Origin of the sequence: Oceanisphaera pacifica, assembly GCF_017498065.1 — a bacterium.
In the GTDB taxonomy this organism is placed as follows: domain Bacteria; phylum Pseudomonadota; class Gammaproteobacteria; order Enterobacterales; family Aeromonadaceae; genus Oceanimonas; species Oceanimonas pacifica.
In genome coordinates, this window is the sequence record NZ_JAGDFX010000001.1 from 1 (window position 1) to 115343 (window position 115343).

General features: G+C 47.0%; 101 protein-coding genes, 8 tRNA genes and 1 pseudogene. 38 read left to right on the forward strand and 72 right to left on the reverse strand.

The window, feature by feature from the left end; all coding sequences use genetic code 11:
* Nucleotides 1-951: 951 nt before the first annotated feature.
* Genes rapA through J3U76_RS00020 form a run of 4 tightly spaced genes read left to right on the forward strand, consistent with a single transcriptional unit; the run spans nucleotide 952 to nucleotide 6307 of the window.
* Entirely contained in the window at nucleotides 952-3825 is a 2874-nt protein-coding gene (gene rapA / locus J3U76_RS00005) for an RNA polymerase-associated protein RapA (RefSeq protein ID WP_208003595.1), read from the forward strand.
* Between the two features lie 14 nt (nucleotides 3826-3839).
* Nucleotides 3840-4505: a bifunctional tRNA pseudouridine(32) synthase/23S rRNA pseudouridine(746) synthase RluA gene (rluA, locus tag J3U76_RS00010; RefSeq protein ID WP_208003596.1), complete on the forward strand. Its 666-nt coding sequence runs from the start codon at nucleotides 3840-3842 to the stop codon at nucleotides 4503-4505.
* Nucleotides 4506-4524: 19 nt separating this feature from the next.
* Nucleotides 4525-5352, forward strand: a complete 828-nt coding sequence (locus J3U76_RS00015; RefSeq protein ID WP_208003597.1) for a DUF3530 family protein — start codon at nucleotides 4525-4527, stop codon at nucleotides 5350-5352.
* Nucleotides 5353-5356: 4 nt separating this feature from the next.
* Nucleotides 5357-6307, forward strand: coding sequence for a D-2-hydroxyacid dehydrogenase (locus J3U76_RS00020; RefSeq protein ID WP_208003598.1), 951 nt, complete (start codon nucleotides 5357-5359; stop codon nucleotides 6305-6307).
* 89 nt (nucleotides 6308-6396) lie between these two features.
* On the opposite strand, the gene djlA is transcribed toward J3U76_RS00020, so the two are convergent.
* Entirely contained in the window at nucleotides 6397-7203 is an 807-nt protein-coding gene (gene djlA, locus J3U76_RS00025) for a co-chaperone DjlA (protein WP_208003599.1), read from the reverse strand.
* Between the two features lie 249 nt (nucleotides 7204-7452).
* Between djlA and lptD the strand changes: the two genes are divergently transcribed.
* Genes lptD through J3U76_RS00055 form a run of 6 tightly spaced genes read left to right on the forward strand, consistent with a single transcriptional unit; the run spans nucleotide 7453 to nucleotide 14195 of the window.
* Nucleotides 7453-9837, forward strand: coding sequence for an LPS assembly protein LptD (gene lptD / locus J3U76_RS00030; protein WP_208003600.1), 2385 nt, complete (start codon nucleotides 7453-7455; stop codon nucleotides 9835-9837).
* A 22-nt stretch (nucleotides 9838-9859) separates the two neighbouring features.
* Nucleotides 9860-11176, forward strand: coding sequence for a peptidylprolyl isomerase SurA (surA, locus tag J3U76_RS00035; RefSeq protein ID WP_208003601.1), 1317 nt, complete (start codon nucleotides 9860-9862; stop codon nucleotides 11174-11176).
* Entirely contained in the window at nucleotides 11173-12162 is a 990-nt protein-coding gene (gene pdxA / locus J3U76_RS00040; protein ID WP_208003602.1) for a 4-hydroxythreonine-4-phosphate dehydrogenase PdxA, read from the forward strand. The genes surA and pdxA overlap by 4 nt, the downstream gene beginning before the upstream one ends.
* Nucleotides 12155-12961, forward strand: a complete 807-nt coding sequence (rsmA, locus tag J3U76_RS00045; protein ID WP_208003603.1) for a 16S rRNA (adenine(1518)-N(6)/adenine(1519)-N(6))-dimethyltransferase RsmA — start codon at nucleotides 12155-12157, stop codon at nucleotides 12959-12961. Before pdxA ends, rsmA begins: the two co-directional genes overlap by 8 nt.
* A gap of 2 nt (nucleotides 12962-12963) precedes the next feature.
* Nucleotides 12964-13338: a Co2+/Mg2+ efflux protein ApaG gene (gene apaG, locus J3U76_RS00050; protein WP_243453956.1), complete on the forward strand. Its 375-nt coding sequence runs from the start codon at nucleotides 12964-12966 to the stop codon at nucleotides 13336-13338.
* Nucleotides 13338-14195 carry a symmetrical bis(5'-nucleosyl)-tetraphosphatase gene (locus J3U76_RS00055; RefSeq protein WP_208003604.1) on the forward strand — a complete coding sequence of 286 codons (858 nt, stop codon included), beginning with the start codon at nucleotides 13338-13340 and terminating at the stop codon, nucleotides 14193-14195. The genes apaG and J3U76_RS00055 overlap by 1 nt, the downstream gene beginning before the upstream one ends.
* A 119-nt stretch (nucleotides 14196-14314) precedes the next feature.
* Here the strand turns inward: J3U76_RS00055 and folA are convergent, their stop codons facing one another.
* From folA to rplU, 4 genes are all read right to left on the reverse strand, one after another.
* Nucleotides 14315-14800, reverse strand: coding sequence for a type 3 dihydrofolate reductase (gene folA, locus J3U76_RS00060; protein ID WP_208003605.1), 486 nt, complete (start codon nucleotides 14798-14800; stop codon nucleotides 14315-14317).
* 3 nt (nucleotides 14801-14803) lie between these two features.
* The gene (gene cgtA, locus J3U76_RS00065) at nucleotides 14804-15976 is read right to left on the reverse strand and encodes an Obg family GTPase CgtA (protein ID WP_208003606.1); all 1173 of its coding nucleotides are present in this window, start codon (nucleotides 15974-15976) and stop codon (nucleotides 14804-14806) included.
* A gap of 115 nt (nucleotides 15977-16091) precedes the next feature.
* The gene (rpmA, locus tag J3U76_RS00070; protein ID WP_208003607.1) at nucleotides 16092-16349 is read right to left on the reverse strand and encodes a 50S ribosomal protein L27; all 258 of its coding nucleotides are present in this window, start codon (nucleotides 16347-16349) and stop codon (nucleotides 16092-16094) included.
* A gap of 15 nt (nucleotides 16350-16364) precedes the next feature.
* On the reverse strand, nucleotides 16365-16676 hold the full coding sequence (gene rplU, locus J3U76_RS00075) for a 50S ribosomal protein L21 (protein ID WP_208003608.1): 312 nt from the start codon (nucleotides 16674-16676) through the stop codon (nucleotides 16365-16367).
* Nucleotides 16677-16911: 235 nt separating this feature from the next.
* Here rplU and ispB point away from each other — a divergent pair, with 235 nt between their 5' ends.
* On the forward strand, nucleotides 16912-17886 hold the full coding sequence (ispB, locus tag J3U76_RS00080) for an octaprenyl diphosphate synthase (RefSeq protein WP_208003609.1): 975 nt from the start codon (nucleotides 16912-16914) through the stop codon (nucleotides 17884-17886).
* Between the two features lie 591 nt (nucleotides 17887-18477).
* On the opposite strand, the gene J3U76_RS00085 is transcribed toward ispB, so the two are convergent.
* The 10 genes from J3U76_RS00085 to J3U76_RS00130 all read right to left on the reverse strand — a co-directional run bounded on the left by J3U76_RS00085 (nucleotide 18478) and on the right by J3U76_RS00130 (nucleotide 29851).
* Nucleotides 18478-19794, reverse strand: coding sequence for an adenylosuccinate synthase (locus J3U76_RS00085; protein ID WP_208003610.1), 1317 nt, complete (start codon nucleotides 19792-19794; stop codon nucleotides 18478-18480).
* Nucleotides 19795-19953: 159 nt separating this feature from the next.
* Nucleotides 19954-20844 carry a protease modulator HflC gene (gene hflC / locus J3U76_RS00090; protein WP_208003611.1) on the reverse strand — a complete coding sequence of 297 codons (891 nt, stop codon included), beginning with the start codon at nucleotides 20842-20844 and terminating at the stop codon, nucleotides 19954-19956.
* Nucleotides 20845-20847: 3 nt separating this feature from the next.
* Complete coding sequence (gene hflK, locus J3U76_RS00095) at nucleotides 20848-22020, reverse strand: FtsH protease activity modulator HflK (protein ID WP_208003612.1); 1173 nt, start codon at nucleotides 22018-22020, stop codon at nucleotides 20848-20850.
* Between the two features lie 46 nt (nucleotides 22021-22066).
* A complete protein-coding gene (gene hflX, locus J3U76_RS00100; protein WP_208003613.1) occupies nucleotides 22067-23353 on the reverse strand; it encodes a ribosome rescue GTPase HflX in 1287 nt (428 codons plus the stop codon).
* Nucleotides 23354-23428: 75 nt separating this feature from the next.
* Nucleotides 23429-23695, reverse strand: coding sequence for an RNA chaperone Hfq (hfq, locus tag J3U76_RS00105; RefSeq protein WP_208003614.1), 267 nt, complete (start codon nucleotides 23693-23695; stop codon nucleotides 23429-23431).
* Nucleotides 23696-23747: 52 nt separating this feature from the next.
* Nucleotides 23748-24686 (reverse strand): tRNA (adenosine(37)-N6)-dimethylallyltransferase MiaA, encoded by a 939-nt coding sequence (gene miaA / locus J3U76_RS00110; RefSeq protein WP_208003615.1) that lies wholly within the window; start codon nucleotides 24684-24686, stop codon nucleotides 23748-23750.
* Nucleotides 24676-26562 carry a DNA mismatch repair endonuclease MutL gene (mutL, locus tag J3U76_RS00115; protein ID WP_208003616.1) on the reverse strand — a complete coding sequence of 629 codons (1887 nt, stop codon included), beginning with the start codon at nucleotides 26560-26562 and terminating at the stop codon, nucleotides 24676-24678. Before mutL ends, miaA begins: the two co-directional genes overlap by 11 nt.
* Before the next feature lies 1 nt (nucleotide 26563).
* Nucleotides 26564-27877, reverse strand: coding sequence for an N-acetylmuramoyl-L-alanine amidase (locus tag J3U76_RS00120; RefSeq protein WP_208003617.1), 1314 nt, complete (start codon nucleotides 27875-27877; stop codon nucleotides 26564-26566).
* A complete protein-coding gene (tsaE, locus tag J3U76_RS00125) occupies nucleotides 27874-28341 on the reverse strand; it encodes a tRNA (adenosine(37)-N6)-threonylcarbamoyltransferase complex ATPase subunit type 1 TsaE (RefSeq protein ID WP_208003618.1) in 468 nt (155 codons plus the stop codon). The genes J3U76_RS00120 and tsaE overlap by 4 nt, the downstream gene beginning before the upstream one ends.
* Entirely contained in the window at nucleotides 28307-29851 is a 1545-nt protein-coding gene (locus tag J3U76_RS00130) for an NAD(P)H-hydrate dehydratase (protein ID WP_208003619.1), read from the reverse strand. The genes tsaE and J3U76_RS00130 overlap by 35 nt, the downstream gene beginning before the upstream one ends.
* Here J3U76_RS00130 and queG point away from each other — a divergent pair.
* A complete protein-coding gene (queG, locus tag J3U76_RS00135) occupies nucleotides 29850-31022 on the forward strand; it encodes a tRNA epoxyqueuosine(34) reductase QueG (protein ID WP_208003620.1) in 1173 nt (390 codons plus the stop codon). The two genes, J3U76_RS00130 and queG, sit on opposite strands and share 2 nt — an antisense overlap.
* A gap of 103 nt (nucleotides 31023-31125) precedes the next feature.
* Nucleotides 31126-31425 (forward strand): hypothetical protein, encoded by a 300-nt coding sequence (locus tag J3U76_RS00140; RefSeq protein WP_208003621.1) that lies wholly within the window; start codon nucleotides 31126-31128, stop codon nucleotides 31423-31425.
* Between the two features lie 193 nt (nucleotides 31426-31618).
* Here J3U76_RS00140 and J3U76_RS00145 read toward each other — a convergent pair.
* The 5 genes from J3U76_RS00145 to orn all read right to left on the reverse strand — a co-directional run bounded on the left by J3U76_RS00145 (nucleotide 31619) and on the right by orn (nucleotide 32920).
* A tRNA-Gly gene (locus J3U76_RS00145) sits at nucleotides 31619-31694 on the reverse strand.
* 50 nt (nucleotides 31695-31744) lie between these two features.
* Nucleotides 31745-31820, reverse strand: a tRNA-Gly gene (locus J3U76_RS00150).
* A gap of 140 nt (nucleotides 31821-31960) precedes the next feature.
* Nucleotides 31961-32036 (reverse strand) — tRNA-Gly (locus J3U76_RS00155).
* 54 nt (nucleotides 32037-32090) lie between these two features.
* Nucleotides 32091-32166, reverse strand: a tRNA-Gly gene (locus J3U76_RS00160).
* A 208-nt stretch (nucleotides 32167-32374) separates the two neighbouring features.
* Entirely contained in the window at nucleotides 32375-32920 is a 546-nt protein-coding gene (gene orn, locus J3U76_RS00165; protein WP_208003622.1) for an oligoribonuclease, read from the reverse strand.
* Nucleotides 32921-33009: 89 nt separating this feature from the next.
* Here orn and rsgA point away from each other — a divergent pair, with 89 nt between their 5' ends.
* The 3 genes from rsgA (at nucleotide 33010) to mscM (ending at nucleotide 38359) form a co-directional block, all read left to right on the forward strand.
* A complete protein-coding gene (gene rsgA, locus J3U76_RS00170) occupies nucleotides 33010-34047 on the forward strand; it encodes a small ribosomal subunit biogenesis GTPase RsgA (protein ID WP_208003623.1) in 1038 nt (345 codons plus the stop codon).
* Between the two features lie 51 nt (nucleotides 34048-34098).
* Nucleotides 34099-34959 (forward strand): archaetidylserine decarboxylase, encoded by an 861-nt coding sequence (gene asd / locus J3U76_RS00175; RefSeq protein ID WP_208003624.1) that lies wholly within the window; start codon nucleotides 34099-34101, stop codon nucleotides 34957-34959.
* Between the two features lie 61 nt (nucleotides 34960-35020).
* Nucleotides 35021-38359: a miniconductance mechanosensitive channel MscM gene (gene mscM / locus J3U76_RS00180; RefSeq protein ID WP_208003625.1), complete on the forward strand. Its 3339-nt coding sequence runs from the start codon at nucleotides 35021-35023 to the stop codon at nucleotides 38357-38359.
* 19 nt (nucleotides 38360-38378) lie between these two features.
* Here mscM and epmA read toward each other — a convergent pair whose 3' ends face one another.
* Entirely contained in the window at nucleotides 38379-39353 is a 975-nt protein-coding gene (gene epmA, locus J3U76_RS00185; protein ID WP_208003626.1) for an elongation factor P--(R)-beta-lysine ligase, read from the reverse strand.
* Between the two features lie 140 nt (nucleotides 39354-39493).
* Complete coding sequence (locus J3U76_RS00190) at nucleotides 39494-39916, reverse strand: VOC family protein (protein WP_243453958.1); 423 nt, start codon at nucleotides 39914-39916, stop codon at nucleotides 39494-39496.
* Nucleotides 39917-40145: 229 nt separating this feature from the next.
* Between J3U76_RS00190 and J3U76_RS00195 the strand changes: the two genes are divergently transcribed.
* Nucleotides 40146-41189, forward strand: a complete 1044-nt coding sequence (locus tag J3U76_RS00195) for a GMP reductase (protein WP_208003627.1) — start codon at nucleotides 40146-40148, stop codon at nucleotides 41187-41189.
* Between the two features lie 204 nt (nucleotides 41190-41393).
* Here the strand turns inward: J3U76_RS00195 and efp are convergent, their stop codons facing one another.
* Nucleotides 41394-41960 carry an elongation factor P gene (gene efp, locus J3U76_RS00200; protein WP_208003628.1) on the reverse strand — a complete coding sequence of 189 codons (567 nt, stop codon included), beginning with the start codon at nucleotides 41958-41960 and terminating at the stop codon, nucleotides 41394-41396.
* A gap of 33 nt (nucleotides 41961-41993) precedes the next feature.
* Here efp and epmB point away from each other — a divergent pair, with 33 nt between their 5' ends.
* Both epmB and J3U76_RS00210 read left to right on the forward strand, forming a co-directional pair.
* Nucleotides 41994-43031, forward strand: a complete 1038-nt coding sequence (epmB, locus tag J3U76_RS00205) for an EF-P beta-lysylation protein EpmB (RefSeq protein WP_208003629.1) — start codon at nucleotides 41994-41996, stop codon at nucleotides 43029-43031.
* Between the two features lie 19 nt (nucleotides 43032-43050).
* A complete protein-coding gene (locus tag J3U76_RS00210) occupies nucleotides 43051-43359 on the forward strand; it encodes a hypothetical protein (protein WP_208003630.1) in 309 nt (102 codons plus the stop codon).
* Between the two features lie 670 nt (nucleotides 43360-44029).
* Here J3U76_RS00210 and dusA read toward each other — a convergent pair.
* Nucleotides 44030-45016: a tRNA dihydrouridine(20/20a) synthase DusA gene (gene dusA / locus J3U76_RS00215; protein ID WP_208003631.1), complete on the reverse strand. Its 987-nt coding sequence runs from the start codon at nucleotides 45014-45016 to the stop codon at nucleotides 44030-44032.
* A 134-nt stretch (nucleotides 45017-45150) separates the two neighbouring features.
* Here dusA and zur point away from each other — a divergent pair, with 134 nt between their 5' ends.
* Together zur and J3U76_RS00225 are read left to right on the forward strand one after the other, a co-directional pair.
* Nucleotides 45151-45618, forward strand: a complete 468-nt coding sequence (gene zur, locus J3U76_RS00220; protein WP_208003632.1) for a zinc uptake transcriptional repressor Zur — start codon at nucleotides 45151-45153, stop codon at nucleotides 45616-45618.
* Between the two features lie 63 nt (nucleotides 45619-45681).
* Nucleotides 45682-46554, forward strand: a complete 873-nt coding sequence (locus tag J3U76_RS00225; protein WP_243453959.1) for a bile acid:sodium symporter family protein — start codon at nucleotides 45682-45684, stop codon at nucleotides 46552-46554.
* Nucleotides 46555-46605: 51 nt separating this feature from the next.
* Here the strand turns inward: J3U76_RS00225 and alr are convergent, their stop codons facing one another.
* Nucleotides 46606-47694 carry an alanine racemase gene (gene alr, locus J3U76_RS00230; protein WP_208003634.1) on the reverse strand — a complete coding sequence of 363 codons (1089 nt, stop codon included), beginning with the start codon at nucleotides 47692-47694 and terminating at the stop codon, nucleotides 46606-46608.
* Nucleotides 47695-47703: 9 nt separating this feature from the next.
* Entirely contained in the window at nucleotides 47704-49098 is a 1395-nt protein-coding gene (dnaB, locus tag J3U76_RS00235; RefSeq protein WP_208003635.1) for a replicative DNA helicase, read from the reverse strand.
* A 234-nt stretch (nucleotides 49099-49332) separates the two neighbouring features.
* On the opposite strand from dnaB, the gene J3U76_RS00240 reads away from it, so the two are divergent.
* Entirely contained in the window at nucleotides 49333-50208 is an 876-nt protein-coding gene (locus tag J3U76_RS00240; protein WP_208003636.1) for a Tim44 domain-containing protein, read from the forward strand.
* A 626-nt stretch (nucleotides 50209-50834) separates the two neighbouring features.
* Here the strand turns inward: J3U76_RS00240 and J3U76_RS00245 are convergent.
* The 13 genes and pseudogenes from J3U76_RS00245 to J3U76_RS00305 all read right to left on the reverse strand — a co-directional run bounded on the left by J3U76_RS00245 (nucleotide 50835) and on the right by J3U76_RS00305 (nucleotide 61566).
* A tRNA-Arg gene (locus tag J3U76_RS00245) sits at nucleotides 50835-50911 on the reverse strand.
* A 62-nt stretch (nucleotides 50912-50973) separates the two neighbouring features.
* A tRNA-Arg gene (locus tag J3U76_RS00250) sits at nucleotides 50974-51050 on the reverse strand.
* Nucleotides 51051-51112: 62 nt separating this feature from the next.
* Nucleotides 51113-51189: transfer RNA gene (locus tag J3U76_RS00255), tRNA-Arg, on the reverse strand.
* 6 nt (nucleotides 51190-51195) lie between these two features.
* Nucleotides 51196-51288, reverse strand: a tRNA-Ser gene (locus J3U76_RS00260).
* 140 nt (nucleotides 51289-51428) lie between these two features.
* Nucleotides 51429-51620: a carbon storage regulator CsrA gene (gene csrA / locus J3U76_RS00265; RefSeq protein ID WP_208003637.1), complete on the reverse strand. Its 192-nt coding sequence runs from the start codon at nucleotides 51618-51620 to the stop codon at nucleotides 51429-51431.
* A 257-nt stretch (nucleotides 51621-51877) separates the two neighbouring features.
* Nucleotides 51878-54499, reverse strand: a complete 2622-nt coding sequence (gene alaS, locus J3U76_RS00270) for an alanine--tRNA ligase (RefSeq protein WP_208003638.1) — start codon at nucleotides 54497-54499, stop codon at nucleotides 51878-51880.
* A gap of 138 nt (nucleotides 54500-54637) precedes the next feature.
* Nucleotides 54638-55117: a regulatory protein RecX gene (locus tag J3U76_RS00275; RefSeq protein WP_208003639.1), complete on the reverse strand. Its 480-nt coding sequence runs from the start codon at nucleotides 55115-55117 to the stop codon at nucleotides 54638-54640.
* Between the two features lie 160 nt (nucleotides 55118-55277).
* Nucleotides 55278-56258 (reverse strand): annotated as a pseudogene (gene recA, locus J3U76_RS00280) (recombinase RecA); the annotation flags it as partial.
* 109 nt (nucleotides 56259-56367) lie between these two features.
* Nucleotides 56368-56871, reverse strand: coding sequence for a CinA family protein (locus J3U76_RS00285; RefSeq protein WP_208003880.1), 504 nt, complete (start codon nucleotides 56869-56871; stop codon nucleotides 56368-56370).
* Nucleotides 56872-56900: 29 nt separating this feature from the next.
* The gene (locus J3U76_RS00290; RefSeq protein WP_208003640.1) at nucleotides 56901-57635 is read right to left on the reverse strand and encodes a sulfite exporter TauE/SafE family protein; all 735 of its coding nucleotides are present in this window, start codon (nucleotides 57633-57635) and stop codon (nucleotides 56901-56903) included.
* A 165-nt stretch (nucleotides 57636-57800) separates the two neighbouring features.
* Nucleotides 57801-58550: a DUF3726 domain-containing protein gene (locus J3U76_RS00295; RefSeq protein ID WP_208003641.1), complete on the reverse strand. Its 750-nt coding sequence runs from the start codon at nucleotides 58548-58550 to the stop codon at nucleotides 57801-57803.
* Complete coding sequence (locus J3U76_RS00300; RefSeq protein WP_208003642.1) at nucleotides 58550-60148, reverse strand: hypothetical protein; 1599 nt, start codon at nucleotides 60146-60148, stop codon at nucleotides 58550-58552. The genes J3U76_RS00295 and J3U76_RS00300 overlap by 1 nt, the downstream gene beginning before the upstream one ends.
* Before the next feature lie 518 nt (nucleotides 60149-60666).
* Entirely contained in the window at nucleotides 60667-61566 is a 900-nt protein-coding gene (locus tag J3U76_RS00305) for a LysR family transcriptional regulator (RefSeq protein WP_208003643.1), read from the reverse strand.
* A 94-nt stretch (nucleotides 61567-61660) separates the two neighbouring features.
* On the opposite strand from J3U76_RS00305, the gene J3U76_RS00310 reads away from it, so the two are divergent.
* Genes J3U76_RS00310 through J3U76_RS00325 form a run of 4 tightly spaced genes read left to right on the forward strand, consistent with a single transcriptional unit; the run spans nucleotide 61661 to nucleotide 66183 of the window.
* Nucleotides 61661-63103: an aldehyde dehydrogenase family protein gene (locus tag J3U76_RS00310; RefSeq protein ID WP_208003644.1), complete on the forward strand. Its 1443-nt coding sequence runs from the start codon at nucleotides 61661-61663 to the stop codon at nucleotides 63101-63103.
* Nucleotides 63104-63116: 13 nt separating this feature from the next.
* Complete coding sequence (locus J3U76_RS00315) at nucleotides 63117-64127, forward strand: dipeptidase (protein WP_208003645.1); 1011 nt, start codon at nucleotides 63117-63119, stop codon at nucleotides 64125-64127.
* Between the two features lie 52 nt (nucleotides 64128-64179).
* On the forward strand, nucleotides 64180-65754 hold the full coding sequence (locus J3U76_RS00320) for a BCCT family transporter (RefSeq protein ID WP_243453961.1): 1575 nt from the start codon (nucleotides 64180-64182) through the stop codon (nucleotides 65752-65754).
* A 57-nt stretch (nucleotides 65755-65811) separates the two neighbouring features.
* A complete protein-coding gene (locus J3U76_RS00325) occupies nucleotides 65812-66183 on the forward strand; it encodes a RidA family protein (RefSeq protein ID WP_208003646.1) in 372 nt (123 codons plus the stop codon).
* Nucleotides 66184-66494: 311 nt separating this feature from the next.
* On the opposite strand, the gene J3U76_RS00330 is transcribed toward J3U76_RS00325, so the two are convergent.
* A complete protein-coding gene (locus tag J3U76_RS00330; protein WP_208003647.1) occupies nucleotides 66495-66650 on the reverse strand; it encodes a hypothetical protein in 156 nt (51 codons plus the stop codon).
* Between the two features lie 344 nt (nucleotides 66651-66994).
* On the opposite strand from J3U76_RS00330, the gene J3U76_RS00335 reads away from it, so the two are divergent.
* From J3U76_RS00335 to J3U76_RS00355, 5 genes are all read left to right on the forward strand, one after another.
* A complete protein-coding gene (locus J3U76_RS00335) occupies nucleotides 66995-67948 on the forward strand; it encodes a DUF932 domain-containing protein (protein WP_208003648.1) in 954 nt (317 codons plus the stop codon).
* A gap of 71 nt (nucleotides 67949-68019) precedes the next feature.
* A complete protein-coding gene (locus tag J3U76_RS00340) occupies nucleotides 68020-69003 on the forward strand; it encodes a YqaJ viral recombinase family nuclease (protein WP_208003649.1) in 984 nt (327 codons plus the stop codon).
* Nucleotides 69000-69902 (forward strand): recombination directionality factor, encoded by a 903-nt coding sequence (locus tag J3U76_RS00345; protein WP_208003650.1) that lies wholly within the window; start codon nucleotides 69000-69002, stop codon nucleotides 69900-69902. The genes J3U76_RS00340 and J3U76_RS00345 overlap by 4 nt, the downstream gene beginning before the upstream one ends.
* Nucleotides 69903-69967: 65 nt before the next feature.
* On the forward strand, nucleotides 69968-70465 hold the full coding sequence (gene radC, locus J3U76_RS00350) for a RadC family protein (protein WP_208003651.1): 498 nt from the start codon (nucleotides 69968-69970) through the stop codon (nucleotides 70463-70465).
* A gap of 26 nt (nucleotides 70466-70491) precedes the next feature.
* Complete coding sequence (locus tag J3U76_RS00355) at nucleotides 70492-70842, forward strand: YkvA family protein (protein ID WP_208003652.1); 351 nt, start codon at nucleotides 70492-70494, stop codon at nucleotides 70840-70842.
* Nucleotides 70843-70892: 50 nt separating this feature from the next.
* On the opposite strand, the gene J3U76_RS00360 is transcribed toward J3U76_RS00355, so the two are convergent.
* The 10 genes from J3U76_RS00360 to J3U76_RS00405 form a co-directional block, all read right to left on the reverse strand.
* On the reverse strand, nucleotides 70893-71816 hold the full coding sequence (locus J3U76_RS00360; protein WP_208003653.1) for a hypothetical protein: 924 nt from the start codon (nucleotides 71814-71816) through the stop codon (nucleotides 70893-70895).
* A gap of 88 nt (nucleotides 71817-71904) precedes the next feature.
* Nucleotides 71905-74763, reverse strand: a complete 2859-nt coding sequence (locus J3U76_RS00365) for a DEAD/DEAH box helicase (protein ID WP_208003654.1) — start codon at nucleotides 74761-74763, stop codon at nucleotides 71905-71907.
* 12 nt (nucleotides 74764-74775) lie between these two features.
* Entirely contained in the window at nucleotides 74776-76437 is a 1662-nt protein-coding gene (locus J3U76_RS00370) for a site-specific DNA-methyltransferase (protein WP_208003655.1), read from the reverse strand.
* A 17-nt stretch (nucleotides 76438-76454) separates the two neighbouring features.
* A complete protein-coding gene (locus J3U76_RS00375; protein ID WP_208003656.1) occupies nucleotides 76455-77135 on the reverse strand; it encodes a DUF4276 family protein in 681 nt (226 codons plus the stop codon).
* Nucleotides 77096-78187, reverse strand: a complete 1092-nt coding sequence (locus J3U76_RS00380) for an AAA family ATPase (RefSeq protein ID WP_208003657.1) — start codon at nucleotides 78185-78187, stop codon at nucleotides 77096-77098. The genes J3U76_RS00375 and J3U76_RS00380 overlap by 40 nt, the downstream gene beginning before the upstream one ends.
* Entirely contained in the window at nucleotides 78184-81039 is a 2856-nt protein-coding gene (locus tag J3U76_RS00385) for an SNF2-related protein (RefSeq protein ID WP_208003658.1), read from the reverse strand. Before J3U76_RS00385 ends, J3U76_RS00380 begins: the two co-directional genes overlap by 4 nt.
* Nucleotides 81036-81224, reverse strand: coding sequence for a ribbon-helix-helix domain-containing protein (locus J3U76_RS14695; RefSeq protein ID WP_208003659.1), 189 nt, complete (start codon nucleotides 81222-81224; stop codon nucleotides 81036-81038). The genes J3U76_RS00385 and J3U76_RS14695 overlap by 4 nt, the downstream gene beginning before the upstream one ends.
* 239 nt (nucleotides 81225-81463) lie before the next feature.
* Nucleotides 81464-82117: an inovirus Gp2 family protein gene (locus tag J3U76_RS00395; protein ID WP_208003660.1), complete on the reverse strand. Its 654-nt coding sequence runs from the start codon at nucleotides 82115-82117 to the stop codon at nucleotides 81464-81466.
* A gap of 237 nt (nucleotides 82118-82354) precedes the next feature.
* Nucleotides 82355-82546: a helix-turn-helix transcriptional regulator gene (locus tag J3U76_RS00400; protein WP_208003661.1), complete on the reverse strand. Its 192-nt coding sequence runs from the start codon at nucleotides 82544-82546 to the stop codon at nucleotides 82355-82357.
* 81 nt (nucleotides 82547-82627) lie between these two features.
* Nucleotides 82628-83926 (reverse strand): hypothetical protein, encoded by a 1299-nt coding sequence (locus J3U76_RS00405; RefSeq protein WP_208003662.1) that lies wholly within the window; start codon nucleotides 83924-83926, stop codon nucleotides 82628-82630.
* Nucleotides 83927-84460: 534 nt separating this feature from the next.
* On the opposite strand from J3U76_RS00405, the gene J3U76_RS00410 reads away from it, so the two are divergent.
* The gene (locus J3U76_RS00410) at nucleotides 84461-85132 is read left to right on the forward strand and encodes a hypothetical protein (RefSeq protein ID WP_208003663.1); all 672 of its coding nucleotides are present in this window, start codon (nucleotides 84461-84463) and stop codon (nucleotides 85130-85132) included.
* A gap of 50 nt (nucleotides 85133-85182) precedes the next feature.
* Here the strand turns inward: J3U76_RS00410 and J3U76_RS00415 are convergent, their stop codons facing one another.
* A complete protein-coding gene (locus tag J3U76_RS00415; RefSeq protein ID WP_208003665.1) occupies nucleotides 85183-86475 on the reverse strand; it encodes a tyrosine-type recombinase/integrase in 1293 nt (430 codons plus the stop codon).
* 262 nt (nucleotides 86476-86737) lie between these two features.
* Between J3U76_RS00415 and mutS the strand changes: the two genes are divergently transcribed.
* Entirely contained in the window at nucleotides 86738-89305 is a 2568-nt protein-coding gene (gene mutS, locus J3U76_RS00420; protein WP_208003671.1) for a DNA mismatch repair protein MutS, read from the forward strand.
* A 350-nt stretch (nucleotides 89306-89655) separates the two neighbouring features.
* On the opposite strand, the gene rpoS is transcribed toward mutS, so the two are convergent.
* The 11 genes from rpoS to J3U76_RS00475 all read right to left on the reverse strand — a co-directional run bounded on the left by rpoS (nucleotide 89656) and on the right by J3U76_RS00475 (nucleotide 99457).
* The gene (gene rpoS / locus J3U76_RS00425) at nucleotides 89656-90624 is read right to left on the reverse strand and encodes an RNA polymerase sigma factor RpoS (protein ID WP_208003675.1); all 969 of its coding nucleotides are present in this window, start codon (nucleotides 90622-90624) and stop codon (nucleotides 89656-89658) included.
* Nucleotides 90625-90664: 40 nt separating this feature from the next.
* Nucleotides 90665-91669 (reverse strand): LysM peptidoglycan-binding domain-containing protein, encoded by a 1005-nt coding sequence (locus tag J3U76_RS00430; protein WP_208003677.1) that lies wholly within the window; start codon nucleotides 91667-91669, stop codon nucleotides 90665-90667.
* Nucleotides 91669-92250, reverse strand: coding sequence for a VTT domain-containing protein (locus J3U76_RS00435; RefSeq protein ID WP_208003678.1), 582 nt, complete (start codon nucleotides 92248-92250; stop codon nucleotides 91669-91671). The genes J3U76_RS00430 and J3U76_RS00435 overlap by 1 nt, the downstream gene beginning before the upstream one ends.
* On the reverse strand, nucleotides 92247-92873 hold the full coding sequence (locus J3U76_RS00440) for a protein-L-isoaspartate(D-aspartate) O-methyltransferase (RefSeq protein WP_341534278.1): 627 nt from the start codon (nucleotides 92871-92873) through the stop codon (nucleotides 92247-92249). Before J3U76_RS00440 ends, J3U76_RS00435 begins: the two co-directional genes overlap by 4 nt.
* A gap of 3 nt (nucleotides 92874-92876) precedes the next feature.
* Nucleotides 92877-93623: a 5'/3'-nucleotidase SurE gene (surE, locus tag J3U76_RS00445; protein ID WP_208003679.1), complete on the reverse strand. Its 747-nt coding sequence runs from the start codon at nucleotides 93621-93623 to the stop codon at nucleotides 92877-92879.
* Nucleotides 93620-94663: a tRNA pseudouridine(13) synthase TruD gene (gene truD, locus J3U76_RS00450; protein WP_208003685.1), complete on the reverse strand. Its 1044-nt coding sequence runs from the start codon at nucleotides 94661-94663 to the stop codon at nucleotides 93620-93622. Before truD ends, surE begins: the two co-directional genes overlap by 4 nt.
* Nucleotides 94660-95133: a 2-C-methyl-D-erythritol 2,4-cyclodiphosphate synthase gene (gene ispF / locus J3U76_RS00455; protein WP_208003686.1), complete on the reverse strand. Its 474-nt coding sequence runs from the start codon at nucleotides 95131-95133 to the stop codon at nucleotides 94660-94662. Before ispF ends, truD begins: the two co-directional genes overlap by 4 nt.
* 156 nt (nucleotides 95134-95289) lie before the next feature.
* Entirely contained in the window at nucleotides 95290-95988 is a 699-nt protein-coding gene (ispD, locus tag J3U76_RS00460; RefSeq protein ID WP_243453962.1) for a 2-C-methyl-D-erythritol 4-phosphate cytidylyltransferase, read from the reverse strand.
* Nucleotides 95985-96287: a cell division protein FtsB gene (ftsB, locus tag J3U76_RS00465; protein ID WP_208003688.1), complete on the reverse strand. Its 303-nt coding sequence runs from the start codon at nucleotides 96285-96287 to the stop codon at nucleotides 95985-95987. The genes ispD and ftsB overlap by 4 nt, the downstream gene beginning before the upstream one ends.
* Nucleotides 96288-96423: 136 nt before the next feature.
* Nucleotides 96424-97725, reverse strand: a complete 1302-nt coding sequence (eno, locus tag J3U76_RS00470) for a phosphopyruvate hydratase (protein WP_208003694.1) — start codon at nucleotides 97723-97725, stop codon at nucleotides 96424-96426.
* A gap of 94 nt (nucleotides 97726-97819) precedes the next feature.
* Nucleotides 97820-99457 (reverse strand): CTP synthase, encoded by a 1638-nt coding sequence (locus tag J3U76_RS00475; RefSeq protein ID WP_208003701.1) that lies wholly within the window; start codon nucleotides 99455-99457, stop codon nucleotides 97820-97822.
* 432 nt (nucleotides 99458-99889) lie between these two features.
* Here J3U76_RS00475 and tenA point away from each other — a divergent pair, with 432 nt between their 5' ends.
* The 3 genes from tenA (at nucleotide 99890) to J3U76_RS00490 (ending at nucleotide 103070) form a co-directional block, all read left to right on the forward strand.
* Complete coding sequence (gene tenA, locus J3U76_RS00480) at nucleotides 99890-100558, forward strand: thiaminase II (RefSeq protein WP_208003703.1); 669 nt, start codon at nucleotides 99890-99892, stop codon at nucleotides 100556-100558.
* 184 nt (nucleotides 100559-100742) lie between these two features.
* Nucleotides 100743-101516 carry an EAL domain-containing protein gene (locus J3U76_RS00485; RefSeq protein ID WP_208003705.1) on the forward strand — a complete coding sequence of 258 codons (774 nt, stop codon included), beginning with the start codon at nucleotides 100743-100745 and terminating at the stop codon, nucleotides 101514-101516.
* 93 nt (nucleotides 101517-101609) lie between these two features.
* Nucleotides 101610-103070: a carbon starvation CstA family protein gene (locus tag J3U76_RS00490; protein ID WP_208003707.1), complete on the forward strand. Its 1461-nt coding sequence runs from the start codon at nucleotides 101610-101612 to the stop codon at nucleotides 103068-103070.
* Nucleotides 103071-103522: 452 nt separating this feature from the next.
* Here the strand turns inward: J3U76_RS00490 and mdh are convergent, their stop codons facing one another.
* From mdh to J3U76_RS00515, 5 genes are all read right to left on the reverse strand, one after another.
* Complete coding sequence (gene mdh, locus J3U76_RS00495) at nucleotides 103523-104458, reverse strand: malate dehydrogenase (RefSeq protein WP_208003713.1); 936 nt, start codon at nucleotides 104456-104458, stop codon at nucleotides 103523-103525.
* Nucleotides 104459-104656: 198 nt separating this feature from the next.
* Nucleotides 104657-105352, reverse strand: coding sequence for an arginine ABC transporter permease ArtM (gene artM / locus J3U76_RS00500; protein ID WP_208003714.1), 696 nt, complete (start codon nucleotides 105350-105352; stop codon nucleotides 104657-104659).
* On the reverse strand, nucleotides 105345-105992 hold the full coding sequence (artQ, locus tag J3U76_RS00505; RefSeq protein WP_208003715.1) for an arginine ABC transporter permease ArtQ: 648 nt from the start codon (nucleotides 105990-105992) through the stop codon (nucleotides 105345-105347). Before artQ ends, artM begins: the two co-directional genes overlap by 8 nt.
* A 1-nt stretch (nucleotide 105993) precedes the next feature.
* Nucleotides 105994-106728, reverse strand: coding sequence for a transporter substrate-binding domain-containing protein (locus tag J3U76_RS00510; protein WP_208003716.1), 735 nt, complete (start codon nucleotides 106726-106728; stop codon nucleotides 105994-105996).
* A gap of 59 nt (nucleotides 106729-106787) precedes the next feature.
* A complete protein-coding gene (locus J3U76_RS00515) occupies nucleotides 106788-107525 on the reverse strand; it encodes an ATP-binding cassette domain-containing protein (protein ID WP_208003717.1) in 738 nt (245 codons plus the stop codon).
* A gap of 133 nt (nucleotides 107526-107658) precedes the next feature.
* On the opposite strand from J3U76_RS00515, the gene argR reads away from it, so the two are divergent.
* Nucleotides 107659-108153: a transcriptional regulator ArgR gene (gene argR / locus J3U76_RS00520; RefSeq protein WP_243453963.1), complete on the forward strand. Its 495-nt coding sequence runs from the start codon at nucleotides 107659-107661 to the stop codon at nucleotides 108151-108153.
* 465 nt (nucleotides 108154-108618) lie between these two features.
* Here argR and J3U76_RS00525 read toward each other — a convergent pair whose 3' ends face one another.
* The 4 genes from J3U76_RS00525 to J3U76_RS00540 all read right to left on the reverse strand — a co-directional run bounded on the left by J3U76_RS00525 (nucleotide 108619) and on the right by J3U76_RS00540 (nucleotide 113467).
* Nucleotides 108619-109530, reverse strand: coding sequence for a Dyp-type peroxidase (locus J3U76_RS00525; protein WP_208003718.1), 912 nt, complete (start codon nucleotides 109528-109530; stop codon nucleotides 108619-108621).
* Nucleotides 109531-109727: 197 nt separating this feature from the next.
* The gene (locus tag J3U76_RS00530; protein ID WP_208003719.1) at nucleotides 109728-110789 is read right to left on the reverse strand and encodes an ABC transporter ATP-binding protein; all 1062 of its coding nucleotides are present in this window, start codon (nucleotides 110787-110789) and stop codon (nucleotides 109728-109730) included.
* Nucleotides 110789-112411: an ABC transporter permease gene (locus tag J3U76_RS00535; protein WP_208003720.1), complete on the reverse strand. Its 1623-nt coding sequence runs from the start codon at nucleotides 112409-112411 to the stop codon at nucleotides 110789-110791. The genes J3U76_RS00530 and J3U76_RS00535 overlap by 1 nt, the downstream gene beginning before the upstream one ends.
* Before the next feature lie 36 nt (nucleotides 112412-112447).
* A complete protein-coding gene (locus tag J3U76_RS00540) occupies nucleotides 112448-113467 on the reverse strand; it encodes a Fe(3+) ABC transporter substrate-binding protein (protein WP_208003721.1) in 1020 nt (339 codons plus the stop codon).
* 671 nt (nucleotides 113468-114138) lie between these two features.
* Between J3U76_RS00540 and arfB the strand changes: the two genes are divergently transcribed.
* Nucleotides 114139-114555, forward strand: coding sequence for an alternative ribosome rescue aminoacyl-tRNA hydrolase ArfB (gene arfB / locus J3U76_RS00545; protein WP_208003722.1), 417 nt, complete (start codon nucleotides 114139-114141; stop codon nucleotides 114553-114555).
* Between the two features lie 153 nt (nucleotides 114556-114708).
* On the opposite strand, the gene J3U76_RS00550 is transcribed toward arfB, so the two are convergent.
* On the reverse strand, nucleotides 114709-115065 hold the full coding sequence (locus J3U76_RS00550) for a YacL family protein (RefSeq protein ID WP_208003723.1): 357 nt from the start codon (nucleotides 115063-115065) through the stop codon (nucleotides 114709-114711).
* Between the last annotated feature and the right edge of the window lie 278 nt (nucleotides 115066-115343).

Below are 115343 nucleotides of genomic sequence, written 5' to 3' on the forward strand. Positions count from 1 at the left end.
GGCCTGCCGCCAGCGTTCAATCTGAGCCATGATCAAACTCTTCAATTAAAAGTTCTAGCTCAATGAATTACTGATGTACTGCTATTTCTAGTTGCACTTCACAAGACATTGAAAAACAATATTTTTTTGTTCTCAACGCTCTGCGAGTGCCCACACAGTTTGCTTGATAAATTGTTAAAGAGCGTTTGACTCTCTCGAGTCAGGAAGGCGTATTCTACGCATTCCGTAGTGTTCGTCAAGTGTTTATTTGAACTTGTTTTTTGTTCTCTTAAACCCTTGTGACCGTGAGCGACTTGCCCCGTGTCAGTGGATGCGCATTATAGGGAAGCCGCGTTTAAGCGCAACCCCTAAAGTGACAAAAATACGCATTTAGTGACTGAGTGGTCATAATACAGCCAAATGACACAATTTATGTACGAAAGTCAGCACCGAGCGCCCGGCGCTAAGCACCAAGTTAAAAGAAACAACCGCCCTTCTGCTGCCATGCCAGCCTGTGTCAGTTTGTTTTCTGATAGCTGACGGCTTAAAGCTGATCGCTGCCCAAAGGGCTCTGGATTGCCGCGTCGTTGCACTCCTCGCAATGACGGCTTAAAAGCAAAACAAGCGCTCAGTTGTAGTGTGCCGCTTTAGCTGGCACCGAGCACCAGCGAGAAATGAGTTAAGGTCTAGTTCTTCTGCTCCGCAGAGTTCACAGCTGAAGCGCGAAGCTACAAAACACACCAGGCGATCAAATAAGGAAAGATGAGGTTTTGGTATAAGGCGGTTTTGTGTTGAACGCACATGCTGCATATATAGAAGCAAAACTGATACACATACATATAGTATTTTTAAGCTTGATGCTGGGCGCCGGGCGCTTGGTGCTGTTCTTTTAATTTTGACGGGTGCGCACTTGGGTTGATTGCGCTAAGATAGCGCCCCTTTTTTTATACCCTCTTCAGCTTGGAGATTTGAATGCCTTTTTCCCTCGGCCAGCGTTGGATCAGTGACACAGAAACCGATTTGGGACTAGGCGCCATCGTGGCTATCGATGTGCGCATGGTGACCATGCTATTTCCGGCCTGCGGTGAGAACCGTATGTATGCCATAGGTGACGCGCCTATTACTCGCGTTATGTTTAACCCAGGTGATGTGATCAGCAGCCATGAAGACTGGGAGCTAGAAGTTAGCTCGGTAAGCGAAGAAGAGGGGTTATTAACCTATCATGGTACTCGCTTAGATAATGGTGAACAGACCAGTTTAAGAGAAACCTTTCTTAACCACTTTATTAAGCTGAATAAGCCACAAGAACGACTATTTGCCGGCCAGATTGATAAAATTGGTCGTTACAATTTACGCTATCAAGCATTAATGCATCAGTTTCAGCGTCGTCGCTCTCCGTTACGTGGCATGGCCAGTGGTAAGGTCAGCTTGATCCCACATCAGTTACATATTGCCAATGAAGTGGGCAGCCGTTATGCACCTCGAGTATTACTCGCCGATGAAGTGGGCCTAGGTAAAACCATTGAAGCGGGCATGATCATCCAACAGCAGTGGTTGTCGGGTCGCGCTAGCCGTATTGTGATTTTGGTACCAGATGCCTTAATTCATCAATGGCTGATAGAAATGATGCGCCGCTTTAACCTGCACTTTGCTATTTTTGACGAAGAGCGCTGTGTAGAAGCCTTTGCTGATGCCGCCAATCCGTTTGATACCGAGCAGCTAGTATTATGTAGCCTCGACTTTATTACCAAAAAGCGTAAACGCTTTGAACAGTTGCATGAAAGCGACTGGGATTTATTAGTGGTGGATGAAGCACATCACTTAATTTGGGATGCCGAAAAGCCCAGCCGTGCTTATCAAGTAGTAGAAGCTTTGGCCGAAGATACCGCTGGCGTACTACTATTAACTGCCACTCCTGATCAGCAAGGCCACCAGAGCCATTTTGCTCGTTTACGTCTGCTTGATCCTGAGCGCTTCTATGACTACGAGGCTTTTTTAGCGGAAGAAGCAGAATATCAACCGCTCGCCGAAGCCGCCGAAGCATTATTATCAGACGCGCCCATTAATGAAGCGGCCATGGCGCGTCTTGCTCCTTTTATGGACGACATGGATGACAGTGCACTGTCTGATCCCGGTGCGCGCCAGCAATTACTTGCCCAATTATTAGATAGACACGGCACTGGCCGTTTATTGTTCCGCAATACTCGCCAAGCCATTAAAGGCTTTCCAGCTCGCGTGTTGCATTTGCACCCACTGGCGTTATCTAGCCAATATAAAACCGCCATTAAAGTGGCCGCTATGATGGGCAGTCGCGAAGATGTCACAGAGCAAGCACGTCAAGCTTTGGCGCCTGAAGAAATTTATCGCCAGTTTGAAGGTGACGATAGCTCTTGGACACAGTTTGATAGCCGTTTTGAGTGGTTATTGGAATACACTAAGAATAGACGCAATGATAAAATTTTAGTGATCACCGCTAAAGCTGGCGTGGCGTTAGCCTTAGAAGAGGCGTTACGCACTAAAGAAGGTATTCGCGGTACTGTATTCCACGAAGAAATGTCTTTGCTAGAACGCGATAAAGCTGCCGCCTATTTTGCCCAGCAAGAAGGTGGGGCACAGGTGATGATTTGTTCTGAAATTGGCTCTGAGGGTCGTAACTTTCAGTTTGCTCATCAACTTGTGCTATTTGATTTACCGCTAAACCCTGACTTACTTGAACAGCGCATCGGTCGTTTAGACCGTATTGGTCAGCAACACGATATTGATATTCATGTGCCCTACCTTGAAGACACAGCACAAGCGGCCTTAACCCAGTGGTATTATCAAGGCATGGATGCGTTTAGCAAACCAAACGCTGTAGGTCACCCTGTTTACCAGCAAGTGTCTGAATCCTTATTAGCTTTGTTGGCCGATCATGGACAAGATAAAGACGCCTTAGCGCAATTAATTGCTGACACTCGCACTTTAGCGACTGAGCTTAATAGCCAAATGGAGCAAGGGCGAGATCGATTACTGGAGTTAAACTCTAGCGGTGTGATCCACAAACGTGATTTAGCCGGTGAGCTGGCTGAAGTCGATGAAGACCCTACGCTTGCGATTTTTTCTATCAAGATGTTTGATGAAGTGGGGGTAAATCAAGATGATCGTGGCGAAAATGCCATTGTGCTGCGCCCCACCGAGCACATGTTGATCCCAAGCTTCCCTGGGCTTCCCGAAGATGGCGCCAGCATTACCTTTGATCGAGAAACGGCACTTAGCCGCGACGATCTACAACTGCTCACCTGGGATCATCCAATGATCCGAGGCGGTATTGATTTAGTGCTGGGCTCTGAAATTGGTACCACTTCGGTTGCCATTCTTAAAAACAAAGCTTTGCCGGTGGGCACGCAGTTTTTAGAGCTTATTTTTGTGGCAGAGTCGGCGCAACATGCCCAGCTATATCGCTTCTTGCCTCCTGCTCCTATTCGCTTATTACTGGATAAAAACGGTAATGATTTGGCAGAAAAAGTGACCTTTGAGTCATTCGATCGCCAACTCAGCCCGGTCAATCGCCATTTGGCTAGCAAGTTAGTCAGTGCTTCACAGGCTATTATTCATCAGCTATTGCAACAAGCGACACCGCTGGCCGAACAGCAAATGCACGTTTTAGTTGAGCAAGCTCGCAGCCAAATGCACCAGTCCATTGGTCAAGAATTAGCCCGCCTGCAACAGTTAGCTAAGGTAAACCCGAATGTGCGAGAGAGTGAAATTACTCACGTACAAGAGCTACAAGATGAGTTGAATGGCTTATTAAACAACACCCGTTTAAAGCTGGATGCAATCCGCTATATTGTGGTTAGTCACCAATAAGGACAATGAAGTAGATGGCGTTATTAGCTTATAATCCGCCCATGGATCCTGCGTTTGAGATCTTATATCAAGATGACAGTATTATTGTCTTGAATAAGCCCAGCGGCTTACTGAGTGTGCCAGGACGTGAACGAGTACATCACGACAGCTTAGCATTACGGGTGGCTCGGGTTTATCCCACGGCAAAAATAGTACACAGACTAGATATGGCCACCTCGGGCGTGATTGTAATAGCGCTACATGCTAAGGCGCATAGTGAGCTTAGCCGACAGTTTCGTGAACGTGAAACCGCTAAGCGCTACTATGCTTGGGTGTATGGTCGCCCAGCTGAAGATGCCGGCAGTGTTGATGTACCTTTGTGTTGTGATTGGCCTAATCGTCCGCGGCAAATGGTGAATTATGAGTACGGTAAGGCGGCATTAACCCATTGGCGTTGCCTGCGTCGCTTGGCAGATCGCAGCTTAGTTGAGCTAACGCCCATTACTGGGCGTTCTCATCAGCTACGGGTGCACATGAAAAGTCTGGGTCATGTGATTTTAGGTGATAATCTGTATGCTGAAGGTGAGGCGCTGACCATGGCACCTCATTTATTATTGCATGCGAGCGAGCTGGCGTTTTACCACCCCGATACTCATGAGTGGCTAACATTTACCGCCCCCGCGCCTTTTGATATGAGCTAGCGTTATAGGAGCAGAGAGAATGTGGACCTGCAGCAAGCCACTTAATACATCACGGATGATGGCAGTAGGTGTGTTGCTGACCGCTTTGCTTATCTCTGCTGCTTGTCAGGCGCAACTTAATTGGTCGAGCATAAAGCAATATCAGGCTCCTGCTCGCCTATTGCATTACCCTGCTCCCAATAAGCCAGTAGGTACCTTACTTATTTGGCCCGAGTTTAAGCAAACGCACCATTGGTTGTCTCTTGCTCAAGCATGGCAACAACGAGGTTGGCAAGTATTCTTGCTAAAGCCCAGCCAACAACAACTGCAGTTTGACCCAAGCAGCGAGCAGGTTCCCACATCACAAAATCAATGGTTAACGCAACGCGCAGAGCAGCTTAATCAAGTATTACCCAAACCCTTTTTGTTGAGTGACACCCACTCTAACAATACCGTTACCGAATTAAGTCAATCGAAAAAAAAGGTGCCTAGCCCGTTAGTTGTGCTCACACAAGGCAGCGCCAGCCTTTGGTATCAGCAATTAGTGGATAGTGAAGCTATTGCTCGCCCTCAAGCCTTAATTTTATTTGATGCCCTACCCCGTGAGTCTAGCGAACAACAAATGCTGGCCATTAGTTTGGCACGCAGCCCCTACCCCATTCTGGATATATACAGTCGCCCAGATAACCCTTTAGCTTGGCATAATCAGCAGCGCCGCCAACAACAGTTGCAGCAACGCGAAAAAACCGGCTACGCCGTGCAGCATTTTAATGATTTATCGGTATTGAATAAGCAAATAGCAGGCTGGCTAGTGCGGCTGGGTTGGTTACCCTTGCCCCCCAGCGCACCACAATATTTAAAGGAGTAATAAAATGAAACTCGTTTTTCTTGATCAAGCAACACTACCGCCCGAGGCAGAGCTACCTCGCCCCAATTTTGTACATCAGTGGCAAGGTTATGAGGACACCCACCCCGATCAGGTGGTGTCACGTTTGCTCGATGCTGATATTGTGCTGGTCAATAAAGTGTCTTTAACGGCAGATATGCTAGCCCAATTACCTAAGCTCAAGTTAATTGCTTTAGCGGCCACCGGCAGTGATAACGTGGATCTGAAAGCTTGCCAGCAAGCAGGGATCGCAGTGTGTAATGTGCGCGACTACAGCAAAGGCTCGGTCCCTGAGCATGCCTTATCATTAATAATGGCATTAAATCGTAATTTACATGCCTATCGCCACTCTATTACTCAGGGCCGCTGGCAACAAAGTGGACAGTTTTGTTATTTTGACTATCCGATACGCGATTTAGCCAATCAAACCTTGGGCTTAATTGGCTATGGCACTATTGCTAAAGATCTAGAGAAATTAGCGCAAGCCTTAGGGATGAAAGTCATAGTCGCTGCGCGCAAGGGGCAAGTTCCTAGTGAAGGCCGGGTCAGCTTTGACGAGCTATTAAAACAGGCCGATGTCATTAGCCTGCACTGCCCGCTTAATGCCCAAACACGCCATTTAATTGGCACGTCTGAATTTAAAATGATGAAAGACGAGGCACTGCTGATCAATGTGGGCCGTGGTGGTTTGGTTGATGAGGCAGCATTGTTACTGGCATTAAAGCAGCAGCTAATAGGCGGTGCCGGTTTTGATGTAGTCACCGATGAGCCGCCTGCGGCAGATAACCCATTAATGCAGGCCTTGGCGTACCCTAACTTTATCTTAACGCCCCATGTGGCTTGGGCAAGCCTGGCTTCTATGCAGCGCCTAGCCCACCAATTAATTGATAATATAGAGGCCTTTGTGGCGGGAAAAGAACAAAATAGGCTGGTTTAAATATAGCTGTCAGCGGTAAGCCGTCAGCTATCAGAAAACACCTGTTATCTTTAACTGACGGCTAACAGCTAATCGCTTAAAGCTGTCAGTTATTTTATCTGGCGTACGCCTTTGATGGTTTCCCAAGCTTGTTGTATGTCTTGAGCTTTTTCTTTAGCCATTTCCATCATCTCTTTAGGCAAGCCTTGGGAGGCGAGCTTATCAGGATGATGTTTAGACATTTGTCGACGATAAGCGCGTTTTACATCGGTATCAGACGCATCTTCAGCCACTTCTAAAATATGATAGGCATCTCGTAATCTATCTGCCGATGGCTGCGATTGCCTACCATCAGTCCCGTTATGAAAGCCTTGGTGAGCTCCGTTCAGCTGCGCTTCAGCAAAAGCTAACAATCGCGCCAGTTCAGATTCAGAAAAGCCTAGCTCTCTTGCAATCATTAACAATAAACGATGTTCAGCAGGGTGTAGCTCACCATCGGCAAAAGCTAGTTGTAATTGCACTTCCATAAAAAAGCGCAACAGATTACGACTGTCTTTTACTTGCGCCCTAAAATTGCGCAAGGTTTCTTGTAAAGGAAAATCAACACTTTTGCCTTCACGAAACGCATTTTGTGCTTGTACCCGCCGCTCACCTTGTAAGCGTAATTGATTCATTAATTGTTCGGCTAAGCGAATTTCTTCACTGGACACTTGTCCGCTTGATTTAGCCATGTGCCCCATAGTGGCGAAGGTGGTATATAAAAATTCTGATTGTGCACTTTTATTAAACACCCACGCATTGGCTAACTTTTTATCAACGATATGACCTAACCACAATCCCAACAGTGCCCCAGGTAAATTGCCGATTAAAAAGCCAAATGCAAAGCCGATTAACTTTCCTTTAATGTGAGACAACATGAATTATCCTTCAGCCATATTTATTGAAGCAGTAGGAATACGGGCAATACCAGAACATATCGAAGGTAAAAACCAATAGATTGCAGTGAAACGCATGAACGCAGTCCTAAATGAAAATACCATTAAAGCAGGGTCATAGTGCTGACCGCAAGAATGCTTTATCATAGCAAGATACCATAAAGTAATGACACCCAAAGCTCAACTAGCCATAGAAGGCGGTGTCGCCACAAAGATGCGAGCGTCAACCCCATGAGAATACGGATTATCGGCTTACCGCTGTTGTTAATGTCAGGCTTGTCTCTGGCTCAAACTCAAGAAACAACAGCAGCTACCCAAGAAGCCGCCTTCAATTTTAGTCGCTGTTTTAGCCATGTACCGCTAAAAGTAGAGTCAACATCAAGCCCCAATTCAGGCACTCATTCTGGCAATGGCAGCAATGCGCCTATTACCGTCACCGCAAAGACGTTAGACGCTACCCGTGATGGCAAAATTTTATATAGCGGTGATGTTCATGTTGAACAAAATCAGCGCAAACTGAGTGCTGACTACCTTGAGTTAGAGCAACTGAGTCGCGATGTACTTGCCGAAGGCAATATTCATTATACTGATGGCGCCATTACTGTAGACAGCCAAGAGCGGCTGACCGGTAATCTCACTAGTAAAGACACGCAACTTGATGCAGCAAATTATCAATTTCATGGCGAGCCTGGTCGCGGGCACGCTAAACAAGTTCGCTTAAGTGACAACACCAGCCAAGTTGACTTAACTGGCGCCAGCTATACTACTTGTCCACCTAATGGAGAAGCTTGGCAGCTAAAAGCAAGTTCCGTAAAAGTTGAACAAGATGAAGTGTTTGGTGAAGCCTGGAATGCGGTATTGTGGCTAGGTGATGTGCCGGTATTTTATTTCCCCTACATTAAGTTTCCAGTTAAAGACGAGCGCCAAAGTGGCTTGTTATACCCAAGCTTTGAGTTTGGTGGCGATAATGGTACCGATATTAGCCTGCCGTATTACTGGAATATTGCGCCGAATTACGACGCCACTTTTACGCCGCGCTATATGAAAAAACGCGGTACCATGGCGCAATTAGAGTTTCGATACCTTCCTATTAAAGGACAAAGTGGTACTTTGTACGGTGAGTACTTATCAAGCGATGACGAATTGGATAAAACTCAATGGCAAGATGACCCACGCTGGTTATTTAGCTGGCGCCATAACGCCCGCTTCGATGATGCAGGCCATTGGCGTGCCAGTGCCAACTATACCAAGGTAGCCGACTGGGATAAGGAGTATTTCGATGACTTTTCTCCACCGGTAGGTCAAATTGTTGATGATCAACTTATCCAATCATTTCGCGGTGGTTACTATGATAAACAGTGGCAATTAACCACAGAAATTCGCGATTACCAAATTTTAAAACCCGATCTCCCCACCATGCCTTTTCAGCTGGCACCGAGCTTAGCGCTAACCAGCTATCAGGGTTTTGGCGATTTTGATTTAGGGCTAGACAGCGAAATCACTCAGTTTAAAAATGATGGCGACCAAGTGTATGAAGCCACGCGCGTGCATATTGAACCTAAGCTCGTATATTCCATTGTTAATCAGCCGGGTGCTCAGCTAACAGCCGATATGGGGGCTTACTACACCCATTATGAGCAGGACGTTCCCGATACACTTTCTAGTTATTATCAAAACAATTTGGGCTTTAGTGCCAATGAACTGGATAGCAGCGTCGATCGTCTTTTACCCCGATTACGCGTCAACGGCACCTTAGTATTTGACCGTGAAACTCAATGGTTTGAGCAAGATTTCACGCAAACCATAGAGCCACAGTTACAATATCTGTATGTGCCTTTTGAAGACCAAGATAATATTGGCCTATACGACACCACAGACATGCGCCAAGATTATTACAGCCTGTTTAGTGATCGGCGTTATGCAGGGTTAGACCGCATTAGTGACGCCAACCAAATTACTGCCGGTTTCACCAGCCGTATTTATGATGCTGAAAGCGTCGAGCGGTTGCGTTTAGCTATTGCGCAAACTTATAACTTTGTTTCACCACGGGTGCGGTTATTTCCAAATGATGAACCCAGTGATACAAAGCGTTCGTTTTTAACCTTTGAGGGTGATCTGAATGTTGACGGCGATTGGTTTATACATACCGAAGCACAGCAAGATACCCGCAATAAGCGTTTGGCCGCCGCGAATGTGACTTTAGAATATAATAATCAAGGTAACTTGGCACAATTGGGCTTTCGTCACTTAAATCAGACTTATTTCCCTGATGCCCGTTTAGATGATGATCTCAACCAGTTAGGGGGCACTTTCTCTTGGCCGCTAGATCCTCAGTGGCGCTTAATTGGTGGACATTATCGAGATATTGAACTCAATCGTAATATCGATACTCTGATAGGTCTGCGCTATGACTCTTGCTGCTGGGCAGTCAGCCTAGTGTGGGAGCAATCGCAAAAAGAACAAAAACAAACCAATCCAGGTGAAGTCGAGCAAGAAACGTTAATTGGCCTGCGGTTTGAACTCAAAGGGTTAAGCTCCTTAGCCACCGGTGACGGTAGTTTCACACCCGGTACCAACTTGCTACCTTATTATCGCCCCTTTAATTTAAATAATTAATTTTTATCGCACAGGATTTTTCATGAATAAAAAATGTAAAAAGCTACTGATTGCCGCCAGCCTAAGCTTGCTATCAACCACTAGTCAAGCGGTTGAATTACTTGATAAAGTTGTGGCTGTAGTAGATAAAGATGTGGTATTGGAAAGCCAACTAAATGGCTTAGTTAGCCAAGTCAAAAATAGTGCTAACGCAGCAAAACAAGCCTTGCCCGATGAGCAAGCATTACGTAAACAAGCGCTCGATCGCCTGATCCTCGAAAGTTTGCAGTTACAAATGGCCGAACGTTTAGGGCTACAAATTACCGATACTCAATTAGAGCAAGCCATTACTAATATGGCGCGCAGCCAAGGTAAAACACCTGAGCAGTTGCGAGCAAGCATCAAAGATCAAGGCATCACTTATAGTCAATTTAGAGAGCAAATACGTAACGAGATTTTACTCAGTGAATTAGCCCGTAATCAGGTTCGCCGCCGTATTAATATTTCTGATCAAGAAGTAAAACAAGTGGTACAAATGCTAAAAGAGCAAGGCCAAGCACAGCAAGGCTATCAAGTAGGTAATATTTTGCTGCCACTGCCAACCGATCCCAGTACCCAGCAGCTTCGCAAAGCAAGCAGCCAAGCTGAAAAACTCATTAAACAGCTTAAGCAAGGCCAAGACTTTCGCCAGCTCGCCATTGCCAATAGTGCTGGTCCTAAAGCATTAGAAGGCGGCGACTGGGGTATGATGGGCATTAATGAAATGCCTTCCTTATTCAGCGAAGCGGTGAAGAATAATCAGAAGGGTGATATTATTGGTCCTATTCGCTCCGGTGCCGGTTTGCACATTCTCACTATTTTTGATGTGCAAGGTGATACAAGCCAAACCGTACAAGCAGTAGAAGTACGTGCGCGTCATATTTTGCTTAAGCCCTCTATTATAATGAGCGAAGACAAAGCTCAGTCGATGCTGAGCGATTTTGCTCAATCTCTTAAGGCGGGAACGGCAAATTTTGCTCAATTAGCAGAGCAATATTCTGAAGACCCTGGCTCTGCCATTAACGGCGGTGACCTTGGCTGGGCGGTACCAGACATGTATGTGAGCAGCTTTCGTGACACCGTCAACCACCTTAAAGTGGGCGAGCTGAGTGAGCCTTTCCGATCTGAACATGGTTGGCATTTAGTGAAGCTTGAAGATAAGCGCGTAACAGATGCCACCGAACAAGCAGGCGAACAGCGTGCTTACAAACTCATTTTTAATCGTCGCTTTAGTGAAGAAGTGCAAACTTGGCTCGACGAGCTCAAGGATGAAGCCTATATCCGTATTGTCGACACCCAATTATCAAACGGTGACCTGTGATTTGTAAACGTATAGCAATAACACCTGGCGAACCCGCCGGCATTGGCCCTGAGCTGATGCTGGCATTAGCCTCACAAGATTGGCCAGTAGAGCTGGTCGTCATTGCTGATCCTGAGTTGATTCAGGATCGAGCCAAGGCGTTAGGTAAGCCGTTAACTCTTATCCCTTATCAAGCTGATAAAGCACCCAAGCCACAACGTGCCGGCACGCTCACCATAGCACCGGTCACATTAGCTAAGCCCGCCACGCCTGGCGTGCTGGATGAGGCTAATGGCTTATATGTGCTTGAGACCCTAAAGCGCGCCTCAGACGGTAATATGAGCGGTGAATTTGCCGCCGTAGTCACCGGCCCTGTACATAAAGGCATTATTAACAAAGCCGGTGTCTCTTTTAGTGGTCACACTGAGTTTTTTGCTCAACAAGCCAATGTACCCGATGTGGTGATGCTGCTGGCTGCCCCCGGTTTACGGGTGGCACAAGTGACCACCCATATTCCATTGGCATATGTGGCCAAGGCGATAACTGAAGATAGACTGACCAAAATTATTCGCATTCTTCATGCCGAATTACAGAGCAAATTTGCCCTACCTAATCCGCGCATTTATGTGTGTGGGCTTAACCCTCACGCCGGGGAAGATGGTCACCTTGGGCGTGAAGAGCTGGATATTATTATTCCAACCCTCGACACGCTTAGAGCCGAAGGTATGGAGCTAATCGGGCCGGTATCGGCAGATACCGCCTTTCAGCCTAAGTATATGGAAAATGCTGATGCGTACTTGGCCATGTATCATGATCAAGGTTTACCGGTACTTAAATATATAGGCTTTAGCCAAGCGGTGAATATTACGCTCGGCTTACCTTTTATTCGTACCTCTGTGGATCACGGTACCGCATTAGAAATAGCCGGAACAGACAAAATCGATGCGGGCAGCATGCTGTGCGCACTTAATCAAGCCATTGATATGATAAGAAAACGCGATGAATAGTAAGGTTCACCAAGGGCACAAAGCCCGTAAACGCTTTGGTCAAAATTTTTTACACGATGATTATGTGATTGACCAAATTGTGGATGCCATACACCCTAGTAATGACTTTACTATGGTGGAAATTGGCCCAGGGCTTGGGGCGCTCACAGGCCCAGTCTGCGATCGTATCGCAACATTAAATGTAGTGGAGTTAGACCGAGATTTAGCGGCACGCCTAGCCACGCATCCTTTCTTAAAAGACAAACTGGCTATTCATCAAGCCGACGCCATGAAGTTTGATTTTACCCAGCTTAAAGAGCCGGGTAAAAAGTTGAAAATATTTGGCAACTTGCCTTACAACATTTCAACACAGCTCATGTTTCATTTGTTTGAGTTTGCAGCAGATGTAGAAGACATGCATTTTATGCTGCAAAAAGAAGTGGTGAATCGGTTGGCTGCGGGCCCAGGTAGCAAAACCTATGGTCGCCTCAGTGTGATGGCACAATATTATTGCCAAGTAGTGCCGGTGCTAGAAGTCGGCCCAGAGGCCTTTAAGCCTGCGCCCAAAGTAGACTCGGCCGTGGTTAAATTGCTGCCCTACGCAACACCACCGCACCCAGTGGATGATATTCGCTGTTTATCGCGTATTACCGCCGATGCCTTTGGTAAAAGACGCAAAACCATTCGTAATAGCCTAAGCCATTTATTTAGCGCAGAGCAGCTAACCGAGCTTGGACTTGACCCGTCGGCACGCCCAGAGCAACTCACATTAGTGCAGTATGTTGTTTTGGCCAATGCCTTGGCCAATCGCAAGGAGTAATAATGACCCCCGATGCTATTCACATTACCACTGTGCCACATTATTTAGCCGAGCGTTCTACGCCCGATGAGCAAAATTATGTGTTTGCCTACACCATTACCATTGCCAATAAAGGCGAAAAGCCGGTGACCTTAGTTAGCAGAAGCTGGATAATTACCGATGCTAACGGTAAAAAAGTAGAGGTGGCAGGCAGCGGTGTGGTGGGCGAGCAGCCAACAATAGTACCGGGTACTGAGTTTACTTATACCAGTGGCGTAAGCCTAGCAACAGAAGTGGGGGTAATGGAGGGCAGTTACACCATGCGCCAAAAAGACGGCCAAGAGTTTGACGCCCCTATTGCCCCCTTTCGTCTCGCCTTACCTAATCTCATTCACTAATGGCTAATTATGTGATTGGCGATCTACAAGGTTGCCTCAATGAGCTTAACTGGCTATTAGCCAAGGTAGGCTTTAATCCTTCACGGGATCATTTATGGCTAACCGGTGATCTCGTTGCCCGAGGCCCAGATTCTCTAGGTTGTTTGCGCCGCGTGATGGCCTTAGGTAATGCAGCCACAACGGTACTGGGCAATCACGACTTACATCTATTAGCCGTGGCCAATGGTATTGGCAAGCCTAATCCCGCCGATAAGATCAGCCCTATCTTACAAGCCGCGGATGGTCGTGATCTGCTTTATTGGTTACGCCAACAACCGCTATTAGTTGAGCATACATCAGCCAAGCTTTCGCCAGCATCAATAACAGACAGCCCTGATAATACTGAGTTTGTCATGACCCATGCCGGTATTCCGCCGCAGTGGAATATTGAGCAAGCAAGAGCGGCAGCACGCAGTGCAGAGAGTGAATTGCGCTCAGAGCATTATCAAGAACGCTTAGCACAAATGTATGGCAATGAGCCAAATGATTGGCAAGCCTCGCTTTCAGAGGTTGAACAGCTACGCTTCACCATTAATGCTTTTACCCGCATGCGCTTGTGCCACAAAAATGGTCAATTAGACTTTGCCCACAAAGCCACATTAAACGATGCCCCTGCTCATTTAGTACCTTGGTTTAGCTTGCGCAACGATCACCAAGATCCGCCGCTGATCTTTGGTCATTGGGCGGCATTAGAAGGTCAATGCGAGGTGAGTAATGTCTATGCACTGGATACTGGATGTGTTTGGGGCGGAAGTATGACCTTATTATGTTGGGAAACCGGCGAGCGCATCACCACCCCTTGCCCAGTATATGCTTAAAATAAAGCTGGAAGCCTTAAGCTAGAAGCGATCAATTAAGTACAAACATGAGTGATCAGTAAACAGTAAAAATAAAGCCGGAAGAAAACACCACTTGGCTTTTCTTCCGGCTTCTAGCTTTAAGCTTTCTTTTCATAAACTTGAAATCGGCAATCGTATTGATTGCGCTCATCCGCTAGTTGTATTTCTTCAGACTGAAACTGCCAGTCTTCAACATGAAAAGGAAAATACGTATCCCCCTCTATGTCCGCCTCTATTCTAGTTAAGTAAAGGCGCTGGGTTAAAGGCAACATGGCTTGGTATAGCGCCCCACCGCCCATCACCATTACCTCAGTTTCATTCTGCAATAATGCCAAGGCTGCTTCAGGTGAGTTTACTAACTCAGTGCCCGCGGGCGCCTGAGTTAAGCTGCGGCTCACAATCACATTACGTCGCCCAGGCAAAGGTTTACCGATAGACTCAAAGGTATTACGCCCCATGACTATCGGTTTGCCTAGGGTTGTTTGCTTAAAGTAGGCCAAATCCATCGGCAAATGCCACGGCATGTCGTTATCTTTGCCGATCACACCATTACGAGTCATGGCCACTATCATAGAAACTAACATAGGTTATTCTCGCGTATAAACAACGTGACCGTCATCTTCTTCATCGTCCCAGTCATCATCGTCTTCGTCATCCTCTACAGCCGACTGCTCATTAAGTGTAGATTCGTGGTACTCATCCCACTTAAAGTTAACCGGTTCACGCGCGGCTTCTAGCTCTTGTTCTGTGCGCGGGTTGGCTTCTAAAAAGTCCATTAATGCTTCGGTTAGCGCTTGGGTCCCCTCTTTACTAATGGCATTAATGCGAAACACAGGTCCTTGCCAATCTAAATGCTCGATCACACGGGCAATAATGGCCTCAGCTTCTTCCTCTAGTACCAAATCAAGCTTGTTGAAAATTAACCAACGTGGCTTATTGGCCACCGCATCACTGTATTGCACCAGCTCATTAATAATAATATCAGCGTTATCAGCAGGATCTGTCTCATCGGCAGGCAAAATATCCACCATGTGCAATAACACACGACAACGCTCTAAGTGCTTCAAAAAGCGCATACCAAGCCCAGCACCGTCGGCTGCACCTTCAATTAGCCCCGGAATATCAGCCACCACAAAACTTTGGTGGCCACTGCAACGCACCACACCTAAGTTAGGCACCAAGGTGGTAAAAGGATAATCGGCCACCTTAGGCTTAGCGGCAGACACGGCACGAATAAAGGTCGATTTACCCGCGTTCGGTAAACCCAACATACCCACATCTGCTAATAACATTAGCTCAAGTAACACTTCGCGTACTTCACCTGGCGTGCCATTGGTTTTTTGACGGGGGGCACGGTTAACTGAGCTTTTAAAACGCGCGTTACCTAAGCCATGAAAACCGCCTTTAGCAACCAGTAGCTTTTGGCCATGACGAGTTAAATCACCTAAAATTTCGCCGGTTTCTTGATCTTTAGCACGGGTACCTACAGGTACTTTTAGTACTAGGTCTTGCCCGCGCTTACCAGTACAGTTGGTACTGCGGCCATTTTCGCCTCGCTCGGCGCGATGAAAACGTTCAAAATGGTAATCAATAAGGGTGTTGAGGTTTTCATCAGCAATCATATATAGATCGCCGCCATCCCCACCGTCGCCGCCATTCGGCCCGCCGTTAGGAATGTATTTTTCACGACGAAAACTCACACAACCATTGCCGCCATCACCCGCTTCAACTCGAATTTGTGCTTCATCAACAAATTTCATGGTATTACTCTCCCATTCGCACTCTAAGCCTATGTATCTGGCGCTCTGCCGAATGTGCTTTTTATCAAACAAAAAGCCCCGCCATAGGGCGGGGCTTTTTTAATCAGCTTGATGCTTACTCAGCGTCAATGCTTACGAACTTGCGGTTATTAGGACCTTTAACCTCAAACTTCACCTTGCCTGTAGCTTTGGCGAATAGAGTGTGGTCTTTACCTAAGCCTACGTTGTCGCCGGCGTGGAAGCGAGTTCCACGTTGACGAACGATGATGTTGCCCGCCAGGACATTTTCACCGCCGTAGCGCTTAACACCAAGACGTTTACTTTCTGAATCGCGACCGTTACGAGTAGAGCCGCCTGCTTTTTTCGATGCCATGGAACTTTACTCCCCTTAAGCGCTAATAGCAGTGATTTTCACTTCGGTGAACCACTGACGATGACCTTGCTGTTTACGTGAATGCTTACGACGACGGAACTTAACGATCTTAACTTTTTTGCCACGACCGTGAGTTACTACTTCAGCAACTACTTTGCTACCGTCAACGTAAGGAACGCCAACTTTAACGTCTTCACCTTGAGCAACCATAAGTACTTTGTCGAATTCGACAGAAGCACCAGTTTCAACGTCTAGCTTTTCTAGACGAAGCACCTGCCCTTCGGCTACACGGTGCTGTTTTCCGCCGCTTTGGATTACCGCGTACATGATTTTAACTCCGAATTATTGGCACATATACCCTCTTACGGGTGTGCACTTAAACTGTTCTACAATGGTCGCGTATTGTACGCAGATTGCGAGGACGAGACAAGAGCGAACACATAAAAAAATGCGTCTTCTCTTATAAGCTGCCAAAGCACGCCTTGGTCGCTTTAACCCGATGCGAAATCATGTAAAATCAAGGCCTCACTGATCTTAGACTGCGTTGTTTGGCTATCACTTTATGGTAAATATTAATAAAATAAAACAATTAACCGAGCAAGATATGCAATCGGTGAATCACTTGATTATGTCGCGCTTACAATCAGACGTGGCATTAATTAATCAACTAGGCCTGTATATTGTAGGTGCAGGCGGCAAACGCATGCGGCCACAGCTAACTGTGCTAGCAGCGCGCGCCTTAGGTTATCAAGGCGAGGCACACATCACCTTAGCCGCCATTATTGAGTTTATTCATACTGCTACTTTATTACACGATGATGTAGTGGATGAGTCAGACTTGCGCCGCGGCCGAGACACTGCTAATGCGCTATTTGGTAATGCCGCCAGCGTTTTAGTGGGGGACTTTCTTTACACGCGCGCCTTTCAGATGATGACTGAACTCGACAATATGCGCATTATGAATATTCTCAGTGATGCCACCAATATTATTGCCGAAGGCGAAGTATTGCAGCTAATGAACTGCAACGATCCCGATACCACTCAAGAAAGCTATATGCAGGTGATTTACTGCAAAACCGCTAAACTGTTTGAAGCCGCCACGCGTCTTGCCGCCGTGCTCACCCACCAAACTCCTGATGTTGAACAAGCCATGCTCGATTACGGCAAGTATTTAGGGACAGCATTTCAGTTGGTGGATGATATTATGGATTACAGTTCAGACAGCCAGAACATGGGTAAGAACGTGGGGGATGACTTAGCCGAAGGTAAGCCCACCCTGCCGCTGCTGCGCGCGATGGAGGTGGGTAATGACGCTCAGCGCAATCGTATACGAGAGGCCATTGCAGAGCGTAATGGTATGGATCACCTTGAAGAAATCTTGGGCATTTTGGCAGACACCCAAGCTTTAGAATATAGCCAGCAACAAGCCGAGCTTGAAGCACAAAAGGCAATTGATAGCTTAAGTATTTTACCTGACTCTGAGCACAAACAAGCCTTAATCGACTTGGCTCACCTGGCAGTATCGCGTAACGCTTGATTACCAACACCGAGCGCCCCTCCTTTTGGGGAGCGGTTGGATATAAGCTGTCAGTAAAAAAACTCCAACCAATCTGTTTGGGGTTTATTTTTTGTAGGGGCGAATTTATTCGCACAAAAACGATAGCGCCAAGCGTATAGAAAGCCGGAAGCTTAGAGCTGGAAGCGGTAAGCTAAACAAAAACACTGAGGCACTTTTATTTTTGGTTTTACTTCCGGCTTCTAGCTTCAAGCTTATTACTGTCTGTTAAATGGATTGCCACGTCGTTGCACTCCTCGCAATGACCCAAAGGCAATGATGAATGTTGGATTTTGAATATTAAATTAACTGACAAACACTCAATTCTGCTCTCGCCCTTACGCTGTCATTGCGAGGCACGAAGCAATCCATTTCAAAAGAAAGCGCTACATCTAACGCTGACCGCGTTACGTTAAAGAAAAAAACACTGTTTGTTCTCTTTTCGTACGGCGTATAACGTAAAGCGTACAGCAATCCATTAGATGGATTGCCGCGTCGTTGCACTCCTCGCAATGACCCACACTTAAAAAAACGCCAGCTCATTGAGCTGGCGTTTTATATTGCTGTTGCTAATTAATCAGCAAAGGGGTTGCGTAACACCATAGTCTCATCACGGTCTGGGCCGGTAGAAATAATATCAATCGGCACGCCAGTCAGCTCTTCAATACGCTTAATGTAGTTTTGTGCCGCTTGAGGTAATCCCTCAAAGGTCACCACGCCAACCGTATTTTCGCTCCAACCTGGCATGGTTTCATAGACAGGTTTAACGGTTTCGTAATCTTCGGCAGCCATAGGCGGTACATCTTTAATTGAACCGTCAGGCATTTCGTAGCCAACGCAGATCTTAACTTCTTTAAGACCGTCTAATACGTCTAGCTTGGTTAAGCAAAAACCCGAAATGGAGTTCACTTGAATGGCACGCTTAGTGGTCACCAAGTCTAACCAACCAGTACGGCGTAAGCGGCCTGTAGTAGCGCCAAATTCATGACCCACAGTACCTAAGTGCTTGCCCACATCATCTAACAGCTCTTGACCGTCATACAACTCGGTAGGAAACGGGCCTGAGCCAACACGCGTGGTGTACGCTTTAATGATGCCCAGCACATAGTCGACATAACAAGGACCAAAGCCCGAGCCTGTTGCAACGCCACCGGCTGTGGTGTTAGAAGAAGTCACAAACGGATAAGTGCCGTGGTCAATATCAAGCAAGGTGCCTTGTGCGCCTTCAAACATGATCTTATCGCCGTTTTTACGGGCAACATCCAACACGTCTGTCACATCAATCACCATGCTGGTCAGCAACTCGGCATAGCCTTTGGCTTCTTCTAGCACGGTTTCATAACATACGGCTTCAACACCATAAAAACCCGTTAGCTGGAAGTTGTAGTAATCTACAATTTCTTTCAACTTAACGGCAAAGGTGTCCATGTTAGCTAAGTCGCCAACGCGCAAACCACGACGGGCCACCTTGTCTTCATAGGCAGGTCCAATACCACGACCTGTGGTACCAATGGCTTTAGCACCACGGGCCACTTCACGGGCTTGGTCCATAGCTACATGGTATTGCAAAATTAAAGGACAAGCTTCGCTTAGTACCAAACGCTCACGCACTGGCACCCCACTGGCTTCCAAGCCCTTCATTTCCTTAAGCAAAGCATCTGGCGCCAACACCACACCGTTCGCAATAATGCAGGTGCAGTTGTCTCGTAAAATACCGGATGGAATAAGGTGGAGAACGGTTTTCTCACCGTCGATAACAAGCGTATGACCCGCGTTATGGCCGCCTTGGTAGCGCACTACATAACGGGCTTTGTCAGTTAGAAGGTCAACAACCTTCCCCTTGCCTTCATCACCCCATTGGGTGCCAAGTACTACAACGTTTTGTCCCATTTTTCCTTTCACTAACTGTTAAGTTATTAAAAACCGAGTCTATCAAATATTGACCACATTCGGAATACACTAATTAATCCATTGCAGATATCTATGCGTTTGGCTTTAAGCAGGCCATAAAAAAGCCCGGCTTGCCGGGCTTTTTTTAATATTTAGCTATTACTGTGCTTGTCCTGATGGATCTTTCAGATAGCGGAAGAAGTCACCTTCTGGCTTCACTATCATCAAGTCACCACCTTGCTCAAAGCTTTTACGGTAGGCTTCTAAGCTTCGAATAAAGCTAAAGAAGTCAGGATCGGCAGCATAAGCTTGGGCATAAATAGTCGCGGCTTGAGCATCACCTTCACCCCTTAGGGTACGTGAGTTACGCTGCGCATCTGCAATCATCACCGTTACTCGGCGATCGGCACCGGCTTTAATAATTTCAGCCTGTTCACGACCTTCTGATCTGTGCTCACGCGCCACTGCGGTTCGCTCGGCACGCATACGCTGGTAAATAGAATTAGACACTTCGGTTGGCAAGTTAATTTGCTTAATTCGAACGTCTAACACTTTAATACCCAGCTCAGACGATGACTCTAACAGACCGCGCAACGCGCTTTCCATAACATCACCTCGCTCACCCGAGACTATATCGCGAATGGTACGGCTACCAATTTCAGAACGCAGGCTGTTGTTAATACGACGGCGCAGCAGGTTTTCTGCTTGCAGACGATTACCGCCACCTGTGGCCAGATAATAAGTCGCAAAGTTATCGATACGCCATTTTACGTAGGAGTCGATAATTAAGTCTTTTTTCTCTGAAGTCACAAAGCGATCCACTTGATCGTCCAAAGTTTGCAAACGCGCATCTAACTTACGCACTTGGTCAATCATTGGAACCTTAAAGTGTAATCCTGGCTCATAAAGCGTGGGTAACTCTGTGCCTTGTTCACGTTTTACTTTACCAAATTGCAGCACTATGCCCCTCTCGCCTTCTACTACCACAAATACTGAGGAGTAAAGCGCGATAGCAACCAGGGCAACAATAACCAATAAACCTTTTTTCATGGCTTAGTTTCTCCCTGTTGGACGAAGGGTGCCTTGTCCAGAACCAGTGCCTTGACCGCTGTCTGAACCCGCTTGCTGTTGGATACCATTAATATAATCAGAGGTGATAATATTAGGATCTACCTTTTTCTCTCGCTTTGCATGCTGCTCTACCAGTTTATCTAGCGGCAAATACATCAGGTTATTACTGCCCTCTGGTGTATCCACCACCACTTTATTGACCTTGCTGTAGATCTCTTCCATGGTTTCTAAATAAATACGCTGGCGCATTAGCTCAGGCTGCGCTTGGTACTGAGGTAATAGCTGGCGAAAACGCGCCACTTCACCTTCTGCACGCAAGGCAATTTGCTCTTTGTAACCTTCCGCTTCTTGCAGTAAACGCTTAGCCTGACCACGAGCCTTAGGCTCAATTTCACGGGCATAGGCTTCAGCTTCACGGATAAAGCGTTGCTCATCCTCTTGCGCCGCTATGGCATCATCAAACGCGTCTTTTACTTCTTCTGGCGGACGTGCTGGCAAGAAGTTTAAGTCTAATACCGCAAGGCCTAACTCATAAGGTTCAATGATTTCTTGCAATAACTCACGGGTTTCTTGGCGCACTCGCTCACGACCCACGGTTAATACATCATCCATGGTGCTGTGACCCACTACATAACGCAGGGCACTGTCTAATGCTTGATGCAAACTATCGTCGGCATTGGTCACGTTAAACAGGTAATCACGCGGGTCCATCACGCGATACTGTACGTCCATTTCAACTCGCACCAAGTTTTCATCTTTGGTGAGCATAAAGCCCGATGCGGGTTGTGAACGCACTGACTCTACGTCGACCGGGAAAACCTGATCAACAAAGGTCGCTTTCCAGCTTAGGCCCGGATCTACAGTTTGGTAATAGTTACCAAAGCGCAAGACCACACCGCGCTGTGCCTCACCTATGGTGTAGAAGCCACTCACCACCCACACGCCTAAGGCTATCACTAAGGCGACAATAACGCCGAAAGAACCTAAACCGCCTCCACCACCGGAGTCGGACCCACGGCGGCCAAACAAGCCGCCGACTTTATTACTCAGGTTACGAATTACCTGATCCAGATCTGGTGGACCCTGTTGCTTGCCACCGTTATTCCCCCAAGGGTCACGGTCTTTACCACCATTTCCAGGCTCATTCCAAGCCATTTGTCTCTCCGTCTTTCTGGTTTATAAAAGTAACTTTACCAAGCAATCACTCGCTTATAAAGCGCTCTAACGGCTCATCTTCTTGTTTAAGCAAGCGTTGCCAGTCAGCTTGTTGCAGTCGAATATCAAGTACAAACTCGCCCTTCTCGCCAAACGACTCTCTCACCACTCCTTTCATGGCATAAAGCCGACTACGAAGCTTTGATGCCGATGCGGGTAATATTAGCTGATAATTGACCAGTACCCCCGCCAGTAGCTGGTTAAGAACATCAAGTAATTCACTTGTGCCCCATGCTTGTTGTGCCGATAGCCACACCGCTCGCGGCTGGCCTTCGTCATCAAACTCGACTCGCGTGCTGGACTTCTCCAACTTATCGATTTTATTAAATACCATAAGAACAGGTACCTCATCGGCACCTATTTGTGCGAGTACCGAGTCAACCTCTTCCATATTCTCACGCATTTGCTCATCAGCGCAATCTACGACATGCAATAATAAATCAGCATCACGGGTTTCTTGCAGCGTGGCCTTAAAGGCGGCAATCAGCTCGTGAGGCAAATGCCGCACAAAGCCAACCGTATCAGCCAAAATAACTGCACCGGCATCAGGCAGTTCTAACTTGCGCAATGTCGGATCCAAGGTGGCAAACAACTGATCAGCGGCATAAACATCAGCCCCAGTAAGTTGATTAAATAAGGTAGATTTCCCCGCGTTGGTATATCCCACCAATGATACGGTTGGCAGTTCGTTGCGCTTTCGTGAACGGCGACTTTGCTCACGCTGGCTCGCCACCTTAGCTAATCGCTTTTGAATATGACGTATACGCTCTCGCAATAAACGCCTATCTGTTTCTAACTGCATTTCACCGGGGCCACGTAAGCCAATGCCACCTTTTTGCCGGCCAAGCTCAGTGCGCCCGCCCACTAAACGGGTTGATAAGTGGCGAAGTTGTGCTAATTCAACTTGTAACTTACCTTCGTGGGTACGCGCACGTTGGGCGAATATATCTAAAATAAGCCCCGTTCTGTCTAATACCCGACAGTGTATTTCTCGCTCTAGGTTACGCTCTTGAGACGGCTTTAAGCTGTGATTAAAAATGACCACATCAACATTGTGCATTTGCACTAAGCTTGCCAGCTCATCAACCTTACCAGTACCAATAAAAAACTTAGCATGAGGAGAAGATAAACTGCCCGTCAGTACGGTGCGGCTGGGTACGCCCGCTGACTCCGTTAACAGCTTCAGCTCTTCGAGATCTTCTCGTTCATGATCGCTTGAAAAGTCAATATGAACCAAAATAGCAGATTCAACTACTTCATCACTGTCAAACAAAGTCGCTCCTCAACGTGGGTAATACGTCCATTGCTACATGGCAGTGCAAACACCAAATATGATAATAAGTCACCCTTAGTCTTGTTCCTGCTCTGGGTTGTCTTGCTCTTGGGAAGAAGGTGACCAAGCCGCATTATGAACAGGACGCCCAGGCACGACTGTTGAAATAGCGTGCTTATAGACCATTTGACTCACGGTATTTTTTAACAATATAACAAATTGGTCAAATGACTCTATTTGCCCTTGTAACTTAATGCCATTAACTAGGTAAATAGAAACAGGCACCCGCTCTCGTCGTAACGCATTTAAAAATGGATCCTGTAGTGATTGTCCTTTGGCCATGTCATTATCCTTATTGTTGTCATTATAAGTTTATTATTGTTGTTATTCTTGCTCATTCGTCATGGTGAACACCCTTGATCTGTGCCAGCACATCCTCAACCAAATGGGGACTATGGGTGTCTAACCAGCGCACATCTGGCCAGCTTCTTAGCCAAGTCAGTTGTCTTTTAGCCAATTGGCGCGTGGCCGCACAGGCTTGGGCAACCATATCATCATAGCTGACCTCGCCACTAAGATAATCCCACATTTGGCGATAGCCTACGCAACGAATAGCAGGTAAATCTGGGTGGAGATCACCCCGCTCGTATAAAGCTCGCACCTCTTGTTCAAAGCCTTGTTCTAACATTATGCGAAAACGCGCAGCAATGCGTTGGTGTAACTCGGCCCGTTCATTAGGGGCAATAGCGAACTGTAACACTTTGTAAGGTAAAGGATCACCCTTACGCTGGGTTAATTCTGTTAGCGTCTTACCCGAAATACGAAACACCTCAAGCGCCCGTGACAGTCGCTGTGGGTCATTAGGATGAATGCGCGCGGCTGCCACAGGGTCAATATCCGCTAATTGCTGGTGTAGTGTCTCCCAGCCTAACTGTGCTGCTTCTTGCTCAATTTGTGCCCGAATGGTGGCATCTGCACTGGGCAGTGGCGATAAACCTTCTAATAATGCCTTAAAATACAGCATGGTTCCGCCAACCAGCAGCGGAATACGCCCAGCCGCCGTTGCGTTAGCCATGGCTGCCAATGCGTCTTTTCTAAAATCTGCTGCAGAATAAGCTTGGCTTGGGTCTAATAAATCAATTAACTGATGAGGAGCAACGGCCTGTTCAGCCGCACTGGGTTTGGCTGTACCTATATCCATGCCTTTATAGACAAGGGCAGAGTCAACGCTAATTAGCTCGCAAGGCAAAGCTTGGCATAATTCCAACGCCAAGCCCGTTTTTCCGGACGCTGTTGGCCCCATTAAAAATATTGCTAGGGGTTTAGTCCCCATGTATCCACCTATCTAATTGTTGTTCTAGCGCCAGCGGCTGTAAAAAAGGCAAGTTATCGGCTTGCCTCGCCTCTGATTCAGACGAATTAGAGCCATTCGCAGCCAATACTGGCTGTAGCTCTTGCCATAACTCAGCGGCTTGTTTTAGGGTCCAATTAGTTCGCGTCGTGTGGTCCTGAGCCGTTAACCATTGGCATAAATCAGCCGCTGTCGGGCTTTGCTTAAGCTGGTTTAATAACAGCGGAAATATACTCGCTAAATCTGCATGGCGCAGTGGTTGGGGTACCCGTGTTAAAATAATGGTGCCGTTAGGACCACTTTTCAACTCTAACCCCAACTGTTGCAACTGCGCTTGATGATCATCCAGCGCTTGATGCAGCTCAGCGGCTAAGTTCACTCGAATGGGTAACAATAAAGGCTGCGGCGTAAGACCTTGCTCATATACTGCTAGTAGCGCTAAACCGTCGGCATAGGCCTGTGCCCGATTGAGCTCACACAACCAAAGTTGCTCTTGATACCAGATCACGGCCGCCTTATTTTTTACCAATTGTAATACTTGGCCCCCTGGCAGGTTTAATGCCGCATCTGCCACAGCATTAACCGCCTCATTCACGCCACCCACCTCATTATGAGTTTGGGCACCTTCCGCGGCCACAGTGGTTAATAAGCGATCAATACCCTGCCATTCGCCACGGCTTATATGACTCGGTGCCATTTCTCGCGCCGCTAAACCATACCCGTGGCTAGGCGCTTGGTAATGTAGGTCACTTGGTGCGCGTTGATTCTGTTGTGAAGTCGCCTCTTGAGCAGTATCCGATATCTGAGAGCTGGACGATGCGCCCCTTGGTGCGACGACACTGGGCTCAGCCGGTGCTGTGGGTGCTTGCTCTAATGCTTGGGCGAGCACTTGGTAAATAAAGTCATGCACCAAACGCGATTGATGAAATCGCACCTCATGCTTAGCCGGGTGCACATTTACATCGACCTCAGTGGCATCTAACTCAAAATACAGCACAAAGGCCCCATGCGTGTCAGGGGGCAGCTGCTCACCATAAGCTTGACGTATTGCATGATTAAGCAATTTATCGCGCATCATGCGTCCGTTCACATAGGTGTACTGCACATCATTTTGCGCACGCGCCGCACTCGGCGGCGCCAACCAGCCCCATAGCCGAAAGCCATGGTGCTCGCAGTCTATTTTTAGCGCCGATTGAATAAAAGCAGGGCCACACACCGCAGCCACCCGTTTATCTTGCTGAGAAGGCAAATTACCAGCCCGATATTGGCGCACTTGTTTGCCGTTATGTCGCAGCATAATGTCAACATCAAAACGGCTTAAGCCAATGCGGCGTATCACTTCATCAATATGACCAAACTCAGTTTTTTCGGTGCGCATAAACTTGCGCCGAGCGGGGGTATTAAAAAATAAGTCACGCACTTCAATGGTAGCCCCCTTAGGGTGAGAGGCAGGCATGACCTTTACCTCCATGTCTCGCCCCTCGGCCATGGCTTGCCAGGCTTCACTTTGCTCAGGCGTTTTAGCGGTTAATGTTAGGCGCGCCACCGAGCTAATAGAGGCTAAAGCTTCGCCCCGAAAACCCAAGCTCATAATGCGCTCTAAATCTTCTAGCGTGCTCACCTTAGAGGTAGCATGCCGCGACAGCGCCAGCGCTAATTCATCTTTACCAATGCCACTGCCGTTATCTCGAATACGGATAAGCTTAGCGCCGCCTTTTTCGATATCAATATCAATACGCGTGGCCCCTGCGTCTAAGCTATTTTCTATCAGCTCTTTAACGACAGAGGCAGGTCGCTCGACCACTTCGCCGGCGGCAATTTGGTTTGCCAAACGGGCCGGCAAAATCTGAATTGCCATATCAGCTCCTTGGAATATCCAGCACTTGGCCGATACGCACCACATCGCTTTTTAAACTGTTATGCCCTTTTAGTTGGGTCACGCTTACCCCGTAACGTTTTGCAATTAAGGATAAACTTTCACCAGTACGCACAGTGTGCTTTTGGGGCTTGCCCGCGGCTTTATTCGCCATCATGGTGCCACTAGGTGGGTTTTGGCGGTAATAGGACTTAACACCATCAAACACCGCCTGCGCCACTTTTTGTTGGTGCGATGCCGTTAACAACAGCCGCTCTTCTTGTGGGTTAGAAATAAAACCAGCTTCAATAAGTAGCGAGGGAATATCCGGCGATTTTAATACCGCAAGGCTGGCATGTGCAGGCTTGCTTTTATGCAAACGCACGACTTTGCTCATGGCAGACAAAATATGCTCACTAATGGCATAGCTATCGGCACGTGATTTATCCATGGATAAATCAAGAAAGGTACGGGTTAAATAAGGGTTACCGTCCGTTTGGGAGATCACTTCTCCCACACCACCAAGTAGCTCTGATTGGCGCTCTTGTTTTTCTAGCCAGCCCGCCATCTCACGGTTAGCACGGTTAGAAGACAATACCCAAACCGAGGCACCACGCGGGCCTCTATTGGCCACACTGTCGGCGTGAATAGACAATAATAAGTCGGCGCGGCCCTTACGAGCAATTTCTGAACGTTTATTCAAATTCACATAATAATCGCCAGTTCGGGTCATAACAGCACGCATACCCGGCTCTTTATTAATCAGCGCGGCAAGACGGCGAGAAATAGCCAAAGTCACGTGTTTTTCATGATTTTTTTTCGGGCCTACTGCGCCAGGATCTTCCCCCCCATGTCCTGCATCAATGGCAATTACTACCTCTCTTTGTCCCATGGGTGCGGGTTTACGTACAATAGGCTTACGTTGAAGATTAGAGTCGCTGTAAGGCAGGTCAATCACTAAACGATGGCCATAATCCCCCGCAGGAGATAAGGGAAATACCACAGGTTTAACGCTGTCTTTAAGTTCAAATACCAATCGGTAACTACTGGCCGTAGGGGGGGTACTGTTACGCACCTTAGTAATGAGTTCACTGGTGTTTTTAATAGCAGAAAACTTCACTCTATTTTTCGTTTGACGCAAGTCCACCACTAACCGATGGGGATCACTAAGCATAAAATACTCATGATCAGGGGCAGAGCTCATATCAAGTACAATGCGCGTGGTGTCTGGCGAGGGCCAAACTCGAATGCTTTCTAACTGATTAGCCCAGGCTGATACGCTGAACCAAAAACAGAAAAATATCAGTATCGCCTTCACGTGGTGAGTTTCTCCAATAGTGCAACCCCAACTGGGGTGTTCGCTTCAATCAACGCCAGTCGCTGCACGCCATCATAGTGTAATTTAATGTTCATATCTGGCGCAGGTAGCATACCTTGGCCACGCTCAGGCCACTCGACTAGACAAAGGCTGTCTGGGGTAAAATAATCACGAATCCCCATATATTCCAATTCTTCAGGATCAGCCAAGCGATATAAATCAAAGTGATACACCTGCCATCCCCCTACTTGGTAGGGTTCAACCAAGGTATAAGTGGGGCTTTTTACATTGCCTTTATGCCCAAGCCCTTGCACTATACCGCGGCTAAGAGTGGTTTTACCCGCTCCTAAATTGCCATGGAGATAAATCACTGTGGCGGCACACAAAGACTGCGCCAGCTTATTACCCAGCGCCAGCGATTGCTGTTCATCAGCGAGAGTAAGTTGTAAAGAGTCTGTGGTCATAGTCATCATCTTGATTGATTAGGCTTCTAAGTTGAGGCAATAAGTCTGATGCCAACAATCCCCGCATGCCTTGCTGGGTTGCGGCCATATCGCCTGCTAAAGCGTGTAAGCACACCGCCAATGAAGCGGCATTAAAAGTGGTGAGGCCCTGAGCCAAGAAAGTCCTAATTATACCAGATAACAAATCTCCCATCCCACCCGATGCCATACCAGAATTACCATAATGGCATAATCTGACATTGTGCTCATCTGCGATTAAGCTACCTGCCCCCTTTAATACCACCACAGCACCATATTGCTGCTGAATGGCTTGTACGGCCGCTAGCCTATCTGCCTCAATATCACTGACCTTACATTGCAACAGCGTCGCAGCCTCCCCAGAATGAGGCGTTAGCACCCAAGTTTTTTGTGCCGGCAGTGACCCACCTCGTTTGGCCAGCCACCATAAAGCATCCGCATCAATCACCATGGGTTGATTACTGGCAATAGCGTCATTAAACAGTGCTTGAGACCAGGAATCACGTCCCAAGCCAGGCCCCAGTACCAGCGCACCGGCCCATTGCCAATCTTCAAAATCAGGAAAGGCTGCTGTCATCAGCTCAGGCCTTACCATATTCAATAAATGTGCATGGCTATTATGACTCACTAGGCGCACCAAACCACTCCCACAGCGTAATGCGGCTTCGCCTGTTAACCGAATGGCGCCGCTCATGCCTTGATGACCACCAGCAACTAATACTCTCCCCACTTCACCTTTATGGGCGCCAGTGCGCCTAACTGGCAGGAGTTCTCGTTGTTGCTGCCAATGCATCACATTTGCTATTGGTGCCTGCCCCACTTCATCCTTAAACAAAGACTGCATGCCTAAATCAGCCAAAAACACTTTACCAGTTACATCCGGACCACGTGCTGTTAACAAGCCAATTTTTAATCCAATCACACACAGCGTCTGAGCTGCGGTTACCGCCTCGGTCAATATCTGACCGGTATCAGCACACAAGCCCGACGGTAAGTCGACTGCCAGTACCGGCGCCGAGTGTTGATTGATGGCACGAATGTGTCGCGCAGCGTCGGCGCTTAATGGACCTACTAAGCCGGTACCTAACAAAGCATCAATGATAAGACTCGCAGATGCTTGCACTGTATCGAGTTGGCTAATGGTACCGCCTTGTGCACAATATTGATCCCGCGCTTTGGCCGCATCACCCGTTAAACGCTGCGCGTCTCCTGCCTGTATCAGATGCACCTCTATACCGGCTTCTATTGCTAGTCGCGCAACCACATACCCGTCACCGGCATTATTACCGCTTCCCGTAACAATCCACCAGCAACGAGCTTGAGGCCAGTTAGCGCTTGCATGCTCAAACACCGCTTGACCAGCAAGCGTCATTAATTCAAATAAGCTAATGCCTGCTCGCTTGGCTGCACGACGCTCGCCCATTCGTATCTGCTCTGAAGACCACAAGCATTGTGTTAGACTATGGGATTTTTCTAGACTGATAATTTCCATGACAGCTCCCAATTTTGAGTCTTTAGCCCACGATATCAAGCTCTGGGCAGCAGAGCTAGGCTTTAACCAGGTGGGTATTACCGATACCGATTTAACTGCACATGAGCCCTTATTAGCCAACTGGATTAAGCAAGGTTACCACGGTGATATGGACTATATGGCTCGTCATGGCATGATGCGTGCTCGTCCTCATGAGCTATTACCCGGTACCTTGCGGGTAATTTCGGTACGCATGAACTACCTACCCGAGCAGGCCGCCATTGCCAGTGTGCTCAGCCAGCCAAATTTAGGCTATATCAGTCGTTATGCGCTAGGGCGTGACTATCATAAGCTAATGCGCCAACGCTTAAAAAAGCTCTCAGATCGCATTATGCAAAGTGCCCAACACTTGGTGGCTCGCCCCTTTGTTGACTCTGCCCCCGTATTAGAGCGCCCACTGGCAGTGAAAGCGGGACTGGGCTGGCAAGGTAAGCACTCACTACTTATTAACCATAAGCAGGGCTCATTTTTCTTTTTAGGCGAGTTACTGGTGAACTTACCGCTCCCCATCGACCAAGCCATCACAGAAGAAGGCTGCGGTAAGTGTGTGGCTTGCATCACCGCCTGCCCTACAGGCGCCATTGTTGAGCCCTATGTGGTGGATGCCCGGCGCTGTATTTCCTACCTCACTATAGAGCAAGACGGCCCTATTCCGCTTGAGCTGCGCCCATTAATGGGCAATCGCATTTACGGTTGTGATGACTGTCAGCTAATTTGCCCATGGAATAAGTTTGCTAATGCCAGCCAAGAGCCCGACTTTATGGCCCGCGATAACCTTCATGCTCCCGAGTTGTTGGCCTTGTTTGCTTGGAGCGAGCCACACTTTTTAAAACAAACCGAAGGTAGCCCTATTCGTCGTATTGGATATCGTCGCTGGCAGCGTAACTTAGCCGTTGCCCTTGGCAACGCCCCCACCAGCCCGGCCATTATATTGGCTCTTCAACAGCAATGTGAGCAAGCCAAAACCAAAGAGAAAGTGATAGATGAGATGGTACTCGAACATATTGAGTGGGCATTAGCGCAACAGCAACAAGGGCTTGCCAATATAGGCCGCAAAACCGAGCGTTTAATTCGGGCCGTAGATAAAGGCATGCCCAACCATGCACGCTTTATGGCAGCAGATAACACATAAATCGGCTCAAGCGTAAGGGCTAGTACAGTGACTTGATAAGGACGGCGAGAGGTCATAAGCTGACACTGATCGCTTTGTTTTTGTTGAGTTAAGGAGAGTCGGTATGTCTTTTCATTTAGAAAAACGGACCCTTTACACCCTGCTCGTCGATTATATGGCACAACAAGGCCAGCTTGTTGAGCAGGCGGCACAACAAAGAGCCGCCCTTGAAGATATTGAAGCCTTAATTGATTTTGCTTTATATCAAGCTGATATCGCCATTGATGCTGATGCTGCCAATAGGATCAGCCGCGTAGGCTTAGCTTGGTTAGATTATGCCCAAGCCCACCCAGATAACCCCCAAGGCTATGCCGAGAAAGCTAAAACCACACTCGAAAGTACAGCCACACCAACACGTAAATAATAGTAAGCAAAAACTAACCTTTTGCCACAGCCCTCAAAAGAGCGCGCAATAGAGAGACCATTCTGAAAAGCGTTTACTGGTAAGAGTTTGCCCATTTGAGCGAGGCGAGTCGGTATGTTCAGATAGGATACGAAACATTAATATTAAAAAGCAGGCATAAAAAAACCGACCATAAGGTCGGTTTTTTTTAATTTGGAGCGGGAAACGAGATTCGAACTCGCGACCCCAACCTTGGCAAGGTTGTGCTCTACCAGCTGAGCTATTCCCGCAATACTTTTCTTTTAAACACAAGTCTGGTTAACTCATGTTTTTTTCAATTTGGAGCGGGAAACGAGATTCGAACTCGCGACCCCAACCTTGGCAAGGTTGTGCTCTACCAGCTGAGCTATTCCCGCATGTAAACTGGTTGTCCGCTTTTGGGGTCGCGGCGACCCTCTTCAGCTTCAGCAAGGTTGTGCTCTACCAGCTGAGCTATTCCCGCGTTTTATATTTTTACTACTTTACAATACCGCTCTGGTAGCGTTATTGCTTAATTTGGAGCGGGAAACGAGATTCGAACTCGCGACCCCAACCTTGGCAAGGTTGTGCTCTACCAGCTGAGCTATTCCCGCATTTTAATTTCTTACTACTTTACAATACCGCTCTGGTAGCGTTACTGATTAATTTGGAGCGGGAAACGAGATTCGAACTCGCGACCCCAACCTTGGCAAGGTTGTGCTCTACCAGCTGAGCTATTCCCGCAGGGTCTTACTAATTTCATCTCACATAATCTGCATGAGATTATTTTGCTTCGCTAGCCAGCGGTTTTGGTTATTACCAGTGGCTACGGGATGCGAATTATACGAGGAGAATCCTTGAATGCAAGACCTTTTTTACTCTAGCCGACTACCTGGCCACTTTTTGGCTACTTTCTCGGCAAATATGCTTACACTGCGTAAAAAATAGCCATTTATATCTTAAATACGCTCTTACGGTAAAACTGCAGCTCCGCAATGGACTCACGAATATCATCTAATGCCTGATGACTGCCCTTTTTAGTAAACTGCTCTAATAACTCTGGCTGCCAGCGGCGCACTAGCTCTTTAATGGTGCTCACATCTATGCTGCGATAATGAAAAAAAGCCTCCAGCTCTGGCATATGACGCGCTAAAAAGCGGCGGTCTTGGCCAATAGTGTTGCCGCATAGAGGAGAAGTCTGCTCTGGCACCCACTGGCGTAAAAACGCAAGTGTTTGGCTAATGGCTTCTGCTTCGCATATTTGGCTTTTTTTAATACGCGCCACCAAGCCTGACCCAGTATGAGTGCGCACATTCCAATCATCCATTTTGGCTAATTCAGCCTCATTTTGATAAATAGCCAACACCGGACCTTCTGCCAATATATTCAATTCTTTATCAGTAATAATACTGGCGATTTCGATGATCTTATGTTCATCCGGCTCTAATCCGGTCATTTCTAGATCAATCCAGACCAAGTTTTCTGCATGTACGCTCATATTATCTCGCAAAGCTCAGTGGCAATAAGGACAAGTTGAAACAGGAAAGTGTATCATAGCCACTAATAAATGCAGATTTAGGGAATGTTATGGCCAAGAGAAAAAAGCTCAACAAAGGTCAGTCGCGCCGAGTCAGTGACAATCACAACCGCCGCCTAAAACGTAATGCAGCCGACACCATAGACGATAGTCAACTAGGCCCGCAGCAAGAAGGGCTAGTGATCAGTCGGTTTGGCCAGCATGCAGACATTGAAGATAGCGAACAACAAATCCACCGCTGTAACCTAAGGCGCACCTTAGGTTCACTGGTAACGGGCGATAAAGTCGCTTGGCGACCAGGCCTAGACACCACGCAAGGCATTAGTGGTGTGGTAGAAGCTGTGCACCCGCGCACCACAGTGCTGACCCGCCCAGACTTTTACGACGGCGTTAAGCCGGTGGCGGCTAATATTGATCAAATTGTTTTAGTGTCTTCTGTGTTGCCTGAGCTGAGCTGCCATATCATTGATCGTTATTTAGTGGCAGCTGAAGATGTCGATATGCCGCCCATGATAGTGCTAAATAAAGTTGATCTACTCAATGATGAGCAACGCACACAGGCCGACAGCCAGCTACAGCGCTACCGTGATATTGGTTATCAAGTTTTGTATGTCAGCTGCGATACCGGTGAAGGAGTGGCGCAATTAAAACAAGCTCTTAAAGATCACACCAGCATCTTTGTTGGCCAGTCTGGCGTGGGCAAGTCATCCATAGTGAATGCGGTGATGCCAGAAGTGGCGGCTATTACCGGTGCCGTATCTGATAATTCAGGGCTGGGGCAGCACACCACTACCACGGCTCGGCTATACCATTTTCCCTCAGGTGGCTCATTAGTAGACTCACCGGGAATTCGTGAATTTTCACTTTGGCACTTAGCGCCCGAACGCGTCGCTTGGTGTTTTCGTGAATTTAGAGAATACTTAGGCGGCTGTCGCTTTCGCGATTGTAAACATGGCGCAGACCCCGGTTGCCTATTACAACAGGCCAAAGACGAGGGCAAGATTCACCCTGAACGGCTAGAGAGCTACCATAAAATTATGGCGGCCATGGCAGATAAGCCTACTCGTCATCACCCTAATTCGCTTTAATTTGGCTCACCCTAATACTAACAATAAAATAGAGATCTTGGACGCATATCAATGACCGACAATTTGAAAATTTTACTGCAATATTTACTACCCAAACATTTGGTGTCTCGTTTAATCGGACGTTTGGCAGCCAAAGAAGGCGGGCGCCTTCCACAATGGCTAATCGAGCGTTTTATTCGCCAATATAAGGTCGATATGAGTGAAGCCTTACACGAAAACCCCGCAGACTACCCAAGCTTTAATGCCTTTTTTACTCGCGCTTTAAAGCCCGACGCTCGCCCAGTGGTCGCCGACGAGCAAACACTTGCGATGCCAGTAGACGGGGCCATCAGCCAGCTGGCGCCCATTATGCAAGGCCGCATCATTCAGGCCAAAGGCCACGACTACAGTGCTCGTGCATTACTGGGCGGCGACAAAACACTCGCAGCCCCCTTTATGGGCGGCGACTTTGCCACCATTTATTTGGCTCCTAAAGATTATCACCGTATTCATATGCCCATAGCTGGCGTATTAAAAACCATGATTTATGTGCCTGGCGACTTGTTTTCAGTCAACCCGCTTACTGCTTCTCGTGTGCCCGAGCTATTTGCCCGCAACGAACGTGTAGTCTGTATTTTTGACACCGCCGCCGGTCCTATGTCGTTGGTATTAGTGGGTGCAACCATAGTAGCCAGCATAGAAACCGTGTGGGCAGGCACAGTCACTCCTCCTGCAGGTAAGCGTATTCAGCGTTGGGATTATGAGCCTGAAACCGCTCCGCGTTTTGAAAAAGGTGATGAAATGGGCCGCTTTAAATTAGGCAGTACTGTGGTTTGTTTGTTTGCCCCCAACAGCGTTACACTGCCAGCAGATTTATTGCCTGGCACCCCAACACGTATGGGAAGTGCGTTTGGTCATATTAACCCGCATTAATGCAATGACTCGCGGCTACACAATAGCCGCGACTGACTGCTACTTATATTGAGAGCCTGCCGTGTTTGCGCCTATTCTGTTGTTGCTCGCCCTACTCTTTCCTAGCCCATTACTCGCCAACCTCAGTGTGGACGAGATTGAAACTCGGTTAAGTGAAGTCCCTGAGGGCGAGCAAGCCGAGTTAAAAAAACTCCGTGAAGACTACAACCAAGCCTTACAGCTGGCTCGCGAGGGTGTGCGCTATAAAGAACAAGCTGCTCGCTTTAAAGCCTTTATGGATAATTATCCGGCTGAAATAGAAAAGCTAGAACAACAACAAGCTAACCTCCGTCCACCTAACTTAGATTATATTACTGAGCTAAACGAAGATGGTATTCAGCAGGCTCTAGTAGAAGCGCAAGCACAGCGCTTAGGATTAAGACGACAACGCGAAGAGCTGACCAATTCGCTTAACTTACAAGAACTAAGCGACGGTGGTTTACATGATTTACTCGATACGCTGCGCCAAGAGTTACGTAACACCCAACAATCACTCGACAGATTACAACTTAGCGAAACCCGTACTCGTCAAGAAAATGCGGTACGCACTCTTATTCTCGCTCGCGAGCAAAGCCTACAATACCGTATTCAAGCCCTAGAGCTTGAACAACTCTCTGCAGGCAATAAAGACAGCATTAACCGTATTAAGCTTGCGATATTACAGCAACAAATAACCCATATAGATGCCACTATTGAGGCACTACAAAATAGACAAAACGACTTACGAAGAGCCAATACTGAGGCCACCATTGCCGAAAGTGAGCGCCTACTCAACCAGGTTGAATCTGATTTTACCTTGCTCGTTGAGTTGCAAACAGCAAACCAGCGCTTGTCTGCGCAACTAAGCAAAAAAAGCCGAGAAGTAGAAGCCTTACAGCTTGAGCATCAAAAAGTGGAGCGCACCGCCTCAGAGCTTGCCGACATGCAAATGAGCCTAAAGGAGCAACTTGAGTGGCTACAAGTTAGTCGTGGCTTTGGCGAGAATTTACGTAGCCGATTAAGTAAATTGCCCGCCATCTATTCGTTAAAGCAACTTGAAGCGCAAATTGTGCAAAGCCGAGTCGATAAATACGATTATCAAGAATCGCTTAGCAATTTAAAAAACGGTCATTATCGCACTGAATTATTACTCAGCGATAAAGCACAAGGCATTACTGATTTACAACGTTTACACCTAGGTGAGCTACTGGCCACACAACAACGGCTGCTTACACAGTTAGTCAGTGCCCTTGATAATCAAATACACGAACAAACGCGATTAAAAGTCGCCTACAACCGTCAAAATAATCAGTTGCAAGAAATACATACTTTGACTGATGAGCGGCTATTTTGGCTACCTGACCTTAGGCCCATAGGAGGCCAGTACCCAAGCGCATTAGCCGATACCGCCAGCTGGTTGTTTAACTTATCGACCTGGACTGCGCTATCACAAACATTGCTACAACAAAATACTACCAGCTTAGCGTTATACGGCTTCAGCTCTGCGTTAATTATTTATCTATGGCTATTAAGTCGGCGCACCTTACACCGCTATTTAGACAGAATCAGTGCCCATATTGGTAAGGTGACACAAGACAGGTATGACTACACCTTTAACACCCTAGTGTTGAGCATATTAACGGCACTGCCTTTACCCGCATTGCTTTCTTTGTTTAGTAATACATTGGATTCACCTTGGGCGCCGCCTATGGTGACAGCGCTTGCTCATAGTTTAAAACAACTGATGCTACCGGTCTTTATTTTGCAAGTGGCGGGTAATTTAATGATGAGTAAAGGGCTCTTAATTGCACATTTTAACTTGCCTCACGATCAGGTTAGGCGTATCTGGCGACAGTTTCGTAACCTAATGCTGCTATTAATTCCCGCATTATTAGCCTTTTACTTAGTACGAGACTATAGAGAGTTCTCTTTATACGACACCCTAGGCCGCTTAAGCTTTATGGCTATTGGTTTATTCACCAGCGTATTTTGTTGGCGCATGTATCGAGAAGACTTACCTTTGCTGGTCTCTCCTCCTCGCCAAGACCGCTTAACCCTAGTCAATCATTTGTTATGGGCTATCTTAATTCTTGCTCCTCTAGTTGCACTAGTTGCCACCTCAATGGGCTACCTCTATACCGCCCATACTTTACTGCGCCAACTGGAAGTCTCGGTGCTCGTCGGTATGGGTTTTTTAATGTTCTATTATATGGTGCGTCGCTGGATGCTGATACAGCGCCGTCGCTTAGCCTTTGAGAGAGCCAAAGCAAAGCGCGCAGACATTCTCGCCCAGCGTAAAGAAAAAGGGGATGACACCACAGACACCCATACCAACCCTGAAGCGGAAGCGGCGGCAGTGGCCGAGGTCGATCTGGATACCATTAGCGCCCAATCTCTTGGTTTATTGCGCTCCGCTCTTATGCTGGGTTATTTATTAAGCTTGATGCTGCTGTGGTCAGAAATTAACAATGCTTTTAGCTTTCTCGATAGCATAGAAGTATGGCGAGTATCTAGCTCATTGGCTGGCGAAGACGCGCTATTACCTATTTCACTTAAAGATATGGTGATTGCCCTTTTTGTAGTCATACTCACTTGGATCACTGCCCGCAACCTACCCGGCTTAATGGAATTAAGTGTCTTACAACATTTAGACTTATCGCCCGGCACCGGCTTTGCCATTACCACACTGTCTAAATATATCGTATTGATCATCGGGGCTTTTACCACCTTTGCTATGCTGGGCATCGACTGGTCTAAAACCCAATGGCTGGTGGCGGCACTTTCGGTGGGGCTGGGTTTTGGCTTACAAGAAATTTTTGCCAACTTCGTTTCAGGGTTAATAATCTTATTTGAAAAACCAATCCGCATTGGCGATACAGTGACCATTCGCGAGCTAACTGGCACCATTTCTAAAATAAAAACCCGTGCTACCACCATAGTCGACTGGGATAGACGCGAAATTATTGTGCCTAATAAAGCCTTTATTACTGAGCAATTTGTTAACTGGTCTTTGTCTGACGCCATAACACGGGTACGACTTATGGTGCGAGTGCGCCTCGATGCCGATATTGAGTTGGTACAGCGCATTACCTACGAAGCCATTGCTGAGTGCAGCCATATTTTGGATACCCCTGCCCCTGAAGTCTTTTTAGTGGAGCTAACCGATTCGGCATTGGTCTATGAGGTGCGTGTTTATGTAGAAGACATGAGCTATCGCATGCCCATGACTCATGATTTACATAATCTATTATTAACCCGACTGCGCGAGCACGACATTAAAATCCCCCATCAACAGGTGGATATTCGGCTACTCGGCCAGCAACCACTCGCGACTATGCAAGAGAAAGTACAAGGTGTTCAGCATCCAACACCCAGCATTTAGTACAAAGTAAGTGCTGCGCTTAAGCTCGAGTGACCGGAAAGGCAATCACATCCGCTAATTGTTCCGCACCTGAGGCCAACATCAACAAACGATCAATGCCTAAAGCGACCCCAGCGCAATCGGGCAAGCCTTGAGTTAATGCCGCCAATAAATACTCATCAATCGGTCGCGTAGCTAACCCTCTGGCTTGGCGTGCTTGATTATCTTGCTCAAAGCGCGCGCGCTGCTCTTTGGCATCACTTAGCTCATTAAAACCATTGGCCAACTCTATGCCTTTAAAATACACCTCAAAACGCTCGGCGACTCGTGCATCATGTGGGCTAATACGGGCTAATGCCGCTTGGCTGGCAGGAAAATTATACACAAAGCAGGGGCTACTTTGACCAATATGGTGCTCAACGCCTAAGGCAAATAATAACTGTAAAATAGTATCGCGATCAGCTTCTTGCGCCAATAAATCATCGGCACCTAAACCGCTCCCTGCATGGCGCAATGCATCGAGTGAGGCTGTGAGCGGACACACACCTAACACCTCAATAAATACATCTTGATAGGTAATGCGGCTCGGGGCTTGTGTATTAAGTACTAGCGTGAGCAAATCGGCCATTTCATCCATCAACTGATGGTGATCAAAACCGGGCCTATACCACTCAAGCATGGTGAACTCAGGGTTATGTAAGCGCCCCGCCTCTTCATTACGATAAGCTTTGCAAATTTGATAAATAGCACCATAACCTGCCGCAAGCATGCGCTTCATGTGGAATTCTGGTGAGGTTTGCAAATACAAATCAAGCCCTTTGGCCATGCCAGGGCCAACAAAGTGCGTTTGAAAATTATCTAAATGCACATCGGTCACACCGGCACTGGCCATGGTGGGGGTATCGACTTCTAATACTTGGCGCTGTGCAAAAAAGTGGCGAATAAGCGCTAATAACTGGGCGCGTTTTTGTAACAGCAAAAGCGAAGCCGTTGGCTGCCAAGCAGGTGAGTTCATGGTGTTCATCCCCAAAAATAGGGGCATATTACGCTTAACTCGCCATTAAGTGAACGAACCATCAGACGAAGAAAAGTCGTAACGTCATAAGCTGCCCGCTTATATCTCAAACGCTGAGTGTTTCTCTGCGACTAACAGGCTTAAAGCTTACCGCTGTCCGAAAGAATGCCTTTTAATTCTACTTGGTTGCCTTCTGGATCATAAAGATACAACGACAAGCCCTCGCCTTGTGCACCATAGCGCATAACTGGCTTTTCGCAGATCACACCATTTTTTTTCAAATGAGCTCTTAGGGCATCTGGCTGAAAAGGATCGATAAGCAGGCAAAAATGATCGAGGTTAGCTTTACATTGCTCAGCCGGATCGCCATCGCCACCTAATGGGCCGTTAATATCCACCAAGTCGATCAGTTGCGCCCCTGCGCGTAATTGATACAAACCAATGTCTGACTTTTCTCGCTCTAGTTGGCAACCTAGTACACGACAATAAAAATCTAACATCCGCTCTGGATTACGTACTCTTAATACTAAATGGTCTAAACCTATAACAGTAAATAATGCCATTGGTCTTTCTCCCTAACACCAAACTCAACCCTAGCATGACTGAACATTGTACAAAATAACAGCAAAAGTCCCCTTGCTTAGCGCTTAGTTGTTAAATAACTGTCATTATTTCCTGATTAATAGGTCAAGATAGTTGCAAAAAAATTTCAAAAACCTAGAATGCTGAAAACCGAGGGCCTAAGAAACCCTCGGTTTTTTTGTGCCTGTCACTTACTGAGGTAATACCATAATGCGTATCGAAGAAGACTTAAAGTTAGGCTTTAGCGACGTACTTTTTCGCCCTAAACGCTCTACCCTTAATAGCCGATCTCAAGTAGAGCTCAACCGCGAATTTGTGTTTAAGCATTCAGGTCGTCGTTGGTCTGGCGTGCCCATTATTGCTGCTAATATGGACACGGTAGCCACCTTTACTATGGCTCAAACGCTTGCCCAACATCAGATCCTAACTGCCGTACACAAGCATTACTCTGTGGACGAGTGGCAGGCATTTGTTAATGCACAAAGCAGCGACGTGTTAAAGCATGTCATTGTTTCTAGCGGCATTTCAGACAAAGAGTTTGAAAAACTCCAACAGGTATTAGCCCTGTCTGATGAGTTAAGCTTTATTTGTATTGATGTGGCCAACGGCTACAGCGAGCACTTTAGTGCCTTTGTTAGCAAAGTGCGCAAAGAGTGGCCGAAACACACCATTATTGCTGGTAACGTAGTGACCGGCGAAATGGTAGAAGAGCTGATTTTATCCGGCGCCGACATTGTTAAAGTTGGCATAGGTCCTGGCTCTGTTTGTACTACTCGCGTTAAAACTGGCGTAGGCTATCCGCAATTATCAGCCATTATTGAGTGTGCCGATGCCGCGCACGGCCTAGAAGGTCAAATTATTGGTGATGGCGGTTGTACCTGCCCAGGTGATGTCGCCAAAGCCTTTGGTGGCGGTGCCGACTTTGTGATGCTAGGTGGCATGTTAGCTGCACACGAAGAGTGTGGCGGTGACTTAGTTGAACGCGACGGTAAAACCTACATGAACTTCTATGGCATGAGCTCTTCTAGCGCCATGGATAAGCACTCTGGTGGCGTGGCTAAGTACCGTGCAGCAGAAGGCAAAACCGTTGAAATCCCCTACCGCGGCCCAGTTGAAAACACCATTCAAGATATTTTGGGTGGCGTGCGCTCAACCTGTACTTATGTGGGCGCGGCTCGTTTAAAAGAGCTGACCAAACGCACTACCTTTATCCGCGTACGCGAGCAAGAAAACGTCGTATACGGTAAAGAGTAAAAAAGCTATCAGCGGTAAGCCTTCAGCGGTCAGAAAATCACCGTTATCTGTCAGCAACCGGGCTCATTATAGGCTCGGTTTATATTGGTCCCCGAGCTCACAAGACGGGAGTTTTGTTTGACTTACAGCTTAAAGCTGATGGCTTACAGCTGCTTTACAATAAAAAGGCGCCCAAAGGCGCCTTTTTTATTTTAAAGCCAAAGCTTACTTAACGCGTGATACGTATTCGCCAGAGCGAGTGTCGACTTTCAACACTTCGCCAATTTGAATAAACAGCGGTACACGTACCACAGCGCCCGTGCTCAAGGTTGCAGGCTTGCCACCCGTGCCTGCGGTATCGCCTTTTAAACCGGGATCTGTGTCTGTTACTTCTAACTCAACAAAGTTAGGAGCCGTTACAGAAATAGTGGCTTCATTCCACAAAGTTAAGGTACATACGTCCTGCTCTTTTAACCACAGTTTAGTATCACCCACGGCTTTTTCATCGGCAGCCAGCTGTTCAAATGTGTTGTTATCCATAAAATGGTAAAACTCACCATCGTTATATAGATACGCCATTTCAACATCAACCACATCGGCCGCTTCAAAAGACTCACCCGATTTAAAGGTTTTTTCTAACTGTTTGCCATTAAGCAAACGGCGCAGCTTAACGCGGTTAAACGCTTGGCCTTTACCTGGTTTCACAAATTCGTTTTCAAGAATTGCGTAAGGCTCACCGTCTAACATAATTTTTAGGCCAGAACGGAAATCATTGGTACTATAAGAGGCCATATCACCCTCGTTAGTTTGACAGAGTTGCAGAAAATGCCGGCAATCATACCCCTAAAGCAGGGGAATTTACATATAAACTGGCAAAAAGAGCTGAGCCAGGCCTTTACCACTCCACAACAGCTGCTAGATTACTTACAGTTAGACCCCGCGCCTTGGCAGTCGGGCTTTAGCGCTCGGCGCTTATTTGCGATGCGAGTGCCTCAGCCTTTTGCGGCTAAAATGCGCAAAGGTGATGCCGAGGATCCCCTGCTTCGCCAAGTACTGCCATTAGCAGCCGAGTTTGATCAAGTGCCGGGCTTTGTGACCGATCCTCTCGAAGAGCACGACAGCGCCCTGCCAGGCTTACTGCATAAATACCGCTCTCGAGTATTACTGGTGGTGCGCGGCGGCTGTGCCATTAACTGCCGCTACTGCTTTCGCCGGCATTTTCCGTACGCAGATAACAGCCCCAATCAAGCCGGCTGGCAAACCGCTTTAAGCTATATCAGCGAACACCCCGAGATCAACGAAGTGATCTTATCAGGGGGCGATCCCTTAATGGCCAAAGACGCCCAACTAAGCACATTACTCGATGGCATAGAAGCCATCCCTCATATCAAGCGCATACGCATTCATACTCGCTTACCTGTGGTAATACCCGCGCGCCTTACTCAAGACTTATTAACACGCCTTACCAAGAGTCGCTTGCAAGCGGTAATGGTATTGCACGTTAATCATGCCAATGAAATTGACCAAGATTTAAGCAACAGGCTTAACCATTGGCGCACCGCTGGCATAACATTGCTTAATCAAAGTGTATTATTGGCAGGAGTAAACGACAGCAGTCAGGCATTATGCAAACTGTCGGAGCGTTTATTTGAAGCCGGCGTTTTACCTTATTATTTACACCAGCTCGATAAAGTAGCGGGTGCCGCACATTTTGCTGTAGATGACGCCAAAGCCGGCAGCTTAATGGCTAATATGCTGGCCGAGCTTCCCGGGTTTTTAGTGCCCAAATTAGTGCGTGAAATTGGTGGCGAACACCATAAAACCCCTATCGATCTAGGCCTAGCGCCACAGTCACTACGTTAAGATTAACAAGGTCAATATCATGAATGATTCAGTAACTAATAAACTCAACGACACCTTAAAAGATTTGTATCACCAAGCCATTGATGCCGACAAAAAACTGGCGCAATTGCGCAGCAAAGGCCAAGCCAAGTTTAGTGCGGTATTACGTGAAGACAGTCAGTTTATTACTCATGCCGACCACTTTATGCCCTACGTTGCAGAGCTGGCTGAAGAGCTAGAAATATTACTCACCGCCACCGAAGAAGAGTACCAAGATTTGCTATCGCGCATGGTGCACAAAATTCAATTACTAGCCGAAACCCTCAGTCAATTTATGCGCGTGTCTTAAAAAACAGCCATACGCTCTACGCTGACCGCTGTACGACAAACCAAACCTTTAAGCCCTTTTCGGGGAGCTGTCAGCCATCAGCGGTCAGCGATCAGTTAAAGAAAAAGCGCTGTTTTCTGTAGTCCCACGCTCTAACAGACAGCTTTGAGCCTTACGCTGACCGCTGTACGAAAAAACCAAGCCGGTGTTTGTCTTGAACGTACGGCATTGTTTGTGCCGTCATCCTGAACTCGTTTCAGGATCTCGATTTGTCTTTAGGCGTTAAACATAAAAACGAGATACCGGAGCACGTCCGGTATGACGGCAAAAAAACAGCCATACGCTTTACGCCGACCGCGGTACGAAAAAACCAAATCAGTTCATCTTTCACGTACGGCGTACAGCGTTAAGCGTACGGCTGCAGTTAGATGGATTGCCGCGTCGTTGCACTCCTCGCAATGACCCAAAGGCAATGATGAATGTTGGATTTTGAATGTTGAATTAACTGACAAACACTCAATTCTGCTATCGCCCTTACGCTGTCATTGCGAGGCACGAAGCAATCCATTTCAAAAGAGAGCGCTACGTCTAACCTACGCTCGGGATCGGTTTGCTCTTTTAAGCTGGGCGCCGAGCGCTGCTTTCTTTAACTGATAGCTGACGGCTTAAAGCTGACAGCTACCCGAAGGGATTAGTCTATGTAACAAAACTCTGGCACTTTCGCCATGGCCGCTTCTACTACCTCGGGCCCGGCGCCTTTTTTGTGGGCATTTTCGCTTAAATGGCGGCGCCATGCTCGTGCGCCGGGTAAGCCTTGAAAGATCCCCAAGGTATGGCGAGTAATATTACCTAAATAAGTATCTTGGCTTAATTGCTGTTCAATATAAGGTAATAACTGACGGATCACCTCATGGCGGCTGGGTATCTCATTGTGCTCATTAAACAATGTCCCATCTACCTGTGCCAAAATATACGGGTTTTGATACACCTCACGCCCCAGCATCACGCCATCGAGCTGCGCAAGATGCGTGTCCGCTTCAGCCAAGGTTTTAATGCCACCATTCACCGCAATGGTTAGCTCAGGGTAATCACGCTTTAATTGATACACACGTTCATAATCCAGTGGCGGCACATCACGGTTTTGCTTAGGGCTTAACCCCTTTAACCAAGCCTTGCGCGCATGCACAATTAACGCATCCACTTTAACGTCGACCAAGCCATCTACGAGCGTACATAAAAACTCATAGCTGTCTTGCTCATCAATACCAATGCGTGTTTTTACCGTTACCGGAATATCCACCGCCGCCTTCATGGCTGCCACACAGTCTGCCACCCGCTTGGGCTCTGCCATTAAACAGGCGCCAAACATACCATTTTGTACACGATCAGACGGGCAGCCCACATTTAGGTTAATTTCATCATAACCACGCTGCTTGGCCAAAGTGGCACATTCCGCCAACGCCACTGGATCACTGCCCCCTAGCTGTAATACCAGCGGATGCTCTTGTTCATTAAAACCAAGGTAATCGCCTTTGCCGTATAAGATAGCGCCTGTAGTAACCATTTCTGTATATAACTGAGCATGGCGACTCATTAACCGATGAAAATAACGGCAATGACGGTCGGTCCAATCCAACATGGGGGCGACAGAAAAACGAGCAGAGGGATAATGATTCATAAAGACGATAACTTATTAGCGCACAAAGAAGGCCATTATACCCAAGCCCGCGCACAGTCCCAAACTTGTTTAGAGGAAGCGCTCGCCGGCTATGGTAATATGATCGCTGAAATTACAGAGGGTCGTCTTGGTTTATGTCCATTCAACACCAGCTTGAACGTGCCGATTTATTGTGTAAGCAGCGCGGAGTACGCTTTACACCCACTCGGCGCAATGTGTTTACACTCATTGCCAGCTTTCAGGGCGCGGTGAGTGCCTATGATTTATTAGATAAGCTAAAAGAGCTAGAGCCTAATGCGAAACCGCCTACTGTGTATCGCGCACTAGACTTTTTACTCACTCAAGGCTTTATTCATAAAGTGGAGTCACTTAATGCGTTTTTGTTTTGCGAGCATTTTGATGAAGACCACCCTATGCAGTTATTAATTTGTAATGGCTGCGGGTTAGTGGTTGAGCTACATGATGCGGCCATTCACCAAGCCTTTGAACAACAAGCTAAACTAAATGGCTTTGCCATTATTAGTCAGTCTATTGAAGCCCACGGCCAATGCCAGCAGTGCCAAAAAATAGCCCCCAATACCCAGCATCAAGTGCCAAGCTAACCCAATATTGTTACTTAGCCCCGAGCTTAACGCTATTTTATATTTATTGAGATGACCTTAGCTATGCTTACTTTTTTATTGCCCCTCTCTCTTGCGCTAATGACATTGGTAATGGGGATGACGCTGGAGTTGTCCCATTTTAGCCGACTGCGCAAACAGCCACGGCCACTATTAATGGGACTACTCATGCAGTGGTTGTTATTACCTCTACTGGCATGGGGGCTAATTATATTCTTGGCCTTACCACCATCCATAGCCGCCGCCTTAATTTTGATTAGCGCCGCCCCGGGTGGTGCCACTTCTAATATGTTTAGTTTTTTAGCCAATGGCGACAGTGCCTTATCGGTCAGTTTAACGGCATTAGTTGGCTTATTAGCGCCATTTTGGATGCCTTTTGCCGTGATGTTGCAACTGTCTTGGCTAGGCGTAGCTGCCGACACTTTTGCACTCCCCTTGGCCCAAACCATAGCGCAGTTAGTACTCATTTGTATTGTTCCCGTCGTCATTGGCATGCTGATCCGCCGTCACTTTCACGACTGGGTTATCCGTTATCAACCACGATTTAAACAATTAAGCGGCTTATTGTTTATGCTGGTGCTCGCAAGCCTGGTTACCCACAACCTGCCTAAACTGCCTTCTCTATTTAGTCATGCAGCAGTAGCCATGTTGTTACTCGCAACGCTAGCCTTAGCTTGCGGCTATTTGGGTGCCAAACTGGTGAGCTGTTCTGCATCTAGCTGTCGGAGTTTGGCATTTGAGGTAGGCATTCAAAATGGTGCAGTGGCGATTTTAGTCGCCTATACCCAGCTAGGATCAGATGAATTAGCCATGATGGCGCTGCTATACGGTATTGTAATGAATCTGCCAGCACTGGCATTATTAGCTTATTTTAAAGCGAAAAAAGTGCCCGATACGCAAGCGGCACGAGAGTGTTGAATGCTTACTTTTAAACAGCACTCAACACTCAGCTAAGCGCTTAGCGCGCTATTAATCCACGTATTCAAGTTTAGGTCTTGCGGTGAGGCGAGTGACTAACTCATAGGCAATGGTACCCACATGGCGAGCCACTTCTTCTGCGGCTAAACCATTGCCCCACAAAATGACTTCATCCCCCACTTGCTCAGTGCCCTCTGGCCCTAAATCAACGGTGGCCATATCCATGGCAACTCGGCCCACTAGTGGTACCCGACGGCCATTAACTAGCACAGGTGTGCCAGCCGGCGCCATTCGCGGGTAACCGTCACCATAACCGACCGCAATCACGCCAATACGCGTATCTCTTGGGCTTACCCAGCTGGCACCGTAGCCAATCGGCTCACCGGCTTTATGCTCGCGCACCGCAATTAAGCTACTGGTAAAGTCCATTGCGGGGCGCAAACCAACATCGCTGCCTTGTTGCTCAGCAAAAGGAGTAATGCCATACAGCATGATACCGGGGCGAATAAAGTCGCTGTGTGCTTGGGGAAAGGCCATCACACCAGCCGAATTACATAAGGCGGTATGCCTGACTTTGCCAGCGGTGGCTTGTTGAAAGCGCGCAATGGCCGTTTCGGTAATGCTACGCTGCTCAGGCTCGTCAGCTTGGGCAAAATGCGTCATGGCATTCACCGGCTGCACCACTTGTGTAATCGCGTTCACCCGTGCAAATACCGCATCGGCTTGCTCTGGGCTAAAACCAATACGGTGCATGCCCGAGTCTATTTTTATCCATGCGGTGATGGGAGCGGCAAGCGGCGTGGTCTCTAGCACCGCTAATTGAGCAAACTCGTGGATACACACCTGAAAATTATTAAGCGCGGCAAATTGTAGCTGCTCGGCATTTAAGAACCCCGACAACAGCAGAATCGGCTGCTTAATGCCGGATGAACGCAACTTTTGTGCTTCTTCAAACCGGGCAACGCCAAACATATCTGCTAATGGTTGCAATGCCGATGCAACCATCAAATCACCATGCCCATAGGCGTTCGCTTTTACCACAGCAATGGCTTTTGCCGAGGGAGCTAAACGCTTAGCCTGTTGTAAATTATGCTGTACCGCCGACAGACTGATGCGAGCAATCGCCCCGTGTGCATCCATCTCAACTCCTTAATATTCATCATCAAATGCAGGGCCGGCATAGTTATCAAAGCGTGAAAACTGCCCCTGAAACGTCAGTCGTACCCGGCCAATAGGTCCATTTCGTTGCTTACCGATGATGATTTCGGCGATGCCTTTCTCTTCGCTATCGTCGTGATAAACCTCATCACGATAAATAAACATGATCAAGTCGGCATCTTGCTCTATTGAGCCCGATTCACGTAAGTCTGAGTTAACGGGTCGTTTATCAGCACGCTGCTCTAGACTTCGGTTTAACTGAGATAAAGCGATGACAGGTACCTCTAACTCTTTTGCCAACGCTTTAAGTGAGCGAGATATTTCAGCAATTTCCAGTGTTCGATTATCCGCTAAGCTGGGGACCGTCATTAGTTGCAAATAATCAATCATGATCATACTAATGCCGCCATGCTCACGGGCTATACGCCGCGCGCGCGAGCGCACTTCTGTCGGCGTTAGGCCCGATGAATCATCAATATACAACTGACCTTTCTCTAACAGCATCCCCATAGTAGAAGACAACCGAGCCCAATCTTCATCATCTAATTGCCCGGTTCGGATTTTGGTTTGATCAATCCGACCAAGCGAGGCAAGCATCCGCATAATAATCTGCTCAGATGGCATTTCCAAGGAGAATATAAGAGCAGGTTTGTCTTTTGTGAGCGCGGCATGCTCACAGAGGTTCATCGCAAAGGTTGTTTTACCCATAGAAGGTCGAGCAGCGACAATAACAAGATCTGAATCCTGAAAACCCGCCGTCATTTTATCCAGATCTTTGTAGCCCGAAGAGACACCCGTCACCCCGTTATGAGGGCTCTTATAAAGCTCTTCGATACGGTCAATGGTGTGTTCTAATAACGCCCGTAACGGCTGCGGACCTTCATTAACATTGGTCCGACTTTCGGCAATGTTAAATACTTTAGTTTCTGCCAAGTCTATTAGGTCATCGGCATTGCGCCCTTGGGGATCAAAACCCGACTCCGCAATATCATTCGCTACCGCTATCATTTCTCGCACCAGCGCACGCTCGCGCACGATATCGGCATAGGCACCAATATTAGCGGCACTGGGCGTATTTTTAGCAATTTCAACTAAATATGAAAAACCACCCACAGTATCAAGAGACTCATGGCGTTCTAATTCTTCTTGTACGGTAATTAAATCAATAGGGTTATTTAGCTGCGCTAATCGATGTATGGCCTGAAAAATAAGGCGATGAGGTCGACTATAAAAGTCGGGCTCTGCGACTTTTTCCGCCACTCGATCCCAAGCGTTGTTATCCAACAGCAAGCCACCCAGCACAGATTGCTCCGCCTCAAAAGAATGAGGGGGCATTTTTAGCTGAGCTACAGCTTGATCAGTTTTGGTGGCGTTTTTTTCGCTCATCTATTTTCTCTCTGCAGTTGTCTATAACGAGACTGTCTATAGCAAGGTATAAAAAGCGGCTACATACATTGAATTACAATACTGACATTGTACATGTGATACCTCAGTCTTGGCATCTTGATACCCCAATACATTCTCAATGGATAATTAGATATTCCGCTGAATAAGTGAACAGTAGTTGACTTAACATGCCCCTGCTTTAGGATGTGCTCTTCGTTACTTAAGGAAGCTAACATGCGCAAACTTCTTACTTTATTTACTCTTATCTTTGCCGTTGGCATTACTGCCACAGCATTTGATGCCGAAGCTCGTAAAATGGGTGGCGGCCGCTCTTTCGGAAAATCGTTTAAAACGGCCCCAGCACAACCCGCTAAACAGCAAAACACCGCTAACCAAGCTGGCCAAACTCAACAACCGAAAAAAACCGGTGGTATGGGTGGCATGATGGGCGGCCTACTGGGCGGTTTATTAGCCGGTGGTTTATTTGCCGCCTTGCTAGGCTCAGGCGCATTTGAAGGCTTTCAAATGATGGACTTCTTATTGATCGCCGGTCTCGCGTTTGTCGCCTTTAAAATATTTAGCGCGTTACGCAAAGGCAAAGCCCCCACATCAAGGGCGGCATACAGTGGCCCTCAACAATTTGAAGCACCGCAACAGCCTGTTACCCCTATGTCGGCATCGCCTGCAGGTGCCAGCGGCGGTTTTACCCCCTCAGATGTTCCCTTTAACCTGCCTCCTGGTTTTGACATGCAGGCCTTTCTACAAGGCTCTCGCGAGCATTACCGTACTTTGCAGGATGCGTGGAACACCAATGATCTAGAGAAGATCCGTGAATACGTGTCACCGGCGTTGTTTAACGACTTAAGCCAAGAGCGTGCAACCTTAACCGGTGATCAGCATACTGAAGTGATGTTTGTTGATGCCGAGCTGGTACGTGCCGATCACACCTCTTATCACGCCCAAGTCAGCTTAAAGTTTAGTGGCCGCTATCGTGATAGCCAAGAAGCCATTGAGCAAGATATTAACGAGATTTGGCATCTTGAGCGCGATTTAACCACCGAAAATGCCCCTTGGCTAATCGTTGGTCTAGATGAGAACAACAATGCCTAAATAGGCGTTATAAACGAAGACAGAAGGCGCCTCAAGGCGCCTTTTTTTGTGCCTAACGTTAGGCTCTGCTTTGTTAACTCACCGCTGACAGCTTAAAAGAGCAAGCCGACCCCGAGCGACTCCCTTTGGTCATTGCGAGGAGTGCAACGACGCGGCAATCCATTTAACAGACAGTAATAAGCTTGAAGCTAGAAGCCGAAAGTAAAACCAAAAATAAAAATGCCTCAGTGTTTTTGTTTAGCTTACCGCTTCCAGCTCTAAGCTTCCGGCTTTCTATACGCTGAGCGCCTGACGAACAAAACCGCAGTTGTTCTTTAACGTAACGCGGTCAGCGTAAAGCGTATGGCTGTACTTTGGCTAAAGCGTGGGACTACAGAAAACAGCGTATTTTTTAACTGACCGCTGACAGCTAATGGCTTACAGCTACCCGAAGGGGATAGAGATCCTGAAACGAGTTCAGGATGACAGCTAAAAAATGCGGCTTGGTTTGTCGTAGAGCGGTCGGCGTAAAGCGTATAGCTGTTCTTTTCCGGTTTTGTTTTTCGTACAGCGGTCGGCGTACAGCGTAAAGCTGCTCTTCCACCGTTAGAAATGAAAAAAGCCTGCACGAGGCAGGCTTTTTAATATGGCGCATCCTGGAGGATTCGAACCTCCGACCGCTCGGTTCGTAGCCGAGTACTCTATCCAGCTGAGCTAAGGATGCTTTTAAGATATTGTTTATAACAATGATGTTATAAGATAGCGCTTACGATTAACGCTGTAAAATGGCGCATCCTGGAGGATTCGAACCTCCGACCGCTCGGTTCGTAGCCGAGTACTCTATCCAGCTGAGCTAAGGATGCTATTAAGATATTGTTTATAACAATGATGTTATAAGGTAGCGCTTGCTATTAACACTATAAAATGGCGCATCCTGGAGGATTCGAACCTCCGACCGCTCGGTTCGTAGCCGAGTACTCTATCCAGCTGAGCTAAGGATGCTAAATATGGCGGTGAGGGAGGGATTCGAACCCTCGATGCGGCTACAAACCGCATACTCCCTTAGCAGGGGAGCGCCTTCAGCCTCTCGGCCACCTCACCGTTGTTGTTGGGGTGCATATTACGCTCAGACGAAAATAAGTCAAACCCTTTTCTTCGTTGTTTTGTTTGTTTGCACAGTCTTTAAACACTTTGCACCAAAAATCACCAACAAGAACAAAAAACACCCCAAAAACTTTCAATTAATATTGTTCGTCTTCTGCCCCATCCTTCTCTGCCTGTATACGCATATAGATTTCTTCGCGATGCACAGACACTTCTTTAGGAGCATTAACACCAATGCGTACCTGATTTCCCTTCACACCCAGTACAGTTACGGTGACTTCGTCACCAATCATTAGGGTTTCCCCTACTCGTCTTGTCAAAATCAGCATTTAGCTGCTCCTGTATCCATTATGTAATTGCTAATAATATATTTATTATCCGCTAAAGGGGTGCAAAAACCTAGCGTTACCCTAAGGGATATTGATCTTTTACGGTTAAATTTTATTCTAAGTGCGCTATCTAGCCGCAACCCATTCAACCTTGGCTAACACTATAACCCTATGAGGGCTAAGCGTTTAAAATCAAGAGGCCTGTCATAGACAGGCCTCTTGTATACTTTAGCAGCTTAATTTGAATCCTGTTACTACTATAAGCGCTCGCTCAGCCAAGGTGTGACCGAAGCCAATGCACCAGGCAGCTGTGCAGGCTCTGTGCCACCCGCTTGGGCCATATCTGGGCGACCACCGCCTTTACCACCAACCTGCTGTGCGACTAGGTTGACGAGCTCACCGGCTTTCACCTTGTCAGTTAAATCTTTAGTGACACCAGCAATTAAGCTTATTTTGTCATTGTTCACCGTGGCTAACACCACAATGCCCGACTGCAACTTCACTTTAAGATCATCCAAAGAGCCACGTAGCGACTTACCATCAGCACCGTTTAAGTCAGCCACCAGCACCTTAACGCCATTCACCTCAGTCACCTGCTCTAACAAAGCGGTGCCTGCTTGAGCGGTGAGCTTGGCTTTTAGCTGCTCGACTTCTTTTTCTAATTGACGACTGCGATCTAAGGTTTGTTTTACCTTGTCGGCTACCGAAAACACATCACTTTTCACTAAGCCTGCCGTTTGGGCCAGCTCGTCATTTAACTGATGCAAATAAGCCAAGGCCGCATCACCGGTCACCGCTTCTATACGACGAATACCGGCGGCAATGCCACTTTCGGACACAATCTTGAACAGACCAATATCGCCAGTGCGCGCAACATGGGTGCCACCGCATAGCTCGGTAGAGGCGTCGCCCATAGAAACCACGCGCACTTCGTCGTCGTACTTCTCACCAAACAACGCCATGGCACCGGCATTTTTAGCCGCCTCAAGATCCATAAGCTGAGTGGCCACATCATAGTTGGCACGAATGTCTTTATTCACTCGCTCTTCCACTTCGCGCAGCTCTGCAGCTGTCATAGCTTCTAGATGTGAAAAGTCAAAACGCATGCGTTCAGCCTCAACCAGTGAGCCTTTTTGCGTGACATGATCACCCAGCAATTCGCGCAGGCGCGCATGCATCAGGTGGGTTACCGAGTGGTTAAGGGCAATGGCTTGACGGCGTTGGCTGTCTACTGCTGCCGTTACCGGCTCTCCAACTTCCACTGTGCCCAACTCTAGGGTGCCTAAATGCAAAATGCCATTACCGGCTTTTTGGGTGTTATTCACCACAAACAAGCCTTCTGTTAACTTAATAACCCCTGCATCGCCGACTTGACCGCCCGACTCAGCATAAAAAGGCGTTTGGTCTAACACCATGGCGCCTTCTTCACCGGCTATTAATGCCGATACTGCTTCGCCGTCTTTAAATAACGCCGTGACTTTGGCCGACTCCGCCAAATGCTCATAGCCGATAAAGTCAGTAGTGCCGTCCACTTTAATGGCTTTGGTGTAATCAATACCAAAGTTAGACGCTTCTTTCGCTCGCTCGCGCTGTTGTTGCATTAAGCTTTCAAAGCCAGCCTCATCTATGCTCAGCTCGCGGTCCCGCAATACATCGGCGGTTAAATCTGCCGGAAAACCATAAGTGTCGTATAACTTAAACACCACCTCGCCTGGCAACACTTTGGCATCACCCAGCTCACTAATGGCGTCTTCTAATAGCTGTAAGCCACGACCCAGGGTGCGCGCAAACTGTTCTTCTTCTAAACGCAGCACTTTTTCAATAATGGCTCTTTGTGTATTGAGCTCTGGGTAGGCTTCGCCCATTTGCTCACACAAGGCACCCACTAAGGTATAAAAGAACGACTGCTCAGCCCCCAGCTTACGGCCATGGCGCACGGCGCGGCGAATAATACGGCGCAATACATAGCCACGACCTTCATTAGAAGGCATAACCCCATCGGCAATTAAGAAGGCACAAGAGCGAATATGATCCGCAATTACTTGCAGCGATTTACTGTTAATGTCTTGGGTACCCACAGCCACGGCAGCGGCTTTAATTAGCGCTTGAAAGAGGTCAATTTCGTAGTTGGAATGCACGCCCTGCAAAATAGTGGCTATGCGCTCCAGCCCCATACCCGTGTCTACCGAAGGCTTAGGCAAAGGCTCCATGGTGCCGTCTGCATGACGGTTAAACTGCATGAATACCAGGTTCCAAATTTCAATATAGCGGTCGCCATCTTCTTCTGGACTGCCCGGAGGACCACCCCAAATGTGTTCACCATGATCGTAGAAAATTTCACTACAAGGTCCACAGGGGCCAGTATCACCCATGGTCCAAAAGTTGTCAGACTGATACTTTCCGCCATTGTCACCAATACGGATGATGCGCTCTTCTGGCACGCCCATTTTTTTAGACCAAATATCAAAGGCTTCATCATCGGTTTCATACACAGTGACCCAAAGCTTTTCTTTGGGCAACTTAATCACCTCGGTTAAAAACTCCCATGCAAAAAGAATCACCTCTTGCTTAAAGTAATCACCAAAACTGAAGTTACCCAACATTTCAAAAAATGTATGGTGGCGCGCGGTATAGCCAACATTTTCTAAGTCATTATGCTTACCACCGGCACGCACGCAGCGCTGCGAGCTTACGGCGCGAGTGTAAGCGCGCTGTTCAACACCTAAAAACAAGTCTTTAAACTGGTTCATACCGGCATTGGTGAATAATAAGGTAGGGTCATTGTGCGGCACCAACGAGCTCGAGCTCACTATTTGGTGATCTTGCTGGCGAAAATATTCGAGAAACGCATTGCGTAACTCTGATGTGGTCATCTGCATGGGTGATCCTGCTTAATTACGGGGTTCATAGGCGTTAATCTTGCTAATTTAAAAGGTATCGGCGCTAATGTAAAATGCAGCCGCACTTTTGCACCCGCTTTAAAAGGAGTATTGGCGCATTATGGCCTTGGTTAACGGCTAATTAGTGTCGTCTTGTGCGGCGGTTTCAAATGCATAGCGCACTTGATCAGAGTTAAAACCACGGCTTTGCAAATAGCGCAATCGTTTGGCTTTTTCTTTTATATCACTAATGTGTGGGTCTCTAAAGCGAGACTGATAACATGCGAGCGCTAGCTCAAACCAATCGGTTTCATCTTCTTCAAGGGCCAGATCAATAAGACTCTCTGCTACCCCTTTGCGCTTTAACTCCATACGAATGCGCATGGGCCCGTGTCGCTTAAACACATGTTGGCGCACCTGCACCCGAGCAAAGCGCTCATCACACTGCCATTGTTGTTCCACTAACTTATCCAGTGCGGCGTTAATCAATTCATTATCAAATTGACGTAAGCGCAACTTTTGCGCCAGCTCAAGGCGGCTATGATCACGGCGCGATAATAACCCGAGCGCGCTGTGCCATAAGGCTTCGGGGGTGAGTTGTTCTGGTTTTTTCTGCATCGTAAAAGTGTAACGGATTTCTTGGCCAAAGCGCCATAAAACAAAGGCCGGGTTGCCCCGGCCTTAATGGTTAAAACTCTTCGTTTTCATCTGTGGGGAAAGGTGCACCCAGTGCCCCTGGGGCGTCTTCTGGTTTAGTTTGTTCTTCACCTGGCTTAAGCAACAGCATATCGCGCAGTGAAGTCTCTATTTCATTAGAAATATCAGTATGCTCTAACAAATACTTAATAGAGTTAGCTTTACCCTGGCCAATTTTATTGCCCTTATAGCTATACCAAGCACCGGCTTTATCAACCAGCTTGTGCTTCACGCCCAGCTCAACCAGCTCGCCTTGCTTAGATATACCTTCGCCATAAATAATTTGAAATTCAGCTTGTTTAAAGGGCGGTGCAACTTTGTTTTTCACCACTTTTACGCGGGTTTCGTTACCCACAATTTCATCGCCTTCTTTAACCGCCCCAATACGACGAATATCCAAACGCACAGAGGAGTAAAACTTAAGCGCGTTACCACCAGTGGTGGTTTCTGGGCTACCAAACATCACCCCAATCTTCATACGAATTTGGTTAATAAACACCACTAAGCAGTTAGCCGATTTAATGTTACTGGTTAGCTTACGCAGCGCCTGAGACATTAAACGTGCCTGAAGACCTACGTGGGAGTCACCCATTTCGCCTTCAATTTCAGCTCGTGGTGTGAGTGCCGCCACCGAGTCGACAATAATCACGTCTACCGCGCCTGAGCGCACTAACATGTCGCAAATTTCTAAGGCTTGCTCACCGGTATCTGGCTGCGACACCAATAAGTCATCAACATTAACGCCCAATTTAGCAGCGTATAAAGGATCCAGCGCATGCTCGGCATCCACAAAGGCACACACTTTGCCATCGCGTTGCGCTTCAGCAATCACTTGCAAAGTAAGCGTAGTTTTACCCGAAGATTCAGGGCCATAAATTTCAACCACGCGGCCCATGGGTAAGCCACCAATACCTAAGGCAATATCCAAAGACAAAGACCCAGTAGAAACAGAGTCTATGTTTAGCGCTTTATTATCACCCAAGCGCATAATAGAGCCTTTACCAAATTGTTTTTCAATTTGACCAAGGGCGGCGGTTAAGGCTTTTTCTTTATTTTGATCCATGAAGGCTCCGCTGATTAAGCTAATGCGTCTAAATATACAACCTGAGTATACTGGTTATTCATACAGTGACAAGTTTACATTCACTAATTTAGTGATATTGGCACTTTGCTTAGTTTGATGCCAGTAACAGCGCCAAACAATCTTCGAGTGCCGCCACTATGGTTTGCTGGCGTATACTTATTCTATCACCCGTTAGCTGTAACAACCGCGTGTGAGTGTGATTGCTGTTTGCCAAATAACAGGCCAGCCACACTGTGCCCACCGGTTTATCTGGGCTACCCCCTCCAGGCCCTGCAACGCCGCTTACTGCCACCCCCACAGCATCGCCACTGTGCGCGCACGCGCCTTGGGCCATGGCGGCCACCACAGATTCACTCACAGCACCATCACGCTCGATTACCCTTGCGTCAACGCCCAGCATCTTAGTTTTAGCCGCATTAGAGTAGGTCACAAAACCTTGTTCAAACCAGGATGAACTGCCAGCAATATCGGTAATCGCGCAGGCAATCCCCCCGCCTGTACAAGACTCTGCCGTGGTAATGGTTAAGCCTTGCGCCACTAAAGCTTCGCCTAACAGCTCGGCTAACTGGTAAGAATTCGCTTTTGCAGACATCACTATCACTCTCCTTTAATGCTAAACATTTAACTGGCTATGCCGCCCATTACGCCTTGCACTAACACCACTATGGCAGAAACGGCCGAGATAAATAAAATGGCAGGTCGCGCACTTTGCGCGCTGATCACTCGCTCTAAATGGCGCGATAACCAAAAGCCTACCACCACACCGGGTATCATTTTTAAGATTAAGGAAACACTGACCAGCTCTGCCCCACCATTTAACCACAGCATCACCAAAGAAATGGGCGTACCCACTAAAAAGAAAGCGGCAATTTCATTACGGGCCGTTAGCCGCGCCTCATGTTGATATAAAAGCGCAATCGGCGGACCACCCACAGAGGTTGACGTGCCCAGCACCCCCGATAAAAAGCCCGCCACCGTTAAACTCACCTTATTAAGGGGCAGCGAATAGCGGCGTAAACTCAACCACACCGCCAACAACAAAGCCGAGCCAAAAAATAAACTGAGTTGCCAAGCTGCAATGCTCACCAACAACAAAGCGCCACACCAAGAGCCCGGCAAGCGCGCCAATATGGCAGGAAAAACACGCCGCCAATTAAGCGTATGGCGCTGCTTAACCACCACTATTAACGACAACATCCAGCCCAGCATTAACACAGGCCCAGGCATATAAGCGGGATCAATTAAATACAACAAAGGCGCGGCCAACAGGCCAAAACCAATGCCCACCCACGCCTGCACCACAATACTGCAGGTAACAATCAACAGCGCCAGCAACTCAAGGGAAGAATACAGCATGCTTAATTCCTGCAAATAAAAACCGCCAGTCTAGCACACAGCTCCCAACCTCCACCGTAAAGGGATTGGGGATTAGCTCGAAGCTGAAACAAAAAAACACCCAAGGCGTAACAGAAGTATGTCTGTATTGCGATTGGGTGTTCAATGTCATAGGCTCAAATGTAACTATCGACTTCCAGCCCCTTGGCTAGAGCGCACGCTATTTTCGACTAAAATACCGGCCCCTAAACGATTAATCTCGCCCCACAGTTCTTCATCAATTTCGATGCCGTTATCTATAATATATTCTTTATTGTCGGCTAGGTCTTCAGGACTCATATAGCGAGCATTACGATTGCCCTTGGAACGCTGTAATGAACCTGATAAATCGACCCGAGAGCTACAAATAATCGTTAATGCCTGAGCTTCATCTGGGCTAGTGATAAGGTTTGTTGCCGCCTCACTAAAGCTTGGGTAACGCTCTCCGGCTTTAATGCCTGCTGCATATTCTTTCACCGTCTTGCTGCCATTTTGCCAATAGGCCGTTACACTAATGCCTCGCCGCCCGCAATCGGTTAGCGCTTTAAGTGCAAACATACGATTATGACAGTTATGCACAGTAATGGTGGCAATGCCACTTTCTAGCGCCTTAGCGTGAGCCAAATCAACCGAAGAGGCGATACAGTTAAGTGCACTACGACCATTACTATCAATAATGGCCGATGTACTGTCTTCATAGACCACGGTACTCAGCGGCTTATCAAAATCAACACCTATATAAGGTAATGCACGTTGTAATTCAGCCAGCCCATTAAGACCATGCTTTTCAAGCCAAAGCACCATATTCGCCGCATCTTCATAGTTACCCACAAAGTAACCGGAAGCCTCAAAACAACGTCGCAACGCCGCTTTTAATTCATTCATTGACACTTGCATCAGTGATCTCCTCCCAATGTCGGCGCCAGCGGCATAAACCAATCGTCGTTATAAACATGACCAATATCTTCAAGCAAAGGCGCACCTTGAAACATGGTGTTACGCACCCATAGCGTAGACTTGGGATCAAACTTACTCACTCCAAAAAACGACAGTTTGCAGCGCAGCAAGTGCATGGGCAGTATGTCTTTAGCCAACAGGTTGGCTTGAATATCGCCATAAACACAGCGATCCATACTTTGAATGCGCCGCACTATGCCGCGCAGTTTAGGGCGAGCCACCATAAAGCGAGCTGTGGTGTGATCAGGATTTTCTGCAATATATTTGCATAACAGTTGATAACAGGTATAAACCGCATAACCAACGCCCAAAGGCATTTGTTTGTCTTGGCCTTTATCTAATGCGCACAGCCCTAGTCGCGGCTCCATCTTATCTTCTGAGCGATACCAAAACGTATCCAGTGCCCCCATCTGGCTAAAGTCTATTTTTAGAGCCCAGTCATAACGACGCTCAATCACTCTCTTTAGACTTTGTAGCGGCATTAATGAATCAAGATCAAGAAATTCCTCTGCACAATGGTAATCCTCTAAACCATCAACCAACTGTGGGTATAACTCTAATAGTATTGAAACCAACAACTCTTGTCCTTGAAGCGAACAGTGCTGTTCACTCCACACTATTAAATCGTTCCAATTTTGTAATAGCGGACCTGTCTGTTTGCGCAGCGCCATTATATCTTCCATGATCCGAACATTATTATTTGCCTGCCATGGATCCTCAGTCAGGGTTTCCGCCATGTGCTGAGCACTACGGGTTAACAGTTCATCTAATTGCAAGCGTACTCTGTCATCGATATACCCTAAGCTGCGAACCAAGGCTAAAGCCAATTCACGCATTTCTATCCAGCGATTAATGAGCATAGGGTGATTAATAAGGTAGGGTGCCATGCCAAGGCCGGTGGAATTACCAATACCAAAATAACGCTTAATTTCCGAGCGCATTGGTTTATATTGCTGTGGGCTACGCTGTTGAGCAATATGCTCTACTTGTAACAAGCTAAAGTTTCTCAGCATTAAACATGCGAACATTTCAGCAGCAAAAGGCCGAGCAAAGTCAGGGTAACGCGTGCTCACTTTATCCCAGTCCGCCATACCCGCTTTACCACTGCCATAAACCGCAGTGGTACGATACAGATATCCCACCTTGGCAATTTGTGCCACATCAGGCTGCTCGCCTTGGCTTAATTGCTCGACCACATAATCAAAGTTACGAGCGCTGCGGTTAGCCCGAGATAACACAAATACTCGCGCATCAACACGCCCAGCTTCTTGTAATGGAACATTGTCACGTAAAAAAGCGAAATAATCGTCTTCAATACGTCCTTCTACCAATGCCATAGTGAGATCCCATTTACTGGCAATCACACGATCGTTACGCTCAGCAGTGCTTAAGTAATCAGAGAATACCACAAAGCTAAACAGCCCATGAGGCGTGCTGATTTCATAAATAACACTGCCGTAACCTTCTGCACATAGTTCAAGATGAGCAACATCTATTTGCCAACGCTCCAGCATGATCCTACGCACTAATGTACGCATAAAACTCAATCGACTTTGGTGCATAGAACCCAGCCGTTCCAAGTCCATAACTTTATTAACGGGCCGTAGTGGCAGTGCATTGGGCCCCCGCAGGGAGGCCTTTATTGCTGCTAACCTCATCATGTTTCTACCCTCGATATTACTAGATGTCCTTATTGCGTTATTTTTAAGCAAGTGAATAACATAACGCAGGGTCAGAAAGAGTAAATATTACTGCGTTATTCTTTGAATGAACGACTTAAGCTTCCTGCCTCATGGCTAGCATCATGGTGCAAAGAAACAAAAACAGACAAGGAAAATGCGTCTATCATTTGATAAGAATAATTTATCAGAATGCTATCAAGGCGCATTAACACTGATGGCAATATAATTAACTGACTTAAAAGTTAGTAATATTTTTAGCAAAGTGAGAGCTAAGGCGGTTTTTTAAGATGTGAAAAGTGAAGAGAACAGTGTAAGTCAATATTTACACCTTGAAGCTTACGGTATTAGCCTGCTCCCTTCTCTCATCATTTTTATCAATTATTCGTCTCTTTTTGTGTGGCAATAATAAAATCAACAAACGCCTGTGCGGGAGGAGCTAACGATTTATTGTTTAACCGAATAATCCCAATACGGCGAGTGATCACCGGTGTATGTAACGGAATAAAGGTCAGTTGCGCATTATTTTTAGGAAAGGCATACCAAGGCAGTGTCGTCACACCAAAGCCCGCTTCTAACATAGCCACTAACGACATCATGTTAGAAATATAATACTGAGAATGCGTTAACAAGGACTCCACTTCACTGCCCCGTAACAAACGAGACGTGCCGTTACTGATTAATCGATATTGCTGCAACTCTTGCCAATGCAGCTCTTTATGACTGGCCAAAGGATGATCCTTGGGGCACACCACGCCTAGCCTATCTTCCCATACGGGTGTAAAATGCTTTTCGCTTTGCCCTTGCTCATCAAATAAGCTGGCAATGCCCACATCTACTTGTTGGTTTTCGACCATTCTTAACACCGCGTCTGAGTTATCATCAAACACACTCACGTGCAGTTCTCTATCGCCAATAAAATTCAGCAGTAACTCAGGCAAAAAATGACACGCAATAGAGGGGACAGACGCCAATCGCAAATGCCCCGTTTTATGCTCAGCCAGCAAGGCCATATCTTCAGCAATACGATCATGATGGGCGATGAACTCTTTTGCTTTTGGCAAAAAATGCTGCCCAAAGGGTGTTAACTCAGTTTTAGCAGCACGGCTATTATGCTTTTCAAACAAGGGTTCGCTGAGCTTATTTTCTAAGTCGCGAATTGACAGTGAAATAGCCGGCTGGGTGCGATGTGCCTTTTCAGCAGCCAAGTGAAACCCTCTCAGCTCTGCCACCCATACAAAATGACGCAGTTGAGCAACTTTAAATTCTGGCAGCATGATAAGCATTCCTTATCTATTAATATTATTAATTAATTTTTATTATTAAAGCACAACTCCTATGATGACACCAATCAAGCAAAGGAGATCAATCATGTCTAACTCAGTATTTCGTAACTATATCGCCGGTGAATGGGTTGAAGGCCCTAGCTCTATCGCTAACATTAGCCCCTCTGATCTTAGCGATGTCATTGGTCACTACGCCCAAGCCGATGTTGCTCAAACTCAGGCAGCCATTAGTGCCGCTACTCAAGGTCAACTCGAGTGGGAAAAAAGCGGCTTAGAACAACGTTACGCCGTACTGATGGCCATTGGCGACGAGCTGATTGCCCGTAAAGACGAGCTGGGCAAACTGCTGGCGCGTGAAGAAGGCAAAACCTTGCCAGAAGGTGCCGGGGAAATTTATCGCTCCGGTCAGTTCTTTCATTACTATGCCGCTGAAGTGCTGCGCCAAATGGGTGAAACCGCCGACTCGGTACGCCCAGGGGTCGACATTGAAACCCGTCGTGAACCGGTTGGTGTGGTTGGCATTATTACACCTTGGAACTTTCCGACCGCCACCGGTGCCTGGAAAATTGCCCCCGCATTAGCTTTTGGTAACGCCATAGTGTGGAAGCCCGCCAACCAAGTACCCGCTTCAGCATGGGCGCTAACCGAAATCATTTCTCGCCAGCAGCTACCTGCCGGTACTTTTAACTTAGTAATGGGCCCAGGTGCCGAAGTGGGCGATGTGCTGATTAACTCGCGTGGCGTCAATGCTCTTACCTTTACCGGCTCACTGGAAACAGGTCGTAAAGTAGCCATGGCCACCGCCGGCAATTTAGTGAAATGTCAGCTAGAAATGGGCAGTAAGAACGCCTTGATAGTGTTAGATGATGCCGATTTAGACAACGCCGTTGAGTGCGCTGTGGGTGGCGCTTACGGGGGTACTGGACAAAAATGTACCGCCTCTTCTCGCCTGATTGTTACCGAAGGCATTCACGACCGCTTTGTGGAAGCCGTTATAGCGCGCATGAAGAAACTGGTGGTGGGTAACCCACTAACAGAAGGTGTACACATTGGTGCCGTGGCCGATGCCCGCCAAATGGAGTCGAACCTCAAGTACCTAGCGCTGGCCAAAGCAGAAGGCGGCAACTTAGCCTATGGCGGCGACGTGATCACCGCAGAAACCGAAGGCTACTACATGCAACCGGCGCTATTTACTGACACCACCAACGACATGACCATTAACCGCGAAGAAGCCTTTGCCCCCATTGCCTGTGTAATCAAGGTAAAAGACTACAATGAAGCACTGGCGACATTAAATGATACCAACTTTGGCTTAACCGGTGGTATTTGTACCGAATCTCTAAAGTATGCCACCGACTTTAAACGTAATGCCAAAACTGGCTGCGTAATGGTGAACCTGCCAACCGCAGGCACCGATTACCACGTGCCATTTGGCGGTCGTAAAGATTCAAGCTTTGGTCCTCGCGAGCAAGGAACTTACGCCAAAGAGTTTTACACCATTGTAAAAACGACCTACATCCGCGCTTAACGGAGACAGGGCTATGAGCCGAGCATTGCATAACGACATGATAGTGATCGACGGGCTTCAGTACTCCAACTGGAGCAGGGAGATCTTCGAACAACTGCACGAAGGCGGCGTCACCATGGTGCACGCCACCCTCGTTTATCACGAGCAGATCCGCGAAACCCTGATGCGCATTAGCGAGTGGAATCGCCAGTTTGAACTGCACGGCGATATTATTATGCCAATACGCAGTGGCGACGATATCCGCCGGGCCAAAGCCGCAGGCAAAGTAGGCATTATGTTTGGGGCGCAAAACTGCTCCCCAATAGAAGACGATATTGGCATGGTCGAGGTGATGCGTAATTTAAACCTGATGATCATGCAATTAACCTACAACAACCAAAGCCTGCTGGCCTGCGGTTGCTATGAGGCCATCGATAGCGGCGTCACCCGCTTTGGCCGTCAGGTGATTAAAGAAATGAACCGTGTGGGCATGATAGTCGACATGAGCCACAGCGCCGAGCGCAGCACGCTAGAGGCCATTGAGATCTCTGAACGTCCAATCGTTATCTCTCACGCTAACCCGCTGAGCTTTCACGATGCCAAACGTAATAAGTCGGACACCGTGCTCAAGACACTGGCTGAATCCGGTGGTTTGCTGGGCTTTAGTGCCTACCCTTTCCACCTAAAAAATGGTCCCGACTGCACCCTAGAGCAATATTGCGACATGATTGCCCGCACTGCTGATTTAATGGGTGTAGACCGACTCGGCATTGGCACCGACTTATGCCAAGAGCAGCCTCTTTCAGTATTGGAGTGGATGCGCAACGGCCGCTGGTCTAAAACCATGGACTATGGCGAAGGCTCTAAAGCCAATGCCGATTGGCCACGACCTTTGTCTTGGTTTCGCGATAGCCGCGACTTCCCCAACCTGACCAAGGGCCTACTAGCCCGAGGTTTTAGTCAACAAGAAACGGCAAAAATAATGGGCCAAAACTGGCTTAACTTCTTAGATGAGGGTTTGCAGGCGCAACCCACTGCTCGTTAAAAACAATGAGGGGCTTAGCCCCTCTAGCAAATGTTCCAACTTGGAGGCGAACATGAGCAATAAAACCGAGACAACTCTGGCCATGGACACCCAATCAGCCAATACCCCCCCATCCCCAACGACTTTTTTTACTGGACTGGACTTACCGGTCTTTTTACTCAGTGGCGGCGCTCTAGTGCTGTTCGTCATCATGACGCTATACGATATTCAATTAGTATCAAACTGGGTAGACAGTGCCTTTGCTGTTTCAACCCAACTGTTTGGCGCTTACTGGCAAGTATTGTTGTTACTGACCTTTTTAATCGCTATTGCCATGGCGGTAGGCAAAGGGGGCAATGTTCGCCTAGGCGGATTAGCCGTACCAGAAATGGCAACATTTCAGTGGATGTCGATCATCATGTGTACCTTGCTGGCTGGCGGCGGCGTATTTTGGGCCGCCGCTGAACCCTTGGCACATTTTCTTTCACCTCCTCCCTTGTATGCTGATGAAACCGATGGCATGAGTAAGGCTATTAATGCATTGGCACAAAGCTTTATGCACTGGGGTTTTTTAGCCTGGGCTATTTTGGGCAGCTTAACCGGTATCGTCTTTACCCACTTACATTACGACAAAGGCCTGCCGCTTAAACCCCGCACCTTGTTATATCCGGTGTTTGGTAACTGGGTAATGAAGAGCTGGCTAGGAACTTTAGTTGATGCATGCTGCGTATTAGCCGTGGTGGTAGGAACTGTCGGCCCCATCGGCTTTTTAGGCCTACAAATCAGCTTTGGCCTAGAAAAACTATTTGGTATTCCCGATACCTATATGACTCAAGTCATGATCCTTGTCGGCTTAATTGCTATCTATACCTTATCTGCGGTAAGCGGTGTTACCCGTGGCATTAAGATCCTCAGTAATTTAAACGTGGTGCTCGCTGCATTTTTAATGCTGTTTATCTTATTGTTTGGCCCAACCGCTTTTATCATAGATGCCTATATAGGTGCTTTAGGAGTCTACGTTCGTGACTTTTTCCCGATGGCGACCTTTAGAGCCGATCCTGCTTGGTTAGATTGGTGGACGGTATTCTTCTGGGGATGGTTTTTAGGCTATGGCCCGTTAATGGCGATGTTTGTAGCGCGAATTTCACGAGGGCGCACCGTACGCCAGGTGATTCTATTAATCGCGATTATAGCGCCATTGATCACCTGCTTCTGGTTCACCATTATGGGTGGCAGTGGTATTGCCTTCGAGCTAGCCAACCCGGGCAGCGTATCTGACGCCTTCTCAGGCTTTAACTTACCCGCCGCACTGCTAGCCATTACCGAACAGCTGCCACTGGGCACTCTCATCTCGGTGTTATTTTTAATTCTCACCACCATTTTTGTTGCCACTACAGGCGACTCTATGACCTATGCCGTTTCCATGGTGATGACGGGCACCGATCACCCTCATTCAGGGGTACGGGTATTTTGGGGCATTATGATGGGCGTGGTAGCAGCTATTTTAATCTCTATTGGTTCAGGGGGCATATCGGCACTGCAATCCTTTATTGTGGTCACTGCTGTGCCTGTCTCTTTTGTGTTACTGCCCACTCTATGGACAGCACCACAAATCATCAAAAAAATGGCCGCTGAACAAGGCATTTAAGTTATTAGCGCTGTCACTAAATAGAGTTACAGCGCTTTTTATATAAAGGTAACCTACATGAAAACACCCGTAAAAACCGATCTTTTCGCCTCTAAGGCCCCACTAGAATGGGCGGTGATGGCCAATGGCCAATTTTATACTGCCCACATTCCCATTGATGCAGAAGGCAAGGTCGTTGAGGGTGGCATTGAAGCCCAAGCACGCCAAACCATGGACAATTTAAAGCACACCATCACAGCCGCAGGCCTCACCATGGACAATGTCACCCAAGTGCTGATCTATGTTACTGCTCGCGAGCAACTACCCATATTCAACCAGGTATATGCCGAATACTTTACCCCACCCTATCCCAACCGCGCCGCCATGATAGTAGTAGGACTAGCACGAGAAGAAATGCTCTGCGAAATAGTCGCTTACGCCACTAAATAGCAGCCCTTTATCTGTGATACAGTTTGCGCCGGCTGATAGCCGGCGTAAGGCGTTAACGCTACCATTTTTAAAAAGCGACACTAAATGTCGCCTTGCCTTGTACTCTGATGACTTCATCGTACTCTTGAAGCAATTAAAGAAAAATAGCGCCTAGCATCAAGCTATTTTTCTGTAGTCCCACACTTTGGCTGTGGGTGTTGCGGGGCAAGAATGCTTTAAACATTCCCGCCAAGCGGGAGTGCCAGCTAAAGCAGTACACTACAGATAACTCCTACCCCTTCGGGGAGCTGTAAGCCGTCAGCTCTCAGCGGTCAGTTAAAGAAAGCGCCAAGCTTAAAAATAAACACCGGTTTAGTTTTTCGTATGGCGGTTGGCATATGGCTGTCTGTGGTCGCTTGCTGGTACAATGTGGCTTGGTATTTTGGCATGGCGACGGTTTGTTCTGGCCATGTGGCATTGCGTTCCACCTTCCCTCGTAAAGATATAAGGCTTTGATTTTATTATGAATCAACAAACAGTTCAGCATACTCCTATGATGGTTCGGTGTTGAGCGTTTGATTTATAAAGGTTTTTTATAAAGTAATGAGGAAACCTTTAATATAACCTACACTTTTATTCTTTCTGCTGTCTAAACTTAGCTTTATATTGAGCATCACTCTGCAGTGAACCCTCCACCCTTAAATACAAATGCAAATGAATTCTATTTATTTTCAGATACATATTACTTTTATGAATCAGTAGAAAACTACAGATATCTATAAACAATAAGTTATAGGTTTTATTGTAGCCTGGCATAAATGGAGTATTTGCTATGTCCCATCTTGTTGAATCAATGGCCTACTTAGGCCAAACCCCTTGGCATGGCCTAGGAAACCGATTAAGTAGTCGGCAACCAATATCTGTCTGGCTTAAAGAAGCTGGTATGGATTGGTCAATTAAACGAAGTAATGTCATGTTTAATACTGCAGACGATGGTCTATATCTACACAATCATGATAGTGCGCAAGTCCTCTATCGCTCGGACACTCTTGCTCCTCTCTCAGTGGTATCAAACCGCTATAAGGTTGTACAGCCAAAAGAAGTCCTTAATTTTTATAAAGATTTAGTAGAAGTGGGAGGTTTTGAACTAGAAACGGCAGGAGTCCTTAAAGGAGGAAAGAAACTATGGGCGCTAGCTAAGACAGGTCAAAGCATGATGCTAAAAGGAAACGATAATGTAGAAGGTTATCTTCTGCTTGCAACTAGTTGTGATGGCACACTATGCACTACTGCTCAGTTCACTTCTGTACGAGTGGTTTGTAACAATACCTTGAGAATTGCAGTCAATGACAAAACGGGAGCGATCAAGGTTCCGCACTCTACTGTCTTTGACCCTAAGCTGGTGAAAGAGGCATTAGGATTGAGCCTATCCAGTTGGGACGGTTTCATACATGACATCAAAGAGCTATCTAAGCGCCCTGTAAGTCCTAAGGAAGCACATCGTTTCTTTGCTGAAGTATTAGACGATCCTTGTGCTGAACTGACTGATATTAAACCATCTAAACCTATGAGACAGCTGCTTGAGCTCTATGAAGGTGCAGGTTTAGGATCAAAGCTAGCATCTAGCAAAAATACTGCTTGGGGACTCGTAAACTCGATGACCGAGTTTGTCGACCACCACAGACGAGCTCGTAACCAAGACTACCGTCTCGACTCTGCTTGGTTCGGTAACGGAGCGCAACTGAAACAGCAAACCTTTAGTAAAGCTATCAGCTTACTAAACTAACCCACATCAATATCAACATAAAGCCCTGCTGGTTTGCGCCAGCAGGGCTTTATGCGTTTAGGATACTCATAATGAAAACACGTTACGGTAATGCCTTCCGTCTGGCCGACACCAAGACTCTCACCCAAGAACAGTGGCTTCAGGTTCGTCAATCCGGGATTGGATCTTCCGATGCAGCCGTGGCTCTTGGATTATCTCGGTACAAAAGTCCGTTATCACTGTGGCTAGAGAAGACGGATCGCCGCCCAGCCACTGATTTGTCAGATAACGAAGCGGTATTCTGGGGGACAACCCTGGAGCCGGTACTGGCTTATGTATACGCTAAACGAACGGGCTTGAAGGTACGCCGGGTTAATGCGGTGCTACAGCACTCCGAGCATTCTTTTATGCTCGCTAACCTGGATCGTGAAGTTCTGGGGCATGCCGATGGTATTGGCACCCTAGAAATAAAAACGGCTGGCTATCATTCTGCCCCGCAGTGGGAGAAAGGTATCCCCCTCAGCTACCAGTGCCAAGTCTTACATCAATTGGCCGTAACCGGCCATGCCTGGGCCGATGTAGCAGTTTTAATCGCCGGTCAGGATTTTCGTATCTATCGGGTAAATAGAGACGACAACAAAATTGCCGATCTCATCCAACGAGAGGCAGTTTTCTGGCAACACGTTACTGAAGATACTCAACCCGAACCCGATGGTTCTAATGATGCCGCCCAGGCGCTGCAATCTCTGTATCCACAGGATGACAGTCAAACCCTAGATCTATCCGAAGCACCAGAGATGAACGAGTTGTTCAATCACTTTCTAAGTGCTCGTCAACAGAAAGAAGAAGCTGAAGCCCGGGAAGCTCAACTAAAGCAACAGCTCCAAGCCTCGCTAGGCACAGCCAGTGTAGCAGTTTTTCAAGAAGGTAAGATCAGTTGGAAAAAGAGTCGAGATCGCACCTTGCCTGATATGGAAAAGCTTACCAACCATCACCCCGAGTGGATACAACACTGCAGCAAAATCGTGTCTGGTACGCGTCGCTTTATGGTGCAACAACAAAGGAGCTCATCATGATCAAAGGACTCGCCATTACGCCGCCTATTATCGGACGGGTCAGCATAGGTAAGCTGGTCAATAAGAACAATAAATGGTTACCGGAAAAAGACGACAGTTTTACCCTGACCACTCAGATCCAAAACCGAAGTGGTTGGATGCTACATCCTCTTCATCAGCGATATTCCGAAGACGCAGCCAACGGAAAGATCCGCTCTATTCCGGTCAAAGTCTTATTTAACGACAGTGATCTCAACCTACGTGCCGAATACAGCGCCTTTGATCGCAGCACTGGCCGCCCTATTTGTGTGGGTAACGGTGAAATGGCAAAACGAGTCAGCGAAGAAGGTATAGAAGAAATCACCTGCCCAAGTCCTGAGCGATGTCGCTTTGCCCATGAACAAGGCTGCAAGCTCTATGGCCGTTTAAATGTTCAGATTGATGGCCAAAATGACGAGCTGGGTAGCTTTATATTCCGTACTACTGGCTACAACTCGGTGCGTACACTTTCAGCCAGGCTACGCTATTTTGAAGCCGCCAGTGGAGGCCATACCCGCCACTTACTATTGCAATTACGACTTAGAGCTAAAAGCACAGCCCAGTCATATCGAACTCCGGTGTACTACGTCGATCTGACCCTACGTGAAGGAGATACTCTGACAGAAGCAGTTCAAGCCGCTCATCTGGAAGCTAAGCGATATACCCAAGCCGGTGTCAATACTCTTAATCTAGAGAATATAGCGCGCCAGCTGTTACAGAACGGGCAGTTTGAAGATAGCGAAGAAGAAACTCCCTTGCTGCTGGAAGAGTTTTATCCAGAGACGGAGAACGATACCGACAGCAACACCAGTAACAAGCCTAAACCACAGGAACTCATCCAGGCTACCCGCCTGACTAACAAGCTGGGCACCGTTCAGTGAATTTTAGCCACCTATATAGTTAGTACGCCGCCCTTGAGCGGCGTTTTTTATATCTGGAGATTACCATGAATCAGAAGAAATTTATTGCTGGCGAACAAAGGGGTACCTACCTAGCACCCGAACTACTAACAGAAGCCGATATTTTAAACATGGCCCAGAAGCTTGCTCGTCGACGATTAGCCAAGGGTCGCGTCATCAACCAACCAGAGCTTGCCTTTGAGTACCTTCAAACTCTTCTACAGCACTACGAGCACGAAGTATTCGGAGTCGTATTTCTCGACAACCAACATCGTATTTTAGGCTTTGAAGAGTTGTTCCGAGGCACCATCGATGCCGCCAGCGTTTACCCACGTGAAGTGGTAAAGCGAGCTTTAACCTACAACGCAGCAGCACTCATTCTGGTACATAACCACCCATCCGGTAACCCCGAACCCAGCAAAGCAGATACCAGTATCACTCTTCGCATACGAGATGCACTCAACCTAGTCGATATTCGCGTCCTCGATCATGTGGTTGTCGGTATGGAAGGCTGCGTATCACTGGCTACTCGCGGCCTTATCTAATCAACATAAAACTGAAAGGAGTAAATATGCAACAAAATAAAGATGGGCTGGCTAACATCTACAGTGCTCAAAGCTTTTGGGATAAGGTTCGCCACAGCCTGAAAACGGCAGGCATAGAAATTATTCGAAAGTGTCTGCTGCTTTACTATACCGCTCAAAAACCAGAGACACCGCTATGGGCAAAGACCGTTGTTTACAGTGCTTTGGCTTACTTTACCTTACCCATTGATGCGATCCCTGATTTACTTCCCGGCATAGGTTACACCGATGATCTGCTCGTACTGACTGCCGCTATCACTTCAATTTCGTTGTATGTGGATGAAGAAATAAAAGAACTGACAGAGAAAAAAATTAAGATATGGTTTAACGTCACTTAGAATAAAAAATGGGGTGATAGTGAAACCATCACCCCATATAAAACGAGAAATTAAAATGATTCAATCATAAGCTTATTATCCGGTAGCACCTTTAATTTTTTTACAATTTCTTTTTCTAGCTTCTCATTAAAGATAAGCTCATCCTTCAAAATAATTAATGCATCATGCACCCCATTAGATATTTCTACCTCAGCTTCTCTATCAAATGCTTTCTTTACATTGCTCACAGAAAAAAGGCCACCAGATGATTGTTTGGATTGAGTGCTAGTACTCTGGATAAGCCTACGCCTTGCATCTAAGATCATACCGCAAGGGTAATAACCTATATTCACATTACTTACACCTTCAACACCAACAGTCTCACTCATTTCAGCAAGAAGCTCGTCTTCATTAAAATCAGGAACGTAGCCATCTCTGCATACAGAAGCATAGAAAACATTCAACTCACTGATTGTACTTGATAAACTTTGAAGCTGATGAAGAAGATAACCAGGAAAACGAATGTCACTTCGCTTTTCCAGATACTTGCTAACTGCGATAACATCATATTGTAGAGCATGAGATATATTTCTATCTATACCTACTCTAAATTTATGACTATCAATAAAGTAATTTATTGAATTAGAAAGAAAAAGTATTTCATTTTGTCCTTTTGTAATATCAAAACCATCACTTATTCTTTGCTTTATCGATGTATTCTGATTGTTATCATAGCTGCTTGGCAAACTAAGGCCGCGTTCTAAAATATCTAACTTTTTAGATAACTTTATACCTTTAACATCTCCAAAAATCTCTTTACCTACGTCTGTAGATAAAAATTCAACAGTAACCTCTGAAGCGTTCTTTATAAAAGGAAGTGATACTTCTATAATCTTCCTTCCCTTTTCTATAACTTTTTTACCAGTATCGGTTTTACCGGCTTCTTCAAGAAGCTGCATTACCGTAGGAAGTAATTGTGCCACTGCTGGGTTCATATATTTACTCTCTTATAGATAGAGCTAAGCAAGGTATGAAATCATAAAACCTGGCCTAACATTAATTAGACTGATGAGATAATATATATCAGTTTAAAACTTCAAAGTCTTGCTTGAGTCCTTGTACTGAACGGCTCAGCTCTATACGGTCATGCGGGATCAGTACGTAGTGCCAATTCTTACCACCGTGCTGCTTGGCGTGCTCATTGGCGTAGTTGCACCAACGCACAGCAGCCCTAGCTTTGGCCTGAACTTCCGGTGAATCCACTTCTGTCGCCTTCTTAGGTTCCATCAGCAGATACTCGGTTTCCGTTTCCACCACAAAATCCGGCTCGTAATTCTGGCCGTTGGCATATTCGATTTTGAACTGGCCGGGGGCTGGCTTCATCCACTTGAGTACCGAAGGCTCGTTTTCCAGAATTTGCGCCAGACGCCACTCCCCGTCTACGGAGTCGAATTTCTGGTAGGGGTAGCAGCACTTGGTAAAACCGGTAAACAGCATCTGCCGTATTTTGCTTTTCTCACCCGGTTGAATGGGTGAACGAAAATCCCGAGGCTGCTCGTCTCTGGCGTAGTTAAAGGTTGCGGGCCGTAGAATATCGAATCCCTGAGTGATTCTGCCTACGTAGTCAGTCGGCGTCGTCCACATATTCGCTCGCAACTGTGCCCAGATAAAGTCAGCCAACTGCTGACCTTGAGTCTTCAACAGGCTCTCTGCGTCTTCTTCACTCAAGTAGCTACGCAAATGTGTCACCATTTGCCCGGCCAGTTTATACAAGGCTGCCGCATGTTGGTCATAATCGATTTCATCGTGATCGATCAATGAACGTACCAGGTAATCTTCTGGTCGAGCTTCTGTATCTCCACCTTCTTCCCAGCTGATACTACTGATGCGGTTGTCTTCCAGGTGCTGTAACAGCATCTCTTTGCTGCCAGGTTTCAAGGCAATACGCTCAAGCCCTGACAACTCAAAATCCGCAAAGCCATAGTTCACTTCTCGGGTTGGCAGGATCACAATCTGGGGAATATCGATGGTGTGCTCTATCAATTTCTCGGTAATGGCTACCACCAAATCATTAATGGCGCTATCGTCCATCCGAGGTAAAGGTAACGGCTCAGCAGCGGCCTCTTCCTCTGCATTCTCATTTTTTTGTATCTGTGGAGATACCGGCGGAAACCATTCGCGCATGGCTTGCTGTACGCGCTTGGTTACTGTTTCTTTCATTTCATCACTGTTCAGCTCTTTACTACTGGTCAGCCGCTTCGCCTCTTCACTAACAACCTTGAACGTCAGCTCCGCCACCTTGCGATCGGATTCCGTATTAAGCAGCGAAGGCAGCGCCGGTTTTTCAGCCGATATACCCATGCCATACCCTGAGGGCGCTTGTTCGTGGATCTCTCTACCATCCAGTTCAGTCGGGCGGCGGCCCAGCAGCACTTCTGCCATGGAGGGCACAACCATAGTCTGCGGCTTTTTCTCAGGAATACCGTTTTCGTCATCTTCGGCGCCGATATAGAGCGTCTTTCTGATAACAGACTCTTTATCATTAGCTTGATCGATAATCTCCTGAAAACGGTCATGGGCAATAATAGTCAGCCGATCGACCGCCTCAACACCGGTGCGCTTATCATAAGGCAAGCGAAGACCACGGCCTATGGTCTGCTCGGTCAGAATCTCCGAGGCAGAAGCCCGCAGAGGCACTATGGTGTACAGATTGGTCACGTCCCAGCCTTCTTTCAGCTTGTTGACGTGAATAACAATCTCGGTGTCTTTGTCGTGCTCTACCGCCAGCAAGCGCTGTGTGGTTTCCTCTGACTCTTCCGCTCCCTGATTGGAATGAACGGTGATCACCTTGCCTTTGTAAGCCCCCTCGAAGAAGCTGTCACTTTCGATGCGGGCCTTAAGGTCATCGGCATGCAGTGTGTCTTGAGCAACCACCAGCATGAAGGGCTTAACCAAGGGCCTACCGGTGTTATTGGCATAGCTGACCAACTCAGTCTTAACGTATTCATGATGATGAATACCATCTTCCAACTTGAGGACTTCCAGTTTATCTCTGCTGTAGTCTGCCACTCGAAAATCTTTTCGCGTCGCTACCGCTGGTATCTTCACATAACCATCATTCAAGGCACTAGCAAGCGGGTAGTGATAGATGATGTTTTTGAAGTCTCTAGGCTTGGCACCCACCGTCTTGGGCGTCGCTGTCAGCTCTATGCCCAATACCGGCTTGAGATCGTTCAGCGCCTTGGCTCCCGCGCTGGCATAGTAACGGTGGGCTTCGTCCATCAACACCACCAAATCGGGCAATTCGGCCAGATAGTTAAAATAAGAATCGCCAATATATTCCTGAATACGGCGCATCTTAGAAGTCTTAGATTTAGCCGCCCCTTTTTTGTTATCCAGAGCATTGATCTTGGACACGTTAAAAATGTTGATATGGGGGGCCGTTTCGGTGGCGAACAAATCACCGGTCATTCGTTCGGTTACCGCATAGTCCAGGCGCACGCCGCGCCCTTCCTGGTAGTCATCACCTGTTACCAATACAGGCGGCGTCTGGGACAGCTCGGGGATGCCTTGAAAAACATACTTGGGCGAACCCGGCAGAAAATCCTGCTTAAGTTTTTCATAGATGGTAAGGTTCGGCGCCAGCACAAAGAAATGACGGCTGCGCCCAGTTAGGTACAACCAGGCGATCATGGCTCCCATCAACCGGGTTTTACCTACACCGGTCGCCAGAGCAAAACACAGGGATGGAAAGCTGCGCTCAAAGCCTTTAACCGTAGGCTGTTCTTCCCTAATGACCTTCAGCCAGTGATTCAAATCAGGATCTTTGTCGAGCTTGAGCTGTTCCAGTATCCGACAGAGGATCTGCAAAGACTTATCCTGAGGCTGACGCAACGACAGCCTAGCGCTAATCTGGTTAGCCGTTTTTCTATCCGTGCTCATGAATTATCCTTATTATTCTTCTTCAGTGCTTGTAGTTGCTTGTTCCGCTAGCTCTTCCGGCAGCACGTTAAGGGTAAAGCTGTAATCGTCGTGATCCCACTCGCACTTGTTGAGGATGGCACGGGGGATTTTCTTCAGGGTTAGATTGGCAAATTCGGCGCCATCGGTCATAAAGGCTTTGCAACAGATAAGCAAGGTACGCTCAGGGCCTACCTCTTCGCTGATACGCTTGAGCTGACCATAAGCGAGAGAGCCGGTAGTGACATAGATATAGTCGGTCTCGGTGCTGTAGCCATGGTTCCAGAACTGGGTTTGGCTAGGTGCATAGGTAAAGCCCATGTGCTTACACATGGCCTCAGCCAACATCTCGCCATTATATTCCTTATTAATAATCCAGTTACCCCAACTGTCTTTCTTCAGTAGAGATGGAGCTAGATTCAAGTAACGGAAACCACCGCCGCCCTGCCAGTTAACTGCCTTGGAGACGCCCCCCTGGTCTTCACCATCAACCACCTTTTTCAGACGTGGAACAATATAATATTCTGACTGCTCTCCGAGCTCCACCATAATCCAACGGCGTCCCATTTTGTGAGCAACAGCACCAGTTGTTCCAGAACCAGCAAAGGAATCCAGAACCAGTTCTCCTGGATTAGTTGCAATATGAATAATCCTTTCAAGCAACTGCTCTGGTTTTGGAGTAGAAAAGGGTTCAATGTCAGGAAGTAACTTTCTTAAATGATCACGTCTTGCTGATTGATTTGAGCCTGTTTCAGAGGAAGGCCACCATGTTTTAGGCACCATCCCCCCCTGCACTTCAGAAATATATTTTTTTATTACGGGCAGACCGTCCCCTTTTTTACCGAAGTAAACACGATTTTCCTGAAGAGCCTGCTCAAACGTCGACTTACTAAAACGCCAAAAGTTACCACTTGGTGGCGTTACTACTCGCCCTGATGGGAGAGTAATTTCATAGCGTAATGAATCATTTCCGCTCTTTGCGGTACCATCAGCACCTTGGCGCCAAGGTCCTCGAGGATCATCATCTGGATTTTTGTAACGTTTTAATTGCTCCTCTCCATGAGGGAGTAAGTTTCTAACTTTTTTCCACCCTGCAGAAGCTTTAGCATAGAGAAAAATATAATCATGAGATGTGGAAATAGTTGTATCATTTTTTCGACCAGCATCTTTTTCCCAAATAATGGTCGATATAAAATTTGATCTACCAAAAATCTCGTCACAGAGCACTTTCAAATAATGAGCTTCGTTATCATCAATCGTTATCCATATTGAGCCATCATCGCTCATCAAGGTTCGGAGCAACTCTAAACGAACACGCATCATGGAAAGCCACATGGAATGTTCTAGGCCATCGTCATAGTGCGTAAAGGCGCTGCCTGTGTTGTATGGCGGATCGATGAAGACACATTTTACCTTACCCGCATATTGCTGCTCTAGCGCTTTCAGCGCCAGCAGGTTATCGCCGTGGATCAACAGGTTGTCATGAGAGACCTTGGGTTGCTGCTCGTCATCAGCGAAGAGCGCTTCGGCAGCCTGATTCTCTGGTGCCGTTTGGTAGGACAGGCTCTTGTCTTCCAGAAAAATACGGGGCTCCAGACGTGGGCGCTTGTCTTTGCCAATCCAGGTCAGTTCCAGTTTTTGTTTTTTAATCGTCATTGTTGTTCCGGTAAGCCTTAGTGGGCGAGCGCCTGCAGGCGCTCAATCCAGTTATTAAAATGGGGGCATTGAGCCCGAATGGTATCCAGGCCGATATCTTCGGCAATCAGCGGCCCGTGCAGGGTCTTGCGGTACTCGGGCACCAGCGCCAGAATCCGTTTCGACGGCGCCGTTTGTGGACTGTTGTTGATCTGCTCCGGGCTGTCGAAGCTGGCCTTGATCGCTTCCAGCTTGGCCACCGGGGCTTTATCATCCAGCCAGGTGGCAAATTTTTTCGGCTCGCAAAACAGCAAGGCCTCGAACTCATGCAACAGCAAATTCGGGACAAAGTTGGACTCGTTGATATCCGCCGCAAAGGCATCTTCCAGCACCTTCACCTTTTGCTCTGCGTCATCCTCCGGGCTGTCTAGTCCAGGAAAGTCAGTCGGCAAACCATAGTAGTCGATCAGGGTGGTAACAAAGGCCTTTTTATCCTGCCGACACAACCGGGTGACCTGATGTTTGACCTTGCCATAGCTGACGATTCCGCCTTTATGACCGGCGCTGGTTTGCGCCAATATGGCCGTCAGATAGATGCCCTGGTTAGCAAAATAGGGCATCAAGAGGTCACGGACAAAGGTTTCTTCCGTTTGACCTTCCACGAATACATTCACCCGGATCATCGTTGTGGTCTCCCGCCCAGCAGGTTTTTCTTCCACAACTCGCCCAGGCTGTAGTCTTGCAGCCATTCATTGAAGTTGTCTGTCTCTAGTCGCTTGAAGGTGGAAGTACCCTGCTGCTTGTCAACCACGATTAAGTCTTCGGCATCAAACTGGTTGACCAGCTCTACCGACTGGGTAGAGATAATCAGCTGATGCACACTGCTGGCGCTCTTGATCAACTCCGCCAGTACGTTAATGGCGTAAGGGTGCAGGCCAAGCTCGGGCTCGTCGACGATGATAGAGCTGGGCATAAACTCTTCCGGCTGCAGCAATACCGTTGCCAGCAGAATAAAGCGCAGGGTGCCATCAGAAAGCTCACTGGCCTTGAAGGGGATATCCTGCTCTTTTTCTGTCCACTCCAGTTGAATGCTGTCCGGGTTATCCGGTGTCGGGCGCAGATAGAAGCCACCGAAGAAAGGCGCTACCATCTGAATGGTTCTGACGATGCGCTTGTAGTGGCCAGGGTGATGCTTTTGCAACCGAAACAGGAAGGCAGCCAAGTTGGCACCATCTTCTCGCAGGTAGTCATTATCGTTAATACGGTGGATCTGCTTAACCCTGGCGCTGTCACTGGTGTCATGGAAGTGATAGACGCGCCAGCGACGCATGTAGGGCAGCGTATACTGCTTTATTTGTGAGGAATGGCTATCTGCCACGGATTCAAAATGGCCAGAGTAGTTACCGAAGTCTCCGCCCATGTTCCAAAACAGGGATTCGTTCTGAAACATCATTCGATTATCATTGGTTGGCTCCAACGCAAACTTGTAGCCATTATTACCGAAGAACAGATCGCCCTTTAATGCTTCCGTTTTCTTGCGGCCAAAATGCAGTAAGGCATCCGGCCCCCCAGCTTTGCCAACCTGTGATTGCAGACGGTGATCGAGTACGGTGGCGATCAGCCGAAAAAAGCTGATGAAGTTTGTTTTACCGGCACCATTGGCACCGATAAGCACATTCAGGCACCCCATTTTTAAGTCGCACCTGGCGATAGACTTGTAGCCTTCGATCACGATATGGCTAAGCTGATCGCTGTCTGTGACCTTTTTCATGCTGTAACCTCTTGTGCTGATGCTGCCAGTTGCCACCGTATAGTAAACAAGGTTTTCAACCGGGTTTCGGTGGCCAGGCGTTCTTCTATCTCTTCGAGCAGGCGGTCTTCTTCCTGCTCGATCTTTTTCTTTTCCTGGTGGTAGCTAAGCATGACGTTATCGCGTTCACGCTCCAGCTGCTTGAGCTGTTTTTTAGCTGCCATTTTTTCTTGTAACGAGCTTAGGTGACGCGAGGCTTTACGAGCCTCTTTGATTTCTTGATCCAGCTGTTTGATGCGAATATCCAGCGCTATGCGCTTGTCTTCTGCCCAGCGTTCGAGTTTTTCCACCGCCTCGCCGTAGTAAAGTTCGTTATCCTGCTCTACCAGTGTCTTAAAAGCCGTTAATTGCTCCGAAAGTTTGTCTTCCAGACGCTGGTCATCAATTGGCGTCACAGTACTGGGCTCGCAACATAATGGCAGCTGCAACATCCGCTCAATCGTCTCTGGATGAATTGAGTTACCATCCTGATCGATTGCCGCCAGCAATAACTGTTCTCGGCGATGAGAACTGGCATCCACAATGACTTTGACTACTTTTAACTGCCCCTGCTGACCGACAAGGTTTTTGACATCCACCCATTGCCCCTGTTCGGGCTGGTAAGAAAAGGTCAGCTCTGCGTCAGCCAGAGGTTGTTGCCTGGCACGCTCAATAAGCATGGCTCCCATGCCATCGTGAGGACGGAAGAAATAACCTTCCTGTGTCTCTGCCGTTTGCCAGTTGAGATTGTAAGCTTTTCCCTGCCAGATGAAAGCATCCTCACCTTCCTGATAACGCCCGTCATCCTGCTGCGACAGCGCCATTCTGGCCAGCAATAGCAGCCGCTGCTGATAGGCGTTTAGTTGGCGACTCGTCTTGCTCCGGCGCAGATTCAGACGGCTGATCACATCGGCGTCAAAGTTCTCCAGCAGAGATCGCCTGGTATCACTGTTCTTGATGTCGAGCCGTTCCTTCAGCTCTTCTTGCAAGGCGTTAAATTCGACTTCAATTTGTTCGTCACTGCGGCAACGCTGGTAAATATCGTGTATGCGACGCTCGATATCGACGCCGGATTCAATAGAGCCAAGCACTTCGTCGGAAGCTCCAAAGACACCTTCAAAGAGCTGAAACTTCTGACTTAGCAACTCAAACACGCGCTCGTCGGCTCGGTTACCCTTGTTGATGAAGTTCACCACTACCACGTCGTGCTTCTGCCCGTAACGATGCACTCGACCAATCCGCTGCTCTACTCGCTGCGGGTTCCAGGGAAGATCGTAGTTAATCAGCAGGGAGCAGAACTGCAGGTTAATCCCCTCGGCGCCCGCTTCGGTGGAGATCATCAAGGTGGCATCGTCACGGAACTTTTCTACCAGGGCCGCTTTCATGTCGGCGGTCTTGGAGCCAGAAATACGGCTCGATCCCTGATGTCGCTCCAGCCACTCTTTATAGATGGCTTTGGATTCAGGATCGTTATTGCTGCCGTTGAGCATGACTATTTGACCGCGATAACCCTCATTCGCCAGCATGTCGGCAAGCCAGGTCTGAGTTCGCACCGACTCGGTGAAAATCACGGCCTTGCGGGCACCGCCAAGCTCGGTCGTTCTTTCGAATGCCCTTTCCAGTACTCGGAGCAAGGCTTGGGCCTTGGCGTTTTGTGAAATGCTACCCGCCATGGATTTGAAATCTTTTAGCTGATCTATCTCTGCTTTCAGGGCTTCGGGATCGATCAGATCCTCGTCGTTGTACCCCTCTTCATCTTGATAATCATCGAGGTTTTCATAATCCTGCAACGCCTCGATCAGAGGTAGCTTTTGTTCCAGTCGGTTAATCATGGTCTCCAGAGTGCCCTGAATGGCGTAGGAAGAAGAAGCCAGGATTTTACGGATAACCAAGGTGACCAGATGACGTGCGCCACTCTTGATGGCTAACAGCTCATCCTGCTGCAGGTACTCTGATACTTGTCGATACAGTTGATCTTCTAATTCGGTAGGGCGGAAATCTTCGGTCATGGAGTAACGGCGAGTAAAGCTGATGCCACCTTCCTCCTGTACCTGACGCCTAAGGGTGCGATTGCACACCTTGCTTAAGCGTGTACGTAACAAGACCAACTCCATCTCATCAAGATTGTGCTTTGAATAACGAGCCTTAAAGGCTGCAAGATCGCCAAAGAAATGAGGGTCGATCACGGACACCAGCCCGTAAAGCTCTAACAGGCTGTTTTGCAGCGGAGTAGCTGAAAGCAGCACCTTCTTGCAACCAGACAACGCCGACTCCAGTTTTTTGGCTGTTTTGGCTCCGTCATTCTTGTAGATATTTCTCAGTTTGTGGGCTTCATCCAGCACCACCAGATCCCAAGGGACACGGGCAATATCAAGCTCTTTACGAGCAGCAAACTCGTAAGAGCAGATGCACACCGCTGGCTGGCCCTTTGTCAGCTCAACATCGAAAGGGTTAGCATGCCCGGTTTTTTTTGCCTCGTTGTAACTCTTGGCTTCGAGGATTACCGATGGCAGTGAGAACTTTTCTTCCAGCTCCTGGCTCCACTGCTTACGTAGTGTTGCAGGAACAATCAACAGTAGCTTACGGCGTCTTTCGGCCCACTTCTGAGCCAGCACCAGGCTGGCTTCAATGGTCTTGCCCAGCCCCACCTCATCGGCCAGGATAACGCCACTGGAAAGCGGCGAAGCCAGGGCAAACATGGCTGCCTCAATCTGATGAGGGTTCATGTCTACCTTGGCACCCGCCATGGTCTGAGCCATGGTGTCTTCTGCTTTACCTTCCAGCGTTAGCCAGTGAGCCAACCAGGCTTGTTGATGAGGAGAATGCTGAATCACTTCTGTTCATCTCTTAGTTGAGATAAATTAACGGGATTGAAAGCTCGAGCATCATGTTTAGTCAAAAACTCTGATACCGCTTGTCGAATAACCCAAGACATGGATAAGCCGCAGCTCTCAGCAAGGTGTTGCAGAGACTGGTATTGTTCTTGTGACAGGGATACAGTAGTCCTGACTGATTTCATGGCAAGCCCTAATGATGCGTAATAATGCAATATGCATCACTTTACATCAGCTGGCTTTGTCAGGCTATCATGTTGTGCTCATTGTATTACCTTGCCGTCAAAAGAAAGCGCAACAGCATCACGAGTAATATAGAAGTAGTTTTGTAGAAAAGAAGATCTCAAATGGTTTAGCTGTACAGGTTTCGATAGCTGTCATGAGCTCGCTAATAGATATCTGCATTACGTATTTTCGAGCCTCTTTAGCCCCTAGAGGTACCAAATGCATGCACTCCGTTACCATATTCTTTGGTAGTCTCCTTGCATAAGTAAGCGACCGCCTGGAAGAAAGTAGGAAACGATTGATAACCATCATTTTTAATAAGAGAAAATGTACTAGATACGTTCACAAGACCTTTTATATTAAATATGTCTATGTCCAGAGCACTAGCCCAAGCAGAAGTAATCTGACTGTGAAGCGTACCTGAACATTTATTCCAATCTCCGAGGGTAAAGTAGGCATTGCGGTTTAGTAACAAAACAAAATGATAATGTGGGCGTCCTTCTACTCCCAGTTCTCTCGCCCAAATATATCTCAACCCATGATAGTGTACACGTCCCTGCATTGAGTCCCGCTTATATACATGGTTCAGCTTCGCCTTAAGCGAGCTGATGAAGCGCTCTACCACTCTATTATCGTTCAGGGTAGCACTCATCCAAGTAGGCCATCTAAGGTCTAACCGTATTGCAAATACACGACCAAAGTTATTGAGCTGCTTCTCTATTACAGTCCAAGCTTTGTCTAGATACTGTTCTATGTATACCCCATGGCTTACTGCAATGGGGATGTTTCTATATAAGCTTTTTGTATACCTATACAAATTAGTATTACCTTGAACTCTTATTCTATCATTCATCTATCTATCACCTATATATTCAAACATTGAATATAGTCACACACCTAACATCAACAGGACATTAATAGGCATATATTACTATACCGACATGATTAAAATTAAACCTTCAGGATATACAACCAAAAACAACAAGAACCATCGACAAACACTGTCGAAAAATATACAGAGCTACTCTTGGAAAACATCAATTGGAAGAGGAAATAAAAACACTCACCATTTTAGATTAATGAAAACATACTAGCCTATATTCTTATCACGCTCTGCTATGCGAGATAGAATCCAAGCTTCTACTTCAGACTCTAACCATCCTTTGGCCTTACCCCCTAGTGATACGGATAGAGGAAAGACACCTTCAGCTATCTGTCTATAAATTGTGGAACGCGATAGTCCAGTTTTATTCATTACTTCTTTTAGTCTGATTATTCTCATGATTGGCTCCAGTTATACCGTTCATGAGATATGTACGCAGCGTAATAAAATACTTTTATTCAGCTAAAAACTTCTCCTTTCTTAAAACTTTACATATTCAATATAACTTAAAATACCACTATTTAAATGAACATCCTCTAGCTTGCAAGCTTCACCTATGTTTTCATTTGTAAATATCTCAACAGAAAAGTATACTCCTTCATCTATCACGTTAAAACTAGCTGGTAGAATTAAAAAACAGCTATTATCAACACTAAGCTTAAGAGCCCTAGCTATCGGCTCTTGTACACGTCTAGCCATCAAGAAAGACTCATGTAGCAGATATTCAGCAATACTACGTATATCTCCTTTATATTTTACTTTAGGATGCAAAACTACTGCTAATTCATCTTTAAGATCCTCGAATTCAGAGCTATAACCTTTAAGATTAATCAGCTTGTAATTAGACCACTTCCTTTCAACAGTGTCACTCCATCGTTTATTCAAAAAAACAGATGCATACTCTTCCAATACATACTGAAGATAAGCCTTAAAATCATGATTAGAAGCATCTAAAAAACATTCATCATTCATACCTCCACTTACATCAACTCCGAGCCTTTGCTTCTTTAGGCTTCTATTTCTGGCTGATCTATAAATTCTTTTAGCTGCAATCCCACAATTACTTTCAGTAATGTGATATGCAATAGATACTCGGTACCCTGAGACTCTATAGGTACCGTACAGTGGGTGCCGAAGGTTAAGTACATGCACACTTTTAACCATTCCAAAAAGTGACCTGTTTGTCATGCCGGATATAGAAGCATGTAGTACTTTTTCATTAACAAAGTCACATACTTTCCCTTTCACTCTACGTACGGACATCCCTGTAATACTAGATAACTCAGAAAAACTTAGATTATTTAATACGCCCATGGAGTCTGCGTGATACAACATAACAGCCAGTAAAAACCTATCAGAACGACTAAACCTAATCTTCGACTCTTTTTTCGGATTATACCCACCATTAGGAAATAGAGTCGCTTCAATTAGCGGCTTTAATCTTTCCGCAGGCTGAGATCTAGAGTTAGCGAGTAAGTGTAAAAATGAGTCAGTGAATCGATATCTAGCACTAGCTCTTTTATCTCTATTGGGGTGCACTTCGTCTTCTGTAATAAATTTTTGTTGCTTCAGGAACTCTAGCCCTACTTTCACCGCTCTATTGTTTGTATCACAGCTAGCCATCAACTTTCTAACAGCACCGCAGAACCCTCCCGTTCCAACATAATTTTTTACTAGCTGTACTATGAAAAGGCGAGACTCTGGTGACAAAATTTTTGAAGTTAAAGGTTCAGTCGTGTGATTACCTTTTGAATGGTCATCCGATCTTTTATACATCATTAGGTCTCTTTCGAGTAACCTGTAAGGATAATTCATACTTTCACCTTATACCTCTGCACTTGTGATGTACCCAATGTACCTTAATTAAGCGCATTGTATACTAAAAGTTACTTTTAACGTTGCAAGTAACGAATAAATTCATGAAACTTATACAGTCCAAGATTTGGCGAAAACACTCTAGGTATCGCATGTTGCCATAACTGATATTTATATTGGTGTTACATCTTTAAATGTAACGATGGTTCAACTGTTCAGCGCCGACATGCTCCGCCTATCGATGGTATCGAATTACAAGGCACAGTCATCACCGAAGAAAGAGGAGTACTTTGTAATATGTGTGTTCAAGTGATACTTAGTGAAGGTTATAAAACATGCAATAAAGATACGGTTACAATGCAGAATCAGGTTACTTATTTCAGCCATAATGACACTATAATCTCTATTTAAAATTGTAATGTTTTCTAAGTAAGCATCATCAATAACGATAATAAAGTAAGCATGAAAATATAAATTAACTTTTACAAAGAGGTTGAAATGTTCTTAACAAACAATCGTTCTGACATAGAAAAATGGAAATTATGGATAGAAGAGTCTCACCCCGAAAAAATAAAATGGGCAATAGATTACATATCAAAAAAAGTAAATAAAAGCTTTAAAATGGAACACAAAAGCAAGAATCTATTTATTAACTTAATAAATGAAATCCCAGAATCACCAGAGAACACAATAAACCTTAATAAGATGATGGCAGCTTGGAGAGCAAAAAAACATAAAGAAAAAACCAATAGAGAAATTAGTTCTTTCTTGCTAGAAGAAAAAACGAGAAGTAAAATATCTCGCTTAGCCAAAAAATCAAAACAGTCTCAAAGCAAAGTAATTGAAGAAGCAATATTTAATCATGACAGAGACACCAAAGAAATAAACAAGGAAGTAAAATCTATTGTAGAATCAAGAATTACTCAGAAAGAAAAGCTTACAAATGCAAAAAAAAGAAAAGAGAAGAGAGAAATAAAAAGGCTAACTTTAGAAATTGAATTGCTAAGAGAAAAGAATGCAAAGATCAAAGCAGGTTACATAAGCATGAAAAGTTTCACTGAAGAGATAATATTGGAGTATAATTTCGGTTCAAATGAAGAAGAACACGAAGCTATTCAAGATGAGCTATGGAAAAAACTAAATCTCATGATAGAAAAATTTAACATTTAATAAGTAACCTTAAAGCTATAGATGTAAACTTATACCTTGACGGTTAAAAGTTAACCACTAACAATACTATCTAAGTAATCAGCCCATATTTGTAACCAATATTGGCATTCACTTTCATAACGATGCAAATCATAAGTTCCTTCAATCCCAGATCTAGCATGACCTAGGATTGCTTCAGCAACTTCATTAGGACATTGCAAACGAGCTAATCCTGTTCTTACAGTTCGTCTCAAGTCATGTGGTGTCCAGTGATCAATATCTAACATGGTTCCCTTATTTCTCATAACCCACGATTGTTCAGATAGCTTTTTTTGCTGTACTGGTAAGCCAGTTGCTTTCGATGGAAACATCGCATCTGTTGTACCAAAAGGTAATTTTTTTATTATATTAACAGCTTGACTAGGCAGCTGAACATAACGATCCGTCGCTGTCTTTGTTTCTCTAATATGTAATTTTTTTTCTTTAGCATCAAAGTCTTTCCATTGTGCATTGCAAAGCTCTCCTGTTCTACATCCTGTAAGCAATGTTAAATGAAGAATCTTTTTTTGCGCATTGGTATAATCTGAACTTGGCAACCACTTAATTAGCTTTATAACTTCTTTGTCCGATAACACCCTTCGACCTGGTTTAGATGTAAGCTTTATTTTCGCTTGTCTTAGCCCAGCTTTAGCTAATAATGCAGGGTTAGCAAAGTCGTCAGGTAATCTATCAATACCGATGGCATACTCGTAAGCTGCGGACAGCTCTCTTAATACGCTTCCGGCTTGTACATTGGCACCTCTAGAGACAATACTCATGACCATCTTGATCACATCTTTCCTTAAAATATCTGTTGCCGGACGAGAACCCATGAATGGCACGACATCAATATAAAGAGTTCTTCTGGTTTCAATCTGGCCTTTAGGCTTACGAGAACCGAGTTTTAGTTGCCCATTGGGTAGTTTCTGGTCTTCTATCTGACTAGTCAAATACAATTCGATTAGATCTTGTACCGTGAAGGTTTGACGACCTTGTTCAATGAGCAATGAACGTTCTTTTTCTTCCTTTCTTTTCCTTTTTATCTCATTGGCAGGGCAGATTTTTTGTCTTCTAAGTAACTTCCAATCTTGAAGTATCGATCGAGCTTCAGCCAAAGAGGTCTCAGGAAAGTTCCCAATTTTCGCCTGCACTAGCTTTCCTGTCTCAGGGCTAGTGTATCTGTAAAAGAACGTCTTAAGGCCGGTACTACCGCAAGCCACACGTAGGCCTCTATTTTCCCCTGTATCAGAAAGATCGTTACTACTCGGCTTCATAGTCTGAATTGTTCTTGTTGTCAGAGGTTTGGTACTCTTCGCTAAAGTCATCTCACAATCTTCCTGTTAGTTTTGTTAGGCTACCACCTAATAAGGCGTGTCGTTCACCTTATGCCAGTACATTTATAAAGTATGTACTGGCGATACATACAACCTACACTTAAACCTACACTAAAACATAGGTTTTAGCGACATTGACTGATACATCTTGAGACGACCTGAGAAACCAAATATTAGAAAATATCTTTATAAACAAGTACTAATGGCGGTTAAGTGAGTGAAAAATAAAGAGTTAGATCAAAAGCACACACCTATGATGGTTCAATATTTGGCATTGAAGGCGCAGCATCCGGATGTGTTGATGTTTTATCGCATGGGCGATTTTTATGAGCTGTTTTATGACGATGCCAAAAAAGCGTCACGCTTGTTGGATATATCCTTAACCAAACGCGGAAAGTCAGGGGGCAGTGCGATTCCGATGGCGGGGGTGCCCCATCATGCGGCGGAGAATTATTTGGCGCGTTTAGTGCAAATGGGCGAGTCGGTGGCCATTTGTGAGCAAATTGGCGACCCTGCTACCAGTAAAGGGCCGGTTGAGCGACAGGTGGTGCGCATTGTTACACCCGGCACTTTGTCGGATGAGGCTTTGCTGGAAGATCGCCAAGATAACTGTTTAGCGGCAGTCTTTCACGATGGTCAGCAGTTTGGTTATGGGGTGCTGGATGTGAGTACCGGCCGGTTTGTGCTGAATCAGTTTGCCACTGAAGAGTCGTTAGTTGCAGAATTGCAGCGCACGCAACCTGCCGAGTTATTGCACCCCGAAGATTTTGACTATTTTTCAGCGATTGAATCGCGCAAGGGGCTGCGCCGTCGGCCAATATGGGAATTTGATTTAGACACGGCACGTACTTTGTTATGCCAGCAGTTTGGCACCCGCGACTTAGTTGGTTTTGGGGTAGAGCAAGCCAGCACGGCGCTGTGTGCTGCGGGCTGTTTGCTGCAATATGTTAAAGATACTCAGCGCACCGCTATGCCACATATTAATAGTGTCAGCCTTGAGCGCAGCCAAGATATGGTGGTGATGGATGCAGCTACGCGCCGTAATTTGGAGTTAACGCTTAACTTATCGGGCACGGTAGAAAATACGCTGGCTGAGGTGTTGGATAACACGGCCACGCCCATGGGCAGCCGCTTGCTTAAGCGCTGGATACATCAGCCCAGCCGTAATACCGACACACTCACCCGTCGCCAAGACAGTATTGCGTTGTTAATGGCCGATGGCGGCTTTGAAGATTTACGCTCGCCGCTGCGCCAAGTGGGAGATATGGAGCGCGTATTGGCACGCCTTGCCCTGCGCTCGGCTCGCCCGCGTGATTTAAGCCGCTTGCGCAGTGCGCTACAAGCTTTACCGGATATTCAGCAGCAATTAGCACAGGCGAATAGCCCTTGTTTAAACGCGCTGGCAAAAACCATTGGCGAATACCCAGATTTGGCTGAGCTATTAGCACAAGCGATAGTGGATACCCCGCCGGTGTTAATTCGTGATGGTGGGGTGATCCGCGAAGGCTTTAATGCCGAGTTAGACGAGCTGCGTGAATTGGCGGCCGGTGCGCACCGCTATTTAGAAGCCTTAGAAGCACGAGAAAAAGCCGCCACCGGTATTCAAACCCTAAAAGTGGCCTATAACCGAGTACACGGTTTTTATATTGAAGTGAGTCGCGCCAGCGCCGACTTAGTGCCGGTGCATTATATACGCCGCCAAACACTCAAGAATAATGAGCGCTATATTATTCCTGAGCTTAAAGAGTACGAAGACAAGGTACTTAGCGCTCAGGGACAAGGGTTAGCGTTAGAGAAAAAGCTGTACGAAGCACTGCTCGATAGTTTGTTAGAGCAGTTGCAACTCTTGCAGCGCAGTGCCATTGCGCTGGCAGAGTTGGATGTGTTTGCTAACTTGGCCGAGCGTGCCGACAGCCTAGATTATTGCCGCCCTACCCTCACTCAAGACGCCGTGATTGATATTCAGGACGGTCGCCACCCTGTGGTTGAGCAGGTGATGAATGACCCTTTTATTGCCAACCCGCTGAGCATGTCTGATTCTCGCAAGATGTTGGTGATAACCGGCCCCAATATGGGGGGTAAATCAACCTATATGCGCCAAACAGCTTTAATTGTGCTCATGGCCTATATGGGCTCTTTTGTTCCGGCAAGCAGTGCACGCATTGGTAAGCTAGACCGTATTTTTACCCGTATTGGTGCCTCGGATGACTTAGCCTCGGGCCGCTCTACTTTTATGGTGGAAATGACCGAAACCGCTAATATTCTGAATAATGCCACCGAACATAGTTTGGTATTAATGGATGAAATAGGCCGAGGCACCAGTACTTATGATGGCTTGGCATTGGCTTGGGCCTGTGCCGATGCTTTGGCCAATAAGCTGCATGCCTATACTTTGTTTGCCACCCATTATTTTGAGCTCACCGAGTTGGCAAGCCTGTGGCCAGAAGTGGCCAATGTGCATTTAGATGCGGTGGAGCACGACGATACCATAGCCTTTATACATGCGGTGCAAGAGGGAGCAGCCAGCCGTTCTTATGGTTTACAGGTGGCGGCTTTGGCAGGGGTGCCCAAGCCGGTGCTGGGGTTGGCGCGTCATAAGTTAGCTGAGTTAGAAACAATGAGTGCAGCGACCGATAACCCAGCGCCAACGGCTACGACTAATACTAAGAGCACGCAGCCTGCAGAGGTGCAAACGACTTTGCCCTTGTTTGATGAGCCATTAGATGAAGCTTTAGTCTTGCTAGATGATATTAACCCCGATGAGCTAACCCCGCGCCAAGCGTTGGAGTGGCTGTATAGATTGAAGCAGACAAGAAGTTAACGAACAGCTGTACGGAAAGCCAAAGCTCGCTTTGGAGAGCTTTAAGCCGTCAGCCGTAAGCTGTAAGTTAAAGACAAACACCGGTTTGGTTGTTTCGTACAGCGGTCAGCGTAAAGCGTATGGCTGCCTGTTAAAACAATCTTGCTCCGCAAGACCCACAGCTAAAGCGTGGGACTACAGAAAACAACGGCTCGGCGTTGCTTTTAACTGACGGCTTACCGCTCTCCGACGGGGCTAGAGATACCGGTATAACGGCATAAAGATAAAACAAAAAAGCCAACAGCAGACGGAGTCTGATGTTGGCTTTGATTGTTTAATTTCAACATTCAACACTGTATCTTAAGTGTTCGTTATTCTGTATGAAACAAAGTTTCTACGCATAAACCTTCTTGGCTGAGCATATCTTTTAAGCGATTAAGCGCTTCTACTTGAATTTGGCGTACGCGCTCTCGGGTAAGGCCAATTTCTTGCCCTACGTGTTCAAGGGTAGAGACTTCATAGCCCATTAAGCCAAAACGGCGCGCCAACACTTCTCGCTGCTTAGGATTAAGTTCGTTTAACCACCCTTGCAAGCTGGTATTCATATTGCTGTCTTGTAGCTCGGTTTCGGGGTCAAGATCATTATCATCGGTTAATACGTCTAGTAGCGCTCGCTCGCCATCACCGCCAAGGGGGCTGTCTAGGGATCCCATTCGTTCGTTAAGTTTAAGCATACGCGAAACTTCAGCAACGGGTTTATCAAGCGCTTGGGCTATTTCTTCTGCAGTGGGGTCGTGATCAAGCTGTTGTGCCAACTCACGAGCGGTGCGCAAACAAACGTTAAGTTCTTTTACGATATGAATGGGTAAACGTATGGTGCGGGTTTGGTTCATGATCGCGCGCTCTATGGTTTGACGGATCCACCAAGTAGCATAGGTTGAAAAGCGAAAGCCACGTTCAGGATCAAACTTTTCAACAGCACGAATTAACCCAAGATTACCCTCTTCAATCAAGTCGAGCAGGGCTAGGCTGCCATTGTTATAACGGCGAGATATTTTAACAACCAATCTAAGATTAGATTCAATCATGCGTTTGCGCGCAATCAAATCACCTCGCAAAGCACGACGAGCATATAGCACTTCTTCTTCTGCCGTAAGCAAAGGAGAGAAACCTATTTCTCCTAGATATAACTGCGTTACATCTAACGCTCGGCTACTGGCTGTCTCTTTGGCGGTGTCATTTACATTGTCATCTTTGACTTTACTGATAGTCGCATCCAGTGCGCTGTCAGCATTAAAGTCCATATCACCTGTGCGAGTCGTTATTTTATTATGGCTCATGCTTGCTCTCCCTTTACCATGCACTACCAATGTTACGTACTTATCGCTTTGGCAAATGCTTTATGGGATTAACAGAGGCGCCCTGATATCGAATTTCAAAATGTAATCGAACATCTGTGGTGTCACTGCTTCCCATATCAGCAATATGCTGGCCAGCCCCCACTGTTTGTTGCTCTTTAACTCTAAGTACTTCGTTGTGGGCGTAGGCCGATAAGTAATCATCATTATGTTTTATAATAATTAGGTTACCGTAACCTCGTAACGCACTCCCTGCGTATACGACCTTGCCTGCAGCAGCCGCCTTAATGGCTTGTCCTCTGCTACCGCGAATATCAACACCTTTATTACCCGTTTCTGCTAACGAAAACCTTGATATAACAGGTCCGGGCGTTGGCCAGTGCCACGCAATACTCGTTTTGCTAGCCGCTTTTTTAGGCGCTTGAGTTTTAGCGTATGCTTTTCCTGTGGCGGGTGCAACAGGCTTAGTTACTTTTTTAACATTAGCGTTTTCTGTTTTATTAGAGGGACTTACATTTGCTTTGCGGGTCACCTTAGACGCCACTGCTGTCGGCTTAGCACTCGCGGTAATGGTATTTTTTTGCTGTACTCGCCTGCCTTTTAGGGTTAACGCTTGGCCAACATAAATACGATAAGGAGGGCGTAAACCATTTAACCCGGCCAAGTCCGCCACGCTGTGATGGGTACGCCTTGCAATGCTACTCAGGGTATCGCCACGGCGCACTCTATATTGCACACGCTTAATCCCTGGAATATCTAAACGCAGCGTTTGTCCAGGGTAGATAGCATAAGGGGGCGCAATGCGATTATGGCGCGCTAAGGTAGGGACGTCTGTGCCCGCTTGCCAGGCAATAGAATATAAAGTGTCGCCTTTGGCCACCACATAACGATTACCATTGGCTTTTATATGGCCTCGGGCGTGTACTCCCGAGACCGGGGCAGGAGAGGTGCCGGAGCAAGCACTCAGCATTGCCAGCAACACTAGGTTGAGGCAAGTTAGTTTGAGTATTTGGCTCCATTTTGGCATTAGTTTCTCAACAATAGATAAGCGATAACCGCAACAATTAAAGACACCCAGCCAATAAGATCGATATAGCGGATAAGCTTGGCTTCCATTTTCACGCCACCCCACTTCATCAGTCCAGAGACTAAGAAAAAGCGCAACCCTCGCCCCACTAACGATACCAAAATAAAGGGTAAAAAAGCCATACTGAGCAAACCTGCGGTCACAGTAAAGACTTTATAAGGAATCGGGGTGAAACTGGCGATAAAAATAACCCAAATGCCCCACTCAGCAAACCACGCCTCGGCAATATCTATTTTGCCTTCATACCCCATAGAGGCAATAAAAGGCTGAACAATGGGGTCCCATAAGGCATACCCCAACAGATAACCAAAACAGGCGCCTAACACAGAAAATACAGTGGCCAGGCCGGCATAAAACCAGGCGCTTTTAGGTTTCGCTAGCGTCATAGGTGCTAGCATCACATCAACCGGCACTGGCCAAAATATCGACTCTGCAAAACTATTTAATGATAAATAAACCGGAGCATGACGATGCATGGCCCATTTCATGACTAATTGGTATAACCGAGAAAAAATTTTCACTCAAGATCGCCTTTCACTAACGGAACAAATCGCACCGCTTCTAACTCAGTGCGCGAAAACTTATCACCACGGCGCTGATACAGCCATAATGTTTGCTGGGTCTGGCCTACCGGAATCACCATCACACCGCCATCAGCCAACTGAGAGAGCAAAGCTTGGGGTGTTTCTTGGGCTGCTGCTGTGACAATAATGGCATCAAAAGGAGCCTTGCTGGCCCAACCCTGCCAACCATCGCCGTGCTTAGTTGACACATTATACAAATCCAGTCGCTGTAAACGGCGACGCGCCTGATATTGCAGTGACTTAATGCGCTCAAGGCTAAAGACTTGCTCGACTAACTGCGCCAATACGGCGGTTTGAAAACCCGAGCCTGTCCCCACTTCCAGTACCCGTTTAGGCTGAAATTGCATTAGGGCTTCGGTCATTCTTGCCACTATATAGGGTTGAGAAATAGTCTGGCCACAGCCGATGGGCAAAGCGCTATTTTCCCAGGCCTTATGGGACATGGCTTCATCAACAAACTGAGCCCGAGGTAAACTGGCAATCGCCGTTAATACCCGCTCGTTTTTGATCCCTTGTTGTTGCAGCATGCGATAAAACTGCTGTCCTGCTAACGTAAGCACCTGCTACTCCACTTCTTTGAGCCAATCGGTTAATGCTGCCATTTTATTATGGGCCGTCATATCTATGGTTAATGGGGTAATAGAAACATAACCTCTTTCTATTGCATCAAAATCAGTGCCCTCTCCGGCATCTTGAATTGCCCCTGGCGGCCCTATCCAATATATCGGCTTACCCCTTGGGTCATATTCTTTTAATACCGGATCACAACGATGACGATTTCCCAAACGTGTCACTTTTATTCCCTGAATATCACTTAAGGGCAGGTCTGGCACGTTTACATTTAATATTTGATTGGTTGCTAACGGCGCGCGCAACAAGCCTTGTACCAATACACTGGCAAAGTGCGCCGCGGTTTCAAAGTAGCGATCGCCACATAAAGATACCGCTAATGCGGGCAAGCCTAAGTGACGTCCTTCGGTCGCCGCCGCAACCGTGCCCGAGTAAAGCACATCATCACCTAAATTGGCACCGTGATTAATACCCGCCACCACCATATCTGGATCAGGGTCGAGTAGGCAGTTTACCGCCCAATGCACGCAGTCGGTGGGCGTGCCTTTAACAGAATAAAAACCGGTATCATCAATTTTATCGGCACGCAGCGGCACTTCTAACGTCAAAGAATGGCTGGCGCCGCTGCGATTTCTATCGGGGGCCACTGTCACCACTTCAGCAAATTCAGATAAGGCGCGACTTAAGGTACGAATACCAAGCGCATTCACGCCATCATCATTACTCACTAATATTTTCATTCGCTTTGTGCATCCTTTGCAATTTCTCGCACCACACTGGTGGCGTAACTTCCGGCGGGTAACCAAAACGATAAGCGAGCGCTGTTATCTTCTAACTGCCAGCTCATTTGTTGTGGCTTAAGTAGTAAGGGGCGACGCTCTTGTTTTAAGCCCTGATTTTCTAGGCCTTGGCATAAGTCTTGGTGATCATTTAGTGCCGCCTGTTCAAGTTCAGCCGCCGCATCAACACTGGGTAAGCGGCCTCGGCCCCACAGTGGCGCACTAATGCGCACATCGCCCTCAGCAAAGCGCGCTTGCATGGTTTCATTAAGGGGGTTGTCGTCGTTAAGAGTAAAGAAAGACTGAGTGCCCGCCAGCATCAAACAATCGCCGGCCAATAGTTGCTCTGCCATCCCCGCCTCTAAACGCTGGCTCACCGCCAAGTTAAATAAGTAACTGCGGGCGGCGGATAAATACATTGAGCGCTTATTACGGTCTTTAATTTTTCGACCATTAAACATGGCACGAGCGTGATCTAGGTTGCCAAAGTGATGGCCAAAACGTTGATCGCCGTAATAATTAGGCACCCCGCGCTCGGCAATGGCGGTTAAGCGCGCTGCTAACCCATCGGTATTTGAGAGTTCGGTTACATTAAGTTCAAACCAGTTACCTTTTAGCGCCCCTATTTTAAGCTTTTTATTATGACGGCCACGATCCAGTATTTGCACGTCTTCGCTTTCTAAGCTCGAAAAATCTGGCTCGGCTTTACCGGGCAAGTGCACACCAAACCATTGCTCGGTAACGGCGTGGCGGTCTTTTAAACCTGCCCACGTAACTTCACGTTGGGTAACACCGGCCAAGCGGGCTAATTCACGGGCAATCCACTGGGTGTTTTGGCCGCGCTTTCGAATATAAAGCAGAATATGCTCGCCTTCACCACAAGGGGTAAAGCCTAAGTCTTCTCGCACAATAAAGTCTTCTGGCACCACTTTTAGGCGCGCATCACAGCTGGGCTCGCCATGCAAATACTGCCAATTATGGATGTTTAAAGTATCCGTCATATTTTTACCAACAGCACTACGGCTTCTGTTGCTATGCCTTCTTTACGGCCCACAAACCCCAGTCGCTCTGTGGTGGTGGCTTTTACATTCACTTGGCTAACATCAGCTTGTAAATCGGCGGCAATATTGGCCACCATATCGCCAATAAAAGGCAAAAGCTTAGGCGCTTGCGCCAGCACGGTGACATCGGCATTACCCAATGTAAAACCGGCTTCTTTTACCATGGCGACCACTTTGCGCAATAACTCACGGCTATCTGCACCTTTATAAGCCGCATCGGTATCAGGAAAATGGGTGCCAATATCACCGCCACCAATGGCACCTAATAGGGCATCGGTAAGGGCGTGTAAAATAACGTCACCGTCTGAGTGCGCCAGTAAACCTTGCTCGTAGGGCACAGCTACACCGGCCAAGATACAAGGGCCTGGGCCACCAAATTTATGCACGTCAAAACCGTGTCCAATTCGCATAGTAAGTATTCTCTTTTTCAATGAATAGCTATAACCCTTGCGGGGAGCTGTCAGCGTATGGCTGTCTGTTAAAACAATCTTGCTTCGCAAGACCCACAGCTAAAGCGTGGGACTACAGAAAAATAGCGTTTTTTTCTTTAACTGATAGCTGACGGCTTAAAGCTGACAGCTATCAACTGTCTGCTTTAAAAAAAACTGCGCTAGTGCTAAATCTTCGGGGCGGGTGATCTTAATATTATCTGCCCGCCCTTCTACTAACGCCGGATTAAAACCGGCCCACTCCATAGCGGAGGCTTCATCGGTAATGCTTGCCCCGCAGGCCAAAGCATCGGTCAATGCTTGGCGTAAGGTGGTGGTGGCAAAGCATTGGGGGGTAAGTGCGTGCCATAGCTCTTCGCGCGGCACACTACTCGCAATCGCCCCAAGACCATTACCACGCTTCATGGTGTCGCGTACGCGGCAGGCTAAAATAGCGCCTTGAGCCTGCTGTCCGGCGACCATTACCGCCGCTAAATCGGCAGGATGCAAACAAGGTCTGGCGGCATCATGTACTAATACCCACTCTGTTGCGACCTGTTGCAGCGCATTAAGTACCGAGTCTGCCCGCTCTTTGCCGCCTGATACCGTGATAATGCGCGGGTGGCGAGCAATAGCAAGGTTGTTAAACCAAGCATCATGCTCGGCAATCGCCACCACAATAGTGCCAATCGTATCATGCTTGAGCAGCCCCAATAAGGTGTGCTCTAGCACGGTACTATCGCCTAAAGGTAAATATTGTTTGGGTCGGTCGGCCGCCATACGGCTACCAATGCCTGCGGCCGGCACAACGGCCGTATAGCTAGGTATCATATTCATGGTAGTGGCTTATTGGTTGGCAATTTATCAGTTAATAACAGCCGGTAAAAAGTTTCGCCCGGCTTGATCATACCCAAGTCGTTACGCGCCAACTCTTCAACCGCCGCCAGCCCTTTATTAAGATCGTCAATTTCTCGATATAACAAGGTATTGCGGGTCACCAACAGTTCATTATCGTCCATTTGGCGATTCACATTTGCTTGAGCTTCATGATATTCAGCCAAGCCATTTTTCCCCCACCACAAGTGATATTGAATGGTGCCTAACAGGGCAAGCAGTATCAGCGTAAGCGTGCGCATTTATCCTCCACAGGTTGTGCGCTAGTTTCCCATATTCAAGCCGTAAACAAAAGAAACCCCGCACGGGGCGGGGTTTCTTTTTAATATAAGCAAGGTCATTAATGTTAAGAATAAACACGCATGCGCCAATGGCTTATTAAGCTTGACCTTTAACTTCAGATAAGCCATTAAACGGCACCTTGCCGTTTAGCTCTTCTTCAATACGGATCAGCTGGTTGTACTTAGCAACACGGTCTGAACGGCTCATAGAACCGGTTTTAATTTGACCGGCACAAGTTCCTACTGCTAAATCAGCAATGGTGGTGTCTTCGGTTTCACCTGAGCGGTGCGAAATAACCACTGTGTAGTTAGCTTTTTGCGCCATTTGAATAGCGTTTAGGGTTTCGGTTAGGGTGCCAATTTGGTTGAACTTAATCAAAATAGAGTTAGCAACGCCTTTCTCGATCCCTTCTTTTAAGATCTTGGTGTTGGTTACAAATAGATCGTCACCCACCAGTTGGATCTTGTCACCCAGTACCTTGGTTTGATAGTCGAACCCATCCCAATCTGACTCATCCAAGCCGTCTTCAATAGACACAATGGGATATTGCTGAGTCAGCGTTTCTAGGTAATGCGTAAACTCGTTGGCAGTAAATACTTTGCCTTCGCCGCTTAGGTTGTAGTTGTTGTTGGCTTTGTCGTAAAACTCAGACGCAGCGCAGTCCATTGCCAGCGTAATGTCTTTACCCAGCACATAACCCGCTTGCTCAACGGCATCTTTAATGGCCACTAATGCCGCTTCGTTAGACTCTAAATCAGGAGCAAAACCACCTTCGTCACCTACTGCTGTGCTCAAGCCTTTGGCTTTAAGTACTTTAGCTAGGCTGTGGAACACTTCAGCACCCATACGTAGCGCTTCTTTAATATTTTTAGCGCCCACCGGTTGGATCATGAACTCTTGAATATCAACGTTGTTGTCGGCATGTTCGCCGCCGTTAATGATATTCATCATAGGCAGTGGCATAGAATATTGACCTGGCGTGCCATTCAGCTCGGCAATCCATGCATACAAAGGAACACCTTTAACCTGTGCAGCCGCTTTAGCTACTGCCAAAGACACAGCTAGCACAGCGTTGGCGCCCAACTTACCTTTGTTATCGGTACCGTCTAGGTCGATCATCACCTGATCGATAGCCGCTTGTGCAGTGGCATCTTTGCCAGTTAGCGCTTTGGCTATGGTGTCGTTGATAATAGCAACGGCATTTTGTACGCCTTTACCTAAGTAACGAGACTTATCGCCATCACGCAGCTCTAGGGCTTCGCGTGAGCCAGTAGAGGCGCCAGAAGGGGCGATAGCACGACCCATAATACCGCCTTCTAGGTGCACATCGGCTTCTACGGTTGGGTTGCCACGCGAGTCGATAATTTCACGACCAACTACTTTAATTATTTTAGCCATTCTCTAACTTCCTCTTAGTTGAAAGGTAAAAACGGGATCAAGCACTAAAAAAACGGGCGAACAGATAGGACTTCTGTTCGCCCGTGATATTAGGTTACTCCAGCTCTCCCTGCTGATATTGACCTGCCGCCTTTATAAAGCCGGCAAACAAACCGTGACCGTCCCTAGGGGTAGAGGTAAACTCTGGGTGGAATTGTGCTGCCACAAACCAAGGGTGGTCGGGATTTTCAATAATTTCGACTAACTTCTTATCCGCAGAGCGCCCTGTTACTTTCATGCCTGCCGCTTCTATTTTAGGCAGCAAGTGGTTATTCACTTCATAACGGTGGCGGTGACGTTCATAGATAGTGTCTGAGCCGTATAGAGCCTGTACTTTAGAGCCTGGTTCTAGATGACATAATTGCGAACCTAGACGCATAGTGCCGCCTAAGTCGGACATTTCGTCCCGCACTTCTACTTGGCCTTCTTCGTCTAGCCACTCGGTAATTAAACCCACTACCGGATACGGGCTTTCGGGATCAAACTCAGTCGAGTGCGCCCCTTCTAGCCCCGCCACATTGCGGGCATATTCAATTAACGCAATTTGCATACCCAAGCAAATACCTAGGTAAGGCACACGATTTTCTCGTGCATAACGCGCCGCCATAATTTTGCCTTCAATTCCACGAGAGCCAAAACCACCAGGAATTAAGATAGCATCCAAACCTTCCAGCAAGCTTTCGCCTTTGCTTTCAAGATCTTGAGAGTCAACATACTTAATATTGACCGATAAGCGATTTTTTAAACCACCGTGTTTTAAGGCTTCGTTCACTGATTTATAAGCATCAGGTAGCTCTGTGTATTTACCCACCATACCAATGGTGACTTCGCCGGTGGAGTTGGCTTCTTCGTAAATCACCTGTTCCCATTCAGATAAATCTGAAGGTGGGCAGTCTAAGCTAAAGCGCTTAACCACTAACTCGTCTAATCCTTGCGAGCGTAATACTGCTGGGATCTTGTAAATAGAGTCGACATCTTTAAGTGAAATAACGGCTTTTTCAAGTACGTTACAAAAGAGGGCAATTTTGGCACGCTCGTTTGCCGGGATCACACGATCACTACGACAAATAAGAATATCGGGCTGAATACCAATCGACAGTAATTCTTTAACTGAGTGCTGGGTCGGCTTGGTTTTTACTTCGCCGGCCGCGGCCAAATACGGCACCAAGGTAAGGTGCATAAAAAGTGTATTTTCACGCCCTACTTGTACGGCGAGTTGGCGCAGTGCTTCTAAAAACGGCAGTGATTCAATATCACCTACGGTTCCGCCCACTTCAACAATGGCCACATCATGACCTTCGGCACCGGCAATCACGCGGTCTTTAATGGCATTAGTAATGTGTGGGATCACCTGAATGGTGGCACCCAAATAGTCGCCGCGTCGTTCCTTGCGCAGCACGTCCGCGTATACACGGCCAGAGGTAAAGTTGTTACGACGCGTCATCTTGGTACGAATAAAGCGCTCGTAGTGACCTAAATCGAGGTCAGTTTCAGCGCCATCGTCGGTAACGAAGACTTCGCCGTGCTGAGTCGGGCTCATAGTGCCTGGGTCTACGTTAATGTAGGGATCCAGTTTCATAATGGTCACATTAAGACCACGAGCCTCGAGAATGGCCGCCAGGGAACCGGCTGCAATGCCTTTACCTAGGGACGACACAACCCCACCAGTAACAAAAATATATTTAGTTGTCATGTAGAACCTGAAGAAGCTAAGGAACGAAAGAGATATGAAATTCAAGACGGGGTGAAAGTATACGCATGAAGCGCGAATTCGACAACGAAAACCTTGGCCCTTCGGGCAGCCGTCAGCTTTAAGCTATCAGCTGTCAGACAAACAAAAAACAAACCGACCGCAGAGCGGCCATAAGCCAACAAGCAGACGCTGGTTGAGTGGACTGACAGCTTACCGCTGATAGCTGACGGCTTTCTTTTAGTTATACGCCAAACGCTGTACGAAAAACCTAAACCGGTGTCTGTTTTAGCTGATGGCTTACGACTGACGGCTTACAGCTACTTTTGAGGCTTTGCTCTTAGGCGAGTTTTGTCCAGAATGTTCTGTACTCCCAAATACGATCAAGATCACAATCTAACGGGAGCCCATGGCACATTCACAAAAGGATAGGAAATGAGCTTTACTTTTGAAGATTTTAAAACAGAAAACAATCAAGCTTGGACGGATTATATTCAGCATGACTTTGTGCGCCAGCTTGGTGAAGGCACGCTGGCGCCACAGGCGTTTCGTCATTATTTAAAGCAAGATTACTTATTTTTAATTCAGTTTGGCCGCGCCTTTGCCCTCGCCGCTTATAAAAGCCCAACGCTTGCCGACTTGCGCCATGCTAAAGCCGGTTTTGATGCCATTATTGATCTAGAACTTGGCTTACACATTAATTACTGCCAAGAATGGGGCATTAGCGAGCAAGATTTATCTGAGTTGCCCGAAGCCCGCGCCACTTTAGCCTATACCCGTTATGTATTAGACACCGGCAACCGTGGTGACTTATTAGATATGCATGTGGCGCTAGCCCCTTGCTTGGTAGGTTATGCCGAAGTGGCGCGCTGGTTAATGGCACAACCTAATACCGTACGCGGCGATAACAACCCTTATGAAGCCTGGCTGGCCATGTATGAAAGCGACGAGTTTCAGGCTGCAGCCAAAGCCGAGCTTGAATGGCTTAACGAACGACTGGCGGATGTAACGCCCGCGCGCTTTAAACAATTAAGCCGCATTTTTAACGACGCCACTCGCCTAGAGATAGACTTTTGGGCCATGGGATTGAATCAACAGATGTAATGTCCCTTGAGGAGCGGTCAGCTTTAAGCTGTTCGCCCATTTTACAAGGTCGCCCACCCTAGTTGTGGCGGCCTGCTTATTCGACTCCCTCATAGATCAACAGTAGGGCTTGCCAACGAGCCCAATTGACAAACCATAATAAACTAAATGATAATTAGTATCATTTATTTTTTATTTATAAATTATGCCTACTTTTTCCCACCCCAATATTGATATCTATACCTTGTACCAACTATTACAACAGCGTCATTTCGGCGTGGAGTACCAACCCATTATCGACTTACATACTAATACTATTATGGGCTGGGAAGCACTGGCACGCTTTTATACGACAGACAACACGCCGATAAGGCCGGATTGGGTATTTGAAGCCCTGCATGCTGATGAACTCTGCTTGTTTAATATTGAATATCAAATGAAGAAACTACAATTAGCCCATGCGCCTAAAGAAGGCTTGTTGTTTCTGAACATTGATCCTCACGCTTTCGCCGTATTTGGTGATCATCAATCCAACCCACTATTAGCCTTACTTGTCGATAAGCACGATGTAGTTATCGAAATAATTGAGAACACAGATGCCAATGACGCCCGCCATAGCAGCGCTATGAGCCATGCCTTTAAGAAACAAGGGCTACTGATGGCATTAGATGATGTTGGCGACAGTAATAGCATGCTATCTTTTGAGGTGTTATTGCATATGGATTATTTAAAGCTAGATCGCAGCTGGCTCACTCATCGACATAAAGCCACTCACCGCTACTTATTAGAGGCACTGTGCAGCTTTGCTCATCGCAGCGGTAAAAAGCTAATTTTAGAAGGCGTAGAAAACGAACAGGACTTGCGCTTCGCTCGCAAATTAGGGGTGAATTATGTACAAGGCTTCTTATATCGCCCACAATTTCGCCAATATAGCCCAACTAGCACATCTAAATCTGAACTTACCGCAGCAATAACCTAAGGTGACCGTATAATAGTACTCAGCGATGAGCGCCCGTGCTACCTTGCTCATTATATTCATCCTAAGCATCTAACATCAGAAGGAATTTGCTTAATGCTTATTTTTTTTATCAGTATTACTATTTTAATATTGGGCTATAAGTTTTATGGCCCCTTTGTTGAAAAACAAGCCGGTATAGATCCCACAGTTAAAACACCTCAGCAACGGTTAGCAGATGGCGTTGACTATGTGCCTATTCATCCTGTTAGGGCTTTTTTAATTCAATTTTTAAACATTGCCGGTGTAGGTCCAATTTTTGGCCCTATTTTAGGGGCACTTTACGGCCCTGTCGCCTTGGTTTGGATAGTGATTGGTAACGTGCTGGGTGGGGCGATACATGACTACTTCTCTGGCGTAATGAGCTTAAAAGAAGACGGTAAAAGCTTGCCAGAAATTGCGGGTAACTATTACAACGTCTTCTTTAAGGGCGTAATGTTAATTTTTACTGCCATGCTGCTATTTTTTGTGGGCGTGGTTTTTATTATGAGTCCGGCTGGGCTATTAAGTAATCTGTCTTTTTTTGAAGGGACCTTTCTTGCTGGCAATAGTTTTTGGGTATTGGCCATTTTGGGCTATTACTTTTTAGCCACTTTATTACCGATTGATAAAATTATTACCAAGCTGTACCCACTGTTTGGCTTGTTGATGATAGTGATGACCACCCTAATTGCCGGAGCGTTATTACTAGAAGCACCGCACCTACCACAGTTTGGCGATGTGTTTGCCTACTTTGATAGTCATTCCCATGAAGACTTATTAGTGCCTAACCCAGATGGCGCACCGGTTTGGCCTTTACTGTTTTTAACCATCACTTGTGGCGCTATTAGTGGCTTTCACTCCACGCAATCGCCTATGATTGCCCGCTGTTTAACCAATGAAAAATATGCACGTCCGGTATTTTATGGCGCCATGATGTGTGAAGGCATAGTGGCCTGTGTTTGGGCAATGGCCGGTATTGCGGCATTCCCTGGTGGCTATCTAGAGTTAAAAGCCATGCTCGCACAAGGCGGCCCTGGCTTGGTGATTAACCATATTGCCAGCAGTTATCTGGGTGTGATGGGTGGCGTAATGGCCATTTTAGCTGTGGCTATTTTCCCCATCACCTCGGGCGACACTGCGTTTCGTTCATTACGCTTAACCATTATGGATGCGTTTAAGATTTCACAAACCACGCTAAACAGGCTTGCACTGGCTGCCCCGTTATTAGGTATTGCTTATTTGATGACCTTTTTAGACTTCGCTCTCATTTGGCGCTACTTCGCTTTTTCTAATATGTTGCTGTCGACCAGCGTGCTGTGGCTGGCCACTAAATATCTGTTCGACAGAGGCACTTTCCATTGGGTCACCAGTATTCCTGCCGTAATCGGTACTGCCATTACAGTGTCTTACATTGCCACCGCCGGCATTGGCTTTAACCTGCCCATGGAATACAGTAAGCCCATTGGCGTTGTAGTCGCACTCGCCTGCTTTATCGGCTTAGTGATGCAACATAAAAAGCGTGCTGTTATTGCTTAAATAGCTAAGTTCATCGGCGAAAGAGCAGCTGTACGCTTTACGCAGTACGAAAAAACAGTCGGTGTTGTCTGTAGTGTGCCGCTTTAGGGAGCTTTCAGCTTTAAGCCGTCAGCCATCAGCGGTCAGTTAAAGACAAACACCGATTTGGCTTCGTCGTACAGCAGTCAGCGTAAAGCGCATTGCTGTCTGTTAAAACCTTCTTGCTCTGCAAGACACACAGCTAAAGCGTGGGACTACAGAAACAACGTTTTTTTAACTGACAGCTTAGGGCTGACAAATCACCAAAGGGGTCACAGGTTTGGCTTTTTGTTTGTCTGGCAGCTGCACCCGCAGAAAAGGGGTCGGAGTCATTTTAGAGCATTAAGCTAAATGACTCCGACCCCTTTTATTTTTCAAAAAGCAAAAAGGGAGCCTAGGCTCCCTTTTTTACTCGTTGCTATTCGTTATAACTATTACTTAACGAATTCAATGCCTTTATCGATATCACCTTTTAGGGTGTCTAGCATTTCGTTCATGGCTTTTTCTTCAAACGCGCTTAGCTCACCGTAAGGCAATACTTTATCTACGCCGTTCTTGCCTAATAGTACCGGCTGAGCGAAGAACTGTGCATGCTCGCTGCCACCTTCAACATAGGTGCACTCAACAACGTCGGTTTCACCTTCCATCGCTTTTACTAACGACAGTGCAAAACGACACGCTGCTTGACCCATTGATAAGGTTGCAGAGCCACCGCCTGCTTTAGCTTCAACCACTTCGGTACCGGCATTCTGGATGCGATGGGTCATTTTCTCGATTTCTTCATCAGAGAAAGACACACCTTCAACCTGAGACAGTAATGGCAAAATAGTTACGCCGCTGTGGCCACCAATCACGGGTACATTTACATCAGCCACGTTTAGGCCTTTGGCTTGTGCCACAAAGGTTTCAGCACGAATAACATCAAGCGTGGTAATACCAAACAGTTTATTCTTATCGTATACACCGGCTTTCTTCAGTACTTCAGCAGCAATCGCCACTGTGGTGTTAACCGGGTTAGTAATAATACCTACGCAAGCGTTAGGGCAAGTTGTTGCCACTTTTTCAATCAGGTTTTTTACAATGCCAGCGTTTACGTTAAATAAGTCGGCACGATCCATGCCAGGCTTACGCGCAACACCTGCAGAGATCAAAACTATGTCTGCACCTTCTAATGCGGGTGTTGGATCTTCACCACCAAAGCCCACTACTTCTACTGCAGTTGGGATATGGCTAAGGTCGGCGGCAACACCTGGGGTAACGGGTGCGATATCGTACAGGCTTAATGCAGAACCGGCAGGCAGGTTGTTTTTTAATAGCAGGGCCAGAGCTTGGCCGATACCACCGGCGGCTCCAAGTACGGCAACTTTCATAGCTGAACTCCGTTATTATTTGAATTGTTAGACGTTTCCTAGTGCTTTAGCAACATAGCGAATACACTAGAAAAACACAATAGTTAACATAATGTGAAATCTATATTTTGTGAGGTCAACAAAGGCCTAGATCACATCTATTCCTTTTACTGCCACTGAGTCAGGGTTCGCAAAACGAGCTGATAAGTTGCTGTGTCATTAGGAATGTGTTTGGAAACGCAGTGCTTTTTGCTCAAGCACTCTAAATAGCAGCGTTAAAACACCATTTAACACTAAATAAATCGCCCCTGCTAAACCAAACACCGCCAAGGTATCGTAAGTTTGACCATTAATGCGTTGCGCCAGGCCCATAATCTCCATAATAGAGATAGTACTGGCCAGTGAGCTGCCTTTAAGTACTAACACTACCTCGTTTGAGTAAGCAGGAATAACCCGGCGCATAGCATGTCGTAATTTCACACTTAATGTTTGCCAGTGGCTCATGCCCAGTGCTTGGCAAGCCAAAGTCTCCCCTTTTGGCACCGCCTCCAGCGCCCCTTTAAATAACCGGCAAGTGTAAGCGCCCGCATTCATCCCCAAAGCCAAAATGGCACAAAACATCGGCTCTCGCAGGTAGGCCCACATCCAACTGTCTTTTATCCAGTCAAACTGAGCCGGGCCGTAATACACCAAAAATATTTGCACCAACAAAGGCGTGCCCGTAAATAGCAACAAATAACCTTCGGTGAGTTGAGCTAACACTGGGGTGTTTTGCTCTAGTATCCAGGTAAGTAGCAGGGCTATCACCAGCCCAAGCAATAGGCCTGCCGCCGTGATCTGCAAGGTAATACTTACCCCTTGTAATAAGGTGGGTAAATAACTCAAGCTATCTACGCTTCGCAACCAATCAATCATAACGCGTTACTCGAGTCGTTAATCGCTTAAGGCCCTTAGCACTGACTACCGTAATAACCAAGTAAATCAGCGCCGCTATACCATACCAAGTAAAAGGCTCATAGGTACGAGAAGCCACCGCTTTTGCTTGATACATTAAGTCATGCACGCCAATTAACGACACCAGTGCCGTGTCCTTTAGCAATACTAACCACTGGTTACCCAACCCCGGCAAGGCATGGCGCCAAGTTTGTGGCAGAACTATATGTACAAAGGTGTAAAACCGAGGCAAGCCCAATGCTTGTGCCGCTTGGCGCTGGCCACTATGCACTGCTTTTAGTGCCCCCCGCAGGGTTTGCGCTGCGTAGGCGGCAAACAGCAGCGAAAGCGCCGTTACACCACACCAAAACGGGCTAAATTCAATATATTGACCGGTAATTAAAAAGAGTACTTGGGTAGAGCCAAAGTAGATAAAAAACACCACCAAGATTTCAGGCAAGCCACGCAATATGGTCGTGAGTAATGTTACCGGCCAGCGCAGCAGCGCAAAGCGGCTCATTTCTCCACCACAAAATAAAATAGCCAGCACCAAACCCACGGCTAATGACGTCAATGCCAGCCCTAAGGTCATCAGGCTGGCATTCATTAGATGAGTGAGCATATTACTGAGGGAAATACTGTTGATAGAGACTGGTATAGGTGCCGTTCTCTTTTAACGCATTCAAGCCTTGGTTAAGTTGGTCTAGCAGCTCTTGATTGCCTTTGGTCACCGCAATACCAAAACCGGTACCAAAATAGTCATCATCAGTAATGCGCTCACCCAATACCGCATAACCTGAGTTGTTAGCTAACCAATCACCCACTACGGCAGTGTCGGCAAATACCGCATTAATACGGCCATTGCTCATATCAAGCAGCGCATCTTGTACACTTTGATAAGGGCGAGCATTCATGCCATCGGCTTCTAGTTTGTCTTGAATATATTTTTGATGCGAGGTGCCATTTTGCACGCCTACGGTTTCTTTTTGTAGCGCATCTGTATCGGCAAACTTATCGGTAGGGGTAACAAAAACCGCAGAATTTTCGTAGTAAATATCACTAAAGTCGACTTGTTTGGCACGCTCTGGCGTAATATCCATGGCGGCAATAGCGGCGTGGTAGCGACGAAACTTTAGGCTTGGGATCAGGCTGTCGAAGGCTTGATTATGAAAAGTACAGTTCATGTCCTGTACTTCACAAATCGCCTTAGCCAGATCGATATCAAAGCCTTGCATTTCATTGTTTTCATCAACAAATTCAAAGGGGGCGTAGGCGGCGTTAGTCACAAACTTGACTTCATCGGCCTGTGCAGCACCTGTGGCCGCTAATAGCGCTAAAGATAATAATGTTTTTTTCACGATAATGTCCTTATTCTCATTGTAATTAAAATTGGAAGCTGACTATCTACCAAAGGGCTTTAATGAGCTAAAAACTCGGCAAACCTTGGCGTGTTAGGCTCGTCGAGTATCTTGGCATCACCATATTCAATTAACCGACCTTGCTCAAGGTAAGCCACTTTACTGGCCACTTTATGAGCGAAGCTGACTTCATGGGTAACCACCACTTGCGTAATGCCTGTTTTACCCAGCTGTAAAATTATCTCGGCTACCTCTTTGGTAATTTCCGGATCCAATGCCGCCGTGGGCTCATCAAACAATAACACGGCAGGATCCATCATCAAGGCGCGAGCAATGGCGACTCTTTGTTGCTGTCCGCCCGACAAGGCGCTTGGCCAAGCGTGTAGCTTGTCACTCAACTTAAGCTGGTTAAGCAGCAGCGCTGCTTTTTCTTGTGCCTGCTTTTTATTCATCCCCAATACTTTAACAGGCGCTTCTAGCAGGTTTTGCTCCACCGTAAGGTGAGGCCACAAATGATATTGCTGAAATACCATGCCTACCTGACTTCGCAGCTGCTGGGCACGCTTATTAAGGCGCCCAAGCTGCGCATCAGGAAAATTAAAGCTTTGCCCGGCTATGGTTAGCTGGCCTTTGTCTGGAATATCCAGCAAGTTCATTAGCCGTAGCAAAGAACTTTTCCCTGCTCCACTAGGCCCAAGCAGAACTAAGGTCTCGCCAGCATCGCATTTTAAGGATACTTGGCTTAAAATTTCCTGACCAGACCAAGACTTGCAGATGCCGCTGAATTCTATGCCCATGCGCTATATTCACATCAAATGTCAGAGTGTTGAACTGATTTTATTTTGCATGGCTGTTAATGCAAGCTAATTTTGCATTCTTATGCAATATAAATGACTAATCCTTGATAAAAAACCATGGCGGATAGACAATATGCCTTATTCAACCACGCTCAGTCGGCTGCAAAAAATGAACGAAAAGCAAGAACATCTGGTTAAGGTATTTAAGGCCTTACTTAACGAGGAACGTTTTGGTTCTCAGGCAGAAATTGTGATTGCGCTGCAGGATGCAGGGTTTGATAGCATTAACCAATCGAAAGTTTCGCGCATGCTGAGCAAGTTTGGTGCGGTGCGCACTCGCAATGCCAAAATGGAAATGGTGTATTGCTTGCCCGTTGAACTGGGCGTGCCGACCAGTAGTAGCCAGTTAAAAAACTTGGTATTAGAGGTTGGCCATAATAGTGCACTAATAGTGATTCACACCAGCCCTGGGGCTGCGCAACTCATTGCTCGCATGTTAGATTCACTAGGCAGAGCCGAGGGTATTTTAGGCACTATTGCTGGTGACGATACTATTTTTATTACCCCCACCCACGATACTCCCATTGCCACTTTGCATAAAAACGTACTCGAGCTGTTTGAGCCTTAAAACATAGCGGTCAGCTATCAGCTATCAGTTTAAGGCAAACACGTACCCCTTCGGGGAGCTGTAAGCCGTCAGCTATCAGCGGTAAGCTGTCAGTCCACAACATTCAACCAGCGTCTGTTTGTTGGCTTATGGCCGCTCTGCGGTCGGTTTGTTTTTTGTTTGTCTGATAGCTGACGGCTTAAAGCTGATCGCTGCCTGAAGGGCCTGGATTGCCGCGTCGCTGCGCTCCTCGCAATGACAGCTAAAAACAGCGCCGTACGTTTAGCGCTGTACGTGAAAGGAAAACACCGGTTTAGGTTTTTCGTACAGCGGTCAGCGTATAACTAAAAGAAAGCCGTCAGCTATCAGCGGTAAGCTGTCAGCCCACAACATTCCAAACCAGCGTCTGTTTGTTGGCTTATGGCCGCTCTGCGGTCGGTTTGTTTTTTTGTCTGATCGCTGACGGCTTAAAGCTGACAGCTGCGTTTACGCTCCTTTCGTGCTTAACCATTCTTGTGAGGGGGCGAAGAAGGCGGCGCCGGTTTCGGCTTGGGTAAATAAGGTGAGGTGATCGAAGTGGCCTTGTTCATCTGGCACAAACATATTGCTTAGCATACGTTCAAAGTGCGTGGGCGTATTACAGCACGAAATAAACACCAAGCCTTGAGCGTTAGCCGTGCCCCAGGGCATGCTTTGGCGCAATATTTCCATGCTGTTGCCGGCATCATCCTTTAAGCTGGTGCGTTTGGTGTGCGCGGTGGGTGCTTTGTCGGCTGATGCATACTCAATATTGTCGGGCTTAGTACGGCCATAAATATCTTCTTGCGCTTTTATTGCCAGTTTCTCCCAGCGCGCCATTTTGTGCTTATAATTTTGTACATGCACATAACTGCCATCCGCAAAAGGCCCCTCTTGCACTAACGCCACCTGAGCCCGCTCGTCACCTTGTGGGTTTTCTGTGCCATCCACAAAACCCGTCATATCGCGCATTTCTAAATAGCGAAAGCCTTGGCGTTCGTCTTTAAGCTCCACTAACTTCGCCAACAGCGCCATCACTTTTTGCTGGGCGATATAAGCGATATCCAACCTATCGGCTCGCAGTTGAAAAAATAAGTCGAACGGGGTTTCTGGAGCAACACGCTGACCCTGTTTTTGAGCAGGAAAAGCAGTAAGCTCAGCAGGCCTAGCGCTGGGGTATAAGCTGTCCCACGCTGCATTACCAATGGCCACTAAACCAGAGAAATTAGCATCAGGGTAAGTTTGAGTTAACTCTTGCCATAAAGCAGGAACCTGCGCCAAGGCATGGGTGACCTTAGCGTATTGCTCCGACAATATATTAAACATTAAATAATGGGCGTGTAGGTTAGGTTCGGCGCAAATACCAGCTTGTGCAGTCATGGCTCTCACTCTCTTATTGTTCCAGATAAGCCATTATACCCTAAAGCCTTTCGGGCAGCTGTAAGCGGTCAGCTTTAAGCTCTCAGTTACAGATAAAAAATACTTGCGACGAGCGATAAACGGCAATGTTGAGTTTTTAATGTTAACTTTTATTCATTCAACATTAAAAATTAAGCATTCAACATTGCGCGTAGCGCCTAAGCCACCGCTTTTTGCCCTTGTGACTCGGGGAAGAAGGTTAATGCGTGAGGCTGTATATTGATATTCACTTGGCTCACGGCTGGCAATGGGTCGTTGGTGCTCACCTCTAAATGCAGGCTCTGGCACTCCACCACGCAGCGAGTATGCGTCCCCAAAAATTGCTGCTCAATCACACGACCATTGCCTTGTTCAGTTAACGATAACTGAATTTGTCGCGGGCGCAGCATTAATTGCCCACTGGTGCCGGGTTCGGCATTAATGGCCGCTTCACTAGCAATCGGCCCCATGGGCGTGAGCACGGTACTGGCATCAATGACGGTGGCAGGCACATAGTTTGCCAAGCCTAAAAAGTCGGCCACAAAACGGCTTTGTGGCTGCTGATATAAGGCTTGAGGGCGGCCCACTTGTTCTATGTGTCCGGTTTGAAAGAGCGCCATGCGATCAGAAAAAGCAAAAGCTTCTTCTTTACTGTGGGTGACAAAAATAGCGCTAATACCCTGCCCTTTTAGCAAATCACGAATTTCACTGATCAAGCGCATGCGCACTTGCGTATCTATATTAGAAAAAGGCTCATCCAGTAACATTAACTGTGGTTGGCCGATCATGGCGCGGGCAATGGCTACGCGCTGCTGCTGGCCACCGGATAACTGATGAGGGTAACGATTGCCCAGCTCACCTAAGTTCACCAGCTCTAGTACTTCAGCAACTCGTTTTTTAATAAAGGCTTTATTGGTTTCTTTGCACTGCAAGCCAAAAGCCACGTTTTTAGCCACATTTAAGTGCGGAAACAACGCATAATCTTGAAAGATCATGCCAATATTGCGCCGCTCGGGCACCCAAGCCACACCCTCGCCGTTCATTTGTTGGCCGTGAATATGGATCTCGCCCTGACTAATAGGCATGAGGCCGGCAATGGCCTTTAATAAGGTGGTTTTACCGCAGCCACTGGCTCCCAGCAAACACATAATTTCGTTTTCACCCACCTGCAACGACAAGTCATCAAGAATGGCTTTGCCGTTATAGCTACAGGTTAAGTTTTTTACATCTAATGCCGCCATCAGTGTTGTTGCTCCAATGATCGGTTTAAGAAAATCAGCGGTACTAAACCTACCAGCACAATGGCAATGGCAGGCAAAGCACCCAGCTCTAACTGCTCGTCAGACACAAACTGATATACGTAGGTGGCCAAGGTTTGAAAATTAAACGGCCTAAGTAAGAGTGCCGCTGGCAGCTCTTTCATACATTCAATAAACACTAACAAGGCCCCCGCCAGCATGCCTTTGCGGATCAGCGGCATATGGACTTTCATCATCATGGCACTGGGGCTGTAGCCCATGGTTTGGGTGACCATATCTAATGACGGCGACACCTTGCCTAAACTGCTTTCTACCGAGCCAATGGCCATGGCACCAAAGCGCACTAAATACCCAAAAGCAATAGCGATCATGGTGCCGGTAAACAACAAGCCCGGCTCAGTTACGCCCAACCAAAGGGCGGCATCATTAATAGCAAAGTCGAGGCTGGTTAAGGGTACTAATACCCCAATGGCCAGTACCGTTCCCGGCAAGGCATAGCCCATAGACGCTAGGCGCATCGGCAATACAGAGGCGGTATTGCCCGTTAGCCTGTGGTGCATTCCCAGTAATAAGCCCACTGTAAGGGCAATGCCCGCTACTAGGGTTGATAGCAATAAACTATTAAAGCTGTATTCAAAAAACTGGCTGTTCCAAGCTTGATCAAAATAGTGCACCGCGTGGTAACACAAAATCATAAAAGGCAACAAAAAGCCCAGTAATACCAGCGCCCAGCAAAACCCTAACGCGCCCCACTTGGCTATGCCCGACAGCTGATAACCAGCTTGTTGCTCGTGGCCCATGTTTTTTTGAAACACTTGTTGGCGTTGGCGACTCATGCGCTCCATGCTCAGTAGCAGCATCACCACTAGCAACATAATAGCCGAAATTTTAGCGGCGGCATTCAAGCTGCCATACCCCAGCCAAGTGTCGTATACGGCTGTGGTCAGTGTGTTAACAGCAAAAAAGTTGACCGTGCCAAACTCGGCCAATGCCTCCATGGCCACCAAAGACAATCCCACGGCAATAGAGGGACGCGCCAGCGGCAGACTAATTTTTTTAAAGCTTTGCCAAGGGCTACAGCCTAGCAAACGGCTCGACTGAATAAGGCTGGTAGATTGCTCCATAAAAGCAGTACGCGCCAGCAAATACACATAAGGGTAGAGCACCAAGCCTAAAATAATGCCGGCGCCACCTAGGGTGCGAATAGCAGGAAAATAGTAATCGGCGGCAGAGTTCCAGCCAAACCAATGGCGTAAGCTGCTTTGTATGGGACCCGAGAAGTCTAATAAGTCGGTATAAACAAACGCGACAATATAGGAGGGCATGGCCAGCGGTAAAATTAAGGCCCATTGCAGCCAGCGTTTGCCGGGTAGCTCGCACATGGCCATTAGCCAGGCGGCCGGCACCCCACTAAGCAGGCTAAAGGCCATCACCAACAACACCAGCCAAAAGGTGTTGCCAATATAAGTAGGAAGCACCGTTACCCACAGATGATTAAAAATACCTTCTGTGGGTAACAGTGCTTCATATATCAGTGCCATTATAGGCAAAGTCAGCAGCAGGGCTAATGCCCAACTACTGACTGTCCAACCAGGTCGTTTCATTGATAACTCAAAGCGGGGGGCATTGCCCCCGTCTTGTTAAAGGTCGTATTGAACTTCGTCTACCAACTCAACGGCTGTTTTAGCGTGTTTTGCTACATCAGCCAATGGGCGTGTATCGGCATCGAAGTCGCCCCAGCTGCTGACCAGTTCAGATGCATCTGCACCTGGTTTAACTGGATATTCATGGTTAGCGGATGAATATAAATGTTGCGCTTCATCACTGGCTAAAAACTCCATAAATTTAACAGCTGATTCTTTGTTTTTTGCGTGCTTGGTCAGCGCAACTGCTGAAATATTAACGTGTGTGCCACGATCTTCTTGGTTCGGGAAATTAATATAAACCGCTTCTGCTGCATCACGCTGTTTTTCGTCGCTTAGCATTACACCGTAGTAGTAGCTGTTGCCCAGCGCGTAATCGCACACGCCATCATTAATGGCTTTAATTTGGTCACGGTCGCCGCCTTGAGGCTTGCGTGCTAGGTTCGCTTTTAAACCTTCTAACCACGTCTTGGTGTACTCAACACCGTGCTCGTCAATCATAGAAGCCGTTAGCGCCACATTATAAGGGTGTTTACCGCTACGAGTACAAATTTTTCCTTGGTACTTAGGATCAGCCAGCTCTTCATAGGTAATATCATCACGCTTACCTACGCGATCTTTTGAGCTATAAATGGCACGAGCGCGGGTGGTTACGGCAAACCATTTGCCATCGGCATCACGGTACTGAGCAGGAATATTCTCTTCTAATATATCACTCTCAACCGCTTGGGTTAGATCTTTATCTACTACGTCCATTAAGCGGCTTACATCTACTGTTAATACCACGTCTGCTGGCGACAAGCGGCCTTCACGCTCTAGACGCTCACCCATACCGTTTTTCATAAACACCACATTTACGTCAATACCGGTTTCTTCGGTAAAGCTGTCCACTATGGGCTTAATAAGAAAGTCTTGGCGATTAGAATACACGTTTACTTCTTCAGCAAACGCTTGGCCGGTGAAACTTGCGACTAATAAGGCGGCGGTAGATAAACCTAGTTTGCTCGTCTTAGGCATAGTTAAAATCCATTTGGTTGAGTGAGAACAATTAACGTTTAGGATTATACTCAAGCTAAGCCCATAAGCAACACACATCTAAATGATAAACAGTGTCATCCGCAACCGCACCCAGCATATTACGGATAAATGCCTATCTATGTCTTGCGCCAGATCAGTGAAAGAACAGCTAAGAGCAGCTGTCGGCTTTCAGCTGTCAGACAACAAAGTCAAACCGATGTTTTTACTTTTGTAGATACTCTGTTGGACGTCAAGGTTTTGCACTATATTGTTATGCGCCCTTATTTCGTCTTTGCGAGCGTAGCGCGGCAATCCATTTCGAAAGAAAGCGCTACATCCAACGCTGATCACTTTACGTTAAAGAAAAACTACAATTTTGTTTTTTCGTCAGGCGCTCAGCGTAAAGCGTACGGCTGCTTGCTAGATGGATTGCCGTGTCGTTGCACTCCTCGCAATGATCAAAGGGAGTCGCTCTGGCTTTTCGTAGGGGGCGAATTTATTCGCACAAAAACCTTAAAGAGGTCGAATAAATTTAACCCTACAAAACGCCAGAGCCAACCCCTTCATGCAACGACGCTACAACTTCTCATTTTCAGCGTAACAAGCCAATGTGGTAATATGGTTGAATTGCAGCGCAAAGCGCTATGTTACATCTGCATAAGGACGTTGATATGTTGGAGTTATCTGCTCGTGTGCAGATCCCAGATCAAGAGTTGGAATTTATTACCATGCGCGCCAGCGGCGCCGGTGGCCAACACGTCAATAAAACCGACTCGGCGGTACAACTGCGCTTTAATTATATGGAAAGTCCCACCCTGCCCGCCATCTATAAGATAGCCTTAGGTAGAATGAAGGATAATCGCATCTTGGAGTCAGGTTGGATTATGATCCGAGTAGAAAGCCACCGCAGCCAACTAACCAATAAAGAAACCGCCAAAGGAGCCTTACTCAGTCTGCTAAAGCAAGCCGGCAAGCCCATTAAAGTGCGCCGCCCCACCAAACCCAGCAAAAATGCCAAGCGCAAACGCACCGATAGCAAAACACTACGCGGCAAAATCAAAAGCGGTAGAGGTAAGATAAAGCTGTAAGCGATAAGCCGTCAGCTGTAAGTAAAAGAAAATACAGTGCAAAACCAAACTCACTCTGTACAACAGCTGTGGGTAGGCAATGTCTCGCCGAGTACTAGAGCCTTGTTTTGATTTGTTAACTTACGGCTGGCAGCTGACAGCTTATGGCTGTTTTTACTGATTAGTACAAAAGTCTTGCCATTGCTCTAATACTCGCGCGAGATCGTCTAAGCCGCAGCCGGCGTAGAGTTCGTCGTCGTAATAGGCCATGCCATCTTCTAATTCGCTTTCAAAATTTAATGAATGCGCGCTCAACTCTGCTTCATCTTGGGTAAGAAGTAATGAGCACTCGGCATAGTTTTTCTTAAACTCTTGTAGCTCACCCGCCGTGAGCTTGGCGATAACGGTTAATAACTCGGTAGTTTCGGCCACATTCACTTCATCCGTTAGCCATTGCCCCATGGCTTCGTGTCCCATGCTAAACCGCGCACGATGATGACCATTTAGATCGCGAAAAAATTCAAATTCCACACACACTCCACCGGCAAGTTGCCATCAACAATTAAAGACAGATTCTAACACTCACTAGCGCAACCACGAACACAAAGCTTGACGCTACAAGATAAAGAGAAAAATAGTTAAGCTGACTGGCAAAAATAACAGACAATAAGTAATGCATAGATAGCATACCACAATGAAGCCGATGCATGATGTGCGTTGGTCTAATCTTATTGACTCACGTACACTATGCGCCCTCAAATTTAGAACTTATTTCAGTTGAAGATAACATTAATAACTGAAATACTTCA

Bases quoted from the DNA above. Each gene is read 5' to 3' on its own strand.
- tsaE (WP_208003618.1), bottom strand. From the start codon at position 28,341: ATGACCACAGACTCTTTACAACTTACTCTCGCTGATGAACAGCAATCG.
- alr (WP_208003634.1), bottom strand. From the start codon at position 47,694: ATGGATGCACACGGGGCGATTGCTCGCATCAGTCTGTCGGCGGTACAG.
- J3U76_RS00405 (WP_208003662.1), bottom strand. From the start codon at position 83,926: ATGATGTATAAAAGATCGGATGACCATTCAAAAGGTAATCACACGACT.
- J3U76_RS00285 (WP_208003880.1), bottom strand. From the start codon at position 56,871: ATGTCTGCAAAAGCGAATTCTTACCAGTTAGCCGAGCTGTTAGGCGAA.
- lptD (WP_208003600.1), top strand. From the start codon at position 7,453: ATGAGAATACGGATTATCGGCTTACCGCTGTTGTTAATGTCAGGCTTG.
- J3U76_RS00190 (WP_243453958.1), bottom strand. From the start codon at position 39,916: ATGGCATTATTTACTGTTATAGGTTTAGACCATTTAGTATTAAGAGTA.
- tenA (WP_208003703.1), top strand. From the start codon at position 99,890: ATGAGCTTTACTTTTGAAGATTTTAAAACAGAAAACAATCAAGCTTGG.
- mdh (WP_208003713.1), bottom strand. From the start codon at position 104,458: ATGAAAGTTGCCGTACTTGGAGCCGCCGGTGGTATCGGCCAAGCTCTG.
- surA (WP_208003601.1), top strand. From the start codon at position 9,860: ATGAATAAAAAATGTAAAAAGCTACTGATTGCCGCCAGCCTAAGCTTG.
- ispD (WP_243453962.1), bottom strand. From the start codon at position 95,988: ATGAATATGATACCTAGCTATACGGCCGTTGTGCCGGCCGCAGGCATT.
- folA (WP_208003605.1), bottom strand. From the start codon at position 14,800: ATGTTAGTTTCTATGATAGTGGCCATGACTCGTAATGGTGTGATCGGC.
- J3U76_RS14695 (WP_208003659.1), bottom strand. From the start codon at position 81,224: ATGAAATCAGTCAGGACTACTGTATCCCTGTCACAAGAACAATACCAG.
- zur (WP_208003632.1), top strand. From the start codon at position 45,151: ATGTCCATTCAACACCAGCTTGAACGTGCCGATTTATTGTGTAAGCAG.
- surE (WP_208003679.1), bottom strand. From the start codon at position 93,623: ATGAAAATATTAGTGAGTAATGATGATGGCGTGAATGCGCTTGGTATT.
- truD (WP_208003685.1), bottom strand. From the start codon at position 94,663: ATGACGGATACTTTAAACATCCATAATTGGCAGTATTTGCATGGCGAG.
- efp (WP_208003628.1), bottom strand. From the start codon at position 41,960: ATGGCCTCTTATAGTACCAATGATTTCCGTTCTGGCCTAAAAATTATG.
- J3U76_RS00360 (WP_208003653.1), bottom strand. From the start codon at position 71,816: ATGAACCCAGCAGTGGCACAATTACTTCCTACGGTAATGCAGCTTCTT.
- alaS (WP_208003638.1), bottom strand. From the start codon at position 54,499: ATGCAGATGACCACATCAGAGTTACGCAATGCGTTTCTCGAATATTTT.
- J3U76_RS00210 (WP_208003630.1), top strand. From the start codon at position 43,051: ATGAATGATTCAGTAACTAATAAACTCAACGACACCTTAAAAGATTTG.
- queG (WP_208003620.1), top strand. From the start codon at position 29,850: ATGACAGCTCCCAATTTTGAGTCTTTAGCCCACGATATCAAGCTCTGG.
- rsmA (WP_208003603.1), top strand. From the start codon at position 12,155: ATGAATAGTAAGGTTCACCAAGGGCACAAAGCCCGTAAACGCTTTGGT.
- J3U76_RS00340 (WP_208003649.1), top strand. From the start codon at position 68,020: ATGAAAACACGTTACGGTAATGCCTTCCGTCTGGCCGACACCAAGACT.
- J3U76_RS00195 (WP_208003627.1), top strand. From the start codon at position 40,146: ATGCGTATCGAAGAAGACTTAAAGTTAGGCTTTAGCGACGTACTTTTT.
- apaG (WP_243453956.1), top strand. From the start codon at position 12,964: ATGACCCCCGATGCTATTCACATTACCACTGTGCCACATTATTTAGCC.
- J3U76_RS00525 (WP_208003718.1), bottom strand. From the start codon at position 109,530: ATGACTGCACAAGCTGGTATTTGCGCCGAACCTAACCTACACGCCCAT.
- J3U76_RS00290 (WP_208003640.1), bottom strand. From the start codon at position 57,635: ATGCTGTATTCTTCCCTTGAGTTGCTGGCGCTGTTGATTGTTACCTGC.
- rplU (WP_208003608.1), bottom strand. From the start codon at position 16,676: ATGTACGCGGTAATCCAAAGCGGCGGAAAACAGCACCGTGTAGCCGAA.
- arfB (WP_208003722.1), top strand. From the start codon at position 114,139: ATGTTGGAGTTATCTGCTCGTGTGCAGATCCCAGATCAAGAGTTGGAA.
- J3U76_RS00310 (WP_208003644.1), top strand. From the start codon at position 61,661: ATGTCTAACTCAGTATTTCGTAACTATATCGCCGGTGAATGGGTTGAA.
- hfq (WP_208003614.1), bottom strand. From the start codon at position 23,695: ATGGCCAAAGGACAATCACTACAGGATCCATTTTTAAATGCGTTACGA.
- J3U76_RS00315 (WP_208003645.1), top strand. From the start codon at position 63,117: ATGAGCCGAGCATTGCATAACGACATGATAGTGATCGACGGGCTTCAG.
- epmA (WP_208003626.1), bottom strand. From the start codon at position 39,353: ATGAACTCACCTGCTTGGCAGCCAACGGCTTCGCTTTTGCTGTTACAA.
- J3U76_RS00020 (WP_208003598.1), top strand. From the start codon at position 5,357: ATGAAACTCGTTTTTCTTGATCAAGCAACACTACCGCCCGAGGCAGAG.
- orn (WP_208003622.1), bottom strand. From the start codon at position 32,920: ATGAGCGTACATGCAGAAAACTTGGTCTGGATTGATCTAGAAATGACC.
- J3U76_RS00335 (WP_208003648.1), top strand. From the start codon at position 66,995: ATGTCCCATCTTGTTGAATCAATGGCCTACTTAGGCCAAACCCCTTGG.
- eno (WP_208003694.1), bottom strand. From the start codon at position 97,725: ATGGCTAAAATAATTAAAGTAGTTGGTCGTGAAATTATCGACTCGCGT.
- dusA (WP_208003631.1), bottom strand. From the start codon at position 45,016: ATGAATCATTATCCCTCTGCTCGTTTTTCTGTCGCCCCCATGTTGGAT.
- J3U76_RS00380 (WP_208003657.1), bottom strand. From the start codon at position 78,187: ATGAAAAAGGTCACAGACAGCGATCAGCTTAGCCATATCGTGATCGAA.
- J3U76_RS00130 (WP_208003619.1), bottom strand. From the start codon at position 29,851: ATGGAAATTATCAGTCTAGAAAAATCCCATAGTCTAACACAATGCTTG.
- dnaB (WP_208003635.1), bottom strand. From the start codon at position 49,098: ATGAGCGAAAAAAACGCCACCAAAACTGATCAAGCTGTAGCTCAGCTA.
- rpmA (WP_208003607.1), bottom strand. From the start codon at position 16,349: ATGGCATCGAAAAAAGCAGGCGGCTCTACTCGTAACGGTCGCGATTCA.
- epmB (WP_208003629.1), top strand. From the start codon at position 41,994: ATGCCGGCAATCATACCCCTAAAGCAGGGGAATTTACATATAAACTGG.
- J3U76_RS00395 (WP_208003660.1), bottom strand. From the start codon at position 82,117: ATGAATGATAGAATAAGAGTTCAAGGTAATACTAATTTGTATAGGTAT.
- J3U76_RS00325 (WP_208003646.1), top strand. From the start codon at position 65,812: ATGAAAACACCCGTAAAAACCGATCTTTTCGCCTCTAAGGCCCCACTA.
- J3U76_RS00430 (WP_208003677.1), bottom strand. From the start codon at position 91,669: ATGCCAAAATGGAGCCAAATACTCAAACTAACTTGCCTCAACCTAGTG.
- J3U76_RS00475 (WP_208003701.1), bottom strand. From the start codon at position 99,457: ATGACAACTAAATATATTTTTGTTACTGGTGGGGTTGTGTCGTCCCTA.
- miaA (WP_208003615.1), bottom strand. From the start codon at position 24,686: ATGGGGACTAAACCCCTAGCAATATTTTTAATGGGGCCAACAGCGTCC.
- J3U76_RS00540 (WP_208003721.1), bottom strand. From the start codon at position 113,467: ATGCCTAAGACGAGCAAACTAGGTTTATCTACCGCCGCCTTATTAGTC.
- J3U76_RS00490 (WP_208003707.1), top strand. From the start codon at position 101,610: ATGCTTATTTTTTTTATCAGTATTACTATTTTAATATTGGGCTATAAG.
- J3U76_RS00530 (WP_208003719.1), bottom strand. From the start codon at position 110,789: ATGGCGGCATTAGATGTAAAAAACTTAACCTGTAGCTATAACGGCAAA.
- J3U76_RS00300 (WP_208003642.1), bottom strand. From the start codon at position 60,148: ATGCGTACATTAGTGCGTAGGATCATGCTGGAGCGTTGGCAAATAGAT.
- J3U76_RS00320 (WP_243453961.1), top strand. From the start codon at position 64,180: ATGAGCAATAAAACCGAGACAACTCTGGCCATGGACACCCAATCAGCC.
- J3U76_RS00305 (WP_208003643.1), bottom strand. From the start codon at position 61,566: ATGCTGCCAGAATTTAAAGTTGCTCAACTGCGTCATTTTGTATGGGTG.
- djlA (WP_208003599.1), bottom strand. From the start codon at position 7,203: ATGTTGTCTCACATTAAAGGAAAGTTAATCGGCTTTGCATTTGGCTTT.
- rluA (WP_208003596.1), top strand. From the start codon at position 3,840: ATGGCGTTATTAGCTTATAATCCGCCCATGGATCCTGCGTTTGAGATC.
- J3U76_RS00415 (WP_208003665.1), bottom strand. From the start codon at position 86,475: ATGACTTTAGCGAAGAGTACCAAACCTCTGACAACAAGAACAATTCAG.
- J3U76_RS00295 (WP_208003641.1), bottom strand. From the start codon at position 58,550: ATGCAAGTGTCAATGAATGAATTAAAAGCGGCGTTGCGACGTTGTTTT.
- radC (WP_208003651.1), top strand. From the start codon at position 69,968: ATGAATCAGAAGAAATTTATTGCTGGCGAACAAAGGGGTACCTACCTA.
- J3U76_RS00085 (WP_208003610.1), bottom strand. From the start codon at position 19,794: ATGGGACAAAACGTTGTAGTACTTGGCACCCAATGGGGTGATGAAGGC.
- J3U76_RS00055 (WP_208003604.1), top strand. From the start codon at position 13,338: ATGGCTAATTATGTGATTGGCGATCTACAAGGTTGCCTCAATGAGCTT.
- J3U76_RS00275 (WP_208003639.1), bottom strand. From the start codon at position 55,117: ATGCAGAAAAAACCAGAACAACTCACCCCCGAAGCCTTATGGCACAGC.
- artQ (WP_208003715.1), bottom strand. From the start codon at position 105,992: ATGCTCACTCATCTAATGAATGCCAGCCTGATGACCTTAGGGCTGGCA.
- cgtA (WP_208003606.1), bottom strand. From the start codon at position 15,976: ATGAAATTTGTTGATGAAGCACAAATTCGAGTTGAAGCGGGTGATGGC.
- rpoS (WP_208003675.1), bottom strand. From the start codon at position 90,624: ATGAGCCATAATAAAATAACGACTCGCACAGGTGATATGGACTTTAAT.
- hflK (WP_208003612.1), bottom strand. From the start codon at position 22,020: ATGGCTTGGAATGAGCCTGGAAATGGTGGTAAAGACCGTGACCCTTGG.
- J3U76_RS00225 (WP_243453959.1), top strand. From the start codon at position 45,682: ATGCTTACTTTTTTATTGCCCCTCTCTCTTGCGCTAATGACATTGGTA.
- hflC (WP_208003611.1), bottom strand. From the start codon at position 20,844: ATGAAAAAAGGTTTATTGGTTATTGTTGCCCTGGTTGCTATCGCGCTT.
- rapA (WP_208003595.1), top strand. From the start codon at position 952: ATGCCTTTTTCCCTCGGCCAGCGTTGGATCAGTGACACAGAAACCGAT.
- argR (WP_243453963.1), top strand. From the start codon at position 107,659: ATGCCTTATTCAACCACGCTCAGTCGGCTGCAAAAAATGAACGAAAAG.
- J3U76_RS00240 (WP_208003636.1), top strand. From the start codon at position 49,333: ATGCGCAAACTTCTTACTTTATTTACTCTTATCTTTGCCGTTGGCATT.
- ispB (WP_208003609.1), top strand. From the start codon at position 16,912: ATGGTAAATATTAATAAAATAAAACAATTAACCGAGCAAGATATGCAA.
- J3U76_RS00410 (WP_208003663.1), top strand. From the start codon at position 84,461: ATGTTCTTAACAAACAATCGTTCTGACATAGAAAAATGGAAATTATGG.
- mutL (WP_208003616.1), bottom strand. From the start codon at position 26,562: ATGGCAATTCAGATTTTGCCGGCCCGTTTGGCAAACCAAATTGCCGCC.
- J3U76_RS00485 (WP_208003705.1), top strand. From the start codon at position 100,743: ATGCCTACTTTTTCCCACCCCAATATTGATATCTATACCTTGTACCAA.
- J3U76_RS00015 (WP_208003597.1), top strand. From the start codon at position 4,525: ATGTGGACCTGCAGCAAGCCACTTAATACATCACGGATGATGGCAGTA.
- J3U76_RS00365 (WP_208003654.1), bottom strand. From the start codon at position 74,763: ATGAGCACGGATAGAAAAACGGCTAACCAGATTAGCGCTAGGCTGTCG.
- mutS (WP_208003671.1), top strand. From the start codon at position 86,738: ATGATGGTTCAATATTTGGCATTGAAGGCGCAGCATCCGGATGTGTTG.
- ispF (WP_208003686.1), bottom strand. From the start codon at position 95,133: ATGCGAATTGGACACGGTTTTGACGTGCATAAATTTGGTGGCCCAGGC.
- J3U76_RS00515 (WP_208003717.1), bottom strand. From the start codon at position 107,525: ATGGGCATAGAATTCAGCGGCATCTGCAAGTCTTGGTCTGGTCAGGAA.
- J3U76_RS00355 (WP_208003652.1), top strand. From the start codon at position 70,492: ATGCAACAAAATAAAGATGGGCTGGCTAACATCTACAGTGCTCAAAGC.
- J3U76_RS00345 (WP_208003650.1), top strand. From the start codon at position 69,000: ATGATCAAAGGACTCGCCATTACGCCGCCTATTATCGGACGGGTCAGC.
- J3U76_RS00140 (WP_208003621.1), top strand. From the start codon at position 31,126: ATGTCTTTTCATTTAGAAAAACGGACCCTTTACACCCTGCTCGTCGAT.
- asd (WP_208003624.1), top strand. From the start codon at position 34,099: ATGACCGACAATTTGAAAATTTTACTGCAATATTTACTACCCAAACAT.
- J3U76_RS00535 (WP_208003720.1), bottom strand. From the start codon at position 112,411: ATGAAACGACCTGGTTGGACAGTCAGTAGTTGGGCATTAGCCCTGCTG.
- J3U76_RS00400 (WP_208003661.1), bottom strand. From the start codon at position 82,546: ATGAGAATAATCAGACTAAAAGAAGTAATGAATAAAACTGGACTATCG.
- csrA (WP_208003637.1), bottom strand. From the start codon at position 51,620: ATGCTGATTTTGACAAGACGAGTAGGGGAAACCCTAATGATTGGTGAC.
- J3U76_RS00370 (WP_208003655.1), bottom strand. From the start codon at position 76,437: ATGACGATTAAAAAACAAAAACTGGAACTGACCTGGATTGGCAAAGAC.
- ftsB (WP_208003688.1), bottom strand. From the start codon at position 96,287: ATGCGCACGCTTACGCTGATACTGCTTGCCCTGTTAGGCACCATTCAA.
- artM (WP_208003714.1), bottom strand. From the start codon at position 105,352: ATGATTGATTGGTTGCGAAGCGTAGATAGCTTGAGTTATTTACCCACC.
- rsgA (WP_208003623.1), top strand. From the start codon at position 33,010: ATGGCCAAGAGAAAAAAGCTCAACAAAGGTCAGTCGCGCCGAGTCAGT.